The organism is Paucibacter sp. PLA-PC-4, assembly GCF_026241155.1.
GTDB lineage: Bacteria > Pseudomonadota > Gammaproteobacteria > Burkholderiales > Burkholderiaceae_C > Roseateles_E.
The window spans coordinates 1-114,562 of sequence record NZ_JAPFGP010000017.1; the positions used below are offsets into that span (position 1 = coordinate 1).

A 114,562-nucleotide genomic window follows, 5' to 3' on the forward strand; every position below is an offset into this window, starting at 1 on the left:
GCTTGGTTCGACCGCCTCGGATTACCTCGCCTCTCATGACCTCAAGCTCTCGAACCGCCCGGTGCGGACCCGCATGCCCGGTGGTGTGGGAGGGGTGGAGTCGATAATGACTCCCCCCTATCCCGATGTGGTCCTTGTTGCCGCTGCGTCTCCCCCTTTCGAGGGCCCCCTTCAGTCGTATTGGCGTGCTGGGTCATCCGACCGATAGTCACGCCCACACAGCGGCGGTGGGCGCCGCAAAGGAGCAGCACATGCACTTTGAGGAAGTTGACGCGGGAGATTTCCGCATCTATGCCGGCGCGATCGAGCGGCCCCGCACCTTTGGCTATGTCGCCGCCGTGGTGGTGATGCGGGTGCGTGGCCAGGCGCCGCGTCAGGAAGCCTTTCGCGATGAGAACCTGGCCGGCGGCTATGGCTGGGCCTCGCCGTCCGACGCGCTGCGCTTTGCTGTCAATGCCGGGCGCGATGTCGTGATGTGCGGCGGTGGCTCGCTGTCGGCCGCGCGGGCCTGATCCGGGCTGGCGGCAAATCCGTCGCTAAGCACCGTCATTCCGTGCTTCGTCGCGCCGATCCTCGGGCGCGCTTGGTCCCGCACCCGGTGCCCGCTATCGTGTGGGCATGTATGAGGCACACCTTCCTGAGTCAGCCGCCCGGTCGACCCTTCCCAGCCAGCGCCAGGCCTGGCTGGGCTTCGTGGCCTACCTGACGCCATGGCGTCTGGGTCTGGCTTCTTGCATGGGCGTCATTGCCGCCTTGCTACTGACGCCGCTATTCATCACACCCTTGCCGGTGCTGCTGGGGCGCACGCTGTTCGTGGCCTTGCTGGCCTTGCTGGCATTTTCGGCGGCGGGGCAATGGCCGAGACGTCTACCAACATGGCTGGCGCGGTGGCTGTTTCAGGTGCTGGTCGTTGGCTTCAGCGTGCCTGTGGCCACCTTGGTGGTCTATTTGGTGGCGGTGGGGGGCGACATTGGCAGCTTGCTGCGCAGCGAAGGGCGGCTGCTGGGCTTTCTCTGGATAGCTGGCTCGGGCCTGCTGATCGGGCCGCTGCTGGCCATGGGGGCGTTGTACCGGCAGCGCGACGCCGAGGCGCGCAGCCAGGCCCTGCGCTTCGAGCTGGAACGCAGCGAGCTTGAGCGGCGGGCGCTGGACGCCCGACTGCGCCTGTTGCAAGCCCAGGTTGAGCCGCACTTTCTGTTCAACACGCTGGCCAACGTGCGGGCTCTGGTCGAGACCGGCTCGGCCCAGGCCGCGCCGGTGCTGGGCAGCCTGATCGCCTATCTGCGCGCCGCGATGCCGCGCCTGCATGACGAGGCGGCAAGCTTGGGCGACGAGCTGGCCTTGGTCCGAGCCTATCTGGAGTTGATGCATCTGCGCATGCCGGATCGGCTCAACTACCGTATCCAGGTGCCGGCCGAGCTGCTGGGCCTTCGCTTTCCGCCGATGGCCTTGTTGACCCTGGTGGAGAACGCTGTGCGGCACGGCATCGACCCGAGCGAGGAGGGGGGCAGCATCGAAGTCTCGGGCCACCGGCTTGATCCCGAGGGGCCGGTGTCCCTGTGGGTTAGCGACTCCGGCGTTGGCCTGCTTCATCCGATGGGGGCGGGGACCGGCCTGCGCAATCTGCGTGAGCGCCTGCAGGTGGTGTACGGAGTCTCGGCCCGTCTCGATCTGACCGAGAATCTGCCCCGGGGCCTGCGGGCCGAGATCCAATTCAAGCCATGACCCTGAGTGCACCGACCGCCCTGATCGCCGACGATGAACCGCTGCTGCGAGACAGCCTGGCGCGAGGCCTGGCCCAGGCCTGGCCCGATTTGCAGGTGCTGGGACAGGCGCGTAATGGGCGCGAGGCGGTGGCGCTGTTCGAGCGCTTGCAGCCCGATATCGTGTTCCTGGATGTGCATATGCCGGGCCTGAACGGGGTCGAGGCGGCCCGGGTAATGGCGCGGCGGGCCCATCTGGTCTTTGTGACCGCCTACGAGCAGTATGCGGTCCAGGCCTTCGAGCAGGGAGCGCTGGACTATCTTGTCAAGCCTGTCGAATCGGCCCGTCTGGCCGATACGGTCGGTCGGCTGCAGGAGCGGCTGCGCGGCTCGGCGCCGGCCCCCGGCGTTGACGCGGCATTGGAGGCCGCGATTGCGCAACTGACGGAGCGGCTGCGCACGCCGGTGACGGCGGCTGCACCGGCGCCGGCTTATCTGCAATGGCTGCGGGCCTCGGTTGGGGCCAGCCTGAAACTGATCCCGGTCGAGCACATCATCTTCATGCGCTCCGATGAGAAGTACACCTTGGTGGTATGGAACGAGGGCGAAGCGCTGATACGCACACCGATCCGCGAACTGATCGAGCAACTGGACCCACAGGTGTTTGTGCAGGTGCACCGCTCGGTAGTGGTGAGTTTGCGCGCGATCAGCCATGTGACGCGCGGTCCAAACGAAACAGCCGATCTACATCTTCGCGGCCGCGCCGAGGTACTGCCGGTCAGTCGCAGCTATCTGCACCTGTTCCGGCAGATGTAGGGCGGGCCGCCCGGCTCAGCGCTTGACGGCGGGCTGCTGGGCCTGCGACTGGCCCTGAACGACGACCGGTTCGAGCTGCCAGACTGCGACGCCGAGGCTGGCGGCCTGGAACAGGGCCAGCACTGTCAGCAGCAGCACGGCCAGCATCAGCGCCGTGTGCAATGCGCTGTCGGAGAAGCGGTGCAAAAAACGCATCGAACCATGCTGCCGGAGGGACTGAAGGCTGCCGAGCCAGTGCTTGCTGTCCATGATGGTCTCCTGCTGGGGCTTCATCGTGATCGATCGGCCTTTTCAAGTCTAGTTGGCCCGGCCTGCTGCTTCCAGCGCGCCGCCGGCCAGCAGTGCGATTCGTTTCTCAGGCAGCACATAGACGATTCCGCGCTGCCGGCCCAGAACTGGGTCCACCACGGTCTCGTAGAAGTCCACTGCGACCACCACGCAGCCCAGCGAGATCCGGTTGTCTTTGGGCGTGTCTGATTGCAGCCGCTGCGGGCGACGCTCGCTCGCCGCAGCAGGGCGCAGGCGATGGATTGCCAGACCGGCCTCATAGTCAAACCAGACCACCGCCTCGCCCTGCAGATTGCGGCCCGGCTCGGACGTAAAACGGCCAGCCGGTGTGGTGCGCTCGAATGGGAGGATCTCGGACGGTGCGCGCTGGCCCACGCCAGGCACCGCATGGTCACCCGGCGCCGAACCCAACAGCGCCGCTGCGGCGCCCAGCAATTGACCGCTGCCTGCGAACAGATACAGCCTGGCGTCTTGCTTGTCGACGATGGCGAAAGGCCGGCCCTGGTGGTCGTGCTGGCTCAGCACCCAGTTGACCTGGCTGCGGACCGCCGGCGAGATGGACTCCCCGGAGAAGTCAGCGCCGCAGTGACAGGCGCCAGCGAGGACGATGCCGATAAAAAAAGTGCCAATCCGGGCCCTGAATCCCATCTCCGCCCCCGTCGTCTGCTGCGTTGACGCATCAAAAAGCCGGGCTCGGCCCGGCTTCGGTCGTGGCAATATTACGCAGGCGACGAGCTGATCAAGTCAGAATCAAAAAGGCCAAGGCCCCTTATTTCTGGCTCAGGAGGACGGACGTGGCCGGGAAACGCTGGCTGGGAAGCTTGTTGAACACCGCTTCGAGCGGCTTGACCTCGGGCAGCACATACACGACGCCACGCCGGCCTTGGAAGGTTTTGCGCAGCACGGCTTCGTAAAAGCGCTGCGGCACATTGATGCAGCCGTAGGAAATGCGGTTGTCTGCCGGGCTGGGCGATGCCAGCCGCTCCAGCCGGCGCTCGCTGGGCTCAAGCGCGCGCACCCGATGCATGGACACGGCCGCGTCATAGTCTACCCAGATGACATCCTCGCCCATCGAGTTGCGCCCGGGCTCAGCGATATAGCGCCCGGCCGGGGTGGTGCGCTCCTCGGGCCGTATCTCAGCAATCGGGCGGGCGCCGATGCCGGCCACGGTGTCGTCACCGACCGCTGCGCCCAGCAGCACCGGACTGGCGCCGAGCAGACGGCCCAGGGCGTCGAACACGAAGACGCGGGCTTCGAGCTTATCCAGGATGACGAAGGGCATCGCGCGGTGGTCACCCGAGGCGACGGCCCAATTGGCGACCCGGCGGGCGGGTTCGGAGGCAGGCTGGGCCCGAAAGTCAGCCAGGCGGGAGCTGTAGGCGCTGGTCTGCAGGGGCGCAGCCAGTGGGCTGGCGACGAAGGCGTTGTTCTTTCTGAGCCCGGAGCCGTCCGGCGGCAAGATCAAGGCCAAGACCGCAGTGCCGAGCAGCAGGCCCTGTCGAAGTCCGCCGAAAAGTTCGGCGCGAGACGGCAGCTCAAAGCGGGGCGGTGGGCAGTAGGATCTGTACACGATGAGCGGGGGGCTGAACGTGGTGGTGTGATGTTCCATGAAGCAAGGTCCCGAAGCGCAGCGGATTCGGATCCGGGAAGCTTGGGGACCTTGTTCAACCGGCGCTCCTCAGAGCGGGCGGTTGAAGATCATGAAGACAGGGCTCAGTTGCGATCAGCGCGCGGGGCACGCTCGGTCAGCGCCGCGTTGTCATTGTTGTTGCTGTCGGCCGGGGCAGTGCCTGTCGTTGCCGACGTGCTGCTGTTCACCGGCGGGGTCTGGGTCGAGGGCTGCATGGTGGTATTGGTGTCCGGCTGGGTCGACTGGTTGGTCCCAGGCTGGGTCGACTGGTTGGTCGATTGGTTAGCTGGCGCCGCTTGGTTCATATCGGTCGACCGGGCTTGCTGCTCGGCCGGGGCGGGCGTCATGCTCTGGCTGTCGGTGCTGGCAGGGGTTTGTTCCGAGGTCTGCGCATAGGCCAGACCGATGGCGCCGACCAGAGCAGCTGCAGCAGAAATCGTCGTCAGGGTTTGCGAGATTTTCATGTCATTTCTCCTTGATTGAGGTTCTGAGGGCTTCGTCAACAGAAGGCCGTGGGGCCTGACTCAAATCTAGGCTTCTGACCTCAGCAGAAGAATCGGAAGGTGGCGCATGCACCTGTAGGACGGTGGCTGTCAGCAATTGCTACCGTGGACTGGCGCTTGCAAGAAAAAAGGGGCCGTGTGGCCCCTTGCTGATGGTGTTGCCGGTTCTCAGATTGGCTGGGTGCGATGCTGCAGCCAGGCCAGCGCCTCACCGCCGAGCAGCGGGGTCAAGCGCTGGCGGACTTCGGCGTGATAGCGGTTGAGCCAGTCGATCTCGTCGCTGCGCATCAGGGACAGGTCGATGCAACGCGTGTCGATCGGGCACAGCGTCAGCGTCTCGAAGCGCAGCATGTCGCCGAACTGGCCTTGCTCGGGCGTGTCGTGTGGGACGTTGAGGATTAGGTTCTCGATGCGCACGCCCCACTGGCCGGGTCGGTACACGCCGGGCTCATTGGAGGTGATCATGCCGGGCTCCATGGCCATGGTCGCGTCGGGGATGGCCTTGGAGATGCTCTGCGGACCCTCATGCACATTCATGAAATAGCCGACGCCATGGCCGGTGCCGTGGCCGAAGTCCAGGCCGTGCTCCCACATCGGCACGCGCGCCAGCGCATCCAGCATCGGGCTCAGGGTGCCGCGCGGGAACACCGCACGGCTGAGATTGATCATGCCCTTGAGCACCAGCGTGTAGTCGCGCTTGTGCGCGGCGTTGAGCTGGCCGATCGGCCAGACCCTGGTGATGTCGGTCGTACCGCCCAGGTACTGGGCGCCGGAGTCGATCAGCAGCAGGCCGTTGCCCTGGATCTCGGCATGGGACTCGGGCGTGGCACGGTAGTGCGGCATTGCGCCATTGCTGTTGAAACCGGCAATGGTCGGGAAACTCAGGCCCACAAATCCGGGGCGCTTGACGCGCTCGGCCGTCAGCTTCTCGTCGATTGTGATCTCAGTGATGCGCTCGCCGCGCGCCTGCGCCGCCTCGAACCAGGCATAGAACTCGCACATCGCGGCGCCGTCCTGTGCCATCGCCTCGCGCACGAAAGCGGCCTCGGCGGCGGTTTTGCGGCTCTTGGCCAGGGTGCTGGGGTTGATGGACTCGACCACGCGCACGTCGTCCGGGGCTGCCTCGCGCAGGCCCAGCGTCACGCGCTTGGGGTCCAGCAGCAGCACGGCCTGGGCGGGCAGGGCGGCCAGGGCCTGCGGCGCTTGGGCATACTCGGCCACAATCACGCCATCGGCCGCCAGGCGGGCCTGCAACTCGGCCGGCAGCTTGCCGGTACCGACGAACAGCGTGGCGCTATGGGCATCGAGCAGCAGATGGGCCAGGAAGACCGGGTTGTAGTCGACGTCGGCGCCTCGCAGGTTCAGCAGCCAGGCGATATCGTCGACAGTGGAGATGAGGTGGTGGCTGGCGCCCTTGGCCGCCATGCCGGCGCGCACCTCGGCCAGCTTGTCGGCGCGACTGACGGCCGCGTGCGGCGCCAGGTGTTCATAGATGGCTGCAGTGGGCAGGCCGGCGCGGCCCTCCCAGGCAGACTCGACCACATCGACCTCTGTGCGTAGCTTGATGCCGGCGCGCAGCATCGCGGCGCGCAGCTGCTGGGCCAGCGCCAGGCCCAGCACCTGGCCGTCCACCGCCAGGGCCTGGCCCGGCTGCAGTTGCTCGGCAATCCACTCGATGTAGTGGGTGGCTGCACCGGTGGGTATCTTGACCAGCTCGACCCCGGTGCCGGCCAGCTCCCGCTCAGCCTGCGACCAGTAGCGGCTGTCGGCGAACACCGCAGCGCGCTCCAGTGTCACGACCAGGGTGCCCATCGAGCCGCTGAAGCCCGACAGCCACTGCCGGCCCTGCCAGCGCTCGGGGAGGTATTCGGACAGATGGGGGTCGGCCGAGGGCACGAGGGCGGCATGGGTGGCGCTGGCACGCAGGGCGTCGCGCACTCGCTCGATGCGCAAGGTGATGGGGGAGCTGCGGGTGTCCATGATGTCTCCGGCATGGCGCCTCATGAGCGCCGTTGTGGGCTGAACCGCGATTCTAGAGCTCGGTGCGCAGGGTCCACAGTTCCGGGAACAGCACCACGTCCAGCATCTTGCGCAGATAGCTGACGCCGCCGGTGCCGCCGGTGCCGCGCTTGAAGCCGATCACCCGCTCCACCGTCGTCACATGGCGGAATCGCCAGAGCCGGAAGGCATCTTCCAGATCGACCAGCTCCTCGCCCATCTGGTAGAGGTCCCAGAAGGCCTTGGGCTCACGGTAGACCTGCAGCCAGGCGGTCTGTACGCCTTCGTCGGCCGCATAGGGCAGAGTCCAGTCGCGCGCGGTGTGGCTGGCAGGTACGGCGATGCCGCGCCGGGCCATCAGGCGCAGCACTTCGTCATAAAGCGAGGGCGTCTCGTAGGCCTGCTGCACGCCGGCCAGCAGATCGGGCCGGTGCGCATGGGGCTTGAGCATGGCCGCGTTTTTGTTGCCCAGCATGAACTCGATCTGCCGATACTGCGCACTCTGGAATCCGCTGCTGTTGGACAGATAGGGGCGGATTGCACTGTACTCGGGCGGTGTCATCGTGCCCAAGACGTCCCACGCATGCACCAGCTGTTCCATGATGCGCGAGACCCGGGCCAGCATCTTGAAGGCCTCAGGCAGCTGGTCTGCCGCTACATGGCGGACTGCGCCATGTAGCTCGTGCAGCATCAGCTTCATCCACAGCTCCGAGGTCTGGTGCTGAACGATGAAGAGCATCTCATTGTGGTCGGGCGAGAGCGGGTGCTGGGCAGAGAGCACCTGGTCCAGGTGCAGATAGTCGCCGTAGCTCATGTCCTTGGAGAAGTCGAGCTGAGCGCCTTCTTCACGAACGACGATTTCGGTGTGATGGAGAGGGCAATTCATGTCACTGCAGCCTTGGCGTTGAAACGTGCTTCGCGCCACTCGCCGCTGGCCAGCACCTGGCGCAACTGCTCGATGGCGTCCCAGACCTCGGCGAAGCCGATGTATAGAGGCGTGAAGCCGAAGCGCAGGATGTGCGGCACCTGGTCCAGCCGGGCCGGATCGCCGGCGCGGAAGTCGCCGATCACGCCGCGCGCAATCAGAGCCTGGATCACAGCGTAACCGGCCTGCTCCAGTGGTGCCTTGAGCGCCAGGCAGACCTGGCTGCCGCGCCGTGCGGCCTCGCGCGGCGAGACAACGTAGACGCCCAAGTCTTTGTCGGATTTGGCGCCGCAGCGCTGCTCGGCCAGGGCCGCGAAGGCCTCGGTCAGCGCCAGCGATTTCTCGCGCAGCGCCGCCATGCCGCCCAAGGGCTCGGCCGCCAGCACCGTGTCGACGCCGCATTCCAGCGCCGATGTCGCGATCACCGATGGCGTGCCGCAGACATAGCGGCGCACGCCGGGGGCGGGCTGGTAGCCGGGGGTGAACTGGAAGGGCGCGGCATGGCCCATCCAGCCCGACAGCGGTTGCCAGAAGCGATCGGTGTGGCGCGGATGCACCCAGACAAAAGCCGGCGCGCCGGGGCCGCCGTTCAGATACTTGTAGCCGCAGCCGATCGCGAAGTCGGCATTGGCACCGTTCAGGTCGACCGGCACCGAGCCGGCCGAATGGGCCAAGTCCCAGACAGTCAGCGCACCGGCAGCCTGCGCGGCGGCGGTCAGCGCTGCCATGTCGTGGCGGTAACCGGTGCGGTAGTTGACCTCGGTGAGCATCAGCACCGCAAGATCGGCGTTCAAGGTGCTCGGAATCTCGTCCACGCCGTCCACCAGTTTCAGTGTTAGGCCGTGCTGGGCACAGAGGCTCTCGGCGATGTAGAGATCGGTCGGGAAATTGCTGCGCTCGGAGACGATGAGCTTGCGCTGCGGGGAATCAGCCTGCCCGATACGGATCGCGGCGGCGAGTACTTTGTAGAGGTTCAGCGAGGTCGAGTCCGCGACGATCAGCTCGCCCGGCGCGGCGCCCACCAGTCGGGCAATCTTGTCACCTACCCGCTCGGGCAGATGCATCCAGTCGGCGGTATTCCAGCTCTTGATCAGGTCCTGCCCCCACTCCTGGGCGATCACTTCCTGCACGCGAGCGGCGGTGGCCTTCGGCAGCACGCCCAGTGAATTGCCGTCGAGGTAGATCACTCCGGCGGGCAGGTCGAACTGTTGTTTCAGTCCACGCAGCGGATCGGCGACATCGCGCGCCAGGGCTTCTTCTCTTGTCTTCATCGTCAACTCCAGATTCAAAGTGCGCGCAAGACGGCGCGCACGGGGGATGCACAGGCGCCGGCAAGCTTCAGCGGCAGCGCAATCAGTTCATAGTCGCCCTCGGCCACCTCATCGAGAACCAGGTTCTCCAGCACGCGCAGATCGAGGCGCAGCAGCTGTTGGTGGCTGTCCAGACTCTTGCTGCTGGCTGGATCGACCGAGGGCGTGTCCAGGCCGATCAGGCGCACGCCTTGGGCTGCCAGCCATTCGACGGTCTCGGGGTCGTAAGCCGTGAAGTCCGGATTCCAGGTCGTGCCTGCCTTTTCGCAGCAACGCACCAGCACGCGCGGCGGTAGGTCCGTCGCTGCGTGTTGCAGATGGGCGATGCGGATCAGCGGCCCGCAGCCGATGGCATGGATCACGCGGCACGGGCCCAGATAGGCATCCAGATCGACTTCGGCCGCGCTTGCCACACCATCCGCGTAGTGCAGCGGCGCATCGGCATGCGCGCCGACATGCGGCGACATCGTGATCGCGCTCAGATTGACCGGGCATTGCGGCGATAGCCGCGCAGTCCAGCGCAGCGCGTAGGGCTCATCGCCCGGGAAGATGGGCGAGTCGCTGGCCACCACGGGAGAGATATCCCAGAGGCGTCGTTTCATGGGGACTCCTTCAATCTCATAACTCAACAGCGGCGGCACCTTAACAAGGCAGCCCAGGCCGTGGTGTCGGTTAATTCCAACAGGACTTGAAAGCGCCGTTCGACCTGTTGATCGCGGGTAAGTCCCGAGTTTGGCACAGGCTGAAAGTAATTGACACCTAAACTATCGATGCCTAAAGTGAGCCCAACTCTGGAGATCCAGGAATGCGCATCACCTGCATAGGCGGCGGTCCCGCCGGTCTGTATTTCGCCCTGCTGATGAAGCAGCAGAACCCGGCCAACGAGGTCACCGTACTGGAGCGCAACCGCGCCGGCGATACTTTTGGCTGGGGGGTCGTGTTCTCTGACCAGACCCTGGCGGCGCTACGCGAAGCCGATCCGAAGACGGCCGGGCAGATCCTCGACGCCTTCAATCACTGGGACGATATTGCCGTCCACATCAAGGGCAGCACCCAGGTCTCGGGCGGCCACGGCTTTTGCGGCATCGGCCGCATGAAGCTGCTGAACATCCTGCAGGACCGTTGTACCGAGCTGGGGGTGGAGATTCGCTACCAGAGCGATGTGCAGGACGATGCCGATATCGACGCCGACCTGATCATCGCGGCCGACGGTCTGAACAGCCGGGTGCGCACGAAGTACGCCACCACCTACCAGCCCGATATCGATCTGCGCCAGTGCCGCTTTGTGTGGCTTGGTACGACCAAGCTATTCAACGCCTTCACCTTCGACTTCCAGCAGACCGAATGGGGCTGGTTCCAGGCCCATGCCTACCGGTTCGATGAGACGCACTCGACCTTCATCGTCGAGGCGCCCGAGTCCGTCTGGCAGGCTGCCGGCCTGGAGGCGATGAGCAAGGAGGAGGGCATTGCCTTCTGTGAGAAGCTGTTCGCTAAGGTGCTGGACGGCCACAAGCTGATCTCCAACGCCTCGCATCTTCGCGGCTCGGCGCAGTGGATACGCTTTCCGCGTGTGGTCTGCAAGCGCTGGGTGCATCACAACGGCCGTGCGCCGGTGGTGCTGATGGGCGATGCGGCCCACACCGCGCATTTCTCGATCGGCTCGGGCACCAAGCTGGCGCTCGAAGATGCGATCGGCCTGGCTCGTGATATTGGTGCCCATGGTGGCGACCTGACAGCCGCGCTGCAGCACTATGAAGCCACCCGCAGCATCGAGGTGCTGCGCATCCAGAACGCCGCGCGCAACTCGACCGAGTGGTTCGAGAACGTAGCCCGCCACGCCAATCTTGAGCCCGAACAGTTCGCCTATTCGCTGCTGACCCGTTCGCAGCGAATCTCCCACGAGAACCTGCGCCTGCGAGATGCCGGCTATGTCGAGCGCTTCGAGCACTGGCTGGGACAGCGCAGCGGCATCGACAAGGCCGTGCCGCCGATGTTCACGCCGTTCACACTGAAAGGCCTGAGCTTGAAGAACCGCGTTGTTGTCTCGCCGATGGCGCAGTACTCCTGCGTCGACGGCCTGCCCGGCGACTACCACCTGACCCATCTGGGCGCGCGCGCGATGGGCGGTGCCGGCTTGGTGTTTGCGGAAATGACCTGCCCTTCGGCCGACGGGCGCATCACTCCGGGCTGCCCGGGCCTCTACACCGACGATCAGGGCGCCGCGTGGAAGCGCATCGTTGACTTCGTCCATGCCCACAGCACGGCCAAGATTGCGATCCAGATCGGCCATGCCGGCGCCAAGGGCTCGACCCGGGTGGCCTGGGCGGGCATTGACCAGCCGCTGGAGAGTGGCAACTGGCCGCTGATCTCCGCCTCGCCCCAGCAGTATCTGGACGGCGTCAGTCAGGTCTCGCGGGCGATGACGCGCGCCGATATGGACCGGGTGCGGGAAGAGTTCGCTGCCGCGACGAAGCGCGCGCTGGCGGCCGGATTCGACTGGCTGGAGCTGCATTGCGCCCACGGCTACCTGCTGTCCAGCTTCATCTCGCCGCTGACCAACCAGCGCAGCGACGAGTACGGCGGCACGCTGGAAAATCGCTTGCGCTATCCGCTGGAAGTGTTCGCCGCGATGCGCACGATCTGGCCGCAAGACAGACCAATGTCGGTGCGGATCTCGGCACATGACTGGGTCCAGGGTGGCATCACCCCGGAAGACGCGGTGCAGATCGCCGGGGCCTTCAAGGCGGCCGGCGCCGACCTGATCGACGTGTCTTCTGGGCAGGTCAGCAAGAAGGAAAGGCCCACTTATGGCCGCATGTGGCAGACGCCGTTCTCGGAGAGTATCCGCAACCGCGTCGGCATCGCGACGATCGCGGTCGGCGCGATCTCCGAGGCCGATCATGTCAACAGCATCATCGCGGCTGGCCGTGCCGATCTGTGCGCGATCGCTCGCCCGCATCTGGCCAACCCGGCCTGGACGCTGACCGAGGCCGCGCGCATCGGATACCTGGGCGGGCAGGGCGTGGACTGGCCGCAGCAATACCAGGCCGGCAAGGTACAGCTGGAGCGCGAGTTCGAGCGGCAACGCTCTCAGGCTGCGGCCGGCCCGGGCATGTCCGCGCTGGAGCAGGCTAACAAGGCGCTGGGAGTCTGATGTGACTGATCTCCAAGGCCTGCATGCGGTAGTGACCGGCGGCGGCAGCGGCATCGGCGCGGCGGTGGGGGCTTGCCTGCTGGCGGGCGGCGCACGCGTCACGTTGATGGGCCGCCAAATCGAAAAGCTGCAGGCGCAGCGAGTGCTGCTCGGTGGCGATGTCGCGGTGCAGACCATCGACGTTGGCGACGAGGCCAGCGTGAAAGCAGCCTTTGCCGCGGTTGGTCCGGTCGACATCCTGGTCAACAACGCCGGCCAGGTCGAGACCGCGCCGTTGCATCGCACCAGCCTGGCGTTGTGGCAGCAGATGCTCAATGTCAACCTGACCGGCACCTTTTTGTGCTCGCGAGAGGTGATGGTGGGCATGAGCGAGCGTGGCTTTGGGCGCATCATCAATGTGGCCAGCACCGCCGCGCTGAAGGGCTACGCTTATGTGGCGGCCTATTGCGCAGCCAAGCATGGCGTCGTCGGGCTGACCAGGTCGATGGCGCTGGAACTCGCCCGCAAGGGTGTGACGGTCAACGCCGTCTGCCCCGGCTATACCGAGACCGATATCGTCGCGCAGGCGGTGGCGACGATCAGTGAAAAGACGGGCCGCAGCGCCGAGGCCGCGCGCGCCGAGTTGGCCGCCAGCAACCCGCAGGGCCGTCTGATTCAGCCCAAGGAAGTAGCCGCCAGCGTGCTGTGGCTGGCTCGGCGTGACAGCAGCGCGATCACCGGCCAGGCGATTGCGGTCTGCGGTGGGGAGCTGATGTGATGTTGGATTCCGAGCAACAGTTTGGCCCGGACATCGAGTCCCGCGTCAATGACCACGACCACCAGGCGCTGAAGCTGTGGCTGCGCCTGCTGGCTTGTACGACACGCATCGAGGACCAGATCCGCCAGCGCCTGCGCCATGACTTCGCCACCACTTTGCCGCGCTTCGATCTGCTGGCCCAGTTGGAGCGGCACCCGCAGGGCCTGGCGATGCGTGAGCTGTCGCAGCGCCTGATGGTCACCGGCGGCAATGTCACCGGTATCACCGACCAGCTGGAGGCTGAGGGCCTGGTGCAGCGCGAGCCCCATGCGACCGACCGCCGCTCCTACACCGTCAAGCTGACGCCGGCCGGCAAGCGCCAGTTCAAGCGCATGGCCGCGACGCACGAGAGCTGGATCGTCGAGCTGCTCAGCGGCTGGAGTGCCGAGGAGAAGGCCCAGGTCTACGGGCTGCTGGCGGGGCTGAAGACCCATCTGGCTGAGACAACGAGGAAATGAGCGATATGGACAAACATCTGATAGAGGGCAATCGCCGCAGCCTGGCAGGCTTCGCGCCACAGCACTTCGGTTGGCGCCAGGAGGGCGCCGTTGGCGTGATCACGCTGAACCGGCCTGAGCGCAAGAATCCGCTGACCTTCGAGTCCTATGCCGAGCTGCGCGATCTGTTCCGCACGCTGAGCTATGTGGACGAGGTTGGCGTGATCGTCGTGCAGGGCGCCGGTGGCAACTTTTGCTCCGGCGGCGATGTGCACGAGATCATCGGCCCGCTGACGAAGATGAGCATGCCGGATCTGCTGGCCTTCACGCGCATGACGGGCGACCTGGTCAAGGCGATGCGCGCCTGCCCGCAGCCAGTGATCTCCGCCATCGACGGCGTTTGCGCAGGCGCTGGCGCCATCATCGCGATGGCCTCAGACCTGCGCGTCGGCACCGCGCGCAGCAAGACCGCCTTTTTGTTCACCCGCGTCGGTCTGGCGGGCTGCGATATGGGCGCCTGCTCCATCTTGCCGCGCATCGTCGGCCAGGGCCGCGCTTCGGACCTGCTCTATTCGGGCCGCAGCCTGGGCGGCGAGGAGGGCCTGAGCTGGGGCTTTATGAACCGGCTGGCCGAGCCCGAGGCGCTGGAAGCAGCCGCGCTGGCCTGGGCCGCGCAGATCGTCGAGGGTCCGGGCTTCGGCCATGCGATGACCAAGAAGATGCTGCATCAGGAATGGGCCATGGGCGTCGACGAGGCGATCGAATCTGAGGCGCAGGCCCAGGCGATCTGCATGATGACTCAGGATTTTCATCGTGCGTATCACGCCTTTGTCGCTAAGCAGCGACCCGTCTTCGAGGGTAACTGAGATGCATCTGAAACACCTGGCCTGGCCCTTCTTCGGCGACGAGCACCGTGCGCTGGCACGCGAGCTGGATGCCTGGTGCGCCACGCACCTGGATCATGCACACGGTGAGGACGATGTCGACGCCCAATGCAGGCAACTGGTCAAGGCCCTGGGCGCCGCCGGCTGGCTGAACCACGCGGTGGCGGGCGAAGGCGAGGCCATCGACACCCGCGCGATCTGTTTGCTGCGCGAGACGCTGGCGCGCTACAACGGCCTGGCTGATTTCGCCTTCGCAATGCAGGGCCTGGGCTCGGGTGCGATCTCTCTGATGGGCACGCCAGCACAACGCGAGCGCTACTTGCCGCGCGTGGCACGCGGCGAAGCACTGGCGGCGTTTGCACTGTCCGAGCCCGAGGCTGGCTCAGACGTCGCGGCGATGCAGTGCAGCGCCACGGAGGATGGCGACAGCTATGTGTTGAACGGCGAGAAGACCTGGATTTCCAACGGGGGCATCGCGGATTTCTATGTGCTGTTTGCACGTACTGGCGAAGCACCGGGGTCGAGGGGAATATCCGCCTTCATCGTCGACGCCGGGCTGCCTGGATTCGAGATCGCCGAGCGCATCGAGGTGATCGCCCCGCACCCGCTGGCGCGCCTGAAGTTCACGAACTGCCGCGTGCCCAAGAGCCAAATGATCGGAACTCCGGGGGAGGGCTTCAAGGTGGCGATGCGTACCCTCGACGTATTTCGGACTTCGGTGGCCGCCGCAGCGTTGGGTTTCGCGCGGCGTGCCTTGCAAGAAGGTTTGCGCCAGGCGCACGAGCGGCCGATGTTTGGCGCGACTCTTGCTGATCTGCCCTTGACGCAGGCCAAGCTGGCCGACATGGCCTGCACGGTGGACAGCTCGGCCCTCTTGGTCTACCGCGCCGCCTGGCAGCGCGATCAAGGCCTCAACATCACTCGCGAAGCGGCAATGGCCAAGCTGATGGCCACGGAGGGCGCGCAGCAAGTGATCGACGCGGCCGTGCAACTGCACGGCGGCCGTGGCGTGAGGCGCGGCGAGATCGTCGAGTCGCTGTACCGCGAGATCCGCGCACTGCGGATCTACGAGGGGGCCAGCGAAGTCCAGCAGTTGATCATCGGTCGAGACCTACTGAAGAACGGTTGAAGAGAAGACGACATGAGCTACACCGCCCACCTGGATACCTTTGCACGCGAAAACCTCCCGCCCAAGGACCAGTGGCCGGAGCTGGTGTTCGATCTGCCCGAGCTGCAATTTCCCGAGCGGCTGAACTGCGCGCAGGAGTTGCTGGACCGCTGGGTCGAGCAGGGGCAGGGCGAGCGCCTGTGCATGCAGGGGGTCGGTGTGCGCTGGACCTATGCTCAGCTGCAGGCACAGGCGAACCGCATCGCACGTGTGCTGGTCGAGGACCTGGGCGTCGTGCCGGGTAACCGCGTCCTGATGCGCGGCGCGAACACGCCGCAGATGGCGGCCTGCTGGTTTGCGATCATGAAGGTCGGCGCCATTGCAGTTGCGACCATGCCGCTGCTGCGTGCCAAAGAGTTGTGCCAGGTGGTGCAGAAGGCCCAGGTCAGCCATGCGCTGTGTGATGCACGCCTGGCCGAGGAACTGACGCTGGCCCAGGCGCAATGCCCGACGCTCACATCGATCGCTTACTACTTCAGTGAGGCGCCGGACGGCATCGAGGCGCGCGCCGCCGGCAAGCCTGCAGCGTTCGCCAACGTCGAGACTGCCGCCGACGACTGCTGCATCATCGCCTTCACTTCGGGCACGACCGGCGAGCCCAAGGGCACGATGCACTTCCATCGCGATGTGATGGCAATCTGCCGCTGCTGGCCGCCCCATGTGCTGCGGCCCGTGGCGTCGGACATCTTCATCGGCAGCCCGCCGCTGGCCTTCACCTTCGGCTTAGGCGGCCTTGTGCTGTTCCCGATGAGCGTCGGCGCCTCGACCGTGTTGCTTGAGAAAGCCGGGCCCGACGCCTTGCTGCCGGCCATCGCCCAGTATCGCGCCACCGTGTGCTTCACTGCGCCGACCTCCTACCGCGCCATGGCTGCCCAAGTGGGCGTGCATGACATCTCCAGCCTGCGCAAATGCGTCAGCGCCGGCGAGACGCTTCCCGCCGCAACCCGGCAGCTGTGGAAGGACGCCTCCGGCATCGAGATGATCGACGGCATCGGCGCCACCGAGCTGCTGCACATCTTCATCTCGCACACCGAGGCGCAGGCCAAGCCTGGCGCCACCGGCACGCCGGTGCCCGGCTACCGCGCCTGCGTGATGGACGATGAGGGCCAGGTCTTGCCTGCGGGTCAGATCGGTAAGCTGGCTGTCCAGGGACCGACCGGCTGCCGCTACCTTGCCGACGCACGCCAGGGCAAGTATGTGAAGAAGGGCTGGAATCTGACCGGCGACGCCTACCTGATCGACGATGAGGGCTTCTTCGTCTACCAGTCCCGCACCGACGACATGATCGTCTCCGGCGGCTACAACATCGCAGGTCCCGAGGTCGAGAGCGCCTTGCTGGCCCACCCCAAGGTGGCTGAGTGCGGCGTGGTCGGCGTGCCCGACGCGGAGCGCGGCCAGATCGTCAAGGCTTTTGTCGTGCTGCGTCCAGGCGTTCAAGAGCAGCTGGGGCAAGACCCGACCCTGGTGCGCGAACTGCAGGACTACGTCAAGGCGAGCATTGCCCCGTACAAGTACCCCCGTGCGATAGAGTTCCGCGCCAGCCTGCCGCGCACCGAGACCGGCAAGCTGCAACGATTCCGTCTGCGCCAAGAAGGCTGAACCATCCACCCCACCCCTACGGAGATTGGTATGAAGAAGAAAAACCTTGCTGTTCTGTATGCCGCGATGATGTTGGGACTGACAGCAACCGGCGGCAGCGCCTGGGCGGCCGACAAGGTCAAGATCGGTCTCTTGTCCACGCTGTCCGGACCCGGAGCTGGCCTGGGCGTGGATATTCGCGACGGCTTCAATCTGGCCGTCAAGCACGCTGGTGGGAAGTTCGGGGGTCTGCCGGTCGAAGTGATCACGGCTGACGACCAGCAGAACCCCGATGTGGCCAAGCAGACCTCGGAGCGCCTGCTCAAGCGAGACAAGGTCGACTTCATGACCGGTATCGTGTTCTCCAACATCATGCTGGCGGTCGGCCCCAGCGTGTTCGACAGCAAGACGCCCTACATCAGCGCCAATGCCGGGCCCTCGCAGTACGCAGGCGAGCAGTGCAACCCGTACTTCTTCAACGTCGCCTGGCAGAACGACAATCTGCACGAGGCGGTCGGCAAGACCGTGATGGACAAGGGCTTCAAGAAGGTCGTCGTGCTGGCGCCAAATTACCCTGCGGGCAAGGATGCGATCACCGGCTTCAAGCGCTTTTACAAGGGCGCGATAGCCGACGAGATTTACACCAAGCTCGGCCAGTTGGACTACTCGGCCGAGTTGGCCCAGGCCCGCGCCGCCAAGCCCGATGCGATGTACATCTTCCTGCCGGGCGGCATGGGCATCAACTTCATCAAGCAGTTCGTCGGCGCCGGTCTGTCCAAGGACGTGACTCTGTTCGGTCCCGGTTTCTCGGCCGACGAGGACGTGATCAAGGCCGTCGGCGAGCCGATGCTGGGCATGTTCAACAGCTCGCACTGGGCGCATGACATGGACAACCCGGCCAACAAAAAGTTCGTCGCGGACTTCCTGAAGGACTATGGCCGCATGCCCTCGCTCTATGCCAGCCAGGGCTATGACGCTGCGCTGTCGATTGCCGCAGCGGTGCGCGATGTCAAGGGCAAGGTCGAGGACAAGCCGGCCGTGCTGAAGGCGCTGAAAGCGGCGAAGTTCGACTCGGTGCGCGGGCCCTTCAAATACAACAACAACCAGTACCCGGTGCAGGATTACTACCTGCGCGTGATCACCAAGGACACGCAGGGCCGTGTGACCAACAAGACACTCGGCAAGATCTTCAGCAACCATGCGGATGCCTACGCAGGCAGCTGCAAGATGAAGTAAGCCCCGGATGGACTGGATCCTCGTTGTCGAGCAGGCCTTGAACGGCCTGCAGTTCGGGCTGATGCTGTTCCTGCTTGCCGCCGGGCTGACCCTCGTGTTCGGCATCATGGACATGATCAACCTGGCCCATGGTTCGCTTTACATGGTCGGCGCCTATCTGATGGCGGCCGTCACCGAGGCCAGCGGATCGTTCGGCCTCGGTGTCGGCGCGGCGCTTCTCGGCACGGCGGCCTTCGGCATGCTGCTGGAGGTGAGCCTGCTGCGCCGGCTCTATGCGCGCGATCACCTGAGCCAGGTGCTGGCGACCTTTGCACTGATCCTGATCTGCAACGAGGGCGTGCGCATGATCTGGGGTGCACAGCCGGTGATGCTGAACACTCCGGCCGCGCTGTCAGGCCCGGTCGAGCTGCTGCCCGGGCTGATGTATCCGGCCTACCGGCTGTTGATCATCGGTGTCGGGCTGGCGGTGGCGGTGCTGCTCTATCTGCTGGTCACGCGCACCCGCATCGGCATGTGGGTGCGGGCCGGGGCCTCGAACCGGGCGATGGCCACTGCGATGGGGGTCAATATCCGCTGGCTGTTCACAGCGGTGTTCGGCTTCGGTGCGGCCCTGTGCGCGCTGGCCGGCTCGCTGCTGGGCCCCATCCTGGCCGTGCAGGTGGGCATGGGCGAGAGCATCCTGATCCTGGCCTTTGTCGTGATCGTGATCGGCGGTATCGGCTCGATCCGCGGGGCGCTGGTTGGCGCCTTGCTGGTGGGCCTGGTCGACACCTGCAGCCGTACCTTGTTGCCCGCGCTGCTGCGCCAGCTTGCGTCTGCCGAGGTGGCCTCTAACCTGGGCCCGGCGCTGGCGTCGATCCTGATCTATGTCTTGATGGCGGCGGTGCTGTTCTGGAAGCCGCAGGGTCTGTTCCCGGCCCGAGGATGATGATGAATATGCGTACAAGTCAACTCCATCATCGCGGCCTGGGTCTGTGGACCTGGCCCTTGCTCGCGCTGCTGGCGGCGCTGCCGCCGCTGCTGACGGCCTTCGGCCTGGAGTTCTACATCGGCGTGGCCAGCCGGCTGCTGATCTTTGCGATCGCTGCGTCCAGCCTGAACCTGATCCTCGGTTTTGGCGGGATGGTCAGCTTCGGCCATGCGGCTTTTGTCGGCCTGGGTGCCTACACGGTAGGCATCCTGATGGACGCCGGTGTTGCCTCGGCCTGGGTCGCCTGGCCGGCGGCGATGCTGGTTGCGGGTCTTGCCGCTGCGCTGATCGGAGCGATCAGCCTTCGCACCCGGGGCGTCTACTTCATCATGATCACCTTGGCTTTCGCCCAGATGTTTTATTACCTGGTGATCTCGCTGAAGGCCTATGGCGGCGAGGACGGCTTGCCGCTGCCCGCGCGCTCGGCCCTGGGTGTCGATCTGAAGGACGACGCGATCTTCTTCTGGGTCGTGCTGACGCTGTTTGTCGCGGTGATGGGCCTGCTGCAGCGCCTGGTCAACTCGCCCTTCGGCTGGCTGCTGCAGGGCCTCAAGGAAAACGAGACCCGCATGGGCGCGGTTGGAGCCCGTGTGTTTGCGGTGCAGTGGCAGGCTTTTGTGCTGGCCGGCGCAATCGCCGGGTTGGCCGGAGCGCTGCTGGCCAATCTGAACGGCCTGGTGACGCCGCACACCATGCACTGGTCGCAATCGGGCCAGCTGATGATTATGGTGATTCTTGGCGGTGCCGGTTCGCTATGGGGCGGGGCGCTGGGCGCGGCGGCCTTCCTGCTGCTGGAGGAAGTGTTGGCCGGCTACACCCTGCACTGGCAGATGGCGCTGGGCGTGGTGCTGCTGGGCGTGGTGCTGTTCGCGCCCCAGGGCTTGGTGGGGATGATCAAGAGAAAGGCCGCCCGTGACTGAGCCGCTTCTGAAAGTCGACTCTCTGGTCAAGCGCTTCGGCGCGCTGGCCGCTACCGACCATGCCTCCTTCGAGGTGTGCGCCGGCGAGGTCCATGCGCTGATCGGCCCGAACGGCGCAGGCAAGACCACCTTGATTCACCAGATCTCCGGGGCGATGGCCTCGGATGCCGGCCTGATCCACTTCGCCGGGCAAGACCTGACTCCTGTCGACATGCCCGCCAGAGTGCGCGCCGGCCTAGTGCGCTCCTACCAGATCACCAGCATCTTCAAGCGCTTTTCGGTGCTGGACAACCTGGCGCTTGCAGTACAGGCGCGCCGGCCGGGCCAGCCGAGCTGGTGGCGCGCGGCGGTTAACGACGAAGCCGCCTACGCCGAGGCTTCTGTGCTGTTGGAGCGTATCGGTTTGGCTCGGCATGGTGACCGCCCGGCCGGCAGTCTGGGCCATGGCGAGCAGCGCCAGCTCGAGGTCGGCCTGGCCCTGGCCGCGCAACCGCGTCTGCTGCTGCTGGACGAGCCGATGGCGGGTATGGGGCCGGACGAGTCCGAGCGTATGGTGGAGCTGTTGCAATCCTTGCGAGCGCAAGACCTGACCTTGCTTTTGGTGGAGCACGATATGGACGCGGTGTTCCGGCTGGCCGACCGCATCTCGACCCTGGTGTTCGGCCGTGTCATCGCCAGTGGCACGCCGGCCGAGATCCGCGAGCATCCCGAGGTCAAGAAGGCCTATCTGGGCGATGAGATGGAGGCGGCGCTGTGAGCGAAGCCATTCTCGAGATCAGCGGGCTGGAGGCCTGCTATGGCAGCAGCCAGGTGCTGTTCGGCCTGGATCTGCAGATCAGGGCCGGCGAGGTCGTGACCCTGCTGGGCCGCAATGGCATGGGCAAGAGCACGACGCTGCGTTGTCTGACCGGTTGGATGGCCCCGAGCCAGGGCCGTATCCGCTTTGCCGGCCAGGACGTCACCGGGTGGAGCGCCGACCGCATCGCGCGCCTGGGCTTGGCCATCGTGCCAGAGGGCCGGCAGATCTTCCCGAACCTGTCCGTGCGCGAGCATCTGCAGGCCTTTGCCGGGAACCGCAGCGGCGCGAGCCAGCCCTGGGATGTCGAGCGGGTGTTCGAGCTGTTCCCGCGCCTGCGTGAGCGGGCCTCGAATATGGGCAACCAGCTCTCCGGCGGCGAGCAGCAGATGCTGGCCATCGGCCGGGCGCTGGTGACCAACCCCAAGCTGATGATCCTGGACGAGGCCACCGAGGGTCTGGCCCCGCTGATACGCGAAGAGATCTGGCGCTGCCTGGACCGGCTGCGCGAGGCCGGGCAGACGATTCTGGTGGTGGACAAGTATGTGCGGCGCCTGATCCGTCTGGCCGACCGGCACAGCATCCTGGAGCGCGGCCGTGTGGTCTGGGCCGGCGATTCGGCCGCACTGGATGCCGACCACGGCCTGTGGCAGCGTTATCTGGGGGTCTGAGCGAATGACAAACGCCTGTGTGTTCGAGCGGCAGGAACTGGTGCGCTTTGGCCATTGCGACCCGGCCGGCATCGTGTTCTATCCGCGCTATTTCGAGATGCTCAATGCGCTGGTCGAGGACTGGTTTACCCAGGGCCTGGGCGTGGACTACGCCCAGCTGCTGGGGCCGCGCCGCGTCGGCATGCCCAGCGTGCATCTGAGCAGCGATTTCAAGCGCATCAGCCGCATGGGCGATGTGCTGACGCAGCGCATCGAGATCCGCAAGCTGGGCCGCAGCTCGCTGAGCCTGGCCATTTCCTTCGATGGGCCCGATGGCCAGCGCGTTGCCTTCGAGCAGGTGCTGGTCTGCACCTCGCTGGACACGCACCAGTCCACCCCTTTTCCCGATGATTTGCGCGCCGCCCTGGAGCGAGCCGCAGGAGACAAGACATGACGAAACAAGTGCTTCAGCCCACCGACTGGGCCGCGCCACGCGGTTATGCCAATGGTGTGGCGGTGACGGGCCGGCAGATCTTCGTCGCCGGCCAGATCGGCTGGAACGGCCAATGCCAGTTCGAGAGCGACGACTTCATCGCCCAGGTGCGCCAGACTCTGCTGAATATCAAAGCCGTGCTGGCCGAGGCCGGCGCCGGCCCCGAACACATCACCCGGATGACCTGGTATCTGCTGGACAAGCGCGAGTACCTGGCGCGCGGCCGCGAAGTGGGCCAGGCCTACCGCGAGGTGCTGGGCCAGGAGTATCAGATTGCGATGAGCGCGGTGCAGGTGGCGGGTCTGATGGAAGATCGTGCCAAGGTTGAAATCGAGGTGACAGCGGTGTTGCCTGTGCAGGGCTAGGATTGCCCAGAGTTTTTGTAGTATCTAAAGGAGACTGACCATGGCCAAGGCCCAATTCCACTGGGACGACCCGCTCTTGCTGGAGCAGCAACTGACGGATGACGAGCGCGCGGTGCGCGACGCCGCCCGCGCCTACTGCCAGGACAGCCTGGCGCCGCGCGTGCTGGAGGCTTTCCGCCACGAGAAGACCGATGCCGGCATTTTCCGCGAGATGGGCGAGCTGGGCCTCTTGGGCCCGACCATTCCGGAGCAGTACGGCGGCGCCGGCCTGAACTATGTGTGCTACGGCCTGGTGGCCCGCGAGGTCGAGCGTGTCGACTCCGGCTACCGCTCGATGATGAGCGTGCAGAGCTCGCTGGTGATGGTGCCAATCAATGAGTTCGGCTCCGAGGCTACCAAGCAGAAATACCTGCCCAAGCTTGCCAGTGGCGAGTGGATAGGCTGCTTCGGCCTGACCGAACCGAACCATGGCTCCGACCCCGGCTCGATGATCACGCGGGCCAAGAAGGTCGACGGCGGCTATTCGCTCAGTGGCGCCAAGATGTGGATCACCAACAGCCCGATCGCCGACGTCTTCGTCGTCTGGGCCAAGGATGATGGCGGCCAGATCCGCGGCTTTGTGCTGGAAAAGGGCTGGAAGGGCCTGAGCGCGCCAGCCATCCACGGCAAGGTGGGCTTGCGCGCCTCGATCACCGGCGAGATCGTGATGGACGAGGTGTTCTGCCCCGAAGAGAACGCCTTCCCAGAGGTGCGCGGCCTGAAGGGCCCGTTCACCTGCCTGAACAGCGCCCGCTACGGCATCGCCTGGGGCGCGCTCGGTGCCGCCGAGGACTGCTGGATGAAGGCGCGCCAGTATGTGCTGGACCGCAAGCAGTTCGGCAAGCCGCTGGCCGCCAACCAGCTGGTGCAAAAGAAGCTGGCCGATATGCAGACCGAAATCACGCTGGGCCTGCAGGGCTGCCTGCGCCTGGGGCGCATGAAGGACGAGGGCACCGCTGCGGTCGAGATCACCTCGATCATGAAGCGCAACAGCTGCGGCAAAGCTCTGGACATCGCCCGCGTCGCCCGCGACATGCTGGGCGGCAATGGCATCTCCGACGAGTTCGGCATCGCCCGCCACCTGGTCAATCTGGAAGTGGTCAACACCTACGAGGGCACGCATGACATCCATGCGCTGATACTCGGGCGGGCGATGACGGGGATCGCGGCGTTCTGAGGAGCAGACTTGCTGTTTGGGGCTGGGCCTTGTCAGCGCAAAGGACTGGGTTCTGACTGGCAAGAGACAATGGTGCAGACCCACTCGCTGAGCTGTCACTCCGCAAACCAAATGCAGGGCGGTCTGCCCTGCACTTCACTCAGTTCATCGCTGCGGCAGTGCTGCTGGTCTCCGCCGCGTTCAGGTCCGCCCGCCGCGCACCGGTGAATCGCTTGGCCCAGTAGGCCTCGCGCATGTCCTCCACGCGCACCTTCGAGCCGGTGCGTGGCGCGTGGATGAACTTGCCCTCTCCGACATAGATGCCGACATGGGAGAAGGTGCGGCGCATGGTGTTGAAGAACACCAGGTCGCCGGGCTTGAGCTCGGTCTTCTTGACCGGAGCCAGGCTGGAGAGCTTGGCCTGCTCGTCGGCCCGGCGCGGCAGCACCAGGCCCACGCTCATCTCGAAGATGTGGCGGGTGAAGCCGCTGCAGTCAAAACCGCTTTCGGCGGAGTTGCCGCCACGCTTGTAGGGCACGCCGAGAAAATTCATTGAGGCCAGCACCAGGTCCGAGGCCTTGTCCCGCACCTGGTCCAGCAGGCCGCCGCTCTCGACCGATACCTGGCCTAGCAAGCCGCGCTCCTGCAGGAAGCGGCTGACGGCATCGCCCGCGCCCGCGGTGGCCGGCTGCGAGGCGGCCGGGGCCGGCGCTTGCGGCAAGGCCTGACCCTGGGCCGCAGCGACGGCAAGCAGCAGACCGCAGGCCGTCAATAGGCGCTGCCATCGGGTGCTGTGAGGGGGGAGTCGGCTGGCGTCGAACATGGGTGTCGGCGCGCAGCTTATGGGGGGGCTGTGAAAGGTGTCAAGCGAGAAGGGCGGCGCTCACGGGTAAGCCCGGGGGCGCATCAGGGCAAAGTTGGTACTAACCCGAATTGGACCACAGCTCTGCTGGCAATCCCCCTGTGCAAGGGCTTGCGCTGGCGCAAGCATTGGTAACTTGTGCTCCATTTGTGAGCAAAGTCTCGCGCCAGGGTCAGTCTGCCGTCAGTCCGGTTTTCTGAAATGCCTGGGCATAAGACACAGGAGACATCAATGCGCGCGCCCAGCTATGCCGATTTCCATGCCCGTTCCTTGCATGACCGCGAGGGCTTTTGGACCGAGCAGGCAGCGCTGATCGAGTGGCACAGGCCGTTTGATCAGGTGTGCGATCTGCGAAAACCGCCGTTCGCGCGCTGGTTCGTCGGTGGCCGCACCAATCTGTGCCACAACGCGGTGGACCGCCATGCGCGCTCGCGTCCTGAGGCCAATGCGCTGATCTGGGTCTCGACCGAGGTGGACGAGCAGAGGGTCTACAGCTTCGAGGCGCTGCAGCGCGAGGTCGAGCGCATGGCGGCGATGCTGCTGGCCCAGGGCGTGAGCCAGGGCGACCGGGTGCTGATCTACATGCCGATGATTCCTGAGGCGGCATTCGCAATGCTGGCCTGCGCCCGTATTGGCGCGATCCACTCGGTGGTGTTCGGCGGTTTTGCCAGTGTCTCGCTGGCCAGCCGCATCGATGATGCGACGCCGAAGCTGATCGTCAGTGCCGATGCCGGCAGCCGCGCCGGCAAACTGCTGCCCTACAAGCCGCTGCTGGACGAGGCGATCCGGCTGGCGGCGCACAAGCCCGAGCATGTGTTGCTGGTTGACCGGGGCCTGGCGGCGATGGAGCGGGTGCCGGACCGTGACCTGGACTATGCGGCGCTGCGCCAGCAGCATCTCGAAGCCCGCGTGCCCTGCGTCTGGCTCGATGCCGAGCACCCCAGCTACACGCTCTACACCAGTGGCACAACAGGCAAGCCCAAGGGCGTGCAGCGCGACACCGGTGGCTACGCGGTGGCGCTGGCAGCCAGCATGAAGCACATCTTCTGCGGCCAGCCGGGCGAGACCTACTTCTCGACCAGCGATATCGGCTGGGTGGTGGGCCACAGTTACATCATCTACGGGCCGCTGCTGGCTGGCATGGCGACGATCATGTACGAGGGCCTGCCGATCCGACCCGATGCTGGCATATGGTGGAGCCTGGTCGAGAAGTACAAGGTCTCGGTGATGTTCAGTGCACCGACCGCCGTGCGGGTGCTGAAGAAGCAGGACCCGGCCCACTTGTCCCGTTACGACCTGAGCTCGCTGCGCGCGCTGTTCTTGGCCGGCGAGCCTTTGGACGAGCCGACCGGGCGCTGGATTGCCGAGTCGCTGGGCCGCCCGGTGATCGACAACTACTGGCAGACCGAGACCGGCTGGCCAATCCTGACCGTCGCGCACGGCATCGAGGCCACACCGACCCGCTTCGGCTCGCCGGGGCTGGCGATGTATGGCTACGATGTCCAACTGCTGGACGAGCACAGCGGCGAGCCGCTGACCTCGCCAAACCAGAAGGGCGTGCTGGCCCTGGGCTATCCACTGCCGCCCGGCTGCCTGCAGACGATCTGGGGCGACGATGCGCGCTACCAGAGGACTTACTGGTCCAGCATTCCCGGCCAGCAGGTCTACTCGACATTCGACTGGGCGCTGCGTGACGCCGACGGCTACTATTTCATTCTCGGCCGCACCGACGATGTCATCAACGTGGCCGGCCATCGCCTGGGCACGCGCGAGATCGAGGAGAGCATTGCCAGCCATGCCAATGTGGCCGAGGTTGCGGTGGTGGGCGTGGCAGATGCGCTCAAAGGCCAGGTCGCGATGGCCTTTGTGGTGTTGAAGAACGCGGCCGTGGAGGTGCTGCGCGAGGAGGGCGAGATCATGAAGCGGGTGGACGAGCAGCTCGGCTCAGTGGCGCGGCCGGCGCGGGTGCGCTTTGTCACGGCTCTGCCCAAGACCCGCTCGGGCAAGCTACTGCGTCGTGCGATTCAGGCGGTCTGCGAGGGTCGCGATCCGGGCGATCTGACGACGATCGAGGATCCCGCCGCGCTACAGCAGATCCGCGAGCTGTTCTGAATCGGTCACTGATCCCTCCGACATCGTGCTTCATCGCATCGCCGCCCCGCCTAGCGACCGAGGCGGCACAATCCGCGCGCGCCGCCATCGCGGCCACAGTCAACGGAGATGACCGCATGAAGCTTCACAAGACCTGCTTGCTGGCCGCCGGCCTGCTGGCCCTGAGCGCCTCGGCGCAGACCTCTCAGGCCACAGCCACGGGCCTGCCCGGCCCGGCCTTCCCGCAGTACAAGAACGCCGCCCAGATCAAATCGGCCTGCGACAAGGGCCTGAGCGCGGCCCGTCAGCGACTGTCCGGCCTGGAGCGCCGCAAGGTCGATGCCGGCTGGCTGGCCGCCTACGATGACTTCTATGCCTTCATCGAGGACACCCAGTACCCAATTGAATTCGTGCTCAACGTCCACCCCGACAAGCCGGTGCGCGAGGCAGCGCAGGCCTGCTCGCTGCGCTGGGCTGATTTCAGCTCCAGCTACGGCCAGAACGAGAAGATCTATCGTGCCTTGAAGTCCGCGCCCGCCGCCGATGCGATCGACCGCGAGCTGGTGCGGGTGGGCCTGGGCGGCTTCGAGGACGGCGGTGTGGCCCTGCCGCCTGCGCAGCGCAAGCGCGCCAAGCAGATTCTTGACAAGCTCAGTGAGCTGAACCAGAACTTCGAGAAGAACATCCGCGATGCCGGCGTCAAGGTGGTGTTCACCGAGGCCGAGCTCAAGGGCGTGCCTGAAGGCGTTTGGAAGAGCGCGCCGCGCGATGCCGAGGGCCGCATCGTGCTGGGCGTCGACTACCCGAGCTATGGCCCGGTGCTGCAGAGCGCCGACAGCGGCGCGGCGCGCGAGCGCATGTGGCGGGCCAAGACCAATGAGGGCGGGGCGGCCAATCTGAAGCTGCTGGCCGAGATCATTCAGGCGCGGCACGAGTACGCGAAGTTGTTCGGCTTCACGAACTATGTGGACTTCAATCTGCGCCGCAAGATGGCCAAGGACGCGGCCACTGCCTGGAAGTTCCTTGACGAGGTCAAGAGCACGGTGACCGAGGGTGAGCGCGCCGACCTGCTGGAGCTGCGCGCCGCCAAGGCCGAGCAGCTCGGCACCGCGCCTGAGGCGACCACGGTGCAGCGCTGGGACGCCAGCTACTACAGCGAGCGTATCCGCCAGCAGCGCTACAGCGTCGACCAAGAAGCCTTCCGCCAGTACTTCCCGCCGCAGGAGAGCCTGCTGTTCACAATGCGCATCGTCGAGAAGATGATGGGCGTGCGCTACACGCCGGTGAAGGCTCAGCTCTGGCACCCCGAGGTGCAGGCCTTCGCGGTCAACGACGCGACCACCGGCAAGGCGCTGGCGACCATGTATGTGGACCTCTATCCCCGCGAGGGCAAGTACAACCATGCGGCAGTCTGGCCGCTGCGCTCCAGCGCGACACGCATGGGCCGCACGCCGACCGCCGCTTTGGTCGTCAATTTTGATCGCAAGGGCCTGACCTTGGACGAGGTTGAGACCCTACTGCACGAGCTAGGCCATGCGGTGCACAACAATCTGTCGCAGACCCGCTATGCCAGCCAGGGGGGCACCTCGGTCATGCATGACTTCGTCGAGGCGCCCTCGCAGATGCTGGAAGACTGGGTCTACGACAAGCAGGTGCTCAAGTTGATGGCGGAGGTCTGCGCGAGCTGCAAGCCGGTGCCGGACGCGCTGGTCGACAAGGCCCAGGCCGCCAAGGACTTTGCCAAGGGCTCGCAGTATGGTCGCCAGCATCTGTATGCCGGCTACGATCTGGCTCTGCACGGCCCGGACGTGCCAGAGCCAATGGCGCTGTGGGCCAAGATGGAGGGCGCGACGCCGCTGGGCCATGTGGCGGGCACGATGTTCCCGGCCGGCTTCGGCCATGTGGCTGGCGGCTACGGTGCCGGCTACTACGGCTATCTGTGGAGCCTGGTGCTGGCGATGGACCTGCGCACCGAGTTCAACGCCGACAAGCTCGGCCCCGAGACCGGCCGGCGCTACCGTGACATCGTGCTGGGCAATGGCGGCCAACGCCCGGCGCCCGAACTGGTGCATGAGTTCCTGAAACGCGAGCCCAACGCCAAAGCCTTCTTCGACTATCTGCGCAAGTAAGCGGGCCTGGTAACTGGTCAGTAATTCACCTCGCCCTACAAAGCAAGCGATGGCTCTCGTGGGAGAGCTCGCTTGGGGAGATGGTGATGAGACAGCTTGTAAATACGGCCCTCGGTCTGGGCCTCGCTTTGGGTTTGTGGGGCTGCGGTGGCGGCGACGGTGTTGATGAACCCATTGCCGCCGCGCCGACACCGGCGCCGGTCCCAGCGCCGACGCCAACGCCTACGCCTACGCCTACGCCAACGCCAACGCCTACGCCTACGCCTACGCCTACGGCCACCCCAGCGATCAGTGCCGGCCTGGGCTATGGTTTGCTGCTGCGTGCCGATGGGGCGGTGCTGCTGCTGGGGCGCAGCACGCTGCTGGACCGCACGCCCGGCACGGCCTTGGCGAGCAGCACGGCTCGGGTAATCAGTGGCATTGAGGCCAGCTCGATTGCTGCAGGCCGCCTGAGCTCTCTAGCGTTGGGCCGGGACGGCCTGCTGTACGGCTGGGGCGTGAGCAGCGGCGGCACGCTGGGCGGCGACGCGATCAATGCCAATGTGGATGCGCCGCGCCCAATGGCCGGTGTCGACGGCGTGGTGGCGGGCCTGCCCGTCAGCAGCTACTCGCTGGCCCTTCGCAATGACGGCACGGTCTGGCATTGGCCTGGTGTGCTGAGGTATGCGCCCGAATCGGTCGCACCGCGCCAGATCGGCGGTTTCAGCGGCGTGCGCAAGTTGGCTGCCGGCATGACCGGAGGCGTCGACAGCAAGCAGGCGCCGCTGGCGATCAAGTCCGACGGCACGGTCTGGCGGCTGTCTTGGAGCACCGCGACGGTGATGGGAACGGGCGGCCCTGAGCAGGTCCATAGCGGCAGTGCGGAGCAACTGGCCGGCCTGGCTGACGTGGTCGATGTCTCATGCACCCAGCACTGCCTGGCGCTACTGAGCAATGGCCGAGTGATGGCCTGGGGGCGCAACGTCGAAGGGCAACTGGGTAACGGCAGCAGCGGCGACTTCGTGCCGGTGATGGTGCCGGCCCTGGTGCCGGGTCTTGACAGCGTGCGCGCGATCGGTGCCAGCCGCAATGCCTCGGTGGCCGTCGGCAGCGACGGACGCGTCTGGGCCTGGGGCGGCAATGCCTACAGCGGGCTGGGCAATGGGCTCCCGGTCACCTCGCCGACACCGCTTGCCAGTCTTGCGGCGGCGGTCGATGTCTCCTGCGACGACGGCCTGTGCCTGTTGCGTCTAGGCGATGGCACGGTCTGGGGCTGGGGCGGCAACGGCAACGGCGAGCTGGGCGACGGCAGCACGCTGGAGCGCCACACACCGGTGCGGGCCTTGGGCTTGTCCTTGAACTGAGGCCTGGGTTGTAATGCCGACTGTCTTGTCGGCTAGGGAGCGCAGCATGGGGACGGCGTGGCAGTTGCAGTTGCTGGGGGTACCGCATCTGCGCAGGCTTGGCGCGGCCGACTCGCCACCCGAGCCGCTGGCCCGCAAGGACGCTGCCTGGCTGGCCTATGCTGCGCTGAATAAATCGGCGACCAGCGCCACGCTGGCACTGATGCTGTGGCCTGAGGTCACGGAGCCGGCGGCGCTGAACAATCTGCGCCAGCGCATCTACCGGCTTCGCCGCGCCACGGGGGCGCGGCTGGTCGAGATGGGCGAGCGCATCGAGCTGGCGCCAGATCTGAGCGTCGATACGGTGCCGCTGGAAACGCGATTGGGCGACGACCCGGAGGTCCGAATCGAGCCGCTGCTGGCGGGTTTCGAGTACGACGCTGAGAGCGAGTTCGCTGCCTGGCTGACGGTCGAGCGCCAGACCCGTGCCCAGGCGCTGCGGGAGCTTCTGGCCCGGCTCGCGGCGGAGGCGGAGCAAAAAGGCCAGCTGGTGCTGGCTCTGCGCTATGCCCGCCGCCAACTGAGCGAGGACACGCTCAGCGAGTATGCGCACCGCCGCCTGATGCGCCTGCACTATCTGCGCGGCGATACCGCCGCTGCCGTGGCTGCCTTCGAGGCCTGCGAGGCCGCACTGAAGGAAGGTCTGGGCTTGCGGCCCGGCGCAGAGACCCTGGCTTTGCTGGACTTGGTTGAGCGTGGGCAAGCCCTGACCCCACTGACTCCGCTCGCGCCGGGTCTGCCGGCGGTGAGCCTGATGCGCCCACCACGTCTGGTCGGGCGCGAGGAGCTGCTGTCCCAACTGGCGCGGGCAGAGTCTGCGGTGACGGTGCTGGTGGGTGAGGCAGGCATGGGCAAGACCCGGGTGCTGCAGGAGCTCGAGCGCGGCTACGGTGCGGCGGTCTTGCATGTGCAGGCGCGGCCAGGCGATGCCGGTGTTCCCTACGGCAGCCTGGTGCGTCTGGTGCGCGCGCTGAAGGAGCGCGTTGAGCTGTCTGATGGCACAGCCCTGGCCCCGCTGCTGGACGAGGCGAGTGTGCCCAGGCTCCGGACCACGGTGCAGCAGTTGCAGCGGGCGTTGGAGGATTTGCTGGCCCGGGCCGGGCTCGCCGGGCTCACGCGCTTGCTGGTCGACGATCTGCACTTTGCCGACCGGGCCAGTGTCGAGATGCTGCTGGAGCTGGTGCGCTCTGATGCGCTGCAGGGCTTGCGCTGGGTGCTGGCTCACCGGCCGGCCGCCGCCGCCGATGCCGACCTCGCTTTGCTGCAGGACCTGGCCGAGTCGCCGCAGGCCCGCTGGTTGCAGGTCTTGCCGCTCAGCGAGCCTCAGCTGCAGGAGTTGGTGGATAGCCTGGGTCTGAACGGGATGGATCCCGCGCACGGGGCTGCCGCGCTGGCGCGCCATACGGGTGGCAATCCGCTGTTTGTCATCGAGACCCTGCGGGCCTCGTTGCAGGGTCGACCTCAGGCCCGGGTGTTGCCGCAGCCGGTCGGGTTGATGCATCTGCTGGAGCAGCGGCTGCGCCGGCTATCGGACGCCGCGTTGGCCCTGTCGCGGGTGGCTGCGATTGCGGTGCCCGACTTCAGCGTGGCTCTGGCCGAGCAGGTGCTGGGTGCGCCGGCGCTGGCGCTGGCCAATGCCTGGGACGAGCTGGAGGCCGCCCAGGTCTTGCGCGGCACCGACTTCGCGCATGACCTGGTGCATGACGCGGTGCTTCGCATCACACCCGCCGTGCTGACGGCTCATCTTCATGGGCAGGTCGCGGCTCTGTTGCTGCAGCAAGGGGTTGAGCCTGCACGCGTGGCCGCGCACTGGCAGGCGGCCGGTCAGCCGCGTCCGGCGGCCCAGGCATTCGCGGCGGCCGCCCAGCGCGCTCAGGCCGCCGGGCGAGCGCGCGAACAGGCCCAGCTGCTGCTGGCCCAGGCCGATGCACTGGAGTTGGCCGGGGATGTGGCGCCCGCCCGGCTTGCCCGGCTGGCGGCAGTTCGGCCGCTGCTGCTGGGCGAGGGAGCAGCAGCGGCCCTAGCGCTGAGCGAACGGCTGCTGCCGGCGCCGGCCGACCGGGCGGCTCCGGCGGCGCAGGCCTGGGCGCTGCACGCGCTGACTTGTCTGTGGTCAGGTCGCTTGGCCGATAGCGAGGAGGCCGGCCGCCATGCGCTGGCGCTGGCCGAACCGCATGAGGAGCTGGTGCGCATGGAGGCTGCGCGCTGCGTCGCCCAGGCATGCGGGCAACTGGGGCGGCCCGAGGAGGGGCTGGCGCTGCTGGCGCCCTGGGAGGAGCGTGTCGCCAGCGTCGACGATGTGGAGCAGCGGCTGGATTTCTGCGGCACCTATGTCAATCTGAAGATGTACACGGACCGGCCGGTCGAAGCGATGGACTGGACCCAGCGCCATCTGCGCTGGGCAGAGCAGGCCGGACATCTGAGCGAGCAGGTCAGCGCGCACATGAATCTGGTCGGCCATCGCTTGCGCCAGGGCGATCTGGAGACTGGCGTCGCGCATGCGCAGGCCGCTGCCGCACTGGCCGCCGATGCCGGGCAGCTCCAGGAACTGGCGGCGTGGAATAACGCGGTGCTGGGCTACATGTTGTGCGGACTGGGGCGCTATGCCGATGGCCTGACACGGCTGGAGAGCGAGCTGGCGCGCACGCCGGCGGGCATCGGCGCGCTGCGGGCCAATCTGGAGCAGTGGCTGGCCCAGTCCTGGCTGAACTTGGGTCAGCCGGCGCGAGCGCTGCATGTGCTGGGTGGCGATGAGGCGGTGCCGCCAGGCAACTGGCGTGCCAAGCGGCTGATCATGCGGGCGCGCCTGACGCAGGCGCTGGCCGGCGACGCGAGCCCCATGCTCGACGAGGCGCTGGCAGCCTCGCTCAAGCCCATGCATCGCTATGACTGGCTGCAGATCCGACTGTTGCAGGCGCAGCAGGCCGAGCCCGACCAGGCCCTGCGCTGCTGCGAGGAGTTGCAGCCGCTGATGGCGCAGCGCCAACTGCAGGGTCTGGCGGCTGAGCTCGAGCGTGTTCGTCTGCGGGCGCTGTTGTTGCAGCCGACGCTGGACGCCGTGCCAACCTGTGCCGGCCAGCTGGAGGTAATGGCGCTGCGCTGGCGGCATCCGATGTTCAGCCCGGCCCAGCAGTTGGCGCAAGCCGCACAAGGGTTTTCGCGGCTCGATCTGGCGGCCGATGCCCGGCGCTGCCGGCTCGCGGCCCTGCACTGGGTGCATCTGCAGGTGTTTCCGCAGGTGCCGGCAGCTTTCCAGGACAGTTTTCTGCATCGCAGCGCCGTCACGGCCGGCCTGTCGGCCGCCGAGTTGTCGGTGCACTGAACGCGCCTGCCCGATACTGGCGCAATGCCCGAGCTTGACCGCCCCATCCTCGATGCGCCGACGCGTCGCTTCCTGCCTTGGCTGGTCGCGCTGGCCTTCTTCATGCAGACCTTGGACACGACCATCCTGAACACGGCGTTGCCGGGCATGGCCGCCGATCTGGGCGAGAACCCGCTGCGCATGCAGTCGGCCGTGGTCGCCTATATGCTGACCGTTGCACTCTTGATCCCAGCCTCGGGCTGGCTGGCAGACCGCTTCGGTACGCGCCGACTCTTCATCTGGGCCATCGTGCTGTTCAGCCTGGGCTCGCTGGCTTGCGCGCTCAGCCCCTCACTGCGGGTGTTGGTCGCGGCACGGGTGCTACAAGGGGTCGGCGGGGCGCTCTTGGTGCCAGTCGGGCGGCTGGCGGTGTTGCGCGCGTTTCCGAAGGAGGAGTTCCTGCCGGTGATGACCTTCATCGCCTTGCCGGGGCTGATCGGGCCGCTGATCGGGCCGGCGCTCGGCGGCCTGCTGGTGCAGTACGCCAGCTGGCACTGGATCTTTCTGATCAATCTGCCGGTCGGTGCCCTGGGTGTCGCGGCCAGCCTGCGCTACATGCCCCAGCTCAAGAGTGCAGCGCCCGGCCGCTTCGACTGGGGCGGCTTTGTGCTGTTCAGCCTCGGGCTGATGCTGCTGTCGGTCGGGCTTCAAGGCTTCGGCGAGCACGTGATCAGCGTCGCGGTGAGCATCGTGCTGGTGGTGGCCGGCATGGCCAGCATAATGGCCTACTGGCTGCATGCGGCGCGTGCGCCGGCGCCGCTGTTCAATATGCGGCTGTTTGCGATCCCGACCTACCGCATCGGGCTGATAGGGAATGTGTTCGCCCGCCTGGGCAGCGGCGCCACGCCCTTTTTGACGCCGATGTTTTTGCAACTTGGGCTGGGCTTTTCTCCCAGCGTAGCTGGGCTGTCGATGATCCCCACGGTACTCGGCGCGATGCTGACCAAGACAGTGGCGATCAAGCTGATACGCCGCGCCGGCTACCGCAGCGTGCTGGTCTTCAACACGGTGCTGCTGGGCCTGATGATCGCCAGCTTTGCACTGGTCGACCGCGACACCTCGCACCTCTGGCTGGCCCTGCATCTGGGTCTGTTCGGCATGGTCAACAGTATGCAGTTCACCGCGATGAACACTTTGACCCTGGGCGACCTTGACGCGCAGACCGCCAGCAGCGGCAACAGCCTGCTGTCGGTTGTGATGCAGCTATCGATGAGCCTGGGCGTAGCTACCTCCAGCGCTTTCTTGTTGCTGTATTCCGGGGCAGAACGCAGCGTGGATCTGCTGCCGGCGTTCCAGGCCACCTATTTGTCGATCGGCGTGATGGCGGCGTTGGCGGCCTTCATCTTTGCCCAGTTGCGTCGCCACGAGGGTGTGACTGATGCCGGCGACACGATGGGACAGGAATAGTCACGCGCTTCGTCCACAATCGGTGCGCGGCGGATCGCGCTGCGCTGTGGGAGCAATCATGGGCTTGATGGATTCTTTGCTGGGCGCGGCCCAGCAGGCCTTGAACGGTCAGCAAGGGCAGGGCGGCGGCGTCGATTGGGTCAGCCTGATCGGCGGCCTGCTGGCCAACCAGAGCTCGGGCCAGGGCGGCGGGCTTGCCGGCATCCTGCAGCAACTTCAGGCCGCCGGCCTGGGCGAGCAGGTGCAGAGCTGGGTCTCGACCGGGGCCAATCTGCCGGTCTCGGGCGATCAGCTGGGCTCGGCCCTGGGCGGGGATCTGCTGGGGCAGCTGGCCGGCCAGGCAGGAGTCTCGACCAGCGAGGCAGGTGCGCAGCTGAGCCAATGGCTGCCGCAAATCGTCGACCAGCTCACGCCCAATGGCCAACTGCCCAGCGGCGGCGTGGATCTGGGCGGGCTGCTGGGACAGTTGCTGCGTCGCTGAGCCTTCAGCGGCTGCGGCGCCAGTCGGTCTCGATGAAGCGCATCACGCTGTCCTCGTGGTGGGGGCCTATCACCGCATGGGCCTCTTGCTTGACCTCGGCGATGGCATTGCCGACCGCGATACCGCGGTGCGCGGCGCGCAGCATTGTGATGTCGTTGACCTGGTCGCCGAACACGACGATCTCGCGCTCGTGCAGATCGTAGCGCTGGGCCAGGGTCTTGATCGCCTGGTCCTTGGTGGCCCGCCGGTCGTGCAGGGTCAGCCAGGGCCAGCCGGGGCGGTAGAGGTCGTCGGCCAGATGGATATCGATCGCGTCGCCGGCCAGGGCCTGGATCTCTGCCATCAGCGCCCGCATCGGCGCCGCGCGTTCGATCAGAATCATCGTCACTACCGGGTCGACCAACTCGGCACCGATGTTGTCGGTGTGGCGCAGCCGCGGGTCGCCGTTGCTCTGGCGCTGCTCGACGAAGTCCAACTGGGCTTCGTTGTGCACCGACTGCCAGAACAGGCGGTCGCCGCGTGGCCCGTAGGTGGCCGCAAAAGGCATGAAGCCGCGCCAGCGCATCAGCGCGAAGATGGCCTGGGCCAAGGCCGGATCCATCGCATGGACCAGCTCGTGCTGGCCGCTGCTCATCTCACTGATGTAGGCACCGTTGGCCGAGATCACCGGCAGGCGCAGCGGCAGATCACGGAGGATGCGGCCGATCGACGAGACATGGCGTGCGCTAGCCACCGTGAAGGACAAGCCCTCGTCCAGCAGCCGGACCAGGCCGGCACGGGTGAACGCGGACAGCTCGGCCTGCGGATTCAGCAGCGTGCCGTCCAGATCCGAAACATACAAAGTCATCAAAAACCCAACAGCCAACAGCTACAAATGGTTGGGGCCAGAACTGCCGGACGTGCCAGTCAGTTCCAGCCCTCAATGACTAGAGCACCTCGGAAGCAAAATCGGCCAGCCGCGAGCGCTCGCCGCGAGCCAGCGTGATGTGGCCGCTATGGCCCCAGCCCTTGAAGCGGTCGACGGCAAAGGTCAGGCCCGAGCTGCCCTCGGTCAGATAAGGCGTGTCGATCTGGGCCAGATTGCCCAGGCAGACGATCTTGGTGCCGGGACCGGCACGGGTGATCAGGGTCTTCATCTGTTTGGGAGTCAGGTTTTGCGCCTCGTCGATGATGACGAACTTGTTCAGGAAGGTGCGACCGCGCATGAAGTTCAGGCTCTTGATCTTGATCTTGCTGCGCACCAGGTCATTGGTGGCGGCGCGGCCCCACTCGCCGGAGCTGCTGTCGCCGCGCGCCAGCACTTCCAGGTTGTCGTCCAGCGCGCCCATCCACGGGCCCATCTTCTCTTCTTCATTGCCGGGCAGGAAGCCGATGTCCTCGCCGACCGGCACAGTCACCCGGGTCACGATGATCTCGGAGTAGCGGCGCTCGTCCAGCACCTGCTGCAATCCGGCGGCCAGTGTCATCAGGGTCTTGCCGGTGCCGGCGGTGCCGGTCAGCGTGATGAAGTCGCAGTCCGGGTCCATCAAGAGGTTCAACGCGAAGTTCTGCTCGCGGTTGCGAGCGGTCACGCCCCAGACCGAGTTCTTCTGGTGACCGTAGTCCTTCAGGGTGCGCAGGACGGCGCTCTTGCCGGTGATCTCGGTGACCTTGGCATACAGCGGCGCCGCGCCGGGTGCCTCCAGGTAGATGAACTCGTTGATCAGCAGCGAGGGCACCAGCGGGCCGCTGATGCGGTAGTAGGTGATGCCGCCTTGCTGCCAGCTCTCCATGGTCTTGCCGTGGCGGTCCCAGAAGTCGGCCGGCAGCGCCTGAACGCCGGTGTAGAGCAGGTCTGAATCTTCTAGCGTCTTGTCGTTGCGGTAGTCCTCGGCGGGCAGGCCCAGCGCACGGGCCTTGATGCGCATATTGATGTCCTTGGACACCAGCACCACCTCGCGGCCAGGCTGCTGGCGCTGAAGCGCCTGCACCACACCGAGGATCTGGTTGTCCGCCTTGCCTTGCGGCAGGCCCTGGGGCAGCGGCGTGTCGATCAGCCCGGTCTGAAAGAACAGCTTGCCACCGGCCTCGCGGTGGCCGGTGTGGTCCAGCGGCAGGCCCAGAGCCATTTCTTCCAGCGTGCTGCTTTGCAGGCTGGCGGCCAGCGCATCGAGGTCGCGGCTGACCTGGCGCACATTGCGGGCCACCTCAGTCATGCCCTTCTTGTGGCCGTCCAACTCTTCGAGCGTGATCATCGGTAGATAGATGTCGTGCTCCTCGAAGCGGAACAGGCACATCGGATCGTGCATCAGCACATTGGTGTCCAGCACGAAGAGCTTGGCCGGGCCGGCGATACGCGGCTTGGCGGCGGCCTTGGGCTTGGCGGTTTTTTGGGGCGCTGGCGCCGGGCTTGGCGTGACCAGGGCCAGGCTGGGCTGCGGGCTCGGCGCGGCGGCGGCCGGCGCCTGCTTCCTGGCCGCAGACTTGGTTGGCGCTCTGTTTGGCAGTCTATTAGGCGCATTGGTCGAGGATGCAACGGCGCTGGGCGCGGTCACCGTCTCTATCGTTGCCGCGCGGCTGGGAATCGTTTGGGGTGTTTTGCTGACCGCCAGCGTGGAGGCAAAGGCGGAGGGCTCGAGGAGGCTGGCGCGTTTGGTCGGAGGCTTGGGCAGTGGCATGAGGTATTGAGCAGGCCGCGTTTACGGTCTGGAGGTCAAAGGCAAAAGATAGATGTCCGGGCCGAAAAAGCAAAAAGCCGCACAGGCTGCTGTGCGGCTTTGGGGGGATCTGGCTGCGTGGCTACCGGGCATGGAAGCCATTATGCACAAAGCCTCATGAGGGCCGAGGCAGGTGCTGCAGCGCGGCAAAGATGCAACAAAGCCGGCCAGAAATACTTCCTCGGCCGGCTTCGCGTGGATACTGCAGAGCTCGCCGTGAGGTTCAGGCGGCTTCTTTCTTGAAGGACTTGACAGCCTTCAGGACTTCGTCGACATGGCCGGCGACCTTGATGCCGCGCCACTCGGCACGCAGCACGCCGGCAGCGTCGATCAGAAAGGTGGAGCGCTCAATGCCCTTGACCTTCTTGCCGTACATGATCTTGTTTTTGACCACGCCGAACATGTGGCAGAGCTTCTCTTCGGTGTCGGCAATCAGCTCGAAGGGCAGTTCCAGATTCTGCTTGAACTTGTCGTGCGACACCATATTGTCGCGCGACACGCCCAGCACCACGGCGCCGGCTTTGACGAAGTCCTTGTGGCGGTCACGGAACTGCATCGCTTCGGTGGTGCAACCCGGCGTGTTGTCCTTCGGGTAGAAGTACAGCACCACGGCTTGACCGAGAAAGGCTTGCGGTGTGAACTTCACGCCGCCGGTGGCAAGAGCTTCAATGTCCGGGAGAGGTTTGTTGAGCGCTGGCGTCATGTGGCGTTCTGTAAAGATGTGTGCCCGGGTGGGCATAGCCGCCAATTATACGTTGAACCGCAAGCCCTCTTGTCGCCACTGGGGGGGATTGCCAGCATAGCGGGTTTGGCCGCTCTTCAGGGGCGTTCTATCAACAAGGCGGCCAAGACCGTGCGACTTTCACTGGCCAGCACGTTGTAAGTGCGGCACGCCGCGGCCAGATCCATGGTTTCTACGCCGATGCGCGCTGCGATCAGGCTGCGGTAGAGCGCCGGGCGAGCGAAACGGATCCTTGCACCGCTTCCGAAAATCACTAGCTCGGGCTTGAGCGCCAGGATACGCTCGAAATGCGCTTCGCTCAGGTCCTCAAAGCGCGCCAAGCCCCAGGTCTGCACTTCGCCGCGCCAGGGCACCAGCAGGCTCTCGCCGTGCTGCTGGCCGTTGACCCAGACGTTCTGGCCGTCGTGTCGGGAGATGCTGTTGCCGCCTTGCGGCTCGTCAAGTTGGAACTTCATGCTGTTGTACGGGCGCTGTCGGCCGGGGCGGGTGCAAACCCTGTGTTTAAATTCTACGTTTGCAGCCCCACGCCCCCAGGAGTCCCGTCTTGAAGCCCATCGCCAAGTCCAGCAAGCTGGCCAATGTCTGCTACGACATCCGCGGACCCGTGCTCGACAAGGCGCGCCAGATGGAGGAAGAGGGTCAGAAGATCATCAAGCTGAACATCGGCAACATCGCCGCCTTCGGCCTGGAACCGCCGGACGAAATCGTCCAGGACATGATACGCAACCTGCCTGCGGCGGCCGGCTATACCGATTCCAAGGGGCTGTTCGCGCCACGCAAGTCGGTGGTGCACTACTGCCAAGAAAAGCAGATCCACGGCGTCACGGTCGATGATGTGTATCTGGGTAACGGCGCCTCCGAGCTGATCGTGATGGCGCTCAATGCCTTGCTGGACAACGGCGACGAGGTGCTGCTGCCGGCGCCCGACTATCCGCTGTATACGGCTGCGGTGGCGCTGTCGGGTGGCAATCCGGTGCACTACATCTGTGACGAGAGCAGCGACTGGTTCCCCGACATCACCGACATCAAGGCCAAGATCACGCCCAACACCAAGGCCATCGTCGTCATCAATCCGAACAACCCCACCGGCGCACTCTACCCGGAGAGTCTGCTGCGGGAGATTGTCGAAGTGGCCCGTCAGCACCAGCTGATCATCATGGCCGACGAGATCTACGACAAGACGCTTTACGACGGCGCCGTCCACACCAGCATCGCCTCGCTGGCCGATGATGTGCTGTGCCTGACCTTCAACGGCCTCTCGAAGAACTACCGCGCCTGCGGCTACCGCGCCGGTTGGATGGTGGTCTCCGGCGAGAAGCGCCATGCCAAGGACTACATCACCGGCCTGAACATGCTGGCCTCGATGCGCTTGTGCGCCAACACACCGGGCCAACTGGCGATCCAGACGGCCTTGGGCGGCTATCAGAGCATCAAGGATCTGGTGGCACCGAACGGACGGCTGTGCCGCCAGCGCGATCTCGCCTATGAGTTGCTGAGCCAGATTCCCGGCGTCAGCGTGGTCAAGCCGAAAGCGGCGCTTTATATGTTCCCCCGCCTGGACCCCAAGATCTATCCGATCGAGGACGACCAGCAGTTCGCCTACGAGTTGCTGGCCGAGGAAAAGGTGCTGATCGTGCAAGGGACGGGCTTCAACTGGACAGCCCCCGATCACTTCCGCCTCGTGTTCCTGCCCAATTCCGACGATCTGAAGGAAGCGGTGGGCCGCATCGAGCGTTTCCTGGCGCATTACCGCAAGCGTGCCGGGCGTTGAACGAACCTAATCCAGAATTGAGATACCAGATGAAAGCGATCAAAGTCGGCCTCTTGGGCATTGGCACCGTGGGCAGCGGCACCTTCAATGTGCTGCGCCGCAACCAGGAGGAGATTCGCGGGCGCGCCGGCCGTGGCATCGAGATCGCGATGGTGGCCGACCTCGATGTCGCACGTGCCAAGGGCATCGTCGGCGACAGCGTTGAGGTCGTTGACGACGCGCGCAAGGTCATCGCCAACCCCGAGATCGACATCGTCATCGAGCTGATCGGCGGCTACGGCGTTGCCAAGGCCTTGGTGCTGGAGGCGATTGCCGCCGGCAAGCATGTGGTCACGGCCAACAAGGCTCTGCTGGCAGTCCACGGCACCGAGATTTTTGCCGCCGCGCACGCCAAGGGCGTGATCGTCGCCTTCGAGGCGGCTGTGGCCGGCGGCATCCCCATCATCAAGGCTTTGCGCGAAGGCTTGACCGCGAACCGCATCGAGTGGATCGCCGGCATCATCAACGGGACGACCAATTTCATCCTCTCGGAGATGCGTTCCAAGGGTCTGGACTTCGGCGTGGTGCTGAAGGAAGCGCAGCGCCTGGGCTATGCCGAGGCCGACCCGACCTTCGACATCGAGGGCGTGGACGCCGCGCACAAGGCTACGATCATGAGCGCGATCGCCTTCGGCATCTCGGTGCAGTTCGATAAGGCGCACGTCGAGGGCATCACCAAGTTGCAGGCCGCCGACATCAAATACGCCGAGCAGCTGGGTTACCGCATCAAGCTTTTGGGCATCACCCGTCGCCGCGACAACGGGATCGAGCTGCGTGTGCATCCGACGCTGATCCCGACGAATCGCCTGATCGCCAATGTCGAAGGCGCGATGAATGCGGTGGTGGTGCAGGGTGATGCCGTCGGCTCCACGCTGTACTACGGCAAGGGCGCGGGGTCCGAGCCCACCGCCTCGGCCGTGATCGCCGATCTGGTGGATATCACCCGGCTGCACACCGCCGACCCCGAGCACCGCGTGCCCCATCTCGCCTTCCGCCCCGATGCGATGAGCGACACCCCCATCCTCTCGATGGACGAGGTGCAGACGGCCTTCTATCTGCGCCTGTGCGTGGCCGACCAGGCCGGCGTGCTGTCCAGCATCACGACCATCCTGGCCGAGAACGACATCTCGATTGACGCCGTGCTGCAGCGCGAGTCGGCCGAAGGCGAGAAGCAGACCGACCTGATCATCCTGACCCACGACACCGTCGAGGGCCGCATGAACAAGGCACTGGCTCAGATGCAGGCGCTGACGACCGTGCTGGCACCCATCGTTCGCATCCGCAAAGAGGAACTCGCCTGATGAAGTACATCAGCACCCGTGGCGACAAGACCGAGCGCCGCTTCTGCGAGATCTTGCTGGAGGGGCTGGCGCCCGATGGCGGACTCTATCTGCCTGTGCAGTACCCCAAGGTCGATGACGCGACGCTGACGAAGTGGCGCGGCCTGGCCTATGCCGATCTGGCCTTCGAGATCCTGTCGCTGTACATGGACGACATTCCGGCGGAGGATCTGCGCGCGATCACCCAGCGCACCTACACCGAGGCGGTGTTTGGCACGCCGCAGATCACGCCGCTGAAGACCCTGGAGCCGGGTCTGGCGCTGCAGGCCTTGTCCAACGGGCCGACGCTGGCCTTCAAGGACATGGCAATGCAACTGCTCGGTCAGCTCTTCGAGTACGAGCTTGGCCGGCGCGGCGAGACGCTCAACATTTTGGGCGCCACGTCGGGCGACACCGGCAGCGCGGCCGAGTACGCGATGCGCGGCAAGGCCGGCGTCAATGTCTTCATGCTTTCGCCGCACGGCCGGATGAGCCCCTTCCAGCAGGCGCAGATGTTCAGCCTGCAGGAAGCCAATATCCACAATATTGCCGTGGAGGGCGTGTTCGACGACTGCCAGGACATCGTCAAGGCAGTGTCCAATGATCTGGACTTCAAGCGCAAGTACAAGATCGGCACCGTCAACTCGATCAACTGGGCGCGGTTGCTGGCCCAGGTCGTCTACTACTTTGCCGGCTATTTCCAGGCGACGACGGGCAACGAACAGAAGGTCAGCTTCACCGTGCCCTCGGGCAACTTCGGCAATGTCTGCGCCGGCCATGTGGCGCGCATGATGGGCCTGCCGATCGCGCAGCTGGTGGTGGCGACCAACGAGAACGATGTGCTGGACGAGTTCTTCCGAACCGGCGTCTACCGCCCGCGCGGCACTGCCGACACGCACGAGACATCCAGCCCATCGATGGACATCTCCAAGGCCAGCAATTTCGAGCGTTTCGTGTTCGATCTGCTGGGCCGCGATGGCTCCCGGGTCAAGGCGCTGTTCGGTGCCGGTGGTTTTGAGCTCAACGCCCAGGAGCAGGCGCTTATCGCCGACTTTGGTTTCGTCTCCGGTTCCAGCACCCATGCCCACCGTCTGGCGACAATACGCCTGTGCCACCAGCAATACGGCCAGCTGATCGACACCCACACGGCCGACGGCCTGAAAGTGGCGCTCGAACATCGCCAGCCCGGCATCACGATGCTGGTGCTGGAGACCGCGCTGCCGGCCAAGTTCGCTGCCACCATCCGCGAGGCGCTGGACATTGAGCCGCCGCGCCCGGCGGGTCTTGAGAATATCGAGGCCTTGCCCAAGCGAGTCACGGTGATGCCGGTCGATACAAAGGCCGTCAAAGCCTTCATCCAAGCCCATGTCTGAAGCCAAGGTGATGCGCCCCGCGCTGCAAAGCCTGGCCGAGGCGCTGCAGCGCCTGCTGGGCGCGGTCGAGCCGCTGGGCGCTGTCGACACGCTGCCGACCGCCGAGGCCCTGGGCCGGGTGCTGGCTGCCGATGTGGTCTCGGCCCTGGACGTGCCGCCGGCCGACAACACCAGCATGGACGGCTATGCGCTGCGCGCCGCCGATGTGGCAAGACCTGGCACGGTGCTGCCGGTCGCGCAGCGAGTGCCGGCCGGCGTGGTTGGCGCGGTCCATCAGCCCGGTACGGCCGCCCGCATCTTCACCGGCGCGCAGATCCCGCTGGGAGCCGATGCGGTGGTGATGCAGGAACAGTGCGAGGCCGTGGCCGGTGAAGGCTTGGGTGCGATGCGTGTCAACGCTGAAGTCGAGGCCGGCCAATGGATACGCCGTCGTGGCGAGGACGTGCAGCAGGGCAGCACGGTGCTGGCTGCCGGCCACCGACTCGACGCCGCTGCGCTGGGCCTTGCCGCCTCGGTCGGCGCGGCCGCGCTGACGGTGGCGCGTCGACCGCGCGTCGCGCTGTTCTCGACCGGCGATGAGCTGGTAATGCCTGGTGAGCCGCTGAAGCCCGGCGCGATCTACAACAGCAACCGTTTCACGCTGCGCGGCCTGCTGCAGGGCCTGGGTTGTGAGGTCATCGATCTGGGCATCGTGCCGGACAACCTGGACGCGACGCGCGCCGCGCTTCGCGAGGCCGCCAGCCGGGCCGATCTGATCATCACCTCGGGCGGCGTCTCGGTCGGCGAGGAAGACCATCTGCGCCCGGCCGTGCAGGCCGAGGGCTCGCTGGATCTGTGGCAGATCGCGATCAAGCCTGGCAAGCCCTTGGCTTTCGGTCGTGTCCAGAACGCCTGGTTCCTGGGCCTGCCCGGCAATCCGGTCTCCAGCTTCGTGACCTTTTTGCTGCTGGTGCGGCCGGTGATCCTGCGTCTGCAGGGCGCTGCCGTGCTGGCGCCGCAGCGCTACCCGCTGCGTGCCGATTTCGACTGGCCCCGGCCCGACCGGCGCCAGGAGTTTTTGCGCGTGCGCCTGAATGCGGCCGGCGGACTGGACCTGTTCCCGAACCAGAGCTCGGGCGTGCTGACATCGGCCGTCTGGGGCGACGGGCTGCTGGACAACCCGTCCGGCCAGGCAATCACGGCCGGCGACATGGTGGCCTTCATCCCGTTCTCGGAATTGTTGTCATGAGCATCACGGTGCGCTACTTCGCCTCGCTGCGCGAGGCTCTGGGCCCGGTCGAAACCGTGGCCTGGACGCAAGACCTGACCCTGGGTCGTTTGCGCGACCAACTGCTGGCGCGCGGCGAGCCGCATGCGGCGGCGCTGGCGCGCGGCAGGTCGCTGCGCTGCGCGCTGAACCAGCAGCTGGCCCAGGAAGGTGCGCTGATCCCCGACGGTGCCGAGGTGGCCTTCTTCCCGCCCGTGACGGGTGGCTGAGACGTGCAAGGTTTGCACCTGACGGCCGACCTGCGCGGCTGCGCCGCCGGCCAGCCGCTGATGCAGGACTGCGAGGCCTTGGGCGCGCTGTGCATCGCGGCCGTGGCCGCCGCCGGCCTGGGCGCGGTGGCCGAGCTCTTCCATCGATTCAGCCCCGCGCCGGGGCAGGAACAAAGCGGCATCACCGGCGTCGTGCTGCTGGCCGAGTCGCATCTGGCCATCCACACCTGGCCCGAGCTGTGCGGGGTCACGCTGGATGTGTATGTCTGCAATCTGGGGCGGGACAACAGCGCCAAGGCCGAGGCGCTGATGGCGGCGCTGATCGCCGCGTTCCGGCCGGCCAGCGTGCTGCGCCAGTCGCTAGCGCGCGGGTGAGGCCGGCGGCGCCAGCGGCTGCTGCACCAGCCATTGGCCCTTGGGGGCCAGCAGGCGGCTCATATCGACCGAGGGCAGGCTTTGCCTGTCCAGCATCAGGATGGTGGGACTGACCCTCTTGGGCACGCGCTGGCCCTGCAGCGCGCGTACCGCCAGATCCAGGCTGAGGCGGGCCAGCAGCACCGGCTGGTCGGTCGGCGCGGCCAGCACCTCGCCGCTGGCGATGCGGTCCACCACCTCGGCGCTGGCGTAGTAGGCCAGCAGCTTGGGCCGGGGCGGCGGACGCTGCGCCACCAGCCGGGCGGCAAACTCAATGGCCACCGCATTGCCGACGATGTAATCGGGCATGCCGGCGCGCTCCAGATGCTCGCGCACCAGCGTGCTCTGGGTCTTGGTGTCGGTAGGCCCGCGCCCGCCCAGGCGCAGCTCTACCGGCTTGCCGCTGAGCGCGTCCATCAGGCCGCGTTCGCCGTCCTGCACCCAGACCGCGTCGGCCGGCCCGGGAAACCAGGCCAGCTTGATGCCGCTGCGCCCGCCGGCGTCGCGCAGAACATGGGCGATGGTCTGGGCGGCCATATCGGCGAAACTGACCAGGGCCCGGCTCGTCACCTCGGCGCTGAGCCCGTTGATCAGATCGATCACCGGGCGCTTCTCGGCCAGGGCCTGGGCAATCTCCTCGCTGAGCCCGTCGGCGCTGATGGCCGCCAGGATGTAGGCCTGGGCACCGAGCGCGCGGCAGTCGGCCCATTGCTTCTTCTGCAGCGGCAGATCGGCATAGCTATTGGCCTGGTAGATGCCCAGCTGCACGCCCAGGGTCTTGGCCTGCTCGGCCAGCCCCCAGGACACGCCCCACCAGTAGCGGTCCTTGCCGTGCGGCAGCAGCGCGCAGATGCGCCAGGGCTGGCTGGCGCGTTCCATCATGCCGTAGTTGATGCGCCGGCCGTCGGCCACGACCTCATAGCTCTGGGCGGCGGCCGGCAGCGCCAGGATCAGCGTCAAGAACAAGGTGGCAAGCCAGCGCGTCATCTCACAAGCTTGCCACAAGCCGACGGGCGACCGTGACCCCCTGCGTGTACGCCTCCTCGAATACCGAATAGCCGGCCAGATCGCTGTGCGCGAAATGCAGCCGGCCGGTCTGCGGCCCGCGCAGCGCGGCCAGCGCCGGGTCGCCGCGGACACCGGGCAGCGGGATGCTCATCGCGTGGCCCCAGCGCGCCAGGTCGACGCGCAACAGCTGCTCGCCCAGGTCGGGATGGGTGGTCTGCAGCTCGGCGATCACGCGCCGGGCCCAGCCCTGCCAGTCGTCCTGCAAGAGCGCGCCGCGCTGAGCGCGCGGCAGGGCCCAGTAGGCGCTCAAGACGGTGGGGCCGGGGTGAGGGCGGGTCTGCTGGTGCATCGCATCGACATAGCCCAGCGCCTGGCTGCCATAGACCACGCTGTCCCAGGCCGGACCCACACCGAGGCGGTCCAGCAGCGGGCCTTTGAGCTGCAGATTGGCCACCAGCCAGGCGGCGTGTTGCTGGCGGGCGGCGGCGGCCTGCAGCGCGGGCGGGGCGCTGCTCAGTAGGCGGTGGGCGATGAAGAGCGGGACGGCCAGCACCACATGGCCGGCCTGCCAGCGCTCCGGTGCATCGGCGGCCTCGTTCCAGGCCAGCAGCTCGATGCCGTGCCGCTCCGGGCGGATACGCAGCACCGTGCGGCCGGTCTGTAGACGCTGCGGTCCTAGCGCGCCGGCCATGCGCTCGGTCAGCCAGGCATTGCCCTCGGGCCAGGTCAGCACCGCCTCGCGTTCGCCGTCCCGATCGCCCGGGGCATTGAAGCCGTGGCGGCTGGCGAAGTAGTGCAGACCGGCCCAGGCCGAGACCTCGGCGCTGGGCGCGCCATAGTCGTCGCGGCAGCAGTAGTCCAGATACCAGCGCAGGCTCGCGGCGTTCAGACCCTGGGCATCGAGCCAGGCCGCGAAGGTCTGGCCGTCCAGCGCCACATGGCCGGCCGTCCAGCGCGCGCGGCTGCTGGGCATCGCAAAGCCCAGCTCGCGCCGCGCCGCGTCGACCAGGCGGCCGAAACGCCGGTACTGGTCCAGCGTGGCCGCATCGCCGGCCGGGGGCAGCAGGCCCTCGTGCCACTGGCCTTCGAAGAACAGCCGCTCCTGCGGGCTGTGGCAGAGATGGCGCTCGTCATAGACGGTGCGGCCCAACTCGTGCCGGGCCAGGCCCAGCTCGTGCAGCAGCTCGGCCACCTCGGGGGCCTCGGGCCCCGGCAGCGGCAGGTAATGGGCGCCCAGCGGGCAGGCCATGCCGGCCATGCGGTGGCCGCGGCTATTGCCGCCGGCGCCGTCCTCCAGCTCCAGCAGGGTCACCTCATCGATGCCCGCCTTGACCAGGGCGCGGGCGCAGGCAAGGCCTGACACCCCGGCACCGACCACCAGCACCGAGGTCTTGCGCAGCGGGCCCTGGCCCGCCGCCGGGATCTCGGTCAAGGCTTGGCGCAGCCGGTGTCCGCGTGCCGGCGTGGCGCCGACCCAGCCGCCTTGCAGCGGCGCCGGATCGGCCCGGCAGCCGGCCAGCCAGGCCGTGCCCGCGAGCCCGGCGGCCAGCATCAGTTCACGGCGCTGCATCGTCAATGCACCCGCCCCCACTCCTGCTCGAACTCATGCACCAGGATCTGGTTGGACAGGCGGTTGACCTCGGTGGGCACACGCGCCATATCGGGCGGGAACTGGGTCAGCGCCGGCAGGCCCTCTACGCTGAGAAAGCGCAGGCCCTCGGGCAGTGTGCGCGGCGGGGCCCAGGGCCGGCGGCCGGCCAGGATGAAGCCCCACTCGCCGAAGCTGGGCACATGGGCGTGGTAGGGCGTGGTGACCAGGCCGGCGGACTCCATCGTGCTCACCACGGTCCAGAAGCTGCGCCGCGCGATCAGCGGCGAGGTGGACTGCACCACCGCATAGCCCGAGGCCGCCAGGTGCTGGTCCACCAGCTGGTAGAAGCTGCTGGTGTAGAGCTTGCCCAGCGCGAAATTGCTGGGGTCGGGGAAGTCGATGATGATGACGTCGAAGATCTCGCGCGACTGCTCCAGCCAGCCGAAGGCATCGGTGTTGACGATGCTCAGCTTGGGGCTTTGCAGCGCATCGGCGTTGAGCCGGCGCAGCAGCGGCAGGGTCGAGAACAGCCGCGTCATATGCGGATCCAGTTCGACCAGCGTGACGTTCTCAACCGAGGGGTAGCGCAGCACCTCTCGCACCGCCATGCCGTCGCCGCCGCCCAGCACCAGCACGCGCTTCGGCGCGCCGTGGCCGGCCATCGCCGGGTGCACCAGGGCCTCGTGGTAGCGGTACTCGTCGCGCGAGTGGAACTGCAGATTGCCGTTCAGGAACAGCCGCGTGCCGGCATTGCCCTGGGTCACGACAATGCGCTGGTAGTCGCTGCTCTCCTTCAGCACGATGTGCTCGCCGTAGAAGCGGTCTTCGGCCCAGGTCGTCAGGCCCTCGGCGCCCAGCAGCGCGGCCACCAGCAGCAGCACCGCCAGCGCGCAGGCCAGCGCATGGGCCCTGAACGCACGCAGCTGGGCGCGGAACAGCCACAGCGCCCAGACGGCCACGGCCACATTGAGCAGGCCGAAGGCGATGCCGGTGCGTATCAGCCCGAGCTGGGGCACCAGCACCAGCGGGAAGGCCAGGGCCACCAGCAGCGCGCCCAGATAGTCGAAGGTCAGCACCTGGGAGACCAGGTCGCGCAGCACATAGCGCTGGCTGAACTGGTCCTTCAGGATGCGCATCACCAGCGGGATCTCCAGTCCCACCAGGGCCCCGACCAGCAGCACCAGCGCATAGAGCAGGGTGCGAAAGGCCGCCAGCTCGGCCGGCGGCAGCAGGCTGTGGACGATGAAGAGCCCGGCCGGCATCAGCCCGCCGATCACGCCCACCAGCAGCTCAATCTTCAGGAATTGCGCGACCAGCTGGCGCTCGACATAGCGGCTCAGCCAGGAGCCCACACCCATCGCGAACAGATAGGTGCCAATGATGGTGGAGAACTGCAGCACCGAGTCGCCCAGCAGATAGCTGGCCAGGGCGCCGGCCGCCAGCTCATAGACCAGGCCGCAGGCGGCGACGACGAAGACACTGGCCAACAGCAGCAGCTCGGCGACCGAGATGCGGGTCGTGGCGGCGTTGCCGGCTTGCGCCGGTTCGGTAAGAGGCATGGAGGGCGCTGCGGAGAAGGGCTGCCGATTGCAGCGGCGCTCAGTCTATGCGGGTTCCGGGCTCGGCCTCATGCGGACCCAGCAGCTTGCGTTGCAGCTCCAGATACAGCGGCAGGCGCGCGCCACCCAGCTGCACCGCCCGCGTCACCGCCTGGCGGGCCTGCTCATGCTGACCCTGCTCCAGCAGCACCTGGGCCAGATTGTTCCAGGCATCGGCCAGTTCGGGCCGGACCTGCACCGCGTGGCGATAGGCCGAGGCCGCGCCCGCCAGATCGCCGCCGGCATAGGCGCTGTTGCCGGCGCCCAGCAGCAGGGCCGGCTGCGAAGGCCAGCGCTGCAGCGCGCCGGCATAGGCCTGGGCGGCGGCACGGGGATCGACGCGCTCCAGCGCCGCGATCGCGCCGGCCAGGGGCTCGGCATGGGCGGTGGCCGGCAGCCGGGCCGGTGGCAGGGCCAGCATGGCCCAGTGGCCGCCGCGCTCCCAGGTGCGCTCGAAGGTCGCGATCGACATCTGCAGGTTTTGCGTGCGGCCCGAATGCAGGGTCAGCAGGCCGCGTTCGCGGTCGAAGCCGATCAGTACCGCGTAATGCCAGACCGGATAGACGGGTAGCGAGAGATTCTGGAACACCAGCACCGGATGTCCGGCGGCCACCTCCTGCAGCAGCACGTCCAGGCGCGGTGCCAATCGGACGGTGAGCAGGCCGTGGCGCCGGCCGGCGGCCAGCAGTTCCTGCTGCAGTGAGCCCTGGCGGCCAGGCAGATAGACCTGAGGGACCAACTGCTCGGGCGTAGCCGGCACGCCGGCTGCCTGCAGCAGCATGGCCAGCGCGGCCGGGCCGCATTCATAGTCCTCCTGCGCGAAAAAGGGCTGCTCACTCAGCAGGGCCTGGGCTGGCAGGTAGGCGGGCCATTGCAGGCTCAGGCGCTGAGCCTGGGGCGGCGTCGCGCACCCGCCCAGCAGTAGCAAGAGGGCCGCAAGAAAACAAAACCCCGCAAGAGCGGGGCTGGACGGGCGAGGGCCGAGGCCCGACGTCATCGGACCGAGCGGGTGAAGGGGAAGACCTTGGTCAGGCCCAGGATGTCGGTCACCAACAGGATCACGAAGACGGTGAACAGCAGGCCCAGCACCTCGCCGCCGGCCGGGGCGCTGTCGATGCGGCCGGCCAGTTCGGCAACCTCCGTGTCCGACAGTGCGGCGACGCGGGCCTGGGCGGCCTCGGCATTGACGCCCTGGACCATCAGTGCCTGGCGCACATCGTCGCGGGCCAGGAAGTCGCCGACGCGGGCGCGCGCGGCCTCGGCCGGCTGCGCGGTGCCGGCGACGGTGGTCGCTTCAGTCGGCAGCAAGGCCTCGGTCGGCACGATGACGGCCTGCGCGGACAAGCTCATCAGAGAGCAGGAAACAATCAGCGTGGAAGCGATCAGACGGCGCATCAATGTCTTCATGGCGGGGACCTCAGGTGAGCGCGCAGTGTAGGCGTGGCGCACTTCCGATTCTGCGCCGATTTACAGCTTGTGACCTTGATCAGTGCCGGCTCGTGCCGCCCTTGCGGGTGGCGATCTGCACCGCCAAGCACAGGGCCGTGGCCAGCGCGAAGGCCAGCGGCATGGCCAGGCGATCGAGCAGCAGGGCCAGGGCCACGCAAAAGGCTGCCAGCGAATAGAGCCCGGTCACCATCGCACGCAGCAAGGTAGCCGCGTAGGCGCCTCCCTGAGCGCGGTGCGAGAACACCGCCAGCGTGCTGCCCAGCATCGGAAACACGGCCAACATGCCGCTCCATTGGCTGCCCAGCGCACCGGCCGCGCCGCTCGCGCCCAGGGTCAGCGCAGCGCCTGCCGCCATGCGCAGGCCGATCTCGCCGGGCCCCAGGCGCACAGGCGCATCCAGCGGCCGGGGCGGCGGGAACAGGCGCGGCGCCAGCAAGAGGGTGACCAGCGCAATAGCCAGACCGAGCAGCGGATGGGGCGGCAGCAAGCTCAGTGGCGCGGCAACGATCAACCAGGCCAACAGGGCCCGACTCAGCGCGCCGGGCCAAGCCCGGCCATGGGTGGCATCGGCGGCACGGGCATAGGTAATGCTGAACGAGACCGAGGCGAGCAGGGCGGCCGCCGCCGTGGCCGCCGCAGCGGCGGCAAAGGCTGGGCCCTGCTCCAGCGCGATAAAAGCCAATATAGGACCGGCTACCACCGGAAGCCCGGCCAGCCAGCCGGCCACCTGGGCGCCCCAGCGCTGGCTGGCCAGCGAGACGAGCAGCAGAAAGGTCGGGACGAGGAGGAGCTTAAGGGCGAGCACGGGCGCGAGTATCGCTGCGCCCTACACGTGCTGATCGACCAGCACCGGATTGCCGTCCGGGTCGATCACGACAAAGCTGGCCGGGCCGCTGCTGGCCTCGTCGGCCTCGCTCAGCAGCACCAGGCCCTGGGCCTTCAACTGGCGCTGCAGTTCGCGCACATCAGTGAAGCTCTGGAGCGGGTCGGCTTGCTGGGTCCAGCCCGGGTTGAAGGTCAGCATATTCCTCTCGAACATGCCCTGAAACAGGCCGATCACATGCTCGCCGTTCTTCAGGATCAGCCAGTTCTGGGACGCATCTCCGCCCCAGGTCTTGAAGCCAAGCTTCTCGTAGAAGGCGCGCGAGACCTCGATGTCCTTGACCGCGAGGCTGATGGAGAACGCACCGAGTTCCATGGTTTCTACGCTCCTTGGCTTCAGACAGTGGGGCATCTTGCCACGCCACAGGCCGCCGATCGGCAAGAGGCCCGATTGACGAACGCACCGCCCTCGCTATGCTCGCGCCACACCATGCTCCTTCCAGCCGCACCGCCATGCACACAATGCCTGCCCCGGTCATGGAGCCCTTGACGGGCTACCGCGAACTGCCCGCCGACGCCATGCTGGAGCGCGCCCGCGCCAGCTATCAAAACCTGCTGCGCCGCCGTACGGTGCGCGACTTCGACGCTGCTCGACCGGTCGACCGCGCCGTGATCGAGCAGTGCCTGCTGGCCGCCGGCACGGCGCCCTCCGGCGCCAACCAGCAGCCCTGGCATTTCGTCGTCATCACCGATCCCCAGCGCAAGTCGCAGATCCGCCAAGCGGCCGAGGAAGAGGAGTTCACGTTCTACAACGGCCGCGCCCCCGAGGAGTGGCTGCGGGCGCTGGCGCCGCTGGGTACCGATGCCAACAAGCCCTTCCTGGAAGAGGCACCGCTGCTGATCGCGATCTTTGCGCAGAAGTACGGCATTGATGCCCAGGGCGAGCGTTACCCTCATTACTACGTGCCCGAGTCTGTGGGCATCGCCACCGGCTTCCTGATCGCTTCCCTGCATGAGGCCGGCCTGGTCACGCTGACCCACACGCCCAGCCCGCTGGGTTTCTTGAGCAAACTCTGCGGCCGGCCCGAGTCCGAGAAGCCCGTCATCTTGCTGGTGGTCGGTCATCCGAAGCCGGGCTGCGAGGTGCCGGTGCATGGCGGCATCAAGAAGCCGCTGGCGCAAATCAGCAGCTGGCTTTGAGCAGGAGATTGGGCATGCTGGCCGGCCGGTGGCTCAGCGGCCCTGCAGATGGGAGCCTAGAAAGGCCAGCAGCCGCGCCTCATAAGCCGCAGGACCGAAGGTGTGCAGGTCGGCATGGGCTGCGCCCTGCACCTCCCAGAGCGTCTTGGGCCCGGAGGCCGCAGCGAACAGGCGGTGCGTCTCCTCGATGGGCGTCTGCCGGTCCTCGGTGCCCGAGGCGATCAGCAGTGGCGCGGCCAAGCCGGGCAGCAGGGTGATCGGACGCAACTGCTCGGCAGCGATGCCCAGCCGCCAGGGCAGCTGACACAGCAGCAGCGGTGCCAGATGCCGGCCCATGACCCCGAAGCGCATCGCCAGACGGTTGCCCACCGCCTCTTCGATGGTCGCGTACATCGACTCGAGCACGACGGCATCGGGCGCTGGCTCGGCCTTGGCGAACAGCAGCGATGCGGCACCCAGCGATACTGCGACCACGCCGATGCGCTCGCCGGGCAGGGCCCTGCGCAGATGCCGCAGGGCCGCGCGCACGCCGTCCGCCTCGCGCAGGCCGAAGCTGATCCGCTCGCCCGTGCTCTCGCCATGGGACGGCAGATCGATCAGCAGCACCGAGTAGCCGGCGGCTTTCAGGAAACGCGCCCTGGCCAGCATTTGCAGGCGATTCGAGCGCACGCCATGCAGCAGCAGCACCGCGCCGCCACCGGGCCGACCGCGCGCCAGCCAGCCCGACACCTGCGAAGAGTCTGCGCCGTGCAGCCGCACCGATTCCGCCAGCAGGTCCGCCGGCGCCGCGCCGACCACGGCCCGGGCGGGCCGGCTCAGCAGCTCGCCGGCGCAGAGGCTCAGCAAGGCCATGAGCAAGGAAAAAAGCAAGGGGATGATCAGGAGCAGCAGGACTGCGCGGCGGAGCTTGTTCACGAGCGTGGGGTCAGGTCTTGATGTCGCCGGGCATGGCCGCGTACATCCAAAAGTCTGTCTGCTGGCCTCGCACCAATCTGAAATTGCGCAGCAGGCCCTCGCGCGGGAAGCCGCAGCGCTCCAGCATTTTTTGCGAGCCGATGTTTGGCAGCACGGATGTGGCCTGAATGCGGTGCCAGCCGCGCTGCGCAAAGCCCCACAGCGTCGCCGCCCGGCAGGCGGCGCTGGCGATGCTCTGGCGCCAGTGGGCCGGGGTCACGTCGTAAGTCACTTCGGCGGTCCCGTTGAGCGGGGAGATGGTGAGAAAACCGACGGGCGCGACCAACTCAGCCGCTCCGGCGGCTTTGACAATGGCCAAGCGTATCGGCGCGGCGACGTCGCCGCTCAGGGTCTTGTCGATCTTGCGCCGGATATCGTCGACGCTGGCGGCCGTCGAGCTGGTGTGCAGCTTGACCTCTGGGAGGCAGGCGTAGGCCGTCCAGACCTGGGCGTCATTGGGCCGGATGGGGCGTAGTGAGAAGCCGCGGAGGCTGGAAGTGTTCATGCCTGGAGCCTCGGGTTGTCGCGGGTGATCGGCCCGCTGAATGGTCTGGCAGCACGCGGCTCAATACTAGAGCAGGCCGGCCTTTTTGCAGTGCACGCAGGCCATCTCCAGCGGGGCAAAGCCAAGCCAGGCCGAGATCAGCAGGGCCAAGGTGAAGATCAGCAGGACGGCAGCTGATTTTCATCAGCTGCCGAAATTCGGCAAGAGTCGCGGGCGGCTCAGCGCAGAGCGGGGCATTGAATCCCCTCTATCGCCTTTACGGCCTGCAGATGCTGTTGCAGCAATTCGCCGAAGTCGGGCCGCTTCATGATGTCCTCGCGCATCAACGTGTGCAGCTTGTCACCCTGGGAGTGAGGCGGCTGGTGGGCTTTTCCCACGCGCAGCAGCTCGGCATAGCGGGGGCTGCGGGCTGCCAGGAACTGGCGGTCCTCCGCGTCGAAAGGGCTGAGCCAGGTATTCAGGCTCGCCTGGCTGTGCAGCCTCGCCGGCTCATGGCGAACCAGGTGCTCCAGCTCCAGTTGTGACTGCTCGATAAGCTGCAACTGCTGGCGCATCAGCTGATCCGAGTGGGCCGCGTGCTCGGGCGCGGTCGCTGTCACCAGCGCTGCGAGCCGCTCCTGCCACTGCGCCTGCGCCTGCGCATAGCGCTGGTATTTGTCGATGTTGCAGTCGGCCCAGGATCGTAGCGTCGGTAGGGTGCCGGCCAGGGCAGGGACCAGGGAGCTCAGAAGAGCAACCAGTAAGGCGATCTTGGTCATGGCGTGCTGGTGCCGCCGTCCTAGTCAATGGGATACAGCTCAAAGTCGACGAACTGCTCCCACTTCTTGAACCACTCCTGGAACAAGGCTTCGTCATTAGATTCCATCAGCTGGAAGCAGATGTTCTTCTCGGCGTTGACCCATGAATTCAAATAGTACAAGCCATCGGGAAACTGACGGCCTTTGGCGTTGTAGATCTCGTAGTTCTCTTCCATCAAGCCGGGCTTGAAGTTTTCGACCACCATGTATTTCTTCAAGACTCTCTCCTTGCGATTTAAGGTGCCCAACTCAGTCGCCGATGATTGCGCAGACGGAGCTGTCGGCTTGGATCGGCGGGAGCGGGACACCTCGCTTCTTCGGAGCAGCCTTTTCCGCCATATCAAAACTCTATCGAAAAGAAGAGGATCTCGGCAAACATAGTTCCGCTCACGACGAGGTGGCCGTCCTTCATGGTTTCCAATCGTCCGGCTCAAACGACACCAACACCGGAATCGCCTCGACGAAGTGGTCCGTCCTGATCACCACGGCGTAGTAGCGGGCCCGGAACGTCGTGCCATCGGGGCAGCGCCGCTGGTGCGAGCCTCGGTGGTCGCCTACGCAATCGCCCTCCGCATGCACGGCCATGCCGGTGGTCCTCAGCGCGCCGCTGGCGGTGTCCAGTTCGATGCCATGGGGCAAGGCCGGCGTGGAGGGGTGCAAGCTCGCCCGCAGCCCGCCCAGGCAGGCCTGGGTATAGCCCTCGACCTTGAGTCGCCACTCCTTGGCCTTGCCCAACCGGTAGGTCAGTACATCGCGGGGAACGCTCACCTCCCGGGCCTTCTTGGGCTCGTAGCTTGCGTCGAAGTCGGCTGGCGTTATCTGGCAGTCACCACCGCCGCCGCCGCAGGACGCCAGCAGGGGTAGCAGGACCAGTAGCGCAAGCCAGCGTCCCTGGCTTGGCCCGACCCGGTGATGTTTGTGGGCACGCAGCCCGGGCCGCGCCAAATCAAAAGAGTTCATTGCCTCAGTTTCTCCCCCATGCATTTTTCTTCTCTCTCACCCTCATCGCGACGGCGGCTCGCAAGCTCGGCCCCCGCCCCCGCCTCGCTTACCCCTTAATCGCCGCCGCCACAATCATCCCGATCGCGATGCACTTGGCGCCGATCACGATGGCCAGGGCCAGGTTCTTGTGCTCGACGATTTCTTCCCAGAGCTTGTAGGGGGTCAGCTTGTCGACGATGACAAAGCTGATCCAGAACACCAGCACGCCGATCACCGCATAGAGCACCGAGCCCAGCAGCACCGCCGGTTTGAGCCATTCGATTTCCATTTCAGTTCTCCTTGTCGTTTCATTGACTGATAGGTCGTGGTGGGTGGGGGCAGGTCTTGCCGGCCTATTTGTGCCCGCCCCCGCCGCTGTAGCCGCCGTAGGATCCGCCTCCGGTGCCCAGGCGCACGCCGCTGCCGCTGGCGCGGCGCTGGCATTCGCGGTATTCGTTGCTGGCTTCGCCGAAGCTCTGCTTGTAGCTCTGGCAATCGTCCTGGCTGCAGCCGCGCATCAGCATCACCAGGATGAAGAGGATGAACAGGGTCAGCAAGACCTTGAACACCAGGCCGTGGCCGCTGGAGGGCGCCGCGTCGCGGGTCAGCGCGGCGGTGCTGATCGCCAGCTTGAAGGCACGGGCGACCTCGGCGGCATCGAGCTTGCGGCCATGGCTCCAAGTGATCTCCTGGGTGCTTCCCTTGCTGCCGGTCTGCTCGCGCGACAGCAGCTCGACCCGGCCTTCGCCCCTCCACTCGTAATCGGTGATCTGGGCGCGCTCGCCGCGCCGCAGCTGCCAGTAGAACTCGCCCAGCACATAGGTGATCTGGGCCGCATAGGACTCGCCCCCGTACAAGGCCTTGAAGCGCCGGCCCTGCCACTCGACCGTGTTGTTGCCGCCGCCCTTGGGCGCGCCGGTCAGCGGCCGCACCAAGCTCCAGCCTTCGTTGGTGTCGACCAGAAAGGCAAAGCCCTCGCTGCGGTTGTAGAGCAGGTATTCGCGCCAGAAGCTCTGCTCGTCCTCGCTGTCCGCCGCGGGCAGGTCGCAGCGCTCCAGATAGCCGACCACCTGCCAGGGCAGCGCCGGGCCGCCGGCGACGAGCGCCAACGTGCCGCTGCGGCCCAGCGAGATCAGCGGCTCCAGTGTGTTGGCCTGCTGCGTGTAGTGGGCCAGGTCTTGCCCGAGGCCCTTGGAAATGTCGACCACCGCGTGGCATTGCGCGCAGACGATGCTCTGGCTGCTGTCGAGCTTGGGCGCCAGCGCGGCGCCGCAACTGGGGCATTCGCAAGTCTTGCCGATGAGGGTCTTGCTGCTGATGGCCTCGCCCTGCGCGTCCTCGCGCAACCCGCTCATCGCCAATTCGGCCAGCCGCACCGGCCGGCCCAGCGACCAGTTCGGCGCGCTGCCGGGCGGGCCGCTGTACTCCAGGCTGGCCACCTCGTCGGCGCTGTTGTTGCGCAGCTCGGCCACCAGGAACTGGCGCTGCGCATCGGCCAGCGGCGCATGCGGCAGCTCGCCCTGGGCAGCGGCCTGGCGCGCCAGGGTCAGCGTACTGACGGTCCAGGCCTGGCCAGCCAGCAGCAGCTGAGCGCCCAGCACCAGCTCATGGGCTTGTGGCAGGCCGGCCGGCGGCGGCGCCTCGAAGCCCAGCACATAGCTGCCGTTGTCCTCCGACAACCAAGCACTACGGCCGTTGTCGAACAGCGCATGCCACTCGTTCCAGCTGCCCTCGGCATAGCTCAGCTGCAGCCGACCGACGAGGCTGAAGGCGGCGCCGGCATAGCGGCCGGCCGCACCCAGCTGCAGCGGCGAAAAGTCGTCGAACAGCTCGGCGCTCGCGCCGATCTTGCGCAGGCTCTCGCCCTCGCGCAGCAGGGTGCTGCGGCAAAAGCCGCAGACCGCGCTGGCCGAGGCGGCACTGGCGAACTCGACCGGCGCGCCGCAATTGGGGCAGGCCGCCTGCCAGCGGCGTTGGGGTGTGCCTGAAGAGGCCAATTCAGCCGAGCTTCTTCAGTAGCTCGGCCTTCTTCGCGGCGAACTCTTCGTCGGTCAATATGCCCTTGGCCTTCAGATCGCCGAGCTTTTCCAGCAGGGCCATGATCTCTTCGGCGCTTTGCACGGGGGCGCTCGCTGCCGGCGCTGGCGCTGCTGACGCGCCGGCGCCGGCCAGGCCCTGGCTCAGCTGCTGGGCCAGCACCTGGCCCATCGCAAGACCTGCCCCCAGACCCATCGCGTCACCCGCCACACTGCCGCCGCCGGAGGCATTGCCCTCGGCCATCTTGGGCAGCGATTGCGCGGCCTGGTACTGCATGAACTGGCCCATGTTCTGGCCGATCATGCCCATGCCGATTTTCTGGTCGAGGATCTTCTGCAGCTCCTCGGGCAGCGAGACGTTCTGCAGGGTCACGCTCTCCAACTTCAGGCCCAGGGCGGTGAACGAGGGCGCGGTGGCCTCCATCAAGGCCTTGGCAAACTCGATCTGGTTGGCCGCCAGGTCCAGGAAGGGGATGCCGCTTTGCGCCACCGCATCGCTGATGTGCTGCAGCATCAGGCCGCGCAACTGGCCGTCCAGGTCCTCGACCGAGTAGCGCTCGCGCGTGCCCGAGATCTCGGTGTGAAACAGCTTGGGGTCGGTGATGCGGTAGGCGTAGTTGCCGAATGCGCGAACGCGCACCGCGCCGAAGTCCTTGTCGCGGATAGTCACCGGCTGGGTCGTGCCCCAGCGCCGGTCGATGCGCTGGCGGGTGCTGAAGAAATAGACATCGCTCTTGAACGGCGACTCGAACAGCTTGTCCCAGTTCTTCAGATAGGTCAGCACCGGCAGGGTCTGGGTGCTGAGCTTGTACATGCCGGGGCCGAATACATCGGCCACCTTGCCCTCGTTGACGAAGACGGCCATCTGCGACTCGCGCACCGTCAGCGAGGCGCCGTACTGGATTTCCATCTCGGCCATCGGAAAGCGCCAGGCCAGCGTGGTTTCGTCATCTTCGGTCCATTGCAGGATGTCGATGAACTGTTTCTTGATGAAATCCATCAGGCCCATGGTCGTGCTCCCCGTAACGAACGGGCACCGCGCCCGCGCCGTGAGTATCCATCAGCGCCAGGCAGGCGTCTGCCCCACCTGCGGGGGAAGGAGGCCTCAGCTTTTGTGCTTGCTGCGCGAGAACAGGCTGCCGCCCAGCATGGCCGCCGCCATGCCCCAGAACAGCGGCGCAATGCCCAGCGCCGCGCCCATCGCACCGAACACCAGAGGCATCACGGTCTGGCTGGTGTTGATCAGCGTGGTACGCAGGCCCAGGGCCTCGGCGGCCCGGCCCTCGGGGGCCGATTGGTGCAGCAGGGTCAGCACCATCGGTTGCGGGGCGCCGAGGCCCAGGCCCAACAGGAAGGTAATCGCCATCAGCACGCCGACACTGTCAGTGAAGGGCACGGCCAGATAAGCCAGGCCGGCCACCAGCAGCGAGGCCACCAGTAGCGGCCAGGGCTGGATGCGGTTGACGATGAAGGGCATGGCCAGGCGCACCGCGAAGGTGGCGGCCGCGAAGGCGCCCATCACGATGCCGATCTGCGAGGGCGTCAGTCCAATCTGCGCACCGTAGACGGGGATGGCGAAGTTGTAGATGTCCCAGCCCACGGTCAGGATGGCCATCGCGATGAAGAGGCGGCGCAGCTCCGGCTCGCGCAGCAGATCGAACACCGGCCCGGGCGGGGTCAGGTCATGCTTCTCGCGCAGCGTGATCTCGGGCAGCAGGCGGCCCCAAAGCGCCAGCAGCGGCAGCACCGTGAACAGTGCCAGGATCAGGAAGCAGGCGCGGTAGCCCAGCGCGTCGATCGAGATGCCGGTCAGCATCGGCGCGACAAAGGTCGAGGTCGAGAAGCCTAAAGCGACATAGCTGAAATTGACCGTGCGCTCCTCGGGGGCGCTCATCTCGCCCACCGCGTGGTAGACCGAGACATTGAGCAGCATGAAGGACAAGCCCACCAGCACGCTGGTCACATAAAGCGTGGCGAGCTGGGGCATCAGAAAGGGCAGCAGCGTGCCTAGGCCCACCCCTATGGTGCCGATCAGCATCGGCCGAGTGATGCCCGAGCGATCGATCCAGCGCCCTGCCGCCACCGAGGTCAGCGCCGGCAGCAGCGCATACATGGCCATCAGGCTGCCCACCGTCAGCGTCGACGCCCCCTGCTTGATCGCGAACAGCGCCACCGCGATGCGGCTGCCGTTGAAGGCGACATGGTTCAGAACCAGCAGGATGATGATCAGGGGCAGGGGGCGCATCGCGGCTTGATTCTAGGCAAGCCGGCGAGCGCCGTCGTCCACAGCTCGCACGCGTCCTCAGAGCGTTGGCCAGACTCCCGGTTCGACTTCCAGGCGCAGGCACCAGTCCGAGGGAATGGTGCCGGCCCAGACCAGGTTGTGGTGCGGCAGCAGGCGCCGCTTCGCGAAGGTCATGCGCGAATCGGCCAGCGCCAGCAGGGTGCTGGCGTTCCAGTCCTGCTTGGGTGGGCTGGCGGCCACGCCGATGGTGGCGCTCAGTGGCGGCTGGCCGCCCAGCTGAGCCAGCGCACTGGCGATGCGCTCGCGCAGCTTCTCGGCCAGTGCGGCGGCGGCGGCAATATCGGTGTCCGGCAGTATCAGCACGAACTCATCGGCGCCCAGATAGGCCAGGCTGGCGCCGGCGGGCTGCAACTGCTGCAAGAGCATGGCCAGCTGCGTCAGCACCTGTTCGGCGCTGGCTTGGCCCTGCTCGTCTTGGTAGCTCTTGAAGTGATCGATATCCAGGGTCAGCACGGCCAGCGAGTGGCCTGAGGCCCGCGAGGCTTGGGCCGAGGACTCCAGCGCCTGCATCAGCGCCTTGCGGTCCAGTACACCGGGCAGGGCCCTCAGGTCGGCATGTACAACAGTCATCAGGTGCTCCGGGGTGGCGATGCACCATGCTAGTGAGCGCTGCGGGCCTGCGGCATGCTCCATTACCCTGGGGAGCGCGCTCAGCGCCCCCCGGGGCTCATTGCACAGTCAAAGGCCCGAATGGCCGCGCCGTCGCGCCAGGCCACCCAGTAGGGCCACACCGCCCAGCAGCAGGGCGTAGCTTGCCGGCTCCGGCACGACGCTGACCGTCAGGCCCTCGGCGCGGAAGTAGCCGGCGCTCTGCTGCAGGCCGGCGCCGAGCTGGAAGCTGCCATAGTCCCAGTTGCCCTGTGCGTTGGGCGGCAGCATGGCGGTGGCGCTGTAACTTCCCTGCCAGGTGGCGATGTCGAAGGGCAGGTTCTGGAACAGGTCCGGCAGCACAAAGCTCAGTGAGACGCGATCCTCGCCAGCGCCGTCGCGCCATCCCAGCATTAGCCCGTCCTGCTCACTGCTGGCCGGCTGGCCGCGACCGCCCAGCTCGCCGGGGTAGTAGGCCTTGCGGTCGAGCTTGAGGCTTGCGAAACCGCTGCTCAGATCAAAGTGATGGCTGACGCCGCCGACCGTCAGCGTGGCGGCCTGCACAAAGCCGCCCTCATAGAGCTGCACATGATCTTCCCATTCGAGGTTCTCGCCCAGCGCCGCGCTGTCGATGCGCAGCTGCAGGCTGAACTCGGCGCCGGGGGCGACGGCGCCGGCGAAGCTGCCGGGCGCGGCCTGGGCTGCGCCCTGGCTGTGCGCCCCGAGCTGGCCGTTCATGCGGATGTCCAGCAGCTCCGCCTGGGCGGCCAGGCTGGCCAGGCCCAGCAGCAGGGCGGGCAGGGCTTTCAACAAGGTCTTGTTCATGATCGATGGTGCTTGAATTGATGAAAAGGAAGAAAGATCAGCGGGGCAGGGCATTGGCCGGCGTGCCCTTGGCCAGCTCGGCTATCTCGGAGGCCAGCAGCGCACGTCCCCAGATGGCGGCCTCGCGCAGCCCTCCCTTGTGGGGGAAGTGCTCGTTGTCGTCCTTGTAGGCACCGAGTTGCAACCAGCCGCTGGGCGGGTAGGGAATGGCGCCCTTGCGATCACTGCTGCTACCGACCAGGCGGCCCTGAACATAGAGCCGCATCAGGCTGCCGTTGTAGACACCGGCCAGGTGCACCCACTCGCCGACCGTCAGCGTGGCGGCCGGCGGTGAGAAATAGCTCATCGTGGTGCCGCTGGTCAGGGCCAGGGTGGCCAGCTGGTTCTCGTAGCCCAGCAGCCAGCCGCGCTCGTAGCTGCCGTTGTCCTGGAAAGCGCCGATCAGGCCGCCCCAGCGGGTAAAGGCATTGAAGCGCACCCAGGCCGATACCGTCAGCTCCGTGCCCGGTAGGCCCAGCTCGGCGATGCTGCCGGCCTTATTGCAGGCCGCGTTACTGGCGCCGCGGTTGAGCAGCAGCAGGCCGGCCGTGGTGTCCAGATAGCCGCCGTCCTCGCTCGTGAGCTGGGCGCCGCAGCCCAGGCTGCTGAAGTTGCCCATCACATCGGCGAGGTCGCCGCGCAGCGGCAGATAGGCCAGCGGCTGGAAGGGCAGCGGCGCGCGGCCGTTGCTGGCCACAAAGCGCTGCGGCTCGGACCAGGGCGACCACAGCAGGTTCTGGTCGCGGTGACGGACGCGGATGTAGTAGCGGGTGTCGGCGAACAGATCGTCGACGCCCAGGGTCCAGCGCGTCACGTCGCTGCCGGCGTTCTGGTCTATCGGCCGGTACAGCGGCGAGCCCGAGGACAGGAACACATTCTCATGGTCGCGCTTGACCGAGCGCAGCACCTCGGCGAAGTCCGGCTCGCGGGCGATCTGGTACTCGATGCTGTTGAAGCGGTCTTCGCCGCTGAACTCGCTGCTGCCGAAGCTATGCGGCAGGGTGATGCGCTCGGCCACCTCGGTGACGGCAGGCTGGCGCGGAGCCTGGCCGTCGAGACGGCGCACGAAGCGGTCCACCAGGCCGGCCTGGGCGCGCGAGCGCTCGTTGCCGATCGACCAGGTCTGCACCGTCATCGTGCGGCGCTCCTGGTCGATGTCGATGATCTGGAAGGTCTGGGCCTCCAGCGTCTTCTGCACATCCTCGTAGTCGGTCTGGCCAGCGGTGTCGCCCCAGAACTGGCCCCAGGCCGCGCCGCCCGAGATCAGGTGGTGCACCGGCTGCTCGCGCAGCGCACCGCGCGCATAGATGCCGTTGGAGTGGGCGCTCAGATAGAGAGCCAGCTTGTCGCTGGCGGCCAGCGTGGGCGCGACGCTGTCGCGCACAAAGGTGCTGCCATCCGAGGGGTACTGCTCGGAGACGATGGGGTGGTGGGTCGTGCCTATCACCCAGGCGACGCCGGGATCGTTCCTGGCTGCCTCGGTGATGCGGCCCAGCCAGTCGCGCTGGTCGGCGCTTGCCTTGTTGGAATCGGCCTGCACGAACAGCACATTGCCGACCTGGAAGGCCGCCTCGGCGACCGGGCGCTTGGACAGCAAGCCCTGGTAAGGCACGTCCTCATAGGACTTGAAATGGGCGTTGTAGAGCTTGAGCTCGGGGTCGTCGTAGTACTCGTGGTTGCCGACGGCAGTGATGGTCGGGATGTTGGAGATGACGCTGCGGGCCTGCTTGAAGTGGATGTCCTCGTACTGGCACAGCACCCCGTTGTCGACCTGGTCGCCGAGATTGAGCATCAGATTGATCTGATCCTCGAAGCGCCCGCCGTAGAGCTCCTGCACCTTGGCCCGGGCCAGCGCCAGCAAGGCCTCGTAGTCGCGGCTAGTGTTGCTGGTGAACTGGTGGTCGCCGATCACCAGCACGCGGAAGTGGCCACGCGCCGCACCGGCCTCGGGCTGACTGCGCATGCGGAACACCGGCGACTTCTCATCGCCGCTGACGACGCGGTAGTAGTAGGGCGTGGCGGGCTTCAGGCCGCTGAGCTTGACGCGGTTGTAGTAGTAGGTGCCGCTGGGCTTGCTGCACTGGCGCACGATCTCGGGCGACTGGCTCAGGTCCTCCAGCGTTCCGACCGCGACCTGGTCGAGCTGCTTGGGATTGAGGCCGTACTCGACACGGGCGGGCGCGTTCCTGTTCTTGCTGGACTTCCAGCTGATCCAGGTCGAGCTCTCGGTCGGTGCATGCAGATAAGGGATCAGGTCATCCGCCCGGGACGGCAGCGCGGCCAGCAGGCCGGCCGACAGCAGGGCCGCAGCGAGGGTGTTGATCAGTGGTCTTGACACGGGTTCTCCCGACAGGTGTTGAAGGCCTGTCAAGACTAAAAAGCGTCCGTGCCTTCTCGATGTCAAATGGCGCAAGCGGCGCGATGTCGGTATTGGCGGATTTGCGGCCTCACAGCCGCGGAGGCAGATCGGCGGTCGACAAGAAGGCCTCGATCAGCCGCATCTGACGGCGCTCCTTCAATACATAGAGGTACTCGGCCACCATCGGCGCTTCGCCGCGCAGCGGCAGCACGCGCAGCTCGGGATGGTGGGGTACCTCGTGGCGGGCCACCAGGCTGACGCCCATGCCGCGCACGATGGCCTCGCGCAGCGCCTCGCGGCTGCCGATCTCCATCACCTGTGCCGGCCGCACGCCGGCCAACTGCAGCATCTCCTCGCCGAGCTGGCGTGTCATAGAGCCGCCCTCGCGCAGCAGCAGCCGGCACGGGGCCAGGTCCTGCGCGCTGACGTCGGTCCGGCGCGCCAGCGCATGGTCGCTGCGCAGCACCAGCACCAGCGGATCCTCGCCGAGCTTCCAGCACAGCAGGCGGGCGTCGCGCACCGGATGGGAGGAGGCCGCCAGATCGACGCGGTACTCACGCAGCGCATCCACCATCTGGCGCGAGTTGCCGATGTGTAGGCTCAGCTCGATGCCCGGATAGCGGTTCTGAAAGCGCTGCACCAAGTCCAGCATGTAGTAGGGCGCGGTGGCGCCGATGCGAAGGCTGCCCTGGCGTAGCTCGGCCTGGTTGCGCAGCGCAAACTCGATCTGGCTTTCCTGCTGCAGCAGGCCTTCGACCATGGGCAGCAGTTCGACGCCAGCATCGCTGATCGTCAGGCGGCCGGAGTTGCGGCGGAAGAGCTCCAGCCCGTAGTGCTCTTCAAGCGCGCGGATCTGGGTTGTGACCGTAGGCTGGCTGATGCCCAGCTGTCTGCTGGCCAATGTGACGCTGCCAAGCCGGGCGACGGTGAAAAAGGCCTTCAGTTGGGCGGTGAGCATGGACGGGCGAGGGTAGTCGTCCTTGATGACGAATTGATGTCGAACTAGCGTCAAGTCCGCGACGTAAATCCGCCAATGCGGGCTTTGCCGCGCTTGGTCCGTGTGACATGTTCTTTACATATTTGAAATCTAGAGTGCAGTCCGTTGCTTCCCTTCACTCCTTCTTCGCACCCAGGAACGCTATGAAAAACTCCTTCACCCGTCGTGCCGGCCTGCTGAGCCTGGCCGCCTTGTCGACCCTGCTGGCCGCCGGCGCGGCCCAGGCTCAGGGCAAGACCGAGCTGCTGGTGTACTCGGCGCTGGAGGCCGACCAGATCAAGGCCTACAAGCAGGCATTCGAGCAGGACCACCCGGCGATCGAGCTGAAGTTCGTGCGCGACAGCACCGGCATCGTCACCGCCCGTTTGCTGGCCGAGAAGGCAAATCCTCAGGCCGATGTGATCTGGGGTCTGGCTGCCACCTCGCTGATGCTGCTGGACAAGGAAGGCATGCTGCAGGCCTATGCGCCTAAGGGCCTGGAGAAGGTGCGCGCCAATATGCGCGATCCGCGCGCCCAGCCGACCTGGGTGGGCATGGACCTGTGGTCTTCGGCCGTTTGCTTCAACACCGTCGAGGCCGACAAGCGCAAGCTGCCCAAGCCGGCTTCCTGGGCCGACCTGACCCAGCCGGTCTACAAGGGCACGGTGACGATGCCGCACCCCGCCTCCAGCGGCACCGGCTATTTGATGGTTTCAGCATGGCTGCAGATGATGGGCGAGGACAAGGGCTGGGCATTCATGGACGCGCTGCACCAGAACATCGGCGTGTACACCCATAGCGGCTCCAAGCCCTGCCGCCAGGCCGGCGCCGGCGAGTTCCCGGTGGGTCTGTCCTTCGAGTACCGCGCCAACAAGACCAAGAAGGACGGCGCCCCGATCGACATCGTGTTCCCGAAGGAGGGCTTGGGCTGGGACCTGGAAGCCACAGCCATTCTGAAGACCAGCAAGAAGCCCGAGGCCGCCAAGGCCCTGGCCGACTGGGCCGTGACTCGCAAGGCCAACGAGCTTTATGGCGCGAACTTCGCGATTCTGGCCCTGCCCGAGGCACAGCAGAAGATGGAGCATGTGCCGGCCAATCTGGAGCAGATGCTGGCCAAGAACGACTTCGGCTGGGCCGCCGCTAACCGCGAGCGCATCCTGAACGAGTGGGCGCGCCGCTACGAAGCCAAAGCGGAAAAGAAGTAAGTAAAGGAGCCGCCATGCTGTCGCTGCGCCATCTGAACAAACGCTATGGCACGCAGCCGGTGCTGCGCGGCATCGATCTGGATGTCGCCGCCGGCGAGTTCATCAGCCTGCTCGGGCCCTCCGGCTGCGGCAAGACCACCTTGCTGCGTCTGATATGCGGCATCGAAGCGGCGGACAGCGGCAGCGTCATCCTCAACGGCCAGGACATCACGGCCTGGCCGTCCGCGCAGCGGCGCTTTGGCGTGGTGTTCCAGTCCTATGCGCTGTTCCCCAATCTGAGTCTGGCCGACAACGTGGCCTACGGGCTGCAGCGGGCCACGCGAGGCGAGCGCGCGGCCCGCGTCGCCGAGTTGCTGGAACTTGTCGGCCTGGCCGACAAGGCCAACAAGTTCCCGGCCCAGCTCAGCGGCGGCCAACAGCAGCGGGTCGCGCTGGCGCGCGCACTGGCGCCCCGGCCGCCGCTGCTGCTGCTGGACGAGCCGCTGTCGGCGCTGGACGCTCAGGTGCGCCAGGGCCTGCGCGCCGAGATCCGCCGCCTGCAGCAGCGCCTGGGCATCACGACCATCATGGTCACGCACGACCAGGACGAGGCGTTGTCGATGGCCGACCGCGTCGTCGTGATGCATCAAGGCCAGATCGAGCAGCAGGGCAGCCCGCAGCAGCTTTATGCAGCACCGGCCACGCCTTTCGTCGCCGGCTTTGTCGGCAAAATGAACTTGTTGCCGGGTCTGGTGACCGGCGCCGGCCGGGCCCGCGTCGGCACGGCCGAGCTGGCCTGCGCCAGTGCTAGCTTCGCCCGCTACAAGACCGGCAGCCCGGTACTTCTGGGCCTGCGACCCGAGTCCCTGCGGCTGCACGGCCAGGCCGGGCCCCACCGCCTTCCGGTCAGCCTCGTCGAGGCCATGTTTCTGGGCCATTGCAGCCTGCTGCGCCTGCGCTGCGAGGCACTGGACGTGCAACTGGAGCTGCAGCTGGCCACCGAGGGCGACGCCCATCTGCCGGCCTGGCTGAATGGGGGCCCGCTGTGGGTGGAGTTGCCGCCGCAGGCGGTCAGCGCGCTGGACACCCCCTTGTCGATGCGGGTGGCCGCATGAGCGTCGTGTTGCCGCAGCCTCTGCTGCTACCCAGGGTGGGCGCGCAGCGGGGTGAGGCCCGCGCGCTAGGCGGCCTGCTGGGCCTGTCGCTGGTGGTGCTGGCCGTGGCGGTGGCGCTGCCGGTGGCTGCTTTGCTGGCGCTGAGTTTTTATGGGGCCGATGGATCCTTTGTCGGACTGGCCAATTTCATCGCCTACGCGCGCGGCCCGAATGTGCTGGCCTCGCTGGGCAACAGCCTGTGGCTGTCGGCCGTCAGCGCGGCGATCTGCGTCACGCTGGCCTATGGGTATGCTTTTGCGCTGATGCACAGCTGCATGCCCGGGCGGCGCCTGCTGCGTGCGATCGCGCTGGTGCCGCTGCTGGCGCCGTCGCTGCTGATGGCCATCAGCCTGATCTATCTGTTCGGCAACCAGGGCCTGCTGAAGGACTGGTTGGCTGTGCTCGGTCTGGGCCCGGCCTACGGTCCTTTCGGCATCGTCGCCGGCTCGGTGCTGTGGACCTTTCCGCATGCGCTCTTGATCCTGTGCACCGCGCTGGCCAGCGGTGATGCGCGGCTTTACGAGGCCGCGGCCAGCCTAGGCGCGAGCCGCTGGCGTATTTTCCGCACCGTGACCCTGCCGGCCAGCCGGTACGGCCTGCTGATCTCCTATGTGGTGGTTTTCGTGCTGGTGATCACCGATTTCGGCGTACCCAAGGTCATCGGCGGCAACACGCAGGTGCTCGCCACCGATATCTACAAGCAGGTGATCGGCCAGCAGCAACTGCAGATGGGCGCGGTCGTGGCCTTGCTGCTGCTCTTGCCGGCCGGGCTGGCCTTCTGGGTCGAGCAGCGCCTGCGCGCGCGCCAGTCGGCCGCCTTGAGCGTGCGCGCCGTGCCCTACCGGCCCAGCCCCTGCAAGCCGCTGGACCGGGCGCTGCTGCTGTATTGCGGCCTGATCGCCGGCGTACTCGTGCTGGTGATGGGCGTGGCGCTGTTTGCCTCTCTGGCGACCTACTGGCCCTACAAGCTGCAGCCCACCCTGGCCAATTACAACTTCGACATGATGGACGGTGGCGGCTGGGCCAGCTATGGCAACTCGATCAAGCTGGCCTGCGCGACCGCGGTGTTGGGCGCGGGTCTGAGCTTTTTGACGGCCTATCTGGTCGAAAAGCCGCGCCGCTTTGCCGCCGCACGCGGCCTGCTCAATGCGTTTGCCAGCCTGCCGATGGCGGTGCCGGGTCTGGCCCTGGGCCTGGGCTACATCCTGTTCTTCAACGCCGCGTGGAACCCCCTGCACTTCATCTATGGCGGCATGGCCATCCTGGTGCTGTGCACGGTGGCGCATTTTTTCTCGGTCGCCCATATCACTCAGTTGACCGCCTTGCGCCAACTCGATCGTGAGTACGAGCTGGTGGCCGAATCGCTGGGCGTGCCGTTCTGGAAGACATTGTGGCGCGTGCACCTGCCGGTGCTGCTGCCCACTCTGATCCAGGTGGCCGGCTACTTCTTCGTGAACGCGCTGACCACGGTCTCAGCCGTCGTCTTCCTCTACTCGCCGGAAACCACATTGGCCTCGGTGGCCGTACTGGCGATGGACGACGCCGGCGACATCGCCCCGGCGGCCGCGATGGCCTGCCTGATCTTCCTCAGCGCCGCGCTCGGCCGCCTGTTGCTGGCGGGCCTGGAACGGCTGCTGATTCAAAAGACGCAGCGCTGGCGTGCTGCATAAGAGACTGCAAACAATGACAGTGGATGTGTTGGTGGTGGGCGCGGGCATCGTCGGCCTGGCTCATGCTTATGAGGCGGCCCGGCGTGGGCTCAAAGTCCTGGTGATGGAGCGCGACGCGGCCTGCATCGGTGCCTCGATCCGCAACTTCGGTTTCGTCACTGTGACCGGCCAGCAGGCCGGTGCCAGCTGGGCTCGGGCCAGGCGCTCGCGCGATGTCTGGGCCGAGTTGGCGCCGCAGGCCGGCATCGATGTCGTGCATCGCGGCCTGTGGCTATCGGCGCAGCGCAGCGAAGCGGGGGGGGTGCTGGAGGCCTTCATGGCCACCGAGATGGCACAGGGCTGCGAGCTGCTGAGCCCGGCCGCAGCCGCGGCCCGCTTTGCCGGGCTGAGAACCGAAGGCCTTCAGTCGGTGCTCTACAGCCCGCATGAGCTGCGGGTCGAGTCGCGCAGCGCGATCCCGAAGCTGGCGGCCTGGCTGGCCGAGACTCATGGCGTGCAGTTCCGCTTCGGCGAGGCGGTGCTGGCGGTGGCCACGCCCGAGGTGCACACTTCTCGCGGCGTCTATCGCGCCGAGCGCGTCATTGTCTGTGGGGGCGCCGAGCTGAACGGCCTGTTCGCGCCGCTGTGGCAGCCGCATGACTTGCGCCTGTGCCAGCTGCAGATGCTGCGTGTGCGACCGCAGGCCGGCTTCCGGCTGGAAGGCTCGGTGATGGGTGATTTGAGCCTGGTGCGCTACGAGGGCTATGCGGCCCTGCCCGAGGCGCAGACGTTGCGCGAGCGGCTGCTGGCGGAAGAGGGAGCCAGCCTGGCGCACGGCATCCATCTGATCGTCGTGCAAAGCGCCGATGGCTCGCTGGTGGTGGGCGACTCGCATCATTACGGGCCGGTGCTGCCGCCCTTTGCGCTGGAGGAGGTCGACGCGCTGATCCTGCGTCAACTGCGCGCAGCGCTGCGCCTGAGCGAGGCCACGGTGATCGAGCGCTGGGTCGGAACCTACCCCTCGTCGAGCCACGAGCCCTGCCTCGTGCTGGCGCCCGACGCTGCCACCCGGGCGGTCACCGTCACCAGCGGCACCGGCGCCAGCACCGCCTTCGGCCTGGCCGAAGAGGTGTTCGCGGCCTGGTGAGCAAAGTACAGACAAGGATTTGCGATGACTCAACTTCAAGCTCTGGTGTTCGACTGGGCTGGCACCATCATCGACCATGGCAGCCTTGCGCCGATGGGCGCCTTTGTGGAGCTGTTTGCCCGCCATGGCGTTGCGATCAGCATTGACGAGGCCCGGGTGCCTATGGGCCTGGCCAAGTGGGACCACATCCATGCGCTGGGCATGGCGCCGCGGATCTCGGCCGAGTGGTTGCGCCAGCATGGCCGACCGTTCCGCGACGCCGACTGCGACGCGCTGTACGAGGAATTCACGCCGATGAATGCGCAGAGTGTGCGCAACCATGCGGCGCTGATACCCGGCGCGCTGGAGATGGTGCAGGCCCTGCGCGAGCGCGGCCTGAAGATAGGCTCGACCACCGGCTACAACCGCCCCATCATGGAGGTGGTGCTGCCGCTGGCCGCGGCCCAGGGCTATGTGCCCGACAACCTGGTTTGCGCTGGCGACATGGACGGCGCAAGACCTGGCCCCTTGATGATGGTGCGGACGCTTTCGGACCTGCAGGTCTGGCCGCCGGCCGCGGTTGTTAAGGTGGACGATACGGTGCCGGGCTTGCTGGAGGGCCGCGCGATCGGCGCCTGGGTGGTGGGCCTGGCAGTCAGTGGCAACACCCTGGGCCTGAGCGAGGCGCAGTGGCTGGCCCTGCCAGAGCAAGAGCAGCAGCGGCTGCGCGAGCGGGCTACCGCCGAGCTGCGCGCCGGCGGGGCCCACTATGTGATCGACAGTGTGGCCCAGCTAGCCCCGGTCATCGCAGATATCGAGCGCCGGCTTGCGGCTGGCGAGCTGCCCGACTGAGAGGCGTTGGTGAACACAGCCGCTCAGCGGCTGTGTGACGTTAGCCGGGCCAGCGGCGTGGCCAGGCTGACACCCGGTGCGGCCGCGCTGGCGCCGCGCTTGGGTGGGGTAGTGCTGAGCACATCCTCGTCCAGCTCCTCGCGCGCCTTGCCTGGCAGCTGGCCCAGTCCCTCGGGGTTGCGGCGCATCGCAACGCCGACTGCCAGGATGTCGATGACCAGCAGATGCAGAATGCGGCTGACCATGGGCAGATGGGTGGAGACATCCTCGACATGGTCGACGATCAGGGTCGCGTCGGCCTTGCGGGCCAGCGGTGACTGGCTGGCAGTGATCGCGACCACGGCGGCGCCGCGTTCGCGCGCCTTGTCGGCCACCGCCGTGAGCTCCGGCAGCTTGCCGCTGGCGCTGATGATGACGGCCACATCGCGAGGCCCCAGCACATTGGCGGCCAGCGACTGCAGGCGCGGATCGGTGTAGGCGCTGCTGGGCACACCGAAGCGCAGGAACTTGAACTGCGCGTCCTGGGCTACGACGCCGTAATGCCCGACGGCATAGAACTCGATGCGATCCGCGCGCAGCAGCAACTCGATCGCACGATCAATCATCTCGCGGTTCAGCGCGCTGCGCACCTGTAGGATGGCCGAGGCAGTATTGCCCAGCACCTTGGCCCCGAGTTCCACCATTGAATCGTCATGGGTGACCTGGGTATGGGTCACAGGCACCGTGCCAGTCAGGCCCGAGGCCAGGCGCAACTTGAAGTCGGACAGGCCCTCGCAGCCCAGCGAGCGGCAGAAGCGGATTACCGTTGGCTGGCTGACATTGGCGGCGCGGGCGATCTCGGCGATCGGCGCGTTCAGTGCGTCGCGCGGATGGGCCAGCACATGCTCGGCAACGCGCAACTCGGCCGGTGAGAGCTGCTCGCGAGCGCGCCGGATCTGGTTCAGGATGGCCGCTCCCGGCGCGGTCTTCAGCGTGCGCAACTGCGCGTCCAGTATCGCCGAGGCGCCGATGAAGGTGGCGTGCTCGGCGGTGATGACATAGGTCGGGATCGCAGCCACATAGGCCGAGAAGCGGCCCTTGTCTTCGAAGCGCTGGCGGAAGGACGAGCGGTCGAAATACTCGCCCAGTCGGGGCACGATGCCGCCGCCGATGTAGATGCCGCCCAAAGCACCCAGCGTCACCGCCAGATTGGCCGCGGCCGTGCCCAGCAGCGCGCAGAACAGCTCCAGCGTTTCGACGCAGACCGGGTCGCTGGCGTCCAGCGCCCGCTGGGTGATCTCGGGCGCCTGCAGGTCCTCGGCCGGGCGGCCCCCATAGTCGGCCATCGCGCGGTACATCAGCGCCAGGCCCGGGCCCGACAGCAGGCGCTCGAAGGACACATGCTCGAACTCCTGCCAGGCGAAGCGCAGCAGCGCGATCTCGCGCTCGTTGCGCGGCGCGAAGCTGACATGGCCGCCCTCGGTGCCAAGCGCCACCCAGCCCTCGCCAGCCGGAATCAGGCCCGAGACCCCCAGGCCCGAGCCCGAGCCGAGGAGGCCGACGACGCTCTGCTTATTGGCCTCGCCGCCGCCGATCTGGCGCACGTCGCGGCCCGACAGGCGCGGCAGGGCCATAGCCAGCGCGGTGAAGTCGTTGACGACGACCAGGGTGTCCAGCCCCAGGCGCTGGCGCATTTCCTCGATCGAGAACTGCCAGTGGTAGTTGGTCATCCTGACCAGGTCGCCCTCGACCGGGTTGGCGATCGCAACGCCCGCGTGCTCGATCTTCACCGCCGGCAATGCCACCAGATAGGCGCTGACGGCGGCATGGAAGTCGGCATGGTCTGCGCAGCGCAGCGAGGCGATGTGCTCGAACTGGCCCTGGGCAGTTTCCAGCGCGAAGCGGGCATAGGTGCCACCGATGTCGGCGATCAGCCGGGGACTGTCGAAGGGAACCATGGCAATAGGCGGGGAGGAGGTAATGGGAAGGGCGGCTGAATCCGGTCGCCTGCGTGTCCGGATGCACGGGGCGGGTGCGCGCGATTATGGGGCCGTTGGCGCCCATCCCACCCCCGGCAAAGCGCGCACCGCGGCGCCCGCGCCGCGGCTATGTCAGAAGCAGCTTTGCTTGCGCATTTGTAGCGCAGTTACAAGATTTGGCTGGCACTTCTACGATGAATGTATGAGTCGCGGCGTTAATGTTCTCAGTTTTCAATGGGTAACGTGGATTTATGGGTTCTTGCTCTTGTGATGTGAATGTAGTTTTGTTACCTTACAAATCGGTAGAACCAACCAGCATTGGCGGCCTTCCTCCTGGTTTGAGACGGGTGGGTGGTGGCCAGCAAGCCTGAGACCATCGTGCATTGCCAACTCCCTGATTCTTTGCAGCCCCTCCTGCGGCCTTTCCTGTCGTGCTCGTCCATGTCTCCTGTCGTGCTGGGGGTGCGCTCATGACGGCGGCCATGCCCTATCTGGTTGCTGACATCGGCGGTACTAATGCGCGCTTTGGTTGGGTGGCGTGTGGTGGTTCGGTGGTGACGCATGTGCGTACGCTGCCGGTGCCGGCCCATGTCGGCCCGGCTGAGGCGGCGCGGGCTTATCTGATCGGCCTTCAGCGTGATCTGGGTGTGGCCTATCAGGCGCCACGGCGGGCTGCCTTTGCGGTTGCCACTGCGGTGGCTGGAGATCGGGTGGAGTTGACCAACAGTCACTGGAGCTTCTCGCGCGCTGCGGTGCAGGCTGCTTTGGGTCTGGATGTCTTGCTGATGCTCAATGACTTCGAGGCGCTGGCGCTGTCGCTGCCGCGCCTGGGGGCGGCGCAGCTGCGTGCGCATGGCGGGGTTCTGCTGCGGCCGAGTGGTACTTTGGCCGTCATTGGTCCTGGGACTGGTCTGGGTGTGGCTGGGGTGGTGCAGACCGCGCAGGGCTGGCTGGCGCTGCCTGGTGAGGGTGGGCATGCGACCCTGGCGCCGGCCGATGAGTTCGAGAGCGAGTTGCTGGCGCGGGTGCGGCGCGACCATGCTCATGTGTCCGCCGAGCGGCTGCTGTCCGGCATCGGTTTACCAGTGTTGTACGGGGCGGTGGCGGCGGTGTTGGGTCAGCCGGTGTCGGTGCCGCAGAGCACCGAGGCGATTGTCGAGGCGGGGGTCGACGGTACTGATGTGCTCAGTTCCCGCACGCTCGAAGCCTTCTGTGCCCTGCTGGGTAGCTTTGCCGGCAATGTGGCGCTGACCCTGGGTGCGCGCGGTGGTGTCTATATCGGCGGCGGCATCGTGCCTCGCCTGGGTGAGTGCTTCTTCGCCTCTCGCTTCAGGGAGCGCTTCGAGTCCAAGGGGCGCTTTCGCCCCTATCTGGAGGGCATTCCGACGGCCCTGATTACCGACACGCTGGCTGCGTTGGGTGGGGCGGCGCTGGCGATCGAGCAGGCCTAAGAGATCTTTGTTCTTGGTGACAGGTGTTGCGTTTTTGCAATGTAGTTGTACTACATTGATGGCGATCAGCGCCCGCGAAGGCCGCATTGCAACATCCTATTGCTTGGTGGTTTCATGGGTATTCCGCCAAAGCTCCAGTTTCATTAAGGGTTTTCGGCTGTGTTGTGAAATATCTAGTTTTGGTACAAATGTGGCTGTAGCGAGATTCCGGAACAAGAAGAAAAAGTGCATGGAATCCGGGCAGGCCTGGGTGGGCGGCCCACTGTTTGTGTTGCGTCGATGACATCGTTTAGGAGACAAAGATGACGAATGCTATGAACCAAGCCGGCGCCACGCCCGGCGCTTTGTGGAGACTCAGTCCGGTAGCCGGTGCCTGCACCGTGCTGCTGATGGTGGCCACGGTGGCGCAGGCCCAGCAGGCCGCCCAGACCACCTTGGACACCGTCACGGTGACCGGCATCCGCCGCGGCATCGAGGCTGCGATCTCGGTCAAGAAGAACTCGGACTCCATTGTCGAATCGGTCTCGGCCGAGGACATCGGCAAGCTGCCCGACAGCAGCATCGCCGAGTCGATCGCCCGCCTGCCGGGTCTGTCGGCCCAGCGCGTGGCCGGTCGCGCTCAGGTGATCAGTGTGCGCGGCCTGTCGCCCGACTTCGCCACCACCTTGCTCAATGGCCGCGAGCTCGTCAGCACGGGCGACAACCGCAGCGTCGAGTTCGATCAATACCCGTCCGAGTTGCTCAGCGGCGTGACGGTCTATAAGACGCCCGATGCCGGTCTTGTCGGCCAAGGGCTGTCGGGCACGCTGGACATGCAGACGGTGCGTCCGCTGAACTTTGGCAGCCGAGTTGTCGCGCTGAACGCCCGGGGCCAGCGCAGCTCCTTGGGGGCTGCGGCCAATGCCAAGGCAACCGGCAACCGCTTCAGTGCCAGCTATATCGACCAGTTCGCCGATAAGACCATCGGCGTGGCCATCGGCTACGCGCACCAGGAAACCCCTGTGCAGGAAGAGCAGGTCGGCCTGTACGAGCCCTGGAAGGTCGAAAGCCGTCCTGGTGTGGCCGCTGGCAGCTATGTGATGGACGGCATCAAGGCGCTGCGCCGCACCGGCAAGACCACGCGTGACGGCGTGATGGCCACGGTGGAGTTCCGACCGTCCAAGAACTGGACCAGCGTCGTCGACGCCTTTGCCGCGAAGGCCAAGCAGGAGGACACGGCCAACCAGTTCGAGCTGAACCTGCAGTACAACGGCAATTTCCCCTGCAACCCGGCCTGCACCTGGACCGATGCGAGCGTCAACGGCAACGGCACCCATACCGGCGGCACCATCACCAATGTCTACCCGCTGGTGCGGGGCATGTACAACAAGCGTGATGACAAGATCTCGGCGCTGGGCTGGAACAACAAGTTCCAGTTCGACAACGGCATCAGCGTGGTAGCTGACCTCAACTACTCCAAGGCCAAGCGCGACGAACTGAGCCTTGAGAACAATGCTCAGCTGAGCCCGGTCGGCGGCGTGCCCTTCGACACGATCAAGCTGAACTTCGCGAGCTCGAACTTCTCGACCATGGTGCCGCAGTTGGACTACTCGGATCCGGCCAAGTTGTTCCTGCGCGGCACGATCTACGGCTCCGGCTACGGCAAGGTGCCGCGCGTCGAGGATGAGCTCAGCGGTTTCAAGCTGACCGGAAATTTCCCGGCGCCGACGATGTTGTCGGGCTTGGTGGCTGATATTGACGTGGGCCTGAACTACGCCGACCGCTCCAAGAAGAAGCGCCAGCCCGAGGGCAACATCAATGTAGGCGCGCAGGGCGACACCACGGTGGCGGCCGATCTGCAATACCGCCCGGTCGATCTCGGCTTTGCCGGTCTGGGCATGATCCCGGCCTGGAATGTGCCCGGCGCGGTCGGTCGCTACATGACCTTCAACCCGACCGACACCGAAGGCTATCTGATCGCCAAGGCCTGGGATGTGGAGGAGAAGACCACGACCGCCTTTGCCCGCGCCAATGTCGACAGCACGATGTTCGGCCTGCCGGTGCGCGGCAACTTCGGTCTGCAGATGGTGCGTGTCGAGCAGCAGTCGACGGCCAACTACTTCGACGGCACCGCGCCGGTCGGCAGTCAGGTCAAGCCGGTCACCGAGGGCAAGACCGTGACCGACTTCCTGCCCAGCCTGAACCTGGCTTTCTCGCTGGGCAATGACCAGACCCTGCGTTTCGCGCTGGCCCGCCAGATGGCACGGCCGCGTGTCGACCAACTGCGCTCGGCGCTGGACTTCGGCATCGACAAGGCCAATGGCAAGCCCGGCGCCAGCGGCGGCAACTCGCAGCTCGACCCCTGGCGTGCCAATGCGCTGGACGTGTCCTACGAGAAGTACTTCGGCTCCAAAGCCTATGTGGCGGCTGCCGGTTTCTACAAGGATCTGCGCAGCTATATCTACACCCAGGGGCGCGACAACTACGACTTCTCGAAGTTCGTCGCCGGCTACTTGCCGCCGACCAACTGCGGCGCCGGCAACCAGGCATGCCCGCCGGCTCTGGATACTGGCACCTACACCGCGCCGTTCAACGGCAGCGGCGGCAAGCTCAAGGGCGTGGAGCTGTCGGCCTCGCTGCCGCTGAACCTGGTCAGCCCTATGCTCAATGGCTTCGGTCTGGTCGCCAGCGCCAGCTTCACCAGCAGCAATATCCGTATCAAGGACATTGACCCCGATGTCGTCAAGAGCGTGGGCAATGATCCGATCAGCCTGCCGGGCCTGTCCAAGCGCGTCTACAACCTGACCGCCTACTACGAGCGCGACGGTTTCGAGGCCCGCATCAGCCAGCGCAAGCGTTCCGACTTCATCGGCGAGATCGGCAACTTCAACGGCAGCCGCACGCTGCGCTATGTGGTGGGCGAGAGCATCGTCGACCTGCAGCTGGGCTACAACTTCAACCAGGGCGCGTTCAAGGGCCTGGGCCTGCTGTTCCAGGTCAACAACCTGGGCGACGACGCCTACCGCACCTACGCCGCCAGCAAGGACCGTCCGCTGGAGTACATGAAGTGGGGCCGTACCTATCTGGTCGGCGCGAACTACAAGTTCTGATCGGCGCTCGCAGCCTCCCGGCCCCGGACGCTCTCCGGGGCTTTTTCTTTGTTTGCAGGAGTCCGATATGCGCTGTCTGATCACCGGATTGAGGGGCACGCTGGCGCCGGTGCTGGCCCGGCAGCTGCGCGAGGCTGGCCACGAGCTGCTCGGCTGGGACCGCGAACAGGTCGATCCCGAGGATGCGGCGGCGGCCTCGGCCTGGCTGGCGGCGCAGCGCCTCGACGCCATCGCCCATCTGGCGATGGGCAGCGCTGACTGGGCCGGCCGGCTGGCCGCCCATGCGGCCGCGCGGGGCCTGCCCATGCTCTTCACCAGTACCGCGATGGTGTTCCATCACGAGCCCGACGGCCCGCATGGCCCGCAGGACCAGCGCACGGCGCTGGATGTCTACGGCCGCTACAAGATTGCCAGCGAGGACGCGGTGCGGGCCGCCTGCACCGAGGCCACGGTGGCCCGCATCGGCTGGCAGATCGATGCCGAGCGCCCCGGCAACAATATGCTGATGGCGCTGGACGACTGGCAGCGTCGCGAGGGCCGGGTCTCGGCCAGTGCCGCCTGGCGGCCGGCCTGTTCCTTCATGGACGACACGGCCGCCGCGCTGATGGGCCTGCTGCTGCGGCCCGAGCCGGGCGTCGTGCATCTGGACAGCAATGCCGACGAGGCCCATGGTTTCGATCGCGTCGCCGCCGCCCTGCGGGCGCGCTTCGGGCGCGCCGATTGGCGCATCGAGGTGCATCAGGACTATCGCCACGACCAGCGTCTGGCCGGCGGCCAGCGGCGGATGCCGGGCTTGTCAGAGCGGCTGCCCGAGCTCCTCTCTGCCTGAATCGCCAGCTGAAGGCTTTGTTGCTGTCGCACGCAGCAGCCGGGGCAGCAGGGCCAGGCCGGCCAGCGCGGCCAGCAGGCTCAGCGCCCACAGCGCGGTGCCCGGCGCCAGCAAGACCTGACCCTGCCAGAGATGGGCGCCGGCCACGCCGCCCAGCGACAGAAGGCGCAGCCGTTCGCCACCGACCGCCGCCGCCGGGTCTTCCAGCAACCGGGCCAGCAGCACCAGGCTCAGCACCAGACCGACCGCCGCGGCCAGGCCGAGCTGCAGGCTTAGGCGCGGCTCCACCGCCAGGAAGTACACAGCCAGCAGCAACAGCAGCGCCAGCTGCAGCAGGCCGTACAGCGGCAGGCCCGGCGGCAGCGGCGGTGCATAGCGGACAAAGCGCGCCAGATCTGGCTTGGGCTTGGGCGCCAGCCGCTCGGCGGCGGCTGGTCGCCAGGCGGGGCGCCGAAACCAGATGGTCAGCTTGTCGCGCCAGTTGTCAGCCAGCCGCGCATCGCGCCACAGCTCGGCATAGTTGCGGGTATTGGCCTGCCAGACGCTCCAGCTGCGCAGCGGCCCCAGCACACCGTAGACGATGGGCTCGCCCTCGCGCTCCTCGACAAAGGTGCCGAACAGCCGGTCCCACAGGATCAGGATGCCGCCGTAGTTGCGGTCCAGGCAGTAGTTGTTCTGGCCATGGTGGACGCGGTGGTTGGACGGGGAAACGAAGACCCGGTCGAACCAGCCCAGCTTGCCGACCAGGCGGGTGTGGACCCAGAACTGGTAGAGCAGATCGATCAGGCCGACGACGACAAACATCAGCGGCGGCACGCCCAGCAGCGCCATCGGCAGATAGAAGATCCAGCTGAACAAGAACCCGGTGCTGGTCTGGCGCAATGCGGTGCTGAGGTTGTATTCCTCGCTGCTGTGGTGCACCACATGGGCGGCCCACAGGAGCGCAACCTCGTGGCCGAGTCTATGGTTCCAGTAGTACAGGAAATCGTAGAGCAAGAGGGCCAGCACCCAAGCCCAGACGGCGTCCAGCGGCCACTCGGTCAGCGCCGCATGCTGCCAGACCAGGGTGTAGAGGCCCACCGTCATCAGCTTGGTGAACACGCCCGCCAGCTGGCTGGTGATGCCGGCCGCCAGGCTGGCGACCGTGTCGGCGGCGCGGTAGACGACCTCGCCGCAGCGGCGGCTCCACAGGAACTCGGCCGCCATCAGCAACACAAAGACCGGGACGGCGTAGACGATGGGATTGAGCATGGCCGAAGTCTAGGCCCGGTGCTCGGGGCCCAGGGGGCGGTGCAAACCCGGCTGTCTCAGATCAAGCCCGCCCATCCCTGCTGGTGCTGGCTGAAGCGCTCGCGCAGCAAGGCCTGCTGCTCGGCCGACAGCGGGCCTTGGGCAACGGCCGCCAGGTTCTGCTTGAAGTGGGCGAGCTTGCTGGTGCCGACGATGGCGCTGGCGACGCCTGGCGCGTGGGCGGCAAAGCGCAGCGCCAGGCCCAACCAGTCCGTGTCCTCAGGCAGCTCCTGCGGCAGCCCCATGGCCTGCCAACGGTCCCAGTACTGGCCCTCGGCAAAGTCATCGGGTCGCTGCGCATGGCGCCAGACAGCGCCAGCCACCGGGCGCTTGGCAATCACGCCCAGGCCGCGAGCCTGTGCCAGCGGCAGGCGCTGGTCCAGATTGACCTGGTCGCAGACGCTGATCGAGGTCTGCACGGCGCCGAAGAGCTCGCAGCCCAACGCGAAATCCAGCTCGGCGTTGTCGCCCGAATAGGCCGCCACGCGGAGTTTGCCGGCGCGCCGGCAATCGTCCAGCGCGCGTATCACCTCGCCTTGCTGCAGCAGCGGCAGCGGGCAGGAGTGCAGATGCACGATGTCGATCATCTCGCAGCGCATCAGGCCCAGCGCGCGCTCGACGCCGGCGACGATGCAGTCGTAAGTCCAGTCCAGCACGCCGTCGACGCCATAGCCGACCTTGGTGGACAGCACGAAGTTTGCCCGCCGGTGCGCCAGATGGCGGCCGATGCGGGCCTCGGACAGGCCGTAGCCGCGCGCGGTGTCGATCAGATTGATGCCCAGATCGAGCACCTCGTTGAGCAGGCGGCCGGCCTCGTCCTCGCTGAGCCTGTGGTCGTTGATATGCATCGCGCCAAAGCCCAGGGCCGAGACCCGCAGGCCGCTGCGGCCGAATTCACGCCAGTGCATCGTCATTCAACCTTTGACGCCGCCGGCGGTCAGTCCGGACACGATCCAGCGCTGGGCCACTAGGAAGACCGCCGTGATCGGCAGGCCGGACAGCACGGCCGCCGCAGCGAAGTCGCCCCATAGAAAGCGCTGGTCGTGCAAATAATATTTGGAGCCGACGGCCAGGGTCAGATTGCCTTCCTCGCGCAAGAGCACCGAGGCCACCGGGTACTCGATGATGGTGCCTATGAACGCCAGCACGAAGACCACCATCAGGATGGGCACGGCCATCGGCAGCAGCACCAGGCGGAAGGCCTGCCAGTGGCTGGCGCCGTCGACCTTGGCGCATTCCTCGATCTCGACCGGGATGGTCTCGAAATAGCCCTTGATGGTCCAGATATGGGTGGCGACGCCGCCCAGATAGGCCAGCACCAGGCCGGCATGGGTCTCGATGCCCAGACCGGGAATGTAGCCGCCGATGGCCTCGAAGATCGCATAGATGGCCACCAGGGCCAGCACGGGCGGGAACATCTGCAAGAGCAACATCGAGTTCAGGATGGTGGTCTGGAAGCGGAACCTCATACGCGCGAAGGCATAGGCGGCTGTGGTCGAGATCGCGACGATCAGCAAGGCTGAGAGCGTTGCGACCTTGACCGAGTTCCATAGCCAAGTCAGCACCGGGAAGGGCGGCTGCACCACGCTGCCATCGGCCGCTTGATAGGGAATGCCCAGTGCCAGCTGCCAGTGCTCCAAGCTGATCTCGCTCGGGATCAGGCTGCCGGTGGCGAAGTTGCCGGGGCGCAGCGAGATCGAAACCACGGCCAGCAGCGGGAACAGGGTCAGGGCCAGGAAGGCCCAGAGCAGCGCATGCGCCGCGAGGACGCGCCAGCGGGCTTGTTTGCCTCGAACGATGGCCATATCAGTGCCTCAGGAGTTTTGTGTCCTGCGCATCAGGCGCAGGTTCAGCAGCGACATCGCCGCCACCAGGATGAAGATCAGCGTCGAGATCGCGGCCGCCAGGCCGAAATCCGAGCCGGAGTCCTTGAAGGCGATGCGGTAGGTGTAGGACACCAGGATGTCGGTCTGGCCGGCCGGGATCTTGGTCGACAGATAGTCGGGCCGGCCGTCGGTCAGCAGCGCGATCAGCACGAAGTTGTTGAAGTTGAAGGCGAAGGCGCTGACCAGCAGCGGCGCCAGCGGCTTGATGACCAGCGGCGCGGTGATCTTGAAGAAATTGGTCAGCGGGCCGGCGCCGGCAATCGCCGAGGCCTCGTAGAGATCGGCCGGGATGGCCTTCAAGAGGCCCGAGCACAAAATCATGATGTAGGGATAGCCCAGCCAGACATTCACGATCACCAGCATCAGCTTGGCCAGCAGCGGGTCGGCGAACCAGGCCGGCTTGATGCCCAAGAGCGCATCGAGGATGGCATTGATCTCGCCGAAGTTCTGGTTGAACAGGCCCTTAAAAACGAGGATGGAGATGAAGCCCGGCACCGCATAAGGCAGGAAGAGCAGGGTGCGGTAGGTGCCGCGGTACTTCAGGTCTTCCCAGTTCAGCACGGTGGCCAGCAGCATGCCGATGGCGGTGGCGCAGATGACGGTCACCAGCGAGAACACGACGGTCCAGCTGAAGATGGACAGGAAGGGGCCGCGGAACTCGGCGTCGACCACCATGCGCGTGTAGTTCTGCCAGCCGACCAGCACCTTGAAGCCCGGCTGCAGGCGCTCGCCGCTGGCGCTCTCGAAATAGCCGGTGTCGCGGTTGGCGCGGAAGACCTGGCCATCGGCGGCGCGCGTCAGACTCTCATCCGCGTTGGCGCGCCAGTGCCGCTTGATCGGGCCGAACTCGCGCAGGCCCAGATAGTGCAGCGCGTCCAGGCCGGTACTGGCGGGAAGTGTCAGCCTGAGCTGCATCAAGGCCTCGCGGTGCCGGATCAGCTCGCGCAGTGACAGGGCCGGCCCCAGGACCAGATCTTGACCGGCGGTCATCGCGATCTCGGTGCCCGGCTCGGTCTGGCCCAGGGCCAGTGGTGGCGACAACCATTGCGGCGCGGCCGCCTCGTCAGCGCCGCGCAGCGCCAGCCGGTAGCCAGCACCCTCGGCATGAAGGCTGAAATGCTGCACCTGGGCCTGAACAGGCTCGTGCTGGTCCAGCAGGTACTCGCGCACCCGTTCTTCACTGAGCAGATGGGCCGAGGAGTAGTTGGTAAAGCCGATTTGGGCCGTGTAGACCAGCGGGAAGGCGATGAAGACCAGCATGCCGGCGATGCCGGGGAAGAGATAGCGGTACGCAAAGCCGGCACTGCTGACATAGACGTAAAAGCCAGCGCAGAACAGGGTGAGTGCGCCGACGGCCCAGGCCATCTGGCCCGAGGCATAGATCATGAAGACCGTGTAGAGCGCGGCCAGCATGGCCAGGCCAGTGAGGGGCCAGCGCAGCAGGCGGGCGGTTTTTTCAATCGCGCTCGGCGGCAGCGTGCTGTAGGCGCCCAAGGGCAGGGTGGCGGTCGCGGTCATGTGAGCCCCTCGTCCGATGCGTACATCGTCCGATCCCCCGAGGGGATGCGGGCCGGCTTGGGAGCGGCCCGGCGCTCGGCCCGGGCCAGGCGTCTTGATAGGTAATTCTTCATTTGTTCAGCAGCATGCGGCCCGAGGCGCCGGCTAGCGCGTCCTTCGGTGACTGCAGTCCGTTGGTGATGGCTTCCAGCGCGGCGTCCATCGCGGTCCAGAAGCGGCCGACCTCGGGGATGTTGGGGATGGGCTCGCCCAGGCGGGCGTTCTCCATGCTGGCGCGTATCAGGGGGTTGGCGGCCAGCTCGGCATAGAAGGCCTTGTTGGCCGGCACGCCGATCGGCACATCGGCATCCAGCACCTTCAGCGCCTCGGGCCGCATCAGATGGTTCTCGACGAACTCGCGGGCGATGTCCTTGAGCTTGCTGGGCGCAGCAATCATGCAGCCGAGCACGCCGACAAACGGTTTCGAGGGCTTGCCCGGCAGCACACCGGGAATCGGCGCGACGCCGAAATCGATCTTGGCCTTGCGCGCGTTGTCCCAGGCCCAGGCGCCGGAGATCATCATCGCGACCTCGCCGCGGGCGAAGCCGGTCTCCATCTCCGAGTAGCGCGCGCCCTTGGGCATATGGCCCTCTTTCAGCAGCCGCTCGATCATCCGCGCGCCGGCCAGCGCGCCGGCGTTGTTGACGCCCACCTGGGCCGCGTCATAGTCGCCCTGCGCATCGCGGCCGAAGATCTGGCCGCCGGCGCCGGCCAGCAGCGGCCAGCTGAAGAAGCTCTTGTTGTAGTCCCACAGGATGGCGTGCTTGCCCTGGGCCTTGAGCTGCTTGTCCAGCGCGATCACCTCGTCGAAGGTGGTCGGCGGCTTGGGCACCAGGGCCTTGTTGTAGATCAGCCCGGTGGTCTCGATCGCGATCGGATAGCCCCAGAGCCGGCCCTTGTAGGCAAAGGCCTTCCAGGCCGTCTCCTCGACCTCGTCATAGAGCTTCTTGCCGGGTCGCAGCGGCGTCAGCAGGCCCGACTTGGCCCATTCGCCGACCCGGTCATGCGGCCAGCAGAAGATGTCCGGCCCCTTGCCAGCGCCGGCCGCCTGCTGGAATTTGTCGGTGGCGTCGACCGGATGCTCGACCACCACCTTGACCCCCGACAGCTTCTCGAAGGCATTGCCGACCTTCTGCAAGCCGTTATAGGCCTTGTCGCCATTGATCCAGACCAGCAGCTTGTGGTCTTGGGCCTGGGCCGTGCCCGCAAGCACCAGTCCTGCCAGCAGCAGTGATGCGGCTTTCATGCCGACAGCTCCGGCGCGGCCTGGCGGCGCAGCGCGCGGCCTTGCGCGTCGAACAGATAGAGGGCCTCGGGCGGCAGGTGCAGCTGCAGCGCATCGCCGCTGCGCAGGCGGTCGCTGCCGTTGCGGCCCTCGAACTGGCAGGTCAGAGGCTCTTCCAGACCCGGGTAAGGGCAGTACGCAAAGGTGGTGCCGCCCAGCGACTCGACAAAGGCCACGGTGCTGTGCAGCAGATTGCTTTCGCCGCCATCGCGGCTGATGCGGATGTGTTCGGGTCGTACGCCCAGCGTCAGCTTGTCGCCGGGCTGGGCGCGCGAGGCGTCGACGCGGGCCAGCAGCGTGTTGCCGTCCGTCAGCCGGATCTGGGCTTCGGAACTGCTCCCCCGAAGCAGTTCCGCCTCAAGAAAATTCATCTTCGGTGAGCCGATGAAGCCGGCGACAAAGAGATTGTCCGGATGCTCGTAGAGCTCCAGCGGCGTGCCGATCTGCTCGATCCTGCCGGCCGAGAGCACGACGATACGGTCGGCCAGCGTCATCGCTTCCACCTGGTCGTGTGTCACATAGACCATGGTGGTCTTCAGCTCCTCATGCAGCTTGGCGAACTCGTAGCGCATGCGCACGCGCAGCGCGGCATCGAGATTGGATAGCGGTTCGTCGAACAGAAAGACCTCGGGCTTGCGCACGATGGCGCGGCCAATCGCGACGCGCTGGCGCTGTCCGCCGCTCAGGTCCTTAGGTCTACGGTCCAGCAGGTGCTCGATATGCAGGATCTTCGCGGCGTTGCGTACCGCGCCGTCGATCTCGTGCTTGGGCACCTTGGCGAGCTTCAGGCCGAAGGCCATGTTGTCGTACAGATTCATATGCGGGTACAGCGCATAGCTCTGGAACACCATCGCGATGCCGCGCTCGGCCGGCGGCACATCGTTGACGAGCACCCCGCCGATGCGCAGCTCGCCGCCGGTGATCTCCTCCAGGCCGGCGATGGTGCGCAAGAGCGTGGACTTGCCGCAGCCCGAGGGGCCGACAAAGACCATGAATTCGCCATCGCGAATCTCCAGGTCTATGCCATGCAGGATCTTGGTCGGGCCGTAAGCCTTGGCCACGCCGGACAGCAATACATCAGCCACAGAACACCTCCGCGCCGGGCCCGAGGCCGGGCACGGCTTGTCTCTCAGGGTTGGATTTGTAGAGAATATACAGGCGAAAATGTAGTCATACAACGGAAGTTGCCCACAGCTCTCCAGATTCAATCAAGTAAAATCAATGGTTTAGGGCTATCTTCGGGATTTCCATATGTAGTCAAACTACACAAATTGCAGGTGCTCAACGATACTTTGGCCAACGCTGCCGCTGAGCCTCGCTTTTTTCTCATGCGGCATTCTTGCCCCGGCCTCCGGGCCTCGCATTGATGAACACCCCTATGACCGCTAGCGCTCAACTCGGCCGCCTTCAGGCCCGAACACCGATGACGACAGACGCCCTCCAGACCGCTTTCAAGACCGCCGTCCGGCACCAGCTCGAGCAATCGTCAGACGGCGCCCGTCAGCAGGCCTCTTCCCCCGTGCTCTTGCGTGCCGCCGCCGTGGCTTGCCGCGAGCTGCTGGCGCAGCGCTGGGCAGCGACCCAGGCGGCCGATGCTCGGCGCGGCGTCGGTGCGCCGGTGCGCCGTGTCCACTACCTGTCGATGGAATTCCTGATGGGCCGGGCCCTGTCCAATGCGCTGGCCGCGCTGGACCTGGATGACACGGTGCGCGAGGCCTTCCTGGCCCAGGGTCAGGCCTTGTCTGACGTGCTGGAGCGCGAGCCCGACGCGGCGCTGGGCAACGGCGGCCTCGGTCGGCTGGCCGCTTGCTTCCTGGACTCCTTCGCCGAGCTGGGCCTGCCGTCTTTTGGCTACGGCCTGCGTTACCAGTACGGCATGTTCGCCCAGGCCATCCAGGGGGGGCGCCAGATCGAGGCGCCGGACGACTGGATGCGCGCCGGCAACCCCTGGGAGGTGGCGCGGCCCGAGCTGCGTTATCCGGTCGGCTTTGGCGGCCAGGTCGTGGTGGAGGAGGGCGGGGCGCGCCGCTGGCTGCCCACCGAGCGCCTGGTGGCCGAAGGCTATGACTTCATCGTGCCGGCCCACCACAGCGAGCGCGTTTCGACGCTGCGCCAATGGCATGCGACGGCCGCCGACCCGATCGACTTTGCGGCCTTTTGCCATGGTGACTATGCCCGCGCGGCCGAACACCGCGTCGCCGCCGACGCGCTGAACTGGGTGCTCTACCCCGACGACAGCACCGAGGCCGGCCGCATCCTGCGCCTGAAGCAGGAGGCCTTCTTGGTCATCGCCTCGCTGCAGGACCTGATCGGACGCCATCTGCGGGAGTTCGGTGATCTGCGGACTCTCGGCAAGCTCAATGCCATCCATCTGAATGACACTCATCCGGCGCTGGCCCCAGCCGAGCTGATGCGCCTACTGCTGGACGAGCATGGCCTGAGCTGGGACGAGGCCTGGGCGATCACGCGCCAGGCGGTCTCCTATACCAATCACACCTTGATGCCCGAGGCGCTGGAGACCTGGGGCGTGCGCATGTTCGAGGCGCTGCTGCCGCGCCATCTCGAGATCATCTACGAGATCAACCACCGCTTCCTGGCCGAGGTGCGCGGCCGCTTCCCCGGCGACGAGGCGCTGATCAAGCGCGTCTCCCTGGTCGACGAGGGCGGCGGTTATGGCGGCGAGCGCAGGGTGCGCATGGCCGCGCTGGCCATCGTGGCCTCGCACAAAGTCAACGGCGTCGCGGCCCTGCACTCCGAGCTGATGGTGCAGACCATCTTTGCCGACTACGCGAAAATCTTCCCGGGCCGCTTCCACAACGTCACCAATGGCGTGACGCCGCGCCGCTGGCTGCAGCAGGCCAACCCGGCGCTGTCCCGCCTGATCGACAGCCGCATCGGCACGGACTGGCGCCAGGATCTCGCGCACCTCGCGCAACTCAAGCCCTTGGCAGCCGATGCGGGCCTGGGCCGCGAGCTGCAGGCGGTCAAGCGTGCCAACAAGGAAAGACTAGCGGCCTTGATCCGCCGCGAGCTGGGCATCACCGTCAATCCGGACAGCCTTTTCGATGTGCAGATCAAGCGCATCCACGAGTACAAGCGCCAGCTGCTCAACATCCTGCATGTGATCAGCCGATATCAGGCCATCGTCGCGAACCCGGGTGCAGAGTGGGTACCGCGCACCGTGGTGATCGCCGGCAAGGCGGCCTCCGCCTATATCGCGGCCAAGTCCATCATCCACCTGGCCCATGATGTCGGCCGTGTCGTCAACAGCGACCCCAGAGTCGCAGACAAGCTCAAGCTCGTTTTCCTGCCCAACTACAGCGTCAGCCTGGCCGAGACCATCATCCCGGCCGCCGATCTCAGCGAGCAGATCTCCACCGCCGGCACCGAGGCCTCGGGGACCGGCAATATGAAGTTCGCGCTCAACGGTGCGCTGACCATAGGAACCTGGGACGGCGCCAATATCGAGATGGCCGAAGCTTTTGGCGTGGAGAACATGTTCACCTTCGGCCTTCGCACCGAAGGCGTGGCCCAGATCAAGGCGCTGGGCTATGACCCGCGCCTGTATGTCGAGCAGAACCTGCAGCTGAAGAATGTCGTCGATGCGATCGCGCGCGGCGAGTTCGGCGGCGATGCGAGCCGCTACCGCGCTCTGGTCGACAATCTGCTGGGCCGCGACGGCTATCTGCTGATGGCCGACTTTGCCGACTATGTGGCAGCTCAGGACCGGGTCGATGCGCTGTTCAAGCAGCCCGAAGCCTGGGCCCGTCAGGCGCTCTTGAACATCGCCGGCATGGGCTGGTTCTCGTCGGACCGCACGATTGCCGACTATGTGGAGCGGGTCTGGTCCGTCAAGAGCCTGAGCTGATGTCCGCACCGCCGCTCGCTGCCGAGGACCTGGCCCTGTTGGCCCGTGGCGAGCACCCGCGACCCTATCGGGTGCTGGGCGCCCATGCCCTGAAGCATCGGCGCCAGGCCGGCGTGCGCTTTGCCGTCTGGGCGCCGCATGCGCGGCGAGTCAGCGTCGTGGGCGACTTCAACCAATGGGACGGTCGCCAGCACCCGTTGCAGCTGCATGCCGAGTCCGGTATCTGGGCCGGCTTCGTGCCGGGCGCCAAGCCCGGTGACTTCTACAAATACGAGCTGGAAGACGCGGATGGCAGCCTGCTGCCGCTGAAGGCCGATCCATATGCGCGCGCTGCCCAGCTGCGGCCCGAGACCGCCAGCATCGTGGCCGAGCCGGTGCCCGATCGGCAAGACCTGGCTCCGAGCCGCGCCGCCGCCAACCGGCGCGATGCGGCGATCTCCATCTACGAGGTGCATCCGGCCTCCTGGCGGCGCGGCGCGGGCCAGTTTCCCAACTGGGACGAGCTTGCCGCCACGCTGCCGGCCTATGCAGCTGATCTGGGCTTCACCCATATCGAGCTGCTGCCCATCACCGAGTTCCCCTTCGACGGCTCCTGGGGCTACCAAACCCTGGGCCTGTATGCGCCGAGTGCGCGCTTCGGTCCGCCCGAGGGCTTCGCGCGCTTTGTCGCGGCCTGCCACGCTCATGGCCTGGGCCTGCTGCTGGACTGGGTGCCGGCGCATTTTCCGGCTGACACCCATGGGCTGGCGCGGTTCGACGGCACGCCGTTGTACGAGTACGCCGATCCACGCGAGGGCTTTCATTGCGACTGGAACACGCTGATCCATGACTTCGGCAAGCCCGGTGTGCGACAGTTCTTGACCGGCAGCGCACTGTACTGGGCCGAATGCTGGGGTGTCGACGGTCTGCGCGTCGATGCGGTGGCTTCGATGCTTTACCGCGACTACTCGCGGCCCAGCGGCGAATGGATTCCGAACCTACACGGCGGGCGCGAGAACCTGGAGGCGATCTCGCTGCTCAAGCGCATCAACGAGACCTTGGGGCTGGAAGCGCCCGGCGTCATCAGCGTGGCCGAGGAGTCGACCAGCTTTCCCGGCGTCTCGGCGCCCACCTATGCCGGCGGCCTGGGCTTCCACTACAAATGGAATATGGGCTGGATGAACGACACGCTGGCCTATATGCGCGAGGATCCCGTCCATCGCCGCTGGCACCACGACAAGATGAGCTTCGGCCTGGTCTACGGCTTCAGTGAGAACTTCGTGCTGCCGCTCTCGCATGACGAGGTCGTGCATGGCAAGGGATCGATGCTGGGCAAGATGCCCGGCGATGCGTGGCAGAAGTTCGCCAACCTGCGCGCCTACTACGGCTTTATGTGGGGCCACCCAGGTAAGAAGCTGATCTTCATGGGCCAGGAGTTCGCCCAGAACAGCGAATGGAACCATGAGGCCGAGCTGCCCTGGGGCTTGTTGCAGGACGCTCGTCATGCCGGCGTGCAGCGCCTGGTGCGCGACCTGAACTCCCTGTACCGCGCCGAGCCGGCCTTGCATAGACTGGACTGCGAGGCGAGCGGCTTTCAGTGGCTGCAGGCCGAGGATCGCGAGCAGTCGGTGCTTGCCTGGATGCGCCTCGACAGGCATGAAGAAAACAGACAGGGCAGGGCGGTGATCGTGGTCTGCAACTTCACGCCGGTGCCGCGGCCGCATTACCGCCTGTCGGTGCCGGTCGACACAGCTACGAGGACCAACACCTGGCGCGTGGTGCTGAACACCGACGCTGGCCACTATGGTGGAAGTACCAGCAGCAACACGAGCCATCTCGACCGGGCCCCGCTGGTCGGCGAAGATGGCTCGCTGACGCTGGACCTGCCGCCACTGGCCACACTTTTTCTTGTTGCCTACTGAAATGACAGACCTGCCCTCAGCCCTGCAAGAAGGCCGCTCCGAACCGCTGGGCGCGCTGTCCCGTGACGGCGGGGTCAATGTCTCGGTGTTCTCCGAGCACGCGCGCAGCATCGAGCTGTGTCTCTTCGATGCCGGCGGTCAGCGTGAGTTGCGCCGCTATGCCTTACACGGCCCGCATGACGGCGTCTTCCACGGCTTTTTGCCGGGCCTGGGGCCGGGTCTTGTCTACGGCCTGCGCGCGCACGGCCCTTACGAGCCCGAGGCCGGTCACCGTTTCAATCCTCACAAGCTGCTGCTGGATCCTTATGCGCGAGAAATAGTCGGCCACTTCGGCTGGCATGCCGAGCACCATGGCTATCCGTTGGGCCATCCGGACGGCGCCCGCGCCTACGATGCGCGCGACAACGCGCTCCGCGCGCTGAAGGCCCGCGTGTCGGCGCCGCCGCGCGCCGCCTCACCTCGCCAGTCGGCTCCTCGGATCGCACCCGCCGACGTGGTGCTCTACGAGGTACATGTCAAGGGCTTCTCCAAGCTTCACCCACAGATCCCTCCGGAGCTGCAAGGCACTTATGCCGGCCTGGCCCATCCGGCCGCCGTCGCCCATTTCAAGGCCCTGGGCGTCACCACGCTGAGCCTGCTGCCTGTGCAGTACGCCATTGACGAACCGCATCTGGCCGACAAGGGCCTGTACAACTACTGGGGCTACAACACCCTGGGTTTTTTCTGCCCCGACCCGCGCCTGGCCCAGGCGGCGCACCGCGAAGATCCTGGCGCGGTCGCTGCCGAATTCCGCGCGATGGTCGCGGCCTTGCATGAGGCCGGAATTGAGGTGGTGCTGGATGTGGTCTACAACCACACGCCGGAGGGCAATGAGTTCGGCCCGACGCTGTCCTTTCGTGGCCTGGACAACAAGAGCTATTACCGCCTGGTGGCCGATGACAAAAGCCGCAGCGAGAATCTGACCGGCTGCGGCAACACGCTCAATGCGCAACATCCGCGCGTGACCCAGTTCGTGCTGGACTCTCTGCGCTACTGGGTCGATGAGATGGGCGTCGATGGCTTTCGCTTCGATCTGGCGCCGGTGCTGGGCCGCGTCGGGCGCGGGGCCTTCGAGCCACAGGCGGCCTTCTTCACCGCGCTGCGTCAGGATCCGGTGCTGGCCAGCGTGCACCTGATCGCCGAGCCCTGGGATGCCGCCCCCGACGGTTATCAGCTCGGCCGCTTTCCGGGCCGCTTCCTCGAATGGAATGACAAGTTCCGCGATGCGGTGCGCGGCTATTGGTTGCAGAGCGAGCTGCAAGGAGGCCGGGTCGGGCGGGGCGAGTTTGCGCGCCGCTTTACCGGCTCCAGCGATCTCTTCTTCCACCATGGCCAACGTCGGCCCACCGCCTCGGTGAATTTCGTCGCAGTACACGACGGCTACACGCTCCATGACGTGGTCAGCTACGCGGCCAAGCACAACCAGGCCAATGGCGAAGACAACCGCGACGGCCGCGACGGCGAACTCAGCGCCAGTTTCGGTGTCGAGGGGGTGAGCGATGATGCGGCGATCCGCGCCACTCGCGAGCGCGTGCGCCGCGCGATGCTGGCCAGCCTGCTGCTGGCCCAGGGCACGCCGATGCTGAACGCCGGCGACGAGATCGCCAACAGCCAGGGCGGCAATAACAACGCCTACTGCCAGGACAACGCCACCGGCTGGCTGGATTGGGCGGCCGCCGATGCCGACCTGGCCGCCTTTGTGGGCCAGGTCTTGCGCCTGCGCCGCGAACACGCCCTGCTGCACCATGGCTGCTGGTTCGTGCCGCCGCCGGGTGGCCGGGGAGACGCGAGCGTGAGCTGGTTCACGCCGGGCGGCGCCGAGATGCAGGTCCATGACTGGCATGAGGGAGGCAGCGCGGCCTTCGCCTGCCAGCTGCGTTGCCCCGGCGACCCCGAGCAATCCCTGGCCCTTGTCTTCAATCCCGAGCCGCAGCCGCTGCTCTTCAAGCTGGCCCAGGGGCCCTGGCAACTGCTGCTGGACAGCAGCGGCGAGCTGACGAGCCCGCAGGCTGCGCCCGTGATCGGCTTGCCATTGAACGTACCCGCGCGCAGCCTGCTTGTGCTGCGCGCCGTCTGAGAGAGTGAGAGAAAAGAAATGGACCTGAACCAACGCATCGCCGGCGTGCTGCTGCACCCGACCTCCTTGCCCGGCCCGCACGGTGCCGGAGATTTCGGCCCGGCCGCTTACCGTTTTGTCGACTGGCTGGCCAGCGCCGGCCAGCGCCTGTGGCAGCTGCTGCCGACCACGCCGATAGGTCCCGGCGACAGCCCCTATCAAGGCGTTTCTGCCTTTGCCGGCAACCCCTGGCTGGTGGCGCTGGAGCCGCTGATCGAGAAGGGCTGGCTGGCACAGCCCAGTGATCTGCCGGACTTCGATCCCCTGCAGGTGCAGTACGGTCGCGTCCTGCCCTGGCGCGAGCAGCAGCTGCGCGCCGCAGCGGCCGGCTTCTTCGCCCGCGCCGGCGCCGCCGACCGCCGGGACTTCGCGCAATGGTGTGAGGTCGAGCGGGGCTGGCTGGACGACTATGCGCTCTTCATGGCGATACGCTCGCCGCTCAATGGTCAGCCCTGGTGGGCCTGGCCGGCGCCGCTGGCCCGCCGCGAGCCGGCCGCGCTGGCGGCGGCGCGCCAGACCCATGCGAGCGAGTTCTCGTTCTGGCAGTTCGTGCAATGGTGCTTCGACACGCAGAGCGCGGCGCTGAAAGCCTATGCGAATACGCGCGGCATCCACCTGATGGGCGACCTGCCCATTTTCGTCGCGCACGACAGTGCCGACTGCTGGTCGCGCCCCGATCTCTACTACCTCGATGAGCAGTTCCAGACCACGGTGGTGGCCGGTGTGCCGCCCGATGCGATGTCAGCCGAGGGCCAGCGCTGGGGCAATCCGCTGTATCGCTGGGAGCGCATGGCGGCCGAGAACTATGCGTGGTGGACCGCGCGTGTGAAGCGTGCGCTGAGCCAGGCCGATGTGTTCCGCATCGACCATTTCCGAGGCTTTGCCGGCTACTACGAGATCCCGGCCGCGAGTCCGAACGCGCAGCAGGGTCGCTGGGTCACCGGCCCGGGGCGTGCGCTGTTCGATGCGATAGAGACATCGCTGGGCAAGTTGCCCATCGTGGCCGAGGACCTGGGCTTCATTACCGATGATGTGCACGAATTGCGCGAGGGCTGCGGCTTCCCGGGCATGAAGATCCTGCAATTCGGCTTTGGCGGCGACGGCAGCCATGAGTTCCTGCCCCATATGTGGCCGCGCGACAGTGTCGCCTACACCGGCACCCACGACAACGACACCGTGCGCGGCTGGTGGAACCAGGCCGGCCCGCGCGAGCGCGCCTTCGCCGGTTCCTACCTGGCCTGCGGCGACCAAGATGTGCACTGGGCCATGATTCGCGCCTGCTGCAACTCTGTGGCGAACATCGCGGTGTTCCCGCTGCAGGATGTGCTGGGCCTGGGCAGCGAACACAGGATGAATGTTCCCGGCGTTCTGGGCGGCAACTGGGGCTGGCGCTTCGGCTGGGAGATGCTGGGCGTGGATTGCGGCAACGAGCCGGCCCGGGTGCTCGGACTGATCACTGCGGCCAGCGGTCGGGGCAACTTTGCGCTTTTGCGTTTACCCTCCTGACGATGAGGGGTGTGGCCTAGGCGGGCCTTCGGCCAGGCCGGCAGTTCGCGTCTACCAATTAGGCCAACGCGGCAGGTGTTCAACGACGCACTGGCGCCGCAAAGCATAGCGCGCCAACTCAGCGCTCTAGCGCCGCGACCATGCGATCGGCCACATTGATCCGGTCGGACAGCGCGCGCAGCAGGAAGTTGTCGAACGCGATCGCCACAGCAGGGCGCTCCCGCCGAATGCGTTCGTAGGCTGCGCGCGTGAGTGTGTAGCGGATCGCCGGACCTTCTGTCGACACGGTGGCCGACCGCGGCACGCTGCGGAAGAAGCCCATCTCGCCGACCACCGAACAAGTAGTCACGACCCGGGTGCGTACGATGCGGCCGGTGTTGGCATCGGTCACGTCGACAACGAGCCGGCCTGCTGCCACGAGGTCGATCTCGTCAGAGACGTCGCCTTGGGCGTATAGCACCCGGGAGCTGGCGACCTCGTGTCGTTCCAGGTAGGCGATGAAGTCGTCCGCAGACACGCTAGGTCCGAGCTGCGCTTGCAGCCACGCCTCGAAGCTTTCCTCGCCGGCGTCGGGCGCACGGCCAGCGCGCTCCAGCACACGCTCCTCGCACCAGGCGAGCGTGGCATTGAGGTCGGCAAACGGCGGCTGCCCTCCTTGGGGTGCGGCGACGCTGCTGCTGCGCTCAAGCGCGCGCGCGACGGCCGGCGCCATTGACGCGAGCAGCAGCACCGTGCCTTGCTTGTCGCAATGGTTGCGCAGCTTGGTCAGGCTCATCACGGCCGACGCGTCCACGCCCGTCACCAGGCCGAAGTCGAGCACTACATGGCTGACCGGTAGCATTGAGCGTGCGTCGAGGTCGCGGCGTACGCGCTCAAAGAGCCCCTCGCCGGAACCGAAGAACACATGGCCGGCCAGCCAGTAGATCTGAATTTCCTCGCCATGGTCCGCGAGGTGGCGTTCGTCCGCCGCCGTGCGGCTGACATTGCCGGTGAACTGGGCGCGCGAGAGATGCTGGCGTACGACGCCGGTGCGCGCACAACTCGCCGCGAACAGCAGGCAGGCCCCCACCACTCCACCGAGTACACCGGCGAGGTAGCCATAGCGCACGCAGGCCGCAGCGATGAACATTGACAGCGCCAGGTCGAGCCAAGCATGCTGCGCCAGCAATCGTGCAAGCGCCTCGACCAGCAGGTTCCAGCCGAGGTACAGCATCAGCCCGGCCACGACCGGCAGCGGGACCAGCGCAGGCACGTCTGCGTGCGTCAGCCCTACCAGCAGCAGGATCGCTCCGCAGAAGACGCCACTGCGCCGTGCCGCACCGCCCACCTGATCGAGCAGGCGGCTCGATCCGAGCTGCACGCAGGCCGCGATACCGCCGAGGGGCGCGACGGCCAGGGTCGCGATGCCATGTTCACGAAGTTCGCAGTCGAGGTCGCCGGTGGTCCTGCGCATCGACTCGAGCGTGGCGGTCTTGGTGACGATCGACACGAGCGCGACGACCGCCGCGGCCGCGAGTTCCGGCACGAAGCCGGCGAGCAGGGACCAAGGCACAGCGACTGAGCGCGCGGCGTCGGGCGGTGACCAGGAAACCAGTGCACCCGTCGACGGCAGGTACCAGCCGGCCCCGGAGCTCGCGAGCCCGTACCGATGCAATAGCAGGTGGCCGGCGGCAGTCACAAGGAGCAAGGCAATCGGCATCGCCAGCGCCGAGCGGACCCAGCGACGCAGCGCTAGCATCAGGCCCAGCATCGCGGCCGCGCAGGCCAGCCGGACGAGCTGCTCGCCGCTCCAGGGCGCGAACAGCTCGCTCATCGCATGGCCGCTGCTCATACGCACCCCGCCCGCGAGCAGCAAACAACCGGTTGCCGCGAGGAAGCCAGCGACGACAAACGAGGGTACGAAGCGCATATAGTGCCCCAGGCGTAGCAGCCCGAGCGAGAGCAGCAGGGCACCGGTCAGTACGGTGGTCGCCGTGAATAGCAGCAGGATCGCGTTCACCGCCATCTGCGTGCTGCCGCCGGCCGCCAGCACGGCCGCACCGGCGTTGGCCGACAACAGCACCAGCACCGCGCCGGTGGCGGAGTCGATGACAGCAGCCGTCGGCGGCAGCGAGCTACGCCAGGCGAGCCAGATGCCGGTGATGCCGCCGCCCACGAGCATCGCCCAGACGACCACCGGCGCGCCTGGAGACAGTGCGCCAGGGAACATCAGTGCCGCGAACGAGACCACGTTCGCAATCAACGCTACCGACCCGACCAGACCGGCCAGCAGGTCACGCAGCAGCGCACGAAGCCACTCGCTTAGCTCTGCGGCCCACTGGGTTGCCGACTTCCGTTTCGCCATGCTTCTCCCCCCTGCGGCCATCAACGGCCTTCGACTGGATGCCGACGCTCAGCCTGCGGGTCGCGTAGGCGACTTACTCTCCACATCACGATGAGCCCACGCCGTAACGATCTCGGCGTGATGCGGGATGTTCTGCAGAAAGCCCTCGCGCAGCGTCGCGTCGGTGCAGCTGCGGCAGATCGCATCGACCTGGGTCATCAGCGCATTGTGGGCGCGAACCAGCCAGGCGTCCGCGCGCGGGTCGCCGGCGCGGGCCAAGGCCTGGTGGCAGCTCAGTTCGACCTGGCGTTCGTCGATGAGATCCAGCGAGCCGCCGGCCGCCACATGGTCGAGCACCGGCTGAATCGCGGCCAGCGCGCCGGCCGTATCGCCTTCGGCCAGTGCCACCCGCATCAGTCCGGCACTTGCTTCGTGTTGCAAGGGATGATTGATCTCCTGCGCTCGCTGGCGTGCCTGAGCGTAGTAGGTTCGCGCGGCAGCGCCGCGGCCAAGCGCCAGCTCGGCCGCGCCCAGCTGCAGCGTGGCCAGCACCTCCTCTTCGCGCGCCTGCGCTGCCACCGCGATGTCCCGTGCCGCGCCGGCCAGCTCCAGCGCCCCGGCCGCGTCGCCCTGCCACAGCGCCACCACGCCCAGCATGCACAGCGTCGTGCCCTCGATCATGCGGTTACCGTCGGCGCGCAGCAGTTGCAGCGCCGCGCTCAGCTCACGCCGGGCCTGCGCCAGGTCGCCCAGGTTCAGCCAGCCCACTCCCAGGTTGGACAGACCGATGGTTTGGTTGACGCGGTCTCCGGTCTCGCGATAGATCTGCAGGCACTGCCGCGTGGCGTCGAGGTAGCCCAGCATGTCGCCCTGCGTAGCGGCGGCTATGGCTAACACGTTGAGTAGGTGCGCCTCGACATCGCGCAACCCCAGGCTGCGCGTCTCGGCCAGGCCCCGCAGCGCGAGCGAGCGGCCGCCCTCGAAGTCGAACTGCTTCACGCGCGCCCAGGCCAGCAGCCGCAACGCGTGCAGTCGCGGGCCGTCGTCGCCGGCAGCCGCCGCGCAGGCCATTGCGTGGCGCGCCGCAGTCTCACCTGCTGTCCAGTCGGCCATGCGCATCGCGCGCAGGCTGCGGCGCCTGGCCACATGGGCGCGCCGGCGGTTGTCGTCGAGCGTCTCGGCCAGTTGGTCCAGCGCGTCCAGATCGCAGGCCTGTTCGGCCCGACGGGCCTGCAGGCCCAGCGTCTTCTCGCGCACGCTCAGCAGTCGCCACCGCAGTTCGGCTTCGCCCCGGCCCGTGGTTGCAGGCGCCACCGGGCCCAGCAGTGCCAGCGCCCGGCCCACATGCGCCAGCACCCGCTCGTGGGCAAACCGCTGCCCCGCCTGCTCGGCGGCGCGGGCGTGGAACTCGGCGGCATGGGCTGCATCGCCCGCCTGCTCGAAGTGTTCTGCCGCCAGGCCCTGCAAGTCGCCGCCGCGCAGGACGCCCCGCTCGGTCAGCAGCGCCAGCCACTGCGCCACCTTGGCGTGGCCTTCGCGCCGGGCGCGCTTGAGCACGGTGTCGTAGGTCACCTGGTGCAACAACTGGTGGCGAAAGGCGTACTCGCGTAGGCCTTCCAGCACGGCGTCGACACGCGGCAGGGTCAGCGCGCGCCGCGCCAGCGCAGGCAATTGCTGCGCAGCCTCAGCCTCCACGGCGGCCAGGGCCTGCTCCCAAAACACCGCGCCCACCACACTGGCCTGCTGCAGCGCATGTTTCTCTGGCCCCGGCAGACTGTCCAGGCGCGCCTGCAGCACACCTGTCAGCGTCGACGGCACCTGGGTGGAAAGCAGGCGCTCCGCGTCGACGGCCCAGGTCTCACCGGTGCGGATGGCGCTCTGGTCGATCAGCATCCGCAGCAACTCCTCCATGTAGAAGGGATTGCCTTCGGCGCGCCCGACGAGCAATTCCGACAGCCCCGTCGGGATGCCGGGCAGCTTCTTCAGCAGCTCTTCGGCCAGCAGCCGGCTCGTTGGAGGGTCGAGCGGACGCAGCTCGATGCGCTGTTGATGAGCATCGCTGCTATGCCCGCCGGAGCGCCGCTCGAAAAGCGTCGGCCGCGTGTAGGTAAGCACCAGCAGCGGCACATCGCGATTCACGTCAGCCAGGTGGTCCAGAAAATCGAGGGTCTCGTCGTCGGCCCAATGTAGGTCGGTCAACTGCAGGACGATAGGGCTGGCATCGCTGGCGCTCACCCGCCGGAACACTTGCGCGGCGGCATGAAAGGCGCGGTTGCGGATCTGTTTGGGATCGTCGGAGATGCCCTGGATGTGGCGGCTGTCCTGCCACTCGATGCCAATCAGGTGGCCCAGCAGGTGGGCGTGGGCTTCGGCCAGATCAGCGCCATCGTCGTGCAAAAAGAGCGGCATCACGCCGTCTTGCATTTTCCGGCGCGCCACATCCACGCTGTCGTCATCGTGGATCTGGAAGCGCCAGGCCAGCAGGTCGCGCAGCAGTCCGTATGCCTGTAGCCCGGTCTGTGGCGTGGCGCGACCGCAGAACAGAGAAAAGCGCTCGGGCTGCTCCTCGCTCCACGCCTCGAACTCGTGCTGCAGCCGGCTTTTCCCCACGCCGGCCTCGGCCACCACCGTCACCACAGCCAGCCGGCGTTCGACAAACAGGCGCTTGAAGGCGGCCTGCAGAGCCTGCAGTTCGGCGTCACGGCCGATCATCCGGGTCGCCACGCCTTCGATGCCGCGCGTGCCGATGCGGAACCTGCGCGGCTTGGCGCTGTTGACCAAGTAGCTCTGGATGGGGCTGTCGACGCCCTTGACCGTCAGCGGCGCCTGCGCCTCGACGTCGAACAGGCCGCGCACCTGCACGTAGCTGTCATGACTGATGCGCAGCGCACCGGCTGGGGCGGTCTGCTCCATGCGTGCGGCGATATTGACGGCGATGCCGCGGATGCTGGCATCGCCGTCGACGCCGCCGCCGAGCAGCACGGCGCCGGTGTGCACGCCCACGCGGACGTTGAAGCCGGCGCGGCCGTGAGTGGCCTCGACTTCCGTGCCGAGCTGCTTGCCGAGTTCGAGCAAGGCCAATCCGCAAAGGACGGCGCGTTCGGTGTCGTCCTCGCGGGACTCCTCGGCACCGAAGGCGGCCAGGATGTTGTCGCCGGCGTACTGCAGAACCTTGCCGCGGTGGGCCTGGACGACGGCAGTGCCGCGTGCCAGGGCATCGTCCATCACCGCGCTGATGGCTTCGGGGTCGAGCTGCCGGGCGAGCGCGGTCGACCCGACCACGTCCAGGAACAGGATGCTGACCTGCTTGAGGGTCTGGGCTGCCTCGGGAGTTGGCGGCGGCTCAAGCAGTGCGGTCAGCCGGACCTTGAGCGGCGCCACGGCCATGTCCACTAACGCATCACCCAGCACTCCACGCTGGGTCTCCAACGCCTGGATCGCGGATCGAAGCTGTTCTTGCTCGGGCGACATGGGTGCACAGCATAGCAATGCATGGTCCCGCGTGCGAGGCCTGGCGCCCGCCGGGGATCGCCGGACGAATGACTGAAGCAGGAGTTGATACGCGAGCGACCGCACCTGGCAGTGAGTGGTCGATCAAGCGTTCCGGTATCGATTACCACCTTGCGATCCTTCACCACCTCGGCCCATTTGGCGATTTCGGTCTTGATACAGCGCTTGAACTTATCGTCTGAGCCGCCGTCGGCTTTAGCGCGATAGTTGCCCAGCTTCTCATGCATGTCGGGCATGGCCAGCACGGTGTTGGCATCGCGGCTGACCTTGTCGGGTTTGGCCAGCCGGCCCGGGTGCTGGGTCTGATCACCTCGGCCGGCAGTCTGGGACCGCAGGAGCGGTTGCGACTGCCCTTTTGAGGATGGCCTTGGGCGCGCTTTGGTCAGGACTATCAGGGCTGGCCTGCCGGCCGAATGGAATGGGTCTGCGTGTTGCTATGAGGCCGTCTCAGGCCAGCACGCCACCCGTTACGGTGCCTTGGCGTAGGCGGCCATGAACATCCGAACGGCTTCTTTGAGCAGAGCCTTGTTTTCGCGGGTGTCGGGCATATCGAGCATCAACAGTCCGCGGATGTGACCATCGCCGAGGAACATCGACAAAAACAGGTCCGCTGCCTGGCGCGGGTGCCTGATGTGCAGCGCACCCTGTGCGTCAGCACGGCGCAGATAGGCGGCTAGGTCGCTGATCAGTCTGTCGGCCCCTTGCCTGTAGAAGGCCAAACAAGCCTCGTGCTGCGTTGCTGCAGCGCCGTACAGCGAGCGAAACTGGCCCAGCGCATCTTCCTCACGCGCCAGTGTGAGGAACTGCGCGCCGATTGCCAACAGCGCCTTCCCGGGCTGCTCCGGATCCAGTGCCTCCACACCAGCCAGCCCGCCCATCACGCGATCGGTGCGGTCCCGGATCACGGCCTCGAACAGTCCTTCTTTCGAGGCGAAGTGACTGTAGATCGTCATCTTTGAGACGCCAGCTTCGGTGGCGATGGCGTCGACGCTGGCCCGCTCGAAACCTTGCGCATCAAAGTGGCTCCTCGCCGCTTCCATGATGCGCCTCAGGCGTTCGGGGTCGCGCGGTCGACCGCGACGCGGCGGTGGTGCAACTTTGTCCTCGATCATTGGTAACGGTGAATTGTTGTACTTGACAGTCCAGTATATCTGACTAAACTTATTGTACTTACTAGTACAGTATATGAAGAAAGCTACAACACCCACTACGCGCTGCGGTCCTCAGGCCAGCTCTCGCTTGATCCGCCTGACGTCGGCCATCGCGGCATTGTTGACTCTGTCGGCTTGCTCTGTGGTGCCTGTGCAGCCCCTGGCGCCGCCAGTGTCACTGTCCGCCGCATTTACGCAGGCTGGGCCGGCCGCCGCGTCGGCTCAAGGCCTGGATGGCGCATGGTGGGCCGGCTACGGCGATCCGACGCTGACGACGCTGATCGAGCAGGCTTTGACGGCCAATCAGGATGTGGCGATAGCCCTGCAGCGTGTCGCTCAGGCGCGCGCGGGCCACGATGCCCAGGGCTCTCGTCTGTGGCCCACCGTGGGTGCACAGGCGTCCGTCTCGCGCAGCGACAGCGGACTGCCCGTGCCGATGAAGCAAGACATGCCCGACACGCGTGCGCTGCGTGCGGGTGTCGACGTGGCCTGGGAGATCGATCTTGCCGGTGGCGTGCGCGCCGCACGCGACGCGGCGCAGGCTGATGCCGCCGCCGCAAGCGCGGCTGTGAATGGAGTCCGGCTGCTGGTGGCCAGCGAAGTCGCGCGACAGTACTTCGTGCTGCGCGGTGCCGGGGAGCGGCAACGCATCGTGCAAGCCCTGGCAGCGGCTCAGCGTGAGACAGCGACCCGCGTGGAGAGCCGCTTTCGAGAAGGCCAGGCCAGCGCCTTCGACCTGGAAAGTGCGCATGCCGAGGCCGACGCGCTCGATGCGCAAGTGCCAGCGCTGCGGATGTTGGCCGGCATTTCTCAAACGCGACTGGCCGTGCTGTTGGGTCGCAACCCATCGGCGCCTGTGGTCGGCCAGACCGATCTCTTTTCATGGCCCGACGTGCGGGAGATCGGCACCGGGCAGCCCAGTGAGCTGCTGAGGCGCCGCCCTGATCTGATCGCCGCCGAGGCCCTCGTCGCAGCCCAGACGCTGCGCGGCACTGAGTCGCGCGCGCAATGGTGGCCCAAGCTCTTTCTGAGCGCGCTCGTCGGTCGCCAGGACTTGCGCTTGAACGCACTGGATCTCGCCCCAGTGCGTTTTTCCAACGTCGCGCTGGCCTTCGCCGCACCGATCTTCGATGCCGGCCGCATCGACGCCGGAATTCGTGGTCAATCCGCACGGGTCGAGGAGGCGTTGTTGGCCTGGCAGAGGGCAGTACTGGTGGCCGTGCAGGAGGTTGAGGAAGGCTTGCTCATGCGTACTCAGGACGCCGAGCGCACCGCTGCGTTAGCTCGCACCGTCGACCACCGCCGCCGCTCGCTGCAGCGAGCACAGTCACTGAAACGCGAAGGTCAGATCGATTTGCTGGTGCTGCTGGATGTGCAGCGCTCCGTGCTGTCCAGCGAACTCGCACTGTCGGACAGCCGGCTCCAGCAGGTGCTGTCCGAGGTGCGGCTCTACAAGGCCCTGGGTGGCGGGCTCGCGCCAATCCAGGTCAGCGCCGCCATGACTTCTTCTCTTGCCGTAAGGATGCCCCAGTGAAAAGGACCTTCCCCGCCTTGTCGCTCGCGACCGTTGCCGCAGCCGCCGGCGCGCTGCTGGCCGCCTGCAGTGAACCGACTGCTCCTATTGCCGTCGTCAGGCCGGTCTTCGTTACCACAGTGACGCAGGCCACGTCTTCGCAAACGCGCTCGTTCACCGCCGTTGTGCGCGCCCGTGTCGAAACTGATCTTGGATTCCGAGCAGGCGGCAAGGTCGTGGAACGGCTGGTCGAGGTCGGCGACGTCGTTAAGGCCGGCCAGGCGCTGGCGCGGCTGGACCCGCTCGACTACCAGCTTGCCGAAAGAGCCGCCGCCGACCAGGTGCAAGCAGCATCCGTAGATGCGCAGCAGGCCGCGTCCGATGAGGCCCGCTTGAGCCGCCTGCTGGCCGATGGCTCAGTGGGCGCTGCCGACCACGAGCGCCAGAAGGCCCGCGCTGACGCAGCTGCAGCCCGGCTGGAGCTGGCCCGCCGTCAACTTGACCTGGCGCGCAATAGGGAAGGCTACACCTCGCTGGTCGCGCCCTATGCCGGCGTGATCACCGCGCTGCGCTTCGAGCGCGGTCAGGTGGTGGCCGAAGGCCAGCCGGTGTTGTCTATTGCCCGAGAGGGCGAGCGAGAGATCGTCGCCGACCTGCCGGAGGAATGGGTCGGTCGGGTACGCGGGCTCACGGCTTGGGCCGCGCCCTGGAACGAAACGACGTCTGCGCTGCGGCTGGTCCTGCGAGGGCTCTCTCCTGTAGCCAATGCGCAGGCCCGGACCTTTCGCGTGCGCTACGCCGCAGCCCCGGAATCGCGTGCCGCAGCCGCTGCCCTGCCACTGGGAAGCACGCTGCAGCTGAACTTGTCTGGAAAGCCCGTCGGCCCGGCATCAGCGATGTTGCCAGTCACCGCGCTGGTGAAGGCTAGCGGGTCGGCAGGCGTCTGGGTGCTGAATGCCAAGGGGTCGGGTCTGGTCTTCAATCCAGTTCAGGTGGTGCGCGTGGATGACGCCACCGTGCATGTCTCCGGCCTGGCCCTTGGCAGCCGTGTCGTCAGCGTAGGTGCTCAGAAGCTGGATGCTGGCACCGCAGTTCGCGCCATCGAACGCACACCCGAAGCCGCCCCGGCTGCCATGACAAAGAGCAGCTCATGAAACGCTTCAATCTCTCGGAATGGGCCGTCACTCATCGACCGATGGTGTTGTTCCTGCTCATCGCGACACTGATTGTCGGCGGTCTGTCCTTCAGCCGGCTGGGCCGCCTGGAGGATCCGAACTTCGACGTGCCGCAGATGACAGCCATCGTTGTGTGGCCTGGCGCCACCTCGCAGGACGTGCAGGACCAGGTGCTCAACCGCATCGAGCGCAGGCTGCAGGAGCTGGATCAGTTTGAGTACGTGCGCAGCTTCGCGCGCCAGGGCTACGGTGGTATCACGCTGTGGATGAAGGGCGGCAGCAGCACGAAGGAGCTGGAAAACGCCTGGTACCAGGTGCGCAAAAAGATCGGCGATGTGCGCCAGGAATTTCCGGACGGCGTGCGTGGGCCTTTCTTCAACGACGAGTACAACGACCGCTACAGCGTGCTCTATGCGCTGAGTGCTCCCGACCTTTCGATGGCCGAGTTGCTCGTTGTCACTGAGGACGTGAAGCGGCGCATCCAGGGCGTGACCGGTGCGGCCAAGGTCGATGTGCTGGGCAAGCAGGCCGAGCGTGTGTATGTGGAGCTGTCCACGCGACGGCTGGCGGCGCTTGGCATCGCGCCGACGGCGGTGTTTGATTCGCTGGCGCGCCAGAATCTTGTCGCCCCTGCCGGTTCGTCGGATGCGACTCACGACCGTGTGCAGGTTCGGGTGGACGGTCGTTTGCACAGCGCCTCAGATGTCGCCAACGTGACGATCGAGGTGGGCGGTCAGCTGCTGCGGCTCGCTGACATCGCGACCGTTCGCTCCGGCTACGAGGAGCCGCCGGGCATGACCATCCGCCACAACGGTGTGCCGGTGCTGGCCATCGGCGTGACGATGCAAGGCAACGGCAATGTGCTGGACTTCGGGCGCGCACTCGACCAGCGGGTGGCGCAGTTGCGTCAGGAGCTGCCGGTGGGCGTGCAGATCGAGCAGTACGCGGATCAGCCCCGCGTGGTAGCGGAGTCGGTCTGGGAGTTCGAGCGCGTTTTTCTTGAGGCGCTTGCCATCGTGCTCGCCGTGTCGTTCTTGTTCCTGGGCTGGCGCACTGGCATCGTGGTGGCTGCGTCGGTGCCGCTGGTGCTCGGATTAGTCGCTGCCGTCATGTATGCCGCAGGCTGGAATCTTGATCGCATCTCGCTTGGCGCACTGATCATCGCGCTCGGATTGTTGGTGGACGACGCCATCATTGCGGTGGAGATGATGGTGGTGAAGCTGGAGCAAGGATGGGATCGGATGCGTGCGGCGACGTATGTCTACACGTCCACCGCATTCCCCATGCTCACCGGCACGCTGATCACGGCAGCTGGGTTCATGCCGGTGGGGTTTGCAAAGTCGATCGCTGGTCAGTATGCGGGCGGCATCTTCTGGATCGTGGGTGTGGCACTCGTGCTGTCCTGGGTTGTCGCAGTGGTCTTTACGCCCTACCTGGGCATGCTGCTGCTGCCTAAGAACCTGGCAGCCGGCGGCCATCACGACGTCTACGATCGGCCTGTATACCGCCGGCTGCGCAAGGTCGTGGACTGGGCGGTACAGCGCCGGGCGTTGGTGCTGGCGCTCACAGTGTTGGCCTTCGTTGTCGCAGGCGCCGGCATGCTGAAGGTACAGCAGCAGTTCTTCCCCACCGCTTCACGGCCGGAACTCTTGGTGGATCTGCGGCTTCGCGAGGGCGCCTCGTTCGCTGCCACCTCCGCCCAAGTCAAGCTGCTCGAGGCGCGACTGGCGAAGGACCCGGACATTGAGTTCTTCACCGCCTATACGGGCGCCGGCACGCCGCGCTTTTATCTGTCGATTCAGCCGGAGTTGCCCAATCCAGGCTTTGCCCAGTTTGTTGTCAAGACGGCGGGCATCGAGCAGCGTGAACGCGTGCGCACCCGACTGAGGGAGCTATTCGAGAAAGGCGAGGCCTTGCCCGACGTCCAGGCGCGCGTGCAGCGTCTGGAGTTCGGCCCGCCGGTGGGTTTTCCGGTCCAGTTCCGCGTCATCGGGCCTGACAAAGCGCAGGTTCGTGAGATCGCCTATCGCGTGCGCGATACAGTGCGCGAGAGCCCCTTGGTGCGTGACACGCAGCTGGATTGGAACGAGCAGGTCCGCTCGGTGCAGATTCACGTCGATCAGGACAAGGCCAAGCTGCTCGGGCTGACCAGTGCGGACATCCAGAGTCTGGTCCAGACGACGCTTGACGGTGCGACGGTCACGCAGATACGCCGCGGTGAAGAGCTGGTCGACGTCGTGGTGCGGGCGACTCCCGAGGAACGTAAGAACATCGGTGGCCTGGGTGACCTGCAAGTGTTCACGCGCGGCGGCGTCACTGTGCCGCTATCGCAGCTGGCGCGCATCGAGCCGGGCTTCGAAGAGCCGGTGCTGTGGCGACGCAACCGCGAAATGGCCCTCACCGTGCGCAGTGATGTTGTCGATGGCGTACAGGGCCCCCATGCTACGGCGCAGATCCGGCCGTCGCTCCAAACCCTCATCGACAGCCTGCCGCCGGGGTACCGCATCGAAGAAGGCGGTGCCATCGAAGAGAGCGACAAGGCCAACAAGGCCTTGTTCGCGGTGTTTCCGATCATGTTCGCCGTGATGCTGACCCTGTTGATGATCCAACTACAGAGTTTCTCGCGGCTGCTGATCGTGTTCCTGACCGGCCCGCTGGCGCTGATCGGCGTGGTGCCGGCATTGCTGCTGTTCCAGGCGCCGTTCGGCTTTGTCGCCCTGCTGGGCGTGATTGCGCTGGGCGGGATGATCATGCGTAATTCCATCATTCTCGTCGATCAGATCGATCAGGACATCGCGCGAGGCGTCGCGCCGTGGACCGCCATCGTCGACGCCACGGTGCGGCGCTCGCGACCGGTGGTGCTGACGGCTGCCGCAGCCGTGCTGGCGATGATCCCGTTGTCGCGCAGTGTCTTCTGGGGACCGATGGCCATCTCGATCATGGGTGGCCTCATCGTCGCCACAGCGCTCACCCTTGTCTTCGTGCCGGCACTGTACGCCGCGTGGTTCCGTGTCCGGCGCGACAGCCCGGCCTTGGTGCCCACCACGGCGGCAATGACGGCCTCCGCTTGAAGGATAGACACCCCGCGATTCGATGTCCAAAGCAGGCATTGGTAATGGCCTGTCACTGGCAGATTAACGGAGAAAGTGAGATATCAATGTCAACATTTCAAAACCAGCAGCCCGTGGCCATGGTCACTGGGGCGACGGCAGGCATCGGTGCGGCCACCGTCCAAGCGCTGCATGCCGCCGGCTATCGCGTTTTCGGGACCTACCTTCGGCCCCCTATGACGAGGCTACCCGGCATCGACTACGTGGCCTGCGACGTGACCGAAGACCGGAAGGTTGAAGCGGCGGTGCGTGAGGTGCTTGCCAAGACTGGCCGTATCGATCTGCTGGTCAACAACGCAGGCGTTGGCTTGATCGGCGCTGCGGAGGAGTCTTCGCTCGAACAAGCCCGGTCCGTGTTTGATGTCAACATCTTCGGCGTGATTCGAATGACCAACGCTGTTCTGCCCGCGATGCGCCAGCAGCGGTCGGGCCGCATCGTCAACATCAGCTCGTTGATGGGCCTGATTCCCGCGCCCTTCATGGCGCTGTACTCGTCGAGCAAACATGCGGTGGAGGGCTACTCGCAGTCGCTCGACCACGAGCTCAGAGTCAGCGGAATCAGGGTCGTTCTCATCGAACCGAGCTACACGCGTACCGCGTTCGAGAGCAAGGCCATGATGGCCGACCGGAAGAGCGAGCACTATGCGCTGGCACGCGCGAACGCTGAAGCCGTGATGAGTGCGGAGACTGCGAGAGCCAACCCACCGGAAGTCGTGGCCGAGACGGTGGTCGCCGCCGCTACGGCTGCGAAGCCGCAACTGCGCTACGCCGCTGGTCGCGACGCAGCAACGGTCAGCCTGCTCAGGCGCTTTGTGCCGACCTCGGCATTTGACAGGAGTTTGCGAAAGCGGATGCGGATGCCCGCATAGGCAAGGCAAGTTGGTCTGGGACTTGTCCAGGGAGACAGAGGGAAATCGGCCTAGAGCATCCACCCTACACACCTTTGCGCCCCACATGGTTCGGCCGCTTGAACTGGTCGAGCTACCGGGCATCGTTTGCGTCGAAGCGTAGGGCCTTGAGCACCAGGGTAAAGGCTGGCGACGGCTGCCGGCGACTCGGGTAGTACAAGTGGTAGCCAGCGAAGGGCGGACACCAGTCTTCCAGCACGCGCACCAAGCTGCCATCGAGTAGATGCCGGCCTAGCTCGTCTTCAGGCAACAGACTGATGCCCAGCCCCGCAAGCGCCGCGTCGACCTGTGGCGGTGCCGTGTTGAAGATCAGCGGACCGTCCACACGCACGTTCACCTGTTTGCCGCGCCTGCTGAAGTCCCAGACGTAGAGACCGCCGGAGGTCGGCATGCGCTGGTTGATACAGCGATGCGATGTGAGGTCCTGGGGCGTCTTTGGCTTCGGGTGATGCTCGAAGTAGCCCGGCGATGCCACCACTGCCATGCGCAGCGGCGGCCCTATCGGAACCGCGATCATGTCCTTGTCTATCGTGCTGCCCAGACGCACGCCCGCATCGAATCGGTCGGCGACGATGTCGCGAAACCCATAGTTCATGTCGAACTCGAGCGTGATGTCGGGATATTTGTGCAGCAAGGGCTCGAGTTTTGGCATCAGCACGGTGCGCAGCACGTTGTCACCGCAGGTGATGCGCACGGTTCCAGCCGGCTTGTCGCGCAGCGCGGTGAGCGCATCGAGTTCGGCTTCTATTTCGTCGAAGCGGTGGCCGATGGCCTGGGCCAGGCGATCACCCGCCGCGGTCGGCGCGACGCTGCGCGTGGTGCGCGTAAGCAGGCGGATCTGCAGCCGATCTTCCAGACCTCGGATGGCTTGGCTCAGCGCAGATTGGGTGACGCCCAGCGTTGCAGCGGCTCGGGTGAAGCTTCCTTCGCGGGCCACGGTCACGAAAGCGAGAAGGTCGTTGAGATTTCGTCTGGCCATCGGTGTTTCATCTGGTTTGATTAGTCCACCTTATAAACGGAATAAGCATCCATCACCTAGTCAAGGTCTCCAAGCGCAGCCAGACTTCGTGCCATTCCAGCAATGCACTCACCGGACACGCCGTATGGCTGATTCAAGAAGCACAGACATGACCACCCTCATCGCATCTCAGAACTCCGCTGTCCACAGCGACCAGGAGCGCATACCGCAGCGGCGTGGCTTTCTCAGAAGCGCAGGCGCCAGCCTGGTCGCGCTCGGCGGTCTGGCGGCGGGCACGTCGCTCGCTCAGGGTCACCAGGGGGCCGACACAGCCGGGCCGGGCTTTGCGGGCCGGGTGCTCCCGGATGCCGATAACTTCTACCAAAGTCCCGGCGTGAGCACGCGCAAGGTTCGCTTCCGCAACCAGTACGGGATGGACATCGCCGGCCATTTGTTCGTCCCCAAGAAGATGAACCGCACCAGCAGCAATGCCGCCATCGTCGTCGGTCACCCCATGGGCGCAGTCAAAGAGCAAAGTGCCAACCTCTATGCCACAAAGATGGCCGAGCAAGGCTTCGTGGCGCTGTCGATCGACCTGCCGTTCTGGGGCGAGAGCGAGGGCCGCCCACGCAACGCCGTGTCACCTGACCTTTATGCCGAAGCTTTCAGTGCTGCCGTGGACTACCTGGGCACGCAGCCCGTCGTTGACCGGGAACGAATCGGCGTGATCGGCGTGTGCGGCAGCGCCAGCTTCGCCATCAGCGCCGCCAAGATCGATTCCCGCATGAAGGCCATTGCGACGGTCAGCATGTACGACATGGGCGCGGCCAACCGCCAAGCGCTGAATCAGTCGCAGACGTTGTCGCAGCGCAAGGCCATCATTGACCGAGCGGCACGGCAGCGTGACGTTGAGTTCTCTGGCGGCGAAGCCGAGTACACCAGCGGCACGGTTCACGAAATCACCGCAGCTTCGCATCCCATCGAGCGGGAGTTCTACGACTTCTACCGTACCCCGCGCGGGGAGTACACGCCGCCCGGGCAGTCGCCGCTGCTGACCACACACCCCACGCTGAGCAGCAATGTGAAGTTCATGAACTTCTATCCGTTCAACGATATCGAGACGATCTCGCCGCGGCCGATGCTATTCATCACCGGCACCGAAGCGCACTCGCGAGAGTTCAGCGAGGGAGCCTATCAGCGCGCCGCCGAACCCAAGGAGTTGCACTGGGTACCTGGCGCCGGTCATGTCGATCTGTACGACCGGGTGAACCTCATCCCGTGGAGCAAGCTCACCGCGTTCTTCGCCCTGCACCTGGGGCGCGATGCCCAGCGGTTCCAACGCGGCAACCAAGCGGGTTGATGCCATTTCGACAAGGACACTCATCATGACCAACAAGCACATTTCAATAACGGCCGTCCTGGCCGGCGCCTGTGTTCAGTTGACTGTTTGGGCTGCAAATGCCCAGACCACTGTGCCGCTGGCCGCGCAGGAGGTCGTTCGAGCGGGTGCGCAGGCTTCGCAGGTCGGGCCTGCCGAGTTCTTCACCGGCCGGGTTCGCGTTGATCCCGTCTGGTGCGCCAATGAAGAGATCAACGCCAAAGGCGGTCTGGTGACTTTCGATCCGGGCGCACGCTCGGCATGGCGCACGCACCCACGTGGACAGCGCCTGATGGTGATGTCTGGGCTAGGCCCGACACAGCAGTGGGGCCAGCCTGCGCAGATCCTTCGGCCCGGCGACATCGCCTCGCGCCCACGCGGGGTGAAGCATTGGCACGGCATCGGGCCGACGATGGCCATCACGCGGCTGCATGCGACAGGCACTTGAGTCGACGGCAAGAACGTCACCTGGACGGAGAAAGTCAGTGATGAGCAATACAACGCGCGCTAAGCGGGCTCGCTCAGCGGGTCTGGCCCTGCTGGTGGCTATGACTATCGGTCTGAACTCTCTCGCCGCTGCGGCAGCGGCCGCGCCGCTCTCCGAGTCCGCGCTCTCCAGCCGGAAGCGCAGCATTGCGCCGATTGCGGCTGCTGCTGCGGTGGGCGACATGTCGCAACTCAAGCTGGTCTTGGACCGCGGGCTTGATGCCGGTTTCACGGTCAGCGAAGTTAAGGAAGTGCTGATCCAGCTCTACGCCTATGCGGGCTTTCCGCGCAGCCTCAATGCCCTCGGCGAGTTGATGAAGGTGCTCGAGGCGCGCTGGCAGCGCGGCGTTCACGACCTGGCCGGGCGCGAGCCCAGCCAGGTGCCGGTGGGCGAGCAGCTACTTGCCCTTGGTACTGCCACCCAGACCCAGCTCTTCGGTGGACCGGTCAAAGGGCCATTGTTCGAAATTGCCCCTGGGGCGGACGCCTTCCTGAAGACGCATCTGTTTGGCGACATCTTTGCGCGTGACAACCTCGCTTGGCAGAGCCGGGAACTGGCGACGGTTGGCGCACTGGCGGCCATGCAGGGCGTCGAGTCGCAGTTGTTCGCGCACGTCGGCGCCAGCATCAACATCGGCATCACCCCGGCCCAGTTGCTGCTTTCGGCAGACGCACTGGTCGCCGTCGGCTACGCTGATGCCGCCAAGCGAACCCGTGCTGAATTAGAGCGCCACCTCGCCTGGCCCCACAAGTGAAGCAGCGGCCATGAATACTCGAAACATCTTCGAGCGCGAACTTGCCGGCGAAGTCATCACGCTGGGCGACGCGGAGTATCCGAAGATTGCCGCGCTGATCACACAAGCTCAGCGCGTCATTGCCGAATTGAACACCGGCTATCGCAGTCCGGCCGAGGTGCGCGCGCTCTTCAGTCGATTGACTGGCACGGCGGTCGACGAATCGTTCTGGCTTCTGCCGCCGTTTTATTCTGACTTCGGTAAGAACACCCGGGTGGGAAAGAACGTGTTCATCAACCACGCCTGCGAGTTCATGGATCGCGGCGGCATCACCATCGGCGACGACGTGCTCATCGGCCCCAAGGTGAATCTGGTCACGATCAATCATCCACTCGATCCGGCGGCGCGCCGTTCCACCTATTGCGCACCCATCGTCATTGAGAAGCGTGCGTGGCTTGGCGCAGGCGTGTCGGTAATGCCGGGCGTGAACATCGGCGAGAACGCGGTCGTGGCCGCCAATGCGGTGGTGACGAAGGACGTGCCCGCCAACACCGTGGTGGGCGGCATACCGGCTCGCTTCATCAAGCACATCGATGAGGTGCGCCAGACGCGCGAGGAGGGCTGATATGGACCGCATGCTTCTGGCGCTTGCGCGGCGGCACGCCCCCAGTGCTCGTACTGCCATTGCCGTCCTGGGAATGGCGCTGGCGGTCCAGACCGACCCGGCCGAATCAAAGGAGCATGCTCGCATGTGGATGACCGTGGATGCGCGGCGGATTGCCGTGAAGCTGGACGACAGCGCCACTGTGCGCGCCCTCGTGCAATTACTGCCTGTCACACTGAACATGGCCGAACTCAACGGCAACGAGAAGCACGCCAAGCTCCCTCGCCGCCTGCCCGCGGCCGCCGAGCGGGTGGGCACCATCCGCTGCGGCGATGTTCTGCTCTACGGCGATGACACGCTGGTGGTCTTTTACGAGACCTTCCGCTCGGGCTACAGCTACACAAGGATCGGCCGGATCGAAGAAACCGCCGGTCTCGGTGCTGTGCTGGGTTCCGGCAGCCGGCGCGTCACGTTTTCAATGCCATGACGACCTCACGCGGTCTGGCGTTCAGGTATCAATTGTCACCTTGCCGTCCTTGACCACCTTGCTCCATTTGGCAGTTTCGGTCTCGATGAAGCGCTTGAACTTGTCGGCCGAACCGCCGCCGTCCTCGGCGCCGTACATGTCCAGCTTCTCCTGCACATCGGGCATGGCCAGGACGGTGTTGACGTCGCGGTTGACCTTGTCGGTGATGGCCTTGGGCAGCTTGCCGGGGCCGGCCAGGCCGTACCAGGTGGTGGCCTCGAAGCCCTCGAAACCCTGCTCTTGCATGGTCGGTACGGTGGGGTGACCCTTGGCCCGCTTGGTGCGGGTCTGGGCCACTGCGATCACCTTGCCGCTCTTCACATGGGGCGTTGCCGCCGTCATGGTCTCGAAGCTGTACTGGATCTGGCCGCCCATGATGTCGGTCAAGAGTGGGCCGCTGCCCTTGTAGGGGATGTGCAGCGCGTCGACCTTGGCCTGCTGCTTGAACAGCTCCAGCGCCAGATGTTGCGCCGAGCCATTGCCTGCCGAGCCGAAGCTGATCTTGCCGGGCTCGGCCTTGCACAGCGCGGCGATGTCCTTGGCGGTCTTGGCCTGCTGGCCCGGGTGTGCGATCAGTAAGTTCGGCGTGACGCCCACCAGTACGATGGGCGTGAAGTCGCGCTCAATGTTGTAGCGCAGCTTGGGCTGCAGGCTGGGCGCCAGCGCATGACTGTTGATATGGGCCATCAGCAGCACGCTGCCATCGGCCGGCTGCTGCGCAACATACTCGGCCGCCAGCACACCGGCCACGCCGGCCTTGTTCTCGATCAGTACCTGCTGGCCCCACATCTGCGACAGCTTTTGCCCGACTACCCGGGCCAGGGCATCGGTGCCGCCCCCTGGCGGGAAGCCGACGATGATGCGCACCGGGCCTGCCGGCCAGTCGCCCGGCTGGGCGCGCAACTGCGGTGCCACGAGGCCGGCGGCGGCCGCGCAGGTCGCCTGGATCAAGGTACGTCTTTGCATGCTTTGTCTCCTGTTGTGATGGGAAAGTCGAGCGAAGGAACGCGCGGTCGATCAGAACAGCATCAAACCAGCACCAAACGCACTGGGGGCAGGCCGGCGATCAGCCCCAGCGCTTCGCCGGGGCCTTCGGGCAGATAAGCACCGGTATAAGTGCCGGTGGTGATCAGCGTGCCGAGCGGGACGGTTTGGCCACGCTCACGGCAATGGTTGAGCACCCACACCAGAAGACGGCGCGGATCGCCGGCCGGGTTGACGGGCACAGGCGGGGCGATGCTGCGGCCGTTGAACTGCCAGCTCAATGTGGGCGCCACAAAGGGGAAAGCCGGGTCATAAGGCACGCAGGCACCGGCGACCAGCGCACCGTGGTTCTGCAAATCGGCCAGCTGGGCCAGCGGTGCCAGCGGCTTGTCGCCCTGGGGCAGCAGGCGGCTGGCGACCAGCTCGATCGTGGCGCAGATGCCATCGACGCCGGCCAGCGCCTCGGCCAAGCTATAAGGCTGAGGACGGACCGCGAATTCGCGGCCGATCTGGAACGCGATCTCCAGCTCCAAGCCCAGAAAGCGGCCGAAGCGGGCCGGCTGTAGCCGTGCCGGACTGAGCAGCACCGCTGGCAGCGGCGCGCCCTGGGCCGGGCCATCTTCGCCCTTGGCCCCGACCTTCCAGGCTGCTGCTTGCTGACCACGCAGCAGCAGAGTCAGGTCTTGCACGGTATAGGAGGAGGCCGCATCGATGGGAGCCAGTTCGAGCGGCAGCGCGATCGGCCCGTCCATCCAGGCCTGCGTCAGCAAGGCGGCCAGATCCGCGTCCATGCTCAGCCCTGCTTAAGTGCTGCTGCCGCGTTGGCGGCGAAATAGTCCATCGCAGCCTGCACGCCGCTGCCGGCGAGCTGGACGCCGGCCAGCTTCAGCCCCATCTCGCAGCCGGCCAGCGTGGCCAGCAGGGTTAGGTCATTGCTGTCGCCCAGATGGCCGATTCGGAACATGCGGCCCTTGAGCTTGCCCAGTCCGGTACCCAGCGACATGTCGAAGCGCTCGTAGATCAGCCGGCGCACCGCGTCGGCATCGACGCTGGCCGGCATGATGACTCCGG

At 66.3% G+C, this 114,562-nt stretch carries 99 protein-coding genes (1 of these 99 cut by a window edge); 52 read left to right on the forward strand and 47 right to left on the reverse strand.

Annotated elements, in window-relative coordinates; genetic code table 11:
- Window positions 1–251 precede the first annotated feature (251 nt).
- The 3 genes from OOZ63_RS22530 to OOZ63_RS22540 all read left to right on the forward strand — a co-directional run bounded on the left by OOZ63_RS22530 (window position 252) and on the right by OOZ63_RS22540 (window position 2,519).
- The gene (locus tag OOZ63_RS22530) at window positions 252–512 is read left to right on the forward strand and encodes a hypothetical protein (protein ID WP_137942266.1); all 261 of its coding nucleotides are present in this window, start codon (window positions 252–254) and stop codon (window positions 510–512) included.
- A gap of 106 nt (window positions 513–618) precedes the next feature.
- On the forward strand, window positions 619–1,725 hold the full coding sequence (locus OOZ63_RS22535; protein WP_266007876.1) for a sensor histidine kinase: 1,107 nt from the start codon (window positions 619–621) through the stop codon (window positions 1,723–1,725).
- Window positions 1,722–2,519: a LytR/AlgR family response regulator transcription factor gene (locus OOZ63_RS22540; RefSeq protein ID WP_266007877.1), complete on the forward strand. Its 798-nt coding sequence runs from the start codon at window positions 1,722–1,724 to the stop codon at window positions 2,517–2,519. The genes OOZ63_RS22535 and OOZ63_RS22540 overlap by 4 nt, the downstream gene beginning before the upstream one ends.
- Window positions 2,520–2,534: 15 nt before the next feature.
- On the opposite strand, the gene OOZ63_RS22545 is transcribed toward OOZ63_RS22540, so the two are convergent.
- From OOZ63_RS22545 to kynB, 8 genes are all read right to left on the reverse strand, one after another.
- Window positions 2,535–2,768 carry a hypothetical protein gene (locus tag OOZ63_RS22545; protein WP_266007878.1) on the reverse strand — a complete coding sequence of 78 codons (234 nt, stop codon included), beginning with the start codon at window positions 2,766–2,768 and terminating at the stop codon, window positions 2,535–2,537.
- A 48-nt stretch (window positions 2,769–2,816) separates the two neighbouring features.
- Complete coding sequence (locus OOZ63_RS22550) at window positions 2,817–3,455, reverse strand: L,D-transpeptidase (protein WP_266007879.1); 639 nt, start codon at window positions 3,453–3,455, stop codon at window positions 2,817–2,819.
- Between the two features lie 121 nt (window positions 3,456–3,576).
- Window positions 3,577–4,278 carry a hypothetical protein gene (locus OOZ63_RS22555; RefSeq protein ID WP_266007880.1) on the reverse strand — a complete coding sequence of 234 codons (702 nt, stop codon included), beginning with the start codon at window positions 4,276–4,278 and terminating at the stop codon, window positions 3,577–3,579.
- A gap of 242 nt (window positions 4,279–4,520) precedes the next feature.
- Window positions 4,521–4,901, reverse strand: coding sequence for a hypothetical protein (locus OOZ63_RS22560; RefSeq protein WP_266007881.1), 381 nt, complete (start codon window positions 4,899–4,901; stop codon window positions 4,521–4,523).
- Window positions 4,902–5,108: 207 nt separating this feature from the next.
- On the reverse strand, window positions 5,109–6,920 hold the full coding sequence (locus OOZ63_RS22565) for an aminopeptidase P family protein (protein WP_266007882.1): 1,812 nt from the start codon (window positions 6,918–6,920) through the stop codon (window positions 5,109–5,111).
- A 52-nt stretch (window positions 6,921–6,972) separates the two neighbouring features.
- A complete protein-coding gene (kynA, locus tag OOZ63_RS22570; protein WP_266007883.1) occupies window positions 6,973–7,824 on the reverse strand; it encodes a tryptophan 2,3-dioxygenase in 852 nt (283 codons plus the stop codon).
- Window positions 7,821–9,134 carry a kynureninase gene (gene kynU / locus OOZ63_RS22575; RefSeq protein ID WP_266007884.1) on the reverse strand — a complete coding sequence of 438 codons (1,314 nt, stop codon included), beginning with the start codon at window positions 9,132–9,134 and terminating at the stop codon, window positions 7,821–7,823. Before kynU ends, kynA begins: the two co-directional genes overlap by 4 nt.
- Window positions 9,135–9,148: 14 nt before the next feature.
- Entirely contained in the window at window positions 9,149–9,775 is a 627-nt protein-coding gene (kynB, locus tag OOZ63_RS22580; RefSeq protein WP_266007885.1) for an arylformamidase, read from the reverse strand.
- Window positions 9,776–9,978: 203 nt separating this feature from the next.
- Here kynB and OOZ63_RS22585 point away from each other — a divergent pair, with 203 nt between their 5' ends.
- The 14 genes from OOZ63_RS22585 to OOZ63_RS22650 all read left to right on the forward strand — a co-directional run bounded on the left by OOZ63_RS22585 (window position 9,979) and on the right by OOZ63_RS22650 (window position 23,836).
- On the forward strand, window positions 9,979–12,327 hold the full coding sequence (locus OOZ63_RS22585; RefSeq protein ID WP_266007886.1) for a bifunctional salicylyl-CoA 5-hydroxylase/oxidoreductase: 2,349 nt from the start codon (window positions 9,979–9,981) through the stop codon (window positions 12,325–12,327).
- Between the two features lies 1 nt (window position 12,328).
- Entirely contained in the window at window positions 12,329–13,084 is a 756-nt protein-coding gene (locus OOZ63_RS22590) for an SDR family NAD(P)-dependent oxidoreductase (RefSeq protein WP_266007887.1), read from the forward strand.
- Window positions 13,084–13,581 (forward strand): MarR family winged helix-turn-helix transcriptional regulator, encoded by a 498-nt coding sequence (locus OOZ63_RS22595; RefSeq protein ID WP_266007888.1) that lies wholly within the window; start codon window positions 13,084–13,086, stop codon window positions 13,579–13,581. The genes OOZ63_RS22590 and OOZ63_RS22595 overlap by 1 nt, the downstream gene beginning before the upstream one ends.
- Complete coding sequence (locus OOZ63_RS22600) at window positions 13,578–14,426, forward strand: enoyl-CoA hydratase family protein (protein WP_266007889.1); 849 nt, start codon at window positions 13,578–13,580, stop codon at window positions 14,424–14,426. Before OOZ63_RS22595 ends, OOZ63_RS22600 begins: the two co-directional genes overlap by 4 nt.
- Before the next feature lies 1 nt (window position 14,427).
- Complete coding sequence (locus OOZ63_RS22605) at window positions 14,428–15,573, forward strand: acyl-CoA dehydrogenase family protein (protein WP_266007890.1); 1,146 nt, start codon at window positions 14,428–14,430, stop codon at window positions 15,571–15,573.
- Window positions 15,574–15,585: 12 nt separating this feature from the next.
- Complete coding sequence (locus OOZ63_RS22610; protein ID WP_266007891.1) at window positions 15,586–17,211, forward strand: AMP-binding protein; 1,626 nt, start codon at window positions 15,586–15,588, stop codon at window positions 17,209–17,211.
- 66 nt (window positions 17,212–17,277) lie between these two features.
- Complete coding sequence (locus tag OOZ63_RS22615) at window positions 17,278–18,426, forward strand: ABC transporter substrate-binding protein (protein WP_266007997.1); 1,149 nt, start codon at window positions 17,278–17,280, stop codon at window positions 18,424–18,426.
- A gap of 7 nt (window positions 18,427–18,433) precedes the next feature.
- A complete protein-coding gene (locus OOZ63_RS22620; RefSeq protein WP_266007892.1) occupies window positions 18,434–19,354 on the forward strand; it encodes a branched-chain amino acid ABC transporter permease in 921 nt (306 codons plus the stop codon).
- An 8-nt stretch (window positions 19,355–19,362) separates the two neighbouring features.
- Window positions 19,363–20,316: a branched-chain amino acid ABC transporter permease gene (locus OOZ63_RS22625; RefSeq protein WP_266007893.1), complete on the forward strand. Its 954-nt coding sequence runs from the start codon at window positions 19,363–19,365 to the stop codon at window positions 20,314–20,316.
- Window positions 20,309–21,073, forward strand: coding sequence for an ABC transporter ATP-binding protein (locus OOZ63_RS22630; protein ID WP_266007894.1), 765 nt, complete (start codon window positions 20,309–20,311; stop codon window positions 21,071–21,073). Before OOZ63_RS22625 ends, OOZ63_RS22630 begins: the two co-directional genes overlap by 8 nt.
- On the forward strand, window positions 21,070–21,783 hold the full coding sequence (locus OOZ63_RS22635) for an ABC transporter ATP-binding protein (protein ID WP_416234773.1): 714 nt from the start codon (window positions 21,070–21,072) through the stop codon (window positions 21,781–21,783). Before OOZ63_RS22630 ends, OOZ63_RS22635 begins: the two co-directional genes overlap by 4 nt.
- Before the next feature lie 4 nt (window positions 21,784–21,787).
- A complete protein-coding gene (locus OOZ63_RS22640; protein WP_266007895.1) occupies window positions 21,788–22,216 on the forward strand; it encodes an acyl-CoA thioesterase in 429 nt (142 codons plus the stop codon).
- Window positions 22,213–22,620, forward strand: a complete 408-nt coding sequence (locus OOZ63_RS22645) for a RidA family protein (RefSeq protein WP_266007896.1) — start codon at window positions 22,213–22,215, stop codon at window positions 22,618–22,620. The genes OOZ63_RS22640 and OOZ63_RS22645 overlap by 4 nt, the downstream gene beginning before the upstream one ends.
- A 40-nt stretch (window positions 22,621–22,660) precedes the next feature.
- On the forward strand, window positions 22,661–23,836 hold the full coding sequence (locus OOZ63_RS22650) for an acyl-CoA dehydrogenase (protein ID WP_137942287.1): 1,176 nt from the start codon (window positions 22,661–22,663) through the stop codon (window positions 23,834–23,836).
- Window positions 23,837–23,975: 139 nt separating this feature from the next.
- Here the strand turns inward: OOZ63_RS22650 and OOZ63_RS22655 are convergent, their stop codons facing one another.
- Entirely contained in the window at window positions 23,976–24,638 is a 663-nt protein-coding gene (locus tag OOZ63_RS22655; protein WP_266007897.1) for a C40 family peptidase, read from the reverse strand.
- A 240-nt stretch (window positions 24,639–24,878) separates the two neighbouring features.
- Here OOZ63_RS22655 and OOZ63_RS22660 point away from each other — a divergent pair, with 240 nt between their 5' ends.
- The 6 genes from OOZ63_RS22660 (at window position 24,879) to OOZ63_RS22685 (ending at window position 35,528) form a co-directional block, all read left to right on the forward strand.
- On the forward strand, window positions 24,879–26,789 hold the full coding sequence (locus OOZ63_RS22660) for a propionate--CoA ligase (RefSeq protein WP_266007898.1): 1,911 nt from the start codon (window positions 24,879–24,881) through the stop codon (window positions 26,787–26,789).
- A gap of 116 nt (window positions 26,790–26,905) precedes the next feature.
- Window positions 26,906–28,897, forward strand: a complete 1,992-nt coding sequence (locus OOZ63_RS22665; protein WP_266007899.1) for a M3 family metallopeptidase — start codon at window positions 26,906–26,908, stop codon at window positions 28,895–28,897.
- An 86-nt stretch (window positions 28,898–28,983) separates the two neighbouring features.
- A complete protein-coding gene (locus tag OOZ63_RS22670; protein ID WP_266007900.1) occupies window positions 28,984–30,240 on the forward strand; it encodes an RCC1 domain-containing protein in 1,257 nt (418 codons plus the stop codon).
- 46 nt (window positions 30,241–30,286) lie between these two features.
- Window positions 30,287–33,601, forward strand: coding sequence for an AAA family ATPase (locus OOZ63_RS22675; RefSeq protein WP_266007901.1), 3,315 nt, complete (start codon window positions 30,287–30,289; stop codon window positions 33,599–33,601).
- Window positions 33,602–33,625: 24 nt separating this feature from the next.
- Window positions 33,626–35,047, forward strand: a complete 1,422-nt coding sequence (gene mdtD / locus OOZ63_RS22680; RefSeq protein ID WP_266007902.1) for a multidrug transporter subunit MdtD — start codon at window positions 33,626–33,628, stop codon at window positions 35,045–35,047.
- Complete coding sequence (locus tag OOZ63_RS22685) at window positions 35,019–35,528, forward strand: YidB family protein (protein ID WP_416234774.1); 510 nt, start codon at window positions 35,019–35,021, stop codon at window positions 35,526–35,528. Before mdtD ends, OOZ63_RS22685 begins: the two co-directional genes overlap by 29 nt.
- Before the next feature lie 4 nt (window positions 35,529–35,532).
- Here the strand turns inward: OOZ63_RS22685 and OOZ63_RS22690 are convergent, their stop codons facing one another.
- From OOZ63_RS22690 to OOZ63_RS22705, 4 genes are all read right to left on the reverse strand, one after another.
- The gene (locus OOZ63_RS22690) at window positions 35,533–36,375 is read right to left on the reverse strand and encodes an HAD family hydrolase (protein WP_266007904.1); all 843 of its coding nucleotides are present in this window, start codon (window positions 36,373–36,375) and stop codon (window positions 35,533–35,535) included.
- Window positions 36,376–36,454: 79 nt separating this feature from the next.
- Complete coding sequence (locus OOZ63_RS22695) at window positions 36,455–38,185, reverse strand: PhoH family protein (protein WP_266007906.1); 1,731 nt, start codon at window positions 38,183–38,185, stop codon at window positions 36,455–36,457.
- A gap of 262 nt (window positions 38,186–38,447) precedes the next feature.
- Window positions 38,448–38,927 carry a peroxiredoxin gene (locus OOZ63_RS22700; protein WP_137942299.1) on the reverse strand — a complete coding sequence of 160 codons (480 nt, stop codon included), beginning with the start codon at window positions 38,925–38,927 and terminating at the stop codon, window positions 38,448–38,450.
- Between the two features lie 116 nt (window positions 38,928–39,043).
- Complete coding sequence (locus OOZ63_RS22705) at window positions 39,044–39,421, reverse strand: Mth938-like domain-containing protein (RefSeq protein WP_266007907.1); 378 nt, start codon at window positions 39,419–39,421, stop codon at window positions 39,044–39,046.
- A gap of 89 nt (window positions 39,422–39,510) precedes the next feature.
- On the opposite strand from OOZ63_RS22705, the gene OOZ63_RS22710 reads away from it, so the two are divergent.
- The 6 genes from OOZ63_RS22710 to OOZ63_RS22735 are packed head-to-tail and all read left to right on the forward strand — an operon-like array spanning window position 39,511 to window position 45,319.
- The gene (locus OOZ63_RS22710) at window positions 39,511–40,737 is read left to right on the forward strand and encodes a pyridoxal phosphate-dependent aminotransferase (RefSeq protein WP_266007908.1); all 1,227 of its coding nucleotides are present in this window, start codon (window positions 39,511–39,513) and stop codon (window positions 40,735–40,737) included.
- A 29-nt stretch (window positions 40,738–40,766) separates the two neighbouring features.
- Window positions 40,767–42,077, forward strand: coding sequence for a homoserine dehydrogenase (locus OOZ63_RS22715; protein ID WP_266007909.1), 1,311 nt, complete (start codon window positions 40,767–40,769; stop codon window positions 42,075–42,077).
- Window positions 42,077–43,468 carry a threonine synthase gene (gene thrC / locus OOZ63_RS22720; protein ID WP_266007910.1) on the forward strand — a complete coding sequence of 464 codons (1,392 nt, stop codon included), beginning with the start codon at window positions 42,077–42,079 and terminating at the stop codon, window positions 43,466–43,468. Before OOZ63_RS22715 ends, thrC begins: the two co-directional genes overlap by 1 nt.
- Window positions 43,461–44,696, forward strand: coding sequence for a gephyrin-like molybdotransferase Glp (glp, locus tag OOZ63_RS22725; RefSeq protein ID WP_266007911.1), 1,236 nt, complete (start codon window positions 43,461–43,463; stop codon window positions 44,694–44,696). Before thrC ends, glp begins: the two co-directional genes overlap by 8 nt.
- On the forward strand, window positions 44,693–44,944 hold the full coding sequence (locus OOZ63_RS22730) for a MoaD/ThiS family protein (RefSeq protein WP_266007912.1): 252 nt from the start codon (window positions 44,693–44,695) through the stop codon (window positions 44,942–44,944). The genes glp and OOZ63_RS22730 overlap by 4 nt, the downstream gene beginning before the upstream one ends.
- Window positions 44,945–44,947: 3 nt before the next feature.
- Entirely contained in the window at window positions 44,948–45,319 is a 372-nt protein-coding gene (locus OOZ63_RS22735; protein WP_266007913.1) for an S-adenosylmethionine decarboxylase family protein, read from the forward strand.
- Here the strand turns inward: OOZ63_RS22735 and torT are convergent.
- From torT to OOZ63_RS22770, 7 genes are all read right to left on the reverse strand, one after another.
- The gene (gene torT, locus OOZ63_RS22740) at window positions 45,305–46,345 is read right to left on the reverse strand and encodes a TMAO reductase system periplasmic protein TorT (protein WP_266007914.1); all 1,041 of its coding nucleotides are present in this window, start codon (window positions 46,343–46,345) and stop codon (window positions 45,305–45,307) included. The genes OOZ63_RS22735 and torT overlap by 15 nt on opposite strands.
- 1 nt (window position 46,346) lies before the next feature.
- A complete protein-coding gene (locus OOZ63_RS22745; RefSeq protein ID WP_266007915.1) occupies window positions 46,347–47,936 on the reverse strand; it encodes a flavin monoamine oxidase family protein in 1,590 nt (529 codons plus the stop codon).
- A 2-nt stretch (window positions 47,937–47,938) separates the two neighbouring features.
- Entirely contained in the window at window positions 47,939–49,516 is a 1,578-nt protein-coding gene (locus tag OOZ63_RS22750) for a polyamine aminopropyltransferase (RefSeq protein WP_266007916.1), read from the reverse strand.
- A gap of 40 nt (window positions 49,517–49,556) precedes the next feature.
- Entirely contained in the window at window positions 49,557–50,552 is a 996-nt protein-coding gene (locus tag OOZ63_RS22755) for a PA2778 family cysteine peptidase (RefSeq protein WP_266007917.1), read from the reverse strand.
- On the reverse strand, window positions 50,549–50,962 hold the full coding sequence (locus tag OOZ63_RS22760; protein ID WP_266007918.1) for a PA2779 family protein: 414 nt from the start codon (window positions 50,960–50,962) through the stop codon (window positions 50,549–50,551). Before OOZ63_RS22760 ends, OOZ63_RS22755 begins: the two co-directional genes overlap by 4 nt.
- Window positions 50,963–51,041: 79 nt before the next feature.
- On the reverse strand, window positions 51,042–51,809 hold the full coding sequence (locus OOZ63_RS22765) for a hypothetical protein (RefSeq protein WP_266007919.1): 768 nt from the start codon (window positions 51,807–51,809) through the stop codon (window positions 51,042–51,044).
- Between the two features lie 21 nt (window positions 51,810–51,830).
- The gene (locus tag OOZ63_RS22770) at window positions 51,831–52,202 is read right to left on the reverse strand and encodes a VOC family protein (protein WP_266007920.1); all 372 of its coding nucleotides are present in this window, start codon (window positions 52,200–52,202) and stop codon (window positions 51,831–51,833) included.
- A 146-nt stretch (window positions 52,203–52,348) separates the two neighbouring features.
- Between OOZ63_RS22770 and OOZ63_RS22775 the strand changes: the two genes are divergently transcribed.
- Window positions 52,349–53,026: a nitroreductase family protein gene (locus tag OOZ63_RS22775; RefSeq protein WP_266007921.1), complete on the forward strand. Its 678-nt coding sequence runs from the start codon at window positions 52,349–52,351 to the stop codon at window positions 53,024–53,026.
- Between the two features lie 33 nt (window positions 53,027–53,059).
- Here OOZ63_RS22775 and OOZ63_RS22780 read toward each other — a convergent pair whose 3' ends face one another.
- From OOZ63_RS22780 to OOZ63_RS22840, 13 genes are all read right to left on the reverse strand, one after another.
- Window positions 53,060–53,941 carry an alpha/beta hydrolase gene (locus OOZ63_RS22780; RefSeq protein ID WP_266007922.1) on the reverse strand — a complete coding sequence of 294 codons (882 nt, stop codon included), beginning with the start codon at window positions 53,939–53,941 and terminating at the stop codon, window positions 53,060–53,062.
- Window positions 53,942–53,951: 10 nt separating this feature from the next.
- Window positions 53,952–54,485: a GNAT family N-acetyltransferase gene (locus OOZ63_RS22785; protein ID WP_266007923.1), complete on the reverse strand. Its 534-nt coding sequence runs from the start codon at window positions 54,483–54,485 to the stop codon at window positions 53,952–53,954.
- A gap of 218 nt (window positions 54,486–54,703) precedes the next feature.
- Entirely contained in the window at window positions 54,704–55,243 is a 540-nt protein-coding gene (locus tag OOZ63_RS22790) for a hypothetical protein (RefSeq protein ID WP_266007924.1), read from the reverse strand.
- Window positions 55,244–55,263: 20 nt separating this feature from the next.
- On the reverse strand, window positions 55,264–55,500 hold the full coding sequence (locus OOZ63_RS22795) for a DUF3303 domain-containing protein (RefSeq protein ID WP_266007925.1): 237 nt from the start codon (window positions 55,498–55,500) through the stop codon (window positions 55,264–55,266).
- Window positions 55,501–55,690: 190 nt separating this feature from the next.
- Window positions 55,691–56,242 (reverse strand): hypothetical protein, encoded by a 552-nt coding sequence (locus tag OOZ63_RS22800; RefSeq protein ID WP_266007926.1) that lies wholly within the window; start codon window positions 56,240–56,242, stop codon window positions 55,691–55,693.
- Between the two features lie 88 nt (window positions 56,243–56,330).
- Window positions 56,331–56,552: a DUF350 domain-containing protein gene (locus OOZ63_RS22805; RefSeq protein ID WP_266007927.1), complete on the reverse strand. Its 222-nt coding sequence runs from the start codon at window positions 56,550–56,552 to the stop codon at window positions 56,331–56,333.
- Window positions 56,553–56,616: 64 nt separating this feature from the next.
- Window positions 56,617–58,260 carry a DUF4178 domain-containing protein gene (locus OOZ63_RS22810; protein WP_266007928.1) on the reverse strand — a complete coding sequence of 548 codons (1,644 nt, stop codon included), beginning with the start codon at window positions 58,258–58,260 and terminating at the stop codon, window positions 56,617–56,619.
- Window position 58,261: 1 nt separating this feature from the next.
- The gene (locus OOZ63_RS22815) at window positions 58,262–59,308 is read right to left on the reverse strand and encodes an SPFH domain-containing protein (RefSeq protein ID WP_266007929.1); all 1,047 of its coding nucleotides are present in this window, start codon (window positions 59,306–59,308) and stop codon (window positions 58,262–58,264) included.
- Between the two features lie 96 nt (window positions 59,309–59,404).
- Entirely contained in the window at window positions 59,405–60,544 is a 1,140-nt protein-coding gene (locus tag OOZ63_RS22820) for an MFS transporter (protein ID WP_266007930.1), read from the reverse strand.
- Window positions 60,545–60,601: 57 nt separating this feature from the next.
- Entirely contained in the window at window positions 60,602–61,174 is a 573-nt protein-coding gene (locus tag OOZ63_RS22825; RefSeq protein ID WP_266007931.1) for a GGDEF domain-containing protein, read from the reverse strand.
- Window positions 61,175–61,282: 108 nt separating this feature from the next.
- On the reverse strand, window positions 61,283–62,017 hold the full coding sequence (locus tag OOZ63_RS22830) for a PEP-CTERM sorting domain-containing protein (RefSeq protein ID WP_266007932.1): 735 nt from the start codon (window positions 62,015–62,017) through the stop codon (window positions 61,283–61,285).
- A gap of 37 nt (window positions 62,018–62,054) precedes the next feature.
- Entirely contained in the window at window positions 62,055–64,394 is a 2,340-nt protein-coding gene (locus OOZ63_RS22835; RefSeq protein WP_266007933.1) for a LamG-like jellyroll fold domain-containing protein, read from the reverse strand.
- A gap of 109 nt (window positions 64,395–64,503) precedes the next feature.
- A complete protein-coding gene (locus OOZ63_RS22840) occupies window positions 64,504–65,373 on the reverse strand; it encodes a LysR substrate-binding domain-containing protein (RefSeq protein WP_266007934.1) in 870 nt (289 codons plus the stop codon).
- Window positions 65,374–65,555: 182 nt separating this feature from the next.
- Between OOZ63_RS22840 and OOZ63_RS22845 the strand changes: the two genes are divergently transcribed.
- From OOZ63_RS22845 to phnX, 5 genes are read left to right on the forward strand one after another with little or no spacing between them, the layout of a single operon-like run.
- Window positions 65,556–66,596: a putative 2-aminoethylphosphonate ABC transporter substrate-binding protein gene (locus tag OOZ63_RS22845; protein ID WP_266007935.1), complete on the forward strand. Its 1,041-nt coding sequence runs from the start codon at window positions 65,556–65,558 to the stop codon at window positions 66,594–66,596.
- A gap of 14 nt (window positions 66,597–66,610) precedes the next feature.
- Window positions 66,611–67,690, forward strand: a complete 1,080-nt coding sequence (locus tag OOZ63_RS22850) for an ABC transporter ATP-binding protein (protein ID WP_266007936.1) — start codon at window positions 66,611–66,613, stop codon at window positions 67,688–67,690.
- Window positions 67,687–69,399, forward strand: a complete 1,713-nt coding sequence (locus tag OOZ63_RS22855; protein WP_266007937.1) for a putative 2-aminoethylphosphonate ABC transporter permease subunit — start codon at window positions 67,687–67,689, stop codon at window positions 69,397–69,399. Before OOZ63_RS22850 ends, OOZ63_RS22855 begins: the two co-directional genes overlap by 4 nt.
- A gap of 13 nt (window positions 69,400–69,412) precedes the next feature.
- Entirely contained in the window at window positions 69,413–70,525 is a 1,113-nt protein-coding gene (locus OOZ63_RS22860) for a TIGR03364 family FAD-dependent oxidoreductase (RefSeq protein WP_266007938.1), read from the forward strand.
- Between the two features lie 24 nt (window positions 70,526–70,549).
- A complete protein-coding gene (phnX, locus tag OOZ63_RS22865) occupies window positions 70,550–71,356 on the forward strand; it encodes a phosphonoacetaldehyde hydrolase (RefSeq protein WP_266007939.1) in 807 nt (268 codons plus the stop codon).
- A gap of 23 nt (window positions 71,357–71,379) precedes the next feature.
- Here phnX and OOZ63_RS22870 read toward each other — a convergent pair whose 3' ends face one another.
- Window positions 71,380–73,293 carry a glucokinase gene (locus OOZ63_RS22870; protein ID WP_266007940.1) on the reverse strand — a complete coding sequence of 638 codons (1,914 nt, stop codon included), beginning with the start codon at window positions 73,291–73,293 and terminating at the stop codon, window positions 71,380–71,382.
- A gap of 503 nt (window positions 73,294–73,796) precedes the next feature.
- On the opposite strand from OOZ63_RS22870, the gene glk reads away from it, so the two are divergent.
- The 3 genes from glk to OOZ63_RS22885 all read left to right on the forward strand — a co-directional run bounded on the left by glk (window position 73,797) and on the right by OOZ63_RS22885 (window position 78,683).
- Window positions 73,797–74,765 (forward strand): glucokinase, encoded by a 969-nt coding sequence (gene glk, locus OOZ63_RS22875; RefSeq protein WP_266007941.1) that lies wholly within the window; start codon window positions 73,797–73,799, stop codon window positions 74,763–74,765.
- A gap of 302 nt (window positions 74,766–75,067) precedes the next feature.
- Entirely contained in the window at window positions 75,068–77,854 is a 2,787-nt protein-coding gene (locus OOZ63_RS22880) for a TonB-dependent receptor (RefSeq protein ID WP_266007942.1), read from the forward strand.
- A gap of 67 nt (window positions 77,855–77,921) precedes the next feature.
- Entirely contained in the window at window positions 77,922–78,683 is a 762-nt protein-coding gene (locus OOZ63_RS22885) for a sugar nucleotide-binding protein (protein WP_266007943.1), read from the forward strand.
- Here OOZ63_RS22885 and OOZ63_RS22890 read toward each other — a convergent pair.
- The 6 genes from OOZ63_RS22890 to OOZ63_RS22915 all read right to left on the reverse strand — a co-directional run bounded on the left by OOZ63_RS22890 (window position 78,651) and on the right by OOZ63_RS22915 (window position 85,786).
- Window positions 78,651–79,934: a sterol desaturase family protein gene (locus OOZ63_RS22890; protein WP_266007944.1), complete on the reverse strand. Its 1,284-nt coding sequence runs from the start codon at window positions 79,932–79,934 to the stop codon at window positions 78,651–78,653. The two genes, OOZ63_RS22885 and OOZ63_RS22890, sit on opposite strands and share 33 nt — an antisense overlap.
- A 56-nt stretch (window positions 79,935–79,990) precedes the next feature.
- The gene (locus tag OOZ63_RS22895) at window positions 79,991–80,881 is read right to left on the reverse strand and encodes an aldo/keto reductase (RefSeq protein WP_266007945.1); all 891 of its coding nucleotides are present in this window, start codon (window positions 80,879–80,881) and stop codon (window positions 79,991–79,993) included.
- Between the two features lie 6 nt (window positions 80,882–80,887).
- Window positions 80,888–81,778 carry a maltose ABC transporter permease MalG gene (gene malG, locus OOZ63_RS22900; protein ID WP_266007946.1) on the reverse strand — a complete coding sequence of 297 codons (891 nt, stop codon included), beginning with the start codon at window positions 81,776–81,778 and terminating at the stop codon, window positions 80,888–80,890.
- A 9-nt stretch (window positions 81,779–81,787) separates the two neighbouring features.
- On the reverse strand, window positions 81,788–83,377 hold the full coding sequence (malF, locus tag OOZ63_RS22905; RefSeq protein WP_266007947.1) for a maltose ABC transporter permease MalF: 1,590 nt from the start codon (window positions 83,375–83,377) through the stop codon (window positions 81,788–81,790).
- A gap of 109 nt (window positions 83,378–83,486) precedes the next feature.
- On the reverse strand, window positions 83,487–84,662 hold the full coding sequence (gene malE / locus OOZ63_RS22910; RefSeq protein WP_266007948.1) for a maltose/maltodextrin ABC transporter substrate-binding protein MalE: 1,176 nt from the start codon (window positions 84,660–84,662) through the stop codon (window positions 83,487–83,489).
- Window positions 84,659–85,786 carry a sn-glycerol-3-phosphate ABC transporter ATP-binding protein UgpC gene (locus OOZ63_RS22915; RefSeq protein WP_323055778.1) on the reverse strand — a complete coding sequence of 376 codons (1,128 nt, stop codon included), beginning with the start codon at window positions 85,784–85,786 and terminating at the stop codon, window positions 84,659–84,661. The genes malE and OOZ63_RS22915 overlap by 4 nt, the downstream gene beginning before the upstream one ends.
- Window positions 85,787–86,124: 338 nt before the next feature.
- On the opposite strand from OOZ63_RS22915, the gene OOZ63_RS22920 reads away from it, so the two are divergent.
- Genes OOZ63_RS22920 through malQ form a run of 4 tightly spaced genes read left to right on the forward strand, consistent with a single transcriptional unit; the run spans window position 86,125 to window position 94,131 of the window.
- Window positions 86,125–88,569, forward strand: coding sequence for a glycogen/starch/alpha-glucan phosphorylase (locus OOZ63_RS22920; RefSeq protein WP_266007949.1), 2,445 nt, complete (start codon window positions 86,125–86,127; stop codon window positions 88,567–88,569).
- Entirely contained in the window at window positions 88,569–90,470 is a 1,902-nt protein-coding gene (gene glgB, locus OOZ63_RS22925) for a 1,4-alpha-glucan branching protein GlgB (protein WP_266007950.1), read from the forward strand. The genes OOZ63_RS22920 and glgB overlap by 1 nt, the downstream gene beginning before the upstream one ends.
- Before the next feature lies 1 nt (window position 90,471).
- Complete coding sequence (gene glgX, locus OOZ63_RS22930; protein WP_266007951.1) at window positions 90,472–92,586, forward strand: glycogen debranching protein GlgX; 2,115 nt, start codon at window positions 90,472–90,474, stop codon at window positions 92,584–92,586.
- Window positions 92,587–92,604: 18 nt separating this feature from the next.
- Window positions 92,605–94,131 (forward strand): 4-alpha-glucanotransferase, encoded by a 1,527-nt coding sequence (malQ, locus tag OOZ63_RS22935; protein WP_266007952.1) that lies wholly within the window; start codon window positions 92,605–92,607, stop codon window positions 94,129–94,131.
- A 118-nt stretch (window positions 94,132–94,249) separates the two neighbouring features.
- On the opposite strand, the gene OOZ63_RS22940 is transcribed toward malQ, so the two are convergent.
- Entirely contained in the window at window positions 94,250–96,475 is a 2,226-nt protein-coding gene (locus OOZ63_RS22940; protein WP_266007953.1) for a SulP family inorganic anion transporter, read from the reverse strand.
- Between the two features lie 48 nt (window positions 96,476–96,523).
- A complete protein-coding gene (locus OOZ63_RS22945; protein WP_266007954.1) occupies window positions 96,524–99,925 on the reverse strand; it encodes an ATP-binding protein in 3,402 nt (1,133 codons plus the stop codon).
- A gap of 260 nt (window positions 99,926–100,185) precedes the next feature.
- Between OOZ63_RS22945 and OOZ63_RS22950 the strand changes: the two genes are divergently transcribed.
- Window positions 100,186–100,323, forward strand: a complete 138-nt coding sequence (locus OOZ63_RS22950; RefSeq protein WP_266007956.1) for a hypothetical protein — start codon at window positions 100,186–100,188, stop codon at window positions 100,321–100,323.
- Between the two features lie 108 nt (window positions 100,324–100,431).
- Here the strand turns inward: OOZ63_RS22950 and OOZ63_RS22955 are convergent, their stop codons facing one another.
- A complete protein-coding gene (locus OOZ63_RS22955; RefSeq protein WP_266007958.1) occupies window positions 100,432–101,076 on the reverse strand; it encodes a TetR/AcrR family transcriptional regulator in 645 nt (214 codons plus the stop codon).
- A 73-nt stretch (window positions 101,077–101,149) separates the two neighbouring features.
- Between OOZ63_RS22955 and OOZ63_RS22960 the strand changes: the two genes are divergently transcribed.
- From OOZ63_RS22960 to OOZ63_RS22975, 4 genes are all read left to right on the forward strand, one after another.
- Entirely contained in the window at window positions 101,150–102,649 is a 1,500-nt protein-coding gene (locus OOZ63_RS22960) for an efflux transporter outer membrane subunit (RefSeq protein ID WP_266007959.1), read from the forward strand.
- On the forward strand, window positions 102,646–103,782 hold the full coding sequence (locus tag OOZ63_RS22965; protein WP_266007960.1) for an efflux RND transporter periplasmic adaptor subunit: 1,137 nt from the start codon (window positions 102,646–102,648) through the stop codon (window positions 103,780–103,782). Before OOZ63_RS22960 ends, OOZ63_RS22965 begins: the two co-directional genes overlap by 4 nt.
- Window positions 103,779–106,874, forward strand: a complete 3,096-nt coding sequence (locus OOZ63_RS22970; protein ID WP_266007961.1) for an efflux RND transporter permease subunit — start codon at window positions 103,779–103,781, stop codon at window positions 106,872–106,874. Before OOZ63_RS22965 ends, OOZ63_RS22970 begins: the two co-directional genes overlap by 4 nt.
- Before the next feature lie 86 nt (window positions 106,875–106,960).
- Window positions 106,961–107,782: an oxidoreductase gene (locus OOZ63_RS22975; protein WP_266007962.1), complete on the forward strand. Its 822-nt coding sequence runs from the start codon at window positions 106,961–106,963 to the stop codon at window positions 107,780–107,782.
- Between the two features lie 112 nt (window positions 107,783–107,894).
- Here the strand turns inward: OOZ63_RS22975 and OOZ63_RS22980 are convergent, their stop codons facing one another.
- Window positions 107,895–108,800, reverse strand: coding sequence for a LysR family transcriptional regulator (locus OOZ63_RS22980; protein WP_266007964.1), 906 nt, complete (start codon window positions 108,798–108,800; stop codon window positions 107,895–107,897).
- A 148-nt stretch (window positions 108,801–108,948) separates the two neighbouring features.
- Here OOZ63_RS22980 and OOZ63_RS22985 point away from each other — a divergent pair, with 148 nt between their 5' ends.
- The 5 genes from OOZ63_RS22985 (at window position 108,949) to OOZ63_RS23005 (ending at window position 112,468) form a co-directional block, all read left to right on the forward strand.
- Window positions 108,949–110,139, forward strand: a complete 1,191-nt coding sequence (locus tag OOZ63_RS22985) for an alpha/beta hydrolase (RefSeq protein WP_266007965.1) — start codon at window positions 108,949–108,951, stop codon at window positions 110,137–110,139.
- Window positions 110,140–110,164: 25 nt separating this feature from the next.
- Window positions 110,165–110,605 carry a cupin domain-containing protein gene (locus tag OOZ63_RS22990; RefSeq protein ID WP_266007966.1) on the forward strand — a complete coding sequence of 147 codons (441 nt, stop codon included), beginning with the start codon at window positions 110,165–110,167 and terminating at the stop codon, window positions 110,603–110,605.
- A 100-nt stretch (window positions 110,606–110,705) separates the two neighbouring features.
- Window positions 110,706–111,398, forward strand: a complete 693-nt coding sequence (locus OOZ63_RS22995) for a carboxymuconolactone decarboxylase family protein (protein ID WP_266007967.1) — start codon at window positions 110,706–110,708, stop codon at window positions 111,396–111,398.
- 10 nt (window positions 111,399–111,408) lie between these two features.
- The gene (locus tag OOZ63_RS23000; RefSeq protein ID WP_266007968.1) at window positions 111,409–112,002 is read left to right on the forward strand and encodes a DapH/DapD/GlmU-related protein; all 594 of its coding nucleotides are present in this window, start codon (window positions 111,409–111,411) and stop codon (window positions 112,000–112,002) included.
- A gap of 1 nt (window position 112,003) precedes the next feature.
- Window positions 112,004–112,468, forward strand: coding sequence for a cyclophilin-like fold protein (locus tag OOZ63_RS23005; protein WP_266007969.1), 465 nt, complete (start codon window positions 112,004–112,006; stop codon window positions 112,466–112,468).
- Window positions 112,469–112,489: 21 nt separating this feature from the next.
- Here OOZ63_RS23005 and OOZ63_RS23010 read toward each other — a convergent pair whose 3' ends face one another.
- From OOZ63_RS23010 to OOZ63_RS23020, 3 genes are all read right to left on the reverse strand, one after another.
- On the reverse strand, window positions 112,490–113,473 hold the full coding sequence (locus tag OOZ63_RS23010; RefSeq protein ID WP_266007970.1) for a Bug family tripartite tricarboxylate transporter substrate binding protein: 984 nt from the start codon (window positions 113,471–113,473) through the stop codon (window positions 112,490–112,492).
- Between the two features lie 62 nt (window positions 113,474–113,535).
- Window positions 113,536–114,282, reverse strand: coding sequence for a 2-keto-4-pentenoate hydratase (locus OOZ63_RS23015; protein ID WP_266007972.1), 747 nt, complete (start codon window positions 114,280–114,282; stop codon window positions 113,536–113,538).
- Window positions 114,283–114,284: 2 nt separating this feature from the next.
- Window positions 114,285–114,562, reverse strand: the end of a protein-coding gene (locus tag OOZ63_RS23020; RefSeq protein ID WP_266007973.1) for a pyridoxal-phosphate-dependent aminotransferase family protein. It continues 958 nt past the right edge of the window; only the last 278 of its 1,236 coding nucleotides appear in the window; its start codon lies off the right edge, out of view — the gene reads right to left on this strand; it ends in the stop codon at window positions 114,285–114,287.

Coding starts and splice junctions, on each gene's coding strand:
- OOZ63_RS22530 (WP_137942266.1), top strand. CDS start 252: ATGCACTTTGAGGAAGTTGACGCGGGAGATTTCCGCATCTATGCCGGC.
- OOZ63_RS22535 (WP_266007876.1), top strand. CDS start 619: ATGTATGAGGCACACCTTCCTGAGTCAGCCGCCCGGTCGACCCTTCCC.
- OOZ63_RS22540 (WP_266007877.1), top strand. CDS start 1,722: ATGACCCTGAGTGCACCGACCGCCCTGATCGCCGACGATGAACCGCTG.
- OOZ63_RS22545 (WP_266007878.1), bottom strand. CDS start 2,768: ATGGACAGCAAGCACTGGCTCGGCAGCCTTCAGTCCCTCCGGCAGCAT.
- OOZ63_RS22550 (WP_266007879.1), bottom strand. CDS start 3,455: ATGGGATTCAGGGCCCGGATTGGCACTTTTTTTATCGGCATCGTCCTC.
- OOZ63_RS22560 (WP_266007881.1), bottom strand. CDS start 4,901: ATGAAAATCTCGCAAACCCTGACGACGATTTCTGCTGCAGCTGCTCTG.
- OOZ63_RS22565 (WP_266007882.1), bottom strand. CDS start 6,920: ATGGACACCCGCAGCTCCCCCATCACCTTGCGCATCGAGCGAGTGCGC.
- kynA (WP_266007883.1), bottom strand. CDS start 7,824: ATGAATTGCCCTCTCCATCACACCGAAATCGTCGTTCGTGAAGAAGGC.
- kynU (WP_266007884.1), bottom strand. CDS start 9,134: ATGAAGACAAGAGAAGAAGCCCTGGCGCGCGATGTCGCCGATCCGCTG.
- kynB (WP_266007885.1), bottom strand. CDS start 9,775: ATGAAACGACGCCTCTGGGATATCTCTCCCGTGGTGGCCAGCGACTCG.
- OOZ63_RS22585 (WP_266007886.1), top strand. CDS start 9,979: ATGCGCATCACCTGCATAGGCGGCGGTCCCGCCGGTCTGTATTTCGCC.
- OOZ63_RS22595 (WP_266007888.1), top strand. CDS start 13,084: ATGTTGGATTCCGAGCAACAGTTTGGCCCGGACATCGAGTCCCGCGTC.
- OOZ63_RS22600 (WP_266007889.1), top strand. CDS start 13,578: ATGAGCGATATGGACAAACATCTGATAGAGGGCAATCGCCGCAGCCTG.
- OOZ63_RS22605 (WP_266007890.1), top strand. CDS start 14,428: ATGCATCTGAAACACCTGGCCTGGCCCTTCTTCGGCGACGAGCACCGT.
- OOZ63_RS22610 (WP_266007891.1), top strand. CDS start 15,586: ATGAGCTACACCGCCCACCTGGATACCTTTGCACGCGAAAACCTCCCG.
- OOZ63_RS22615 (WP_266007997.1), top strand. CDS start 17,278: ATGATGTTGGGACTGACAGCAACCGGCGGCAGCGCCTGGGCGGCCGAC.
- OOZ63_RS22620 (WP_266007892.1), top strand. CDS start 18,434: ATGGACTGGATCCTCGTTGTCGAGCAGGCCTTGAACGGCCTGCAGTTC.
- OOZ63_RS22625 (WP_266007893.1), top strand. CDS start 19,363: ATGCGTACAAGTCAACTCCATCATCGCGGCCTGGGTCTGTGGACCTGG.
- OOZ63_RS22640 (WP_266007895.1), top strand. CDS start 21,788: ATGACAAACGCCTGTGTGTTCGAGCGGCAGGAACTGGTGCGCTTTGGC.
- OOZ63_RS22645 (WP_266007896.1), top strand. CDS start 22,213: ATGACGAAACAAGTGCTTCAGCCCACCGACTGGGCCGCGCCACGCGGT.
- OOZ63_RS22650 (WP_137942287.1), top strand. CDS start 22,661: ATGGCCAAGGCCCAATTCCACTGGGACGACCCGCTCTTGCTGGAGCAG.
- OOZ63_RS22655 (WP_266007897.1), bottom strand. CDS start 24,638: ATGTTCGACGCCAGCCGACTCCCCCCTCACAGCACCCGATGGCAGCGC.
- OOZ63_RS22660 (WP_266007898.1), top strand. CDS start 24,879: ATGCCTGGGCATAAGACACAGGAGACATCAATGCGCGCGCCCAGCTAT.
- OOZ63_RS22665 (WP_266007899.1), top strand. CDS start 26,906: ATGAAGCTTCACAAGACCTGCTTGCTGGCCGCCGGCCTGCTGGCCCTG.
- OOZ63_RS22670 (WP_266007900.1), top strand. CDS start 28,984: ATGAGACAGCTTGTAAATACGGCCCTCGGTCTGGGCCTCGCTTTGGGT.
- OOZ63_RS22675 (WP_266007901.1), top strand. CDS start 30,287: ATGGGGACGGCGTGGCAGTTGCAGTTGCTGGGGGTACCGCATCTGCGC.
- mdtD (WP_266007902.1), top strand. CDS start 33,626: ATGCCCGAGCTTGACCGCCCCATCCTCGATGCGCCGACGCGTCGCTTC.
- OOZ63_RS22685 (WP_416234774.1), top strand. CDS start 35,019: ATGCCGGCGACACGATGGGACAGGAATAGTCACGCGCTTCGTCCACAA.
- OOZ63_RS22690 (WP_266007904.1), bottom strand. CDS start 36,375: ATGACTTTGTATGTTTCGGATCTGGACGGCACGCTGCTGAATCCGCAG.
- OOZ63_RS22695 (WP_266007906.1), bottom strand. CDS start 38,185: ATGCCACTGCCCAAGCCTCCGACCAAACGCGCCAGCCTCCTCGAGCCC.
- OOZ63_RS22700 (WP_137942299.1), bottom strand. CDS start 38,927: ATGACGCCAGCGCTCAACAAACCTCTCCCGGACATTGAAGCTCTTGCC.
- OOZ63_RS22705 (WP_266007907.1), bottom strand. CDS start 39,421: ATGAAGTTCCAACTTGACGAGCCGCAAGGCGGCAACAGCATCTCCCGA.
- OOZ63_RS22715 (WP_266007909.1), top strand. CDS start 40,767: ATGAAAGCGATCAAAGTCGGCCTCTTGGGCATTGGCACCGTGGGCAGC.
- thrC (WP_266007910.1), top strand. CDS start 42,077: ATGAAGTACATCAGCACCCGTGGCGACAAGACCGAGCGCCGCTTCTGC.
- glp (WP_266007911.1), top strand. CDS start 43,461: ATGTCTGAAGCCAAGGTGATGCGCCCCGCGCTGCAAAGCCTGGCCGAG.
- OOZ63_RS22730 (WP_266007912.1), top strand. CDS start 44,693: ATGAGCATCACGGTGCGCTACTTCGCCTCGCTGCGCGAGGCTCTGGGC.
- torT (WP_266007914.1), bottom strand. CDS start 46,345: ATGACGCGCTGGCTTGCCACCTTGTTCTTGACGCTGATCCTGGCGCTG.
- OOZ63_RS22745 (WP_266007915.1), bottom strand. CDS start 47,936: ATGCAGCGCCGTGAACTGATGCTGGCCGCCGGGCTCGCGGGCACGGCC.
- OOZ63_RS22750 (WP_266007916.1), bottom strand. CDS start 49,516: ATGCCTCTTACCGAACCGGCGCAAGCCGGCAACGCCGCCACGACCCGC.
- OOZ63_RS22755 (WP_266007917.1), bottom strand. CDS start 50,552: ATGACGTCGGGCCTCGGCCCTCGCCCGTCCAGCCCCGCTCTTGCGGGG.
- OOZ63_RS22760 (WP_266007918.1), bottom strand. CDS start 50,962: ATGAAGACATTGATGCGCCGTCTGATCGCTTCCACGCTGATTGTTTCC.
- OOZ63_RS22770 (WP_266007920.1), bottom strand. CDS start 52,202: ATGGAACTCGGTGCGTTCTCCATCAGCCTCGCGGTCAAGGACATCGAG.
- OOZ63_RS22775 (WP_266007921.1), top strand. CDS start 52,349: ATGCCTGCCCCGGTCATGGAGCCCTTGACGGGCTACCGCGAACTGCCC.
- OOZ63_RS22785 (WP_266007923.1), bottom strand. CDS start 54,485: ATGAACACTTCCAGCCTCCGCGGCTTCTCACTACGCCCCATCCGGCCC.
- OOZ63_RS22790 (WP_266007924.1), bottom strand. CDS start 55,243: ATGACCAAGATCGCCTTACTGGTTGCTCTTCTGAGCTCCCTGGTCCCT.
- OOZ63_RS22800 (WP_266007926.1), bottom strand. CDS start 56,242: ATGAACTCTTTTGATTTGGCGCGGCCCGGGCTGCGTGCCCACAAACAT.
- OOZ63_RS22805 (WP_266007927.1), bottom strand. CDS start 56,552: ATGGAAATCGAATGGCTCAAACCGGCGGTGCTGCTGGGCTCGGTGCTC.
- OOZ63_RS22815 (WP_266007929.1), bottom strand. CDS start 59,308: ATGGGCCTGATGGATTTCATCAAGAAACAGTTCATCGACATCCTGCAA.
- OOZ63_RS22820 (WP_266007930.1), bottom strand. CDS start 60,544: ATGCGCCCCCTGCCCCTGATCATCATCCTGCTGGTTCTGAACCATGTC.
- OOZ63_RS22825 (WP_266007931.1), bottom strand. CDS start 61,174: ATGACTGTTGTACATGCCGACCTGAGGGCCCTGCCCGGTGTACTGGAC.
- OOZ63_RS22830 (WP_266007932.1), bottom strand. CDS start 62,017: ATGAACAAGACCTTGTTGAAAGCCCTGCCCGCCCTGCTGCTGGGCCTG.
- OOZ63_RS22840 (WP_266007934.1), bottom strand. CDS start 65,373: ATGCTCACCGCCCAACTGAAGGCCTTTTTCACCGTCGCCCGGCTTGGC.
- OOZ63_RS22845 (WP_266007935.1), top strand. CDS start 65,556: ATGAAAAACTCCTTCACCCGTCGTGCCGGCCTGCTGAGCCTGGCCGCC.
- OOZ63_RS22850 (WP_266007936.1), top strand. CDS start 66,611: ATGCTGTCGCTGCGCCATCTGAACAAACGCTATGGCACGCAGCCGGTG.
- OOZ63_RS22855 (WP_266007937.1), top strand. CDS start 67,687: ATGAGCGTCGTGTTGCCGCAGCCTCTGCTGCTACCCAGGGTGGGCGCG.
- OOZ63_RS22860 (WP_266007938.1), top strand. CDS start 69,413: ATGACAGTGGATGTGTTGGTGGTGGGCGCGGGCATCGTCGGCCTGGCT.
- phnX (WP_266007939.1), top strand. CDS start 70,550: ATGACTCAACTTCAAGCTCTGGTGTTCGACTGGGCTGGCACCATCATC.
- OOZ63_RS22870 (WP_266007940.1), bottom strand. CDS start 73,293: ATGGTTCCCTTCGACAGTCCCCGGCTGATCGCCGACATCGGTGGCACC.
- glk (WP_266007941.1), top strand. CDS start 73,797: ATGCCCTATCTGGTTGCTGACATCGGCGGTACTAATGCGCGCTTTGGT.
- OOZ63_RS22880 (WP_266007942.1), top strand. CDS start 75,068: ATGACGAATGCTATGAACCAAGCCGGCGCCACGCCCGGCGCTTTGTGG.
- OOZ63_RS22885 (WP_266007943.1), top strand. CDS start 77,922: ATGCGCTGTCTGATCACCGGATTGAGGGGCACGCTGGCGCCGGTGCTG.
- OOZ63_RS22890 (WP_266007944.1), bottom strand. CDS start 79,934: ATGCTCAATCCCATCGTCTACGCCGTCCCGGTCTTTGTGTTGCTGATG.
- OOZ63_RS22895 (WP_266007945.1), bottom strand. CDS start 80,881: ATGCACTGGCGTGAATTCGGCCGCAGCGGCCTGCGGGTCTCGGCCCTG.
- malG (WP_266007946.1), bottom strand. CDS start 81,778: ATGGCCATCGTTCGAGGCAAACAAGCCCGCTGGCGCGTCCTCGCGGCG.
- malF (WP_266007947.1), bottom strand. CDS start 83,377: ATGACCGCGACCGCCACCCTGCCCTTGGGCGCCTACAGCACGCTGCCG.
- malE (WP_266007948.1), bottom strand. CDS start 84,662: ATGAAAGCCGCATCACTGCTGCTGGCAGGACTGGTGCTTGCGGGCACG.
- OOZ63_RS22920 (WP_266007949.1), top strand. CDS start 86,125: ATGACGACAGACGCCCTCCAGACCGCTTTCAAGACCGCCGTCCGGCAC.
- glgB (WP_266007950.1), top strand. CDS start 88,569: ATGTCCGCACCGCCGCTCGCTGCCGAGGACCTGGCCCTGTTGGCCCGT.
- glgX (WP_266007951.1), top strand. CDS start 90,472: ATGACAGACCTGCCCTCAGCCCTGCAAGAAGGCCGCTCCGAACCGCTG.
- malQ (WP_266007952.1), top strand. CDS start 92,605: ATGGACCTGAACCAACGCATCGCCGGCGTGCTGCTGCACCCGACCTCC.
- OOZ63_RS22940 (WP_266007953.1), bottom strand. CDS start 96,475: ATGGCGAAACGGAAGTCGGCAACCCAGTGGGCCGCAGAGCTAAGCGAG.
- OOZ63_RS22945 (WP_266007954.1), bottom strand. CDS start 99,925: ATGTCGCCCGAGCAAGAACAGCTTCGATCCGCGATCCAGGCGTTGGAG.
- OOZ63_RS22950 (WP_266007956.1), top strand. CDS start 100,186: ATGCATGTCGGGCATGGCCAGCACGGTGTTGGCATCGCGGCTGACCTT.
- OOZ63_RS22955 (WP_266007958.1), bottom strand. CDS start 101,076: ATGATCGAGGACAAAGTTGCACCACCGCCGCGTCGCGGTCGACCGCGC.
- OOZ63_RS22960 (WP_266007959.1), top strand. CDS start 101,150: ATGAAGAAAGCTACAACACCCACTACGCGCTGCGGTCCTCAGGCCAGC.
- OOZ63_RS22970 (WP_266007961.1), top strand. CDS start 103,779: ATGAAACGCTTCAATCTCTCGGAATGGGCCGTCACTCATCGACCGATG.
- OOZ63_RS22975 (WP_266007962.1), top strand. CDS start 106,961: ATGTCAACATTTCAAAACCAGCAGCCCGTGGCCATGGTCACTGGGGCG.
- OOZ63_RS22980 (WP_266007964.1), bottom strand. CDS start 108,800: ATGGCCAGACGAAATCTCAACGACCTTCTCGCTTTCGTGACCGTGGCC.
- OOZ63_RS22985 (WP_266007965.1), top strand. CDS start 108,949: ATGACCACCCTCATCGCATCTCAGAACTCCGCTGTCCACAGCGACCAG.
- OOZ63_RS22990 (WP_266007966.1), top strand. CDS start 110,165: ATGACCAACAAGCACATTTCAATAACGGCCGTCCTGGCCGGCGCCTGT.
- OOZ63_RS22995 (WP_266007967.1), top strand. CDS start 110,706: ATGACTATCGGTCTGAACTCTCTCGCCGCTGCGGCAGCGGCCGCGCCG.
- OOZ63_RS23000 (WP_266007968.1), top strand. CDS start 111,409: ATGAATACTCGAAACATCTTCGAGCGCGAACTTGCCGGCGAAGTCATC.
- OOZ63_RS23005 (WP_266007969.1), top strand. CDS start 112,004: ATGGACCGCATGCTTCTGGCGCTTGCGCGGCGGCACGCCCCCAGTGCT.
- OOZ63_RS23010 (WP_266007970.1), bottom strand. CDS start 113,473: ATGCAAAGACGTACCTTGATCCAGGCGACCTGCGCGGCCGCCGCCGGC.
- OOZ63_RS23015 (WP_266007972.1), bottom strand. CDS start 114,282: ATGGACGCGGATCTGGCCGCCTTGCTGACGCAGGCCTGGATGGACGGG.